Origin of the sequence: Amycolatopsis sp. NPDC051758 (assembly GCF_044453095.1) — a bacterium.
Classification (GTDB): domain Bacteria; phylum Actinomycetota; class Actinomycetes; order Mycobacteriales; family Pseudonocardiaceae; genus Amycolatopsis.
Genome location: NZ_JBITCJ010000003.1, coordinates 673249 through 784640 on the forward strand (window position 1 = coordinate 673249; position 111392 = coordinate 784640).

General features: G+C 71.7%; 107 protein-coding genes (2 of these 107 only partly in view). 48 read left to right on the top strand and 59 right to left on the bottom strand.

Translation table 11 applies throughout. From position 1 onward, the window contains the following. Positions 1 to 2205: the 3' portion of a valine--tRNA ligase gene (gene valS / locus ACIA5G_RS18515; RefSeq protein ID WP_395924537.1), read on the top strand. The gene continues 309 nt to the left of window position 1, outside the view; 2205 of the gene's 2514 nt are visible here — the last part of the coding sequence; its start codon lies beyond the left edge, outside the window; the stop codon is at positions 2203 to 2205. A 16-nt stretch (positions 2206 to 2221) separates the two neighbouring features. On the opposite strand, the gene dapF is transcribed toward valS, so the two are convergent. Both dapF and miaA read right to left on the bottom strand, forming a co-directional pair. Next, positions 2222 to 3052, bottom strand: a complete 831-nt coding sequence (gene dapF, locus ACIA5G_RS18520) for a diaminopimelate epimerase (RefSeq protein WP_395924539.1) — start codon at positions 3050 to 3052, stop codon at positions 2222 to 2224. Positions 3053 to 3062: 10 nt separating this feature from the next. Next, the gene (gene miaA / locus ACIA5G_RS18525; RefSeq protein ID WP_395924541.1) at positions 3063 to 3989 is read right to left on the bottom strand and encodes a tRNA (adenosine(37)-N6)-dimethylallyltransferase MiaA; all 927 of its coding nucleotides are present in this window, start codon (positions 3987 to 3989) and stop codon (positions 3063 to 3065) included. A gap of 218 nt (positions 3990 to 4207) precedes the next feature. Between miaA and ACIA5G_RS18530 the strand changes: the two genes are divergently transcribed. Then, complete coding sequence (locus ACIA5G_RS18530; protein WP_395924543.1) at positions 4208 to 5521, top strand: DUF349 domain-containing protein; 1314 nt, start codon at positions 4208 to 4210, stop codon at positions 5519 to 5521. Positions 5522 to 5668: 147 nt separating this feature from the next. Further along, the gene (locus tag ACIA5G_RS18535) at positions 5669 to 6100 is read left to right on the top strand and encodes a hypothetical protein (protein ID WP_395924545.1); all 432 of its coding nucleotides are present in this window, start codon (positions 5669 to 5671) and stop codon (positions 6098 to 6100) included. Here ACIA5G_RS18535 and ACIA5G_RS18540 read toward each other — a convergent pair. The 3 genes from ACIA5G_RS18540 to ACIA5G_RS18550 all read right to left on the bottom strand — a co-directional run bounded on the left by ACIA5G_RS18540 (position 6097) and on the right by ACIA5G_RS18550 (position 8771). Further along, positions 6097 to 6570 carry a hypothetical protein gene (locus tag ACIA5G_RS18540; protein ID WP_395924547.1) on the bottom strand — a complete coding sequence of 158 codons (474 nt, stop codon included), beginning with the start codon at positions 6568 to 6570 and terminating at the stop codon, positions 6097 to 6099. The two genes, ACIA5G_RS18535 and ACIA5G_RS18540, sit on opposite strands and share 4 nt — an antisense overlap. Beyond that, the gene (gene miaB, locus ACIA5G_RS18545; RefSeq protein ID WP_395924549.1) at positions 6567 to 8060 is read right to left on the bottom strand and encodes a tRNA (N6-isopentenyl adenosine(37)-C2)-methylthiotransferase MiaB; all 1494 of its coding nucleotides are present in this window, start codon (positions 8058 to 8060) and stop codon (positions 6567 to 6569) included. The genes ACIA5G_RS18540 and miaB overlap by 4 nt, the downstream gene beginning before the upstream one ends. A 99-nt stretch (positions 8061 to 8159) precedes the next feature. After that, on the bottom strand, positions 8160 to 8771 hold the full coding sequence (locus ACIA5G_RS18550; RefSeq protein ID WP_395924551.1) for a pentapeptide repeat-containing protein: 612 nt from the start codon (positions 8769 to 8771) through the stop codon (positions 8160 to 8162). Between the two features lie 132 nt (positions 8772 to 8903). On the opposite strand from ACIA5G_RS18550, the gene ACIA5G_RS18555 reads away from it, so the two are divergent. Further along, a complete protein-coding gene (locus tag ACIA5G_RS18555) occupies positions 8904 to 9587 on the top strand; it encodes a DUF4097 family beta strand repeat-containing protein (protein ID WP_395924553.1) in 684 nt (227 codons plus the stop codon). On the opposite strand, the gene ACIA5G_RS18560 is transcribed toward ACIA5G_RS18555, so the two are convergent. Further along, positions 9565 to 12294: a transcriptional regulator gene (locus ACIA5G_RS18560; protein WP_395924555.1), complete on the bottom strand. Its 2730-nt coding sequence runs from the start codon at positions 12292 to 12294 to the stop codon at positions 9565 to 9567. The two genes, ACIA5G_RS18555 and ACIA5G_RS18560, sit on opposite strands and share 23 nt — an antisense overlap. Positions 12295 to 12375: 81 nt before the next feature. Between ACIA5G_RS18560 and ACIA5G_RS18565 the strand changes: the two genes are divergently transcribed. Next, positions 12376 to 13302: a TAXI family TRAP transporter solute-binding subunit gene (locus ACIA5G_RS18565; RefSeq protein ID WP_395924557.1), complete on the top strand. Its 927-nt coding sequence runs from the start codon at positions 12376 to 12378 to the stop codon at positions 13300 to 13302. On the opposite strand, the gene ACIA5G_RS18570 is transcribed toward ACIA5G_RS18565, so the two are convergent. Together ACIA5G_RS18570 and ACIA5G_RS18575 are read right to left on the bottom strand one after the other, a co-directional pair. Then, complete coding sequence (locus tag ACIA5G_RS18570) at positions 13299 to 14696, bottom strand: sensor histidine kinase (RefSeq protein WP_395924559.1); 1398 nt, start codon at positions 14694 to 14696, stop codon at positions 13299 to 13301. The genes ACIA5G_RS18565 and ACIA5G_RS18570 overlap by 4 nt on opposite strands. A 4-nt stretch (positions 14697 to 14700) precedes the next feature. Further along, the gene (locus tag ACIA5G_RS18575; RefSeq protein WP_395924561.1) at positions 14701 to 15375 is read right to left on the bottom strand and encodes a response regulator transcription factor; all 675 of its coding nucleotides are present in this window, start codon (positions 15373 to 15375) and stop codon (positions 14701 to 14703) included. Positions 15376 to 15685: 310 nt separating this feature from the next. Here ACIA5G_RS18575 and ACIA5G_RS18580 point away from each other — a divergent pair, with 310 nt between their 5' ends. From ACIA5G_RS18580 to ACIA5G_RS18600, 5 genes are all read left to right on the top strand, one after another. After that, positions 15686 to 16414: an amino acid ABC transporter ATP-binding protein gene (locus ACIA5G_RS18580; protein ID WP_395924947.1), complete on the top strand. Its 729-nt coding sequence runs from the start codon at positions 15686 to 15688 to the stop codon at positions 16412 to 16414. A gap of 55 nt (positions 16415 to 16469) precedes the next feature. Next, positions 16470 to 17396: a glutamate ABC transporter substrate-binding protein gene (locus tag ACIA5G_RS18585; RefSeq protein ID WP_395924563.1), complete on the top strand. Its 927-nt coding sequence runs from the start codon at positions 16470 to 16472 to the stop codon at positions 17394 to 17396. A gap of 87 nt (positions 17397 to 17483) precedes the next feature. Then, the gene (locus ACIA5G_RS18590) at positions 17484 to 18131 is read left to right on the top strand and encodes an amino acid ABC transporter permease (RefSeq protein WP_395924565.1); all 648 of its coding nucleotides are present in this window, start codon (positions 17484 to 17486) and stop codon (positions 18129 to 18131) included. Further along, complete coding sequence (locus ACIA5G_RS18595) at positions 18128 to 18988, top strand: amino acid ABC transporter permease (RefSeq protein ID WP_395924567.1); 861 nt, start codon at positions 18128 to 18130, stop codon at positions 18986 to 18988. The genes ACIA5G_RS18590 and ACIA5G_RS18595 overlap by 4 nt, the downstream gene beginning before the upstream one ends. A 75-nt stretch (positions 18989 to 19063) precedes the next feature. Then, positions 19064 to 19801 (top strand): SDR family NAD(P)-dependent oxidoreductase, encoded by a 738-nt coding sequence (locus ACIA5G_RS18600; protein WP_395924569.1) that lies wholly within the window; start codon positions 19064 to 19066, stop codon positions 19799 to 19801. Here the strand turns inward: ACIA5G_RS18600 and ACIA5G_RS18605 are convergent. Then, entirely contained in the window at positions 19755 to 20444 is a 690-nt protein-coding gene (locus ACIA5G_RS18605; RefSeq protein ID WP_395924571.1) for a YoaK family protein, read from the bottom strand. The genes ACIA5G_RS18600 and ACIA5G_RS18605 overlap by 47 nt on opposite strands. Then, positions 20437 to 21375 (bottom strand): DUF4037 domain-containing protein, encoded by a 939-nt coding sequence (locus ACIA5G_RS18610; RefSeq protein ID WP_395924573.1) that lies wholly within the window; start codon positions 21373 to 21375, stop codon positions 20437 to 20439. Before ACIA5G_RS18610 ends, ACIA5G_RS18605 begins: the two co-directional genes overlap by 8 nt. Before the next feature lie 170 nt (positions 21376 to 21545). On the opposite strand from ACIA5G_RS18610, the gene ACIA5G_RS18615 reads away from it, so the two are divergent. Continuing rightward, entirely contained in the window at positions 21546 to 22397 is an 852-nt protein-coding gene (locus ACIA5G_RS18615) for a helix-turn-helix domain-containing protein (protein ID WP_395924575.1), read from the top strand. Between the two features lie 3 nt (positions 22398 to 22400). Next, complete coding sequence (locus ACIA5G_RS18620) at positions 22401 to 22583, top strand: DUF397 domain-containing protein (RefSeq protein ID WP_395924577.1); 183 nt, start codon at positions 22401 to 22403, stop codon at positions 22581 to 22583. Here ACIA5G_RS18620 and ACIA5G_RS18625 read toward each other — a convergent pair. The 5 genes from ACIA5G_RS18625 to ACIA5G_RS18645 form a co-directional block, all read right to left on the bottom strand. Continuing rightward, the gene (locus ACIA5G_RS18625) at positions 22567 to 23688 is read right to left on the bottom strand and encodes an amidohydrolase family protein (RefSeq protein WP_395924579.1); all 1122 of its coding nucleotides are present in this window, start codon (positions 23686 to 23688) and stop codon (positions 22567 to 22569) included. The genes ACIA5G_RS18620 and ACIA5G_RS18625 overlap by 17 nt on opposite strands. Before the next feature lie 187 nt (positions 23689 to 23875). Beyond that, on the bottom strand, positions 23876 to 24628 hold the full coding sequence (locus ACIA5G_RS18630; RefSeq protein WP_372668660.1) for a succinate dehydrogenase/fumarate reductase iron-sulfur subunit: 753 nt from the start codon (positions 24626 to 24628) through the stop codon (positions 23876 to 23878). Beyond that, the gene (locus tag ACIA5G_RS18635) at positions 24625 to 26541 is read right to left on the bottom strand and encodes a fumarate reductase/succinate dehydrogenase flavoprotein subunit (protein ID WP_395924581.1); all 1917 of its coding nucleotides are present in this window, start codon (positions 26539 to 26541) and stop codon (positions 24625 to 24627) included. The genes ACIA5G_RS18630 and ACIA5G_RS18635 overlap by 4 nt, the downstream gene beginning before the upstream one ends. 51 nt (positions 26542 to 26592) lie before the next feature. After that, positions 26593 to 27417, bottom strand: a complete 825-nt coding sequence (locus ACIA5G_RS18640; protein ID WP_395924583.1) for a hypothetical protein — start codon at positions 27415 to 27417, stop codon at positions 26593 to 26595. After that, positions 27414 to 27701, bottom strand: a complete 288-nt coding sequence (locus tag ACIA5G_RS18645; RefSeq protein WP_395924585.1) for a hypothetical protein — start codon at positions 27699 to 27701, stop codon at positions 27414 to 27416. The genes ACIA5G_RS18640 and ACIA5G_RS18645 overlap by 4 nt, the downstream gene beginning before the upstream one ends. A gap of 254 nt (positions 27702 to 27955) precedes the next feature. Here ACIA5G_RS18645 and edd point away from each other — a divergent pair, with 254 nt between their 5' ends. From edd to ACIA5G_RS18665, 4 genes are all read left to right on the top strand, one after another. After that, complete coding sequence (edd, locus tag ACIA5G_RS18650; protein ID WP_395924587.1) at positions 27956 to 29842, top strand: phosphogluconate dehydratase; 1887 nt, start codon at positions 27956 to 27958, stop codon at positions 29840 to 29842. Then, positions 29839 to 30459 (top strand): bifunctional 4-hydroxy-2-oxoglutarate aldolase/2-dehydro-3-deoxy-phosphogluconate aldolase, encoded by a 621-nt coding sequence (gene eda / locus ACIA5G_RS18655; RefSeq protein ID WP_395924589.1) that lies wholly within the window; start codon positions 29839 to 29841, stop codon positions 30457 to 30459. Before edd ends, eda begins: the two co-directional genes overlap by 4 nt. Positions 30460 to 30683: 224 nt before the next feature. Further along, positions 30684 to 32660: a PEP/pyruvate-binding domain-containing protein gene (locus ACIA5G_RS18660; RefSeq protein ID WP_395924591.1), complete on the top strand. Its 1977-nt coding sequence runs from the start codon at positions 30684 to 30686 to the stop codon at positions 32658 to 32660. Positions 32661 to 32682: 22 nt separating this feature from the next. Beyond that, on the top strand, positions 32683 to 33945 hold the full coding sequence (locus tag ACIA5G_RS18665) for an MFS transporter (RefSeq protein ID WP_395924593.1): 1263 nt from the start codon (positions 32683 to 32685) through the stop codon (positions 33943 to 33945). Positions 33946 to 33990: 45 nt separating this feature from the next. On the opposite strand, the gene ACIA5G_RS18670 is transcribed toward ACIA5G_RS18665, so the two are convergent. From ACIA5G_RS18670 to ACIA5G_RS18685, 4 genes are all read right to left on the bottom strand, one after another. Beyond that, on the bottom strand, positions 33991 to 34518 hold the full coding sequence (locus ACIA5G_RS18670; protein WP_284741286.1) for a regulatory protein RecX: 528 nt from the start codon (positions 34516 to 34518) through the stop codon (positions 33991 to 33993). An 87-nt stretch (positions 34519 to 34605) separates the two neighbouring features. Next, entirely contained in the window at positions 34606 to 35652 is a 1047-nt protein-coding gene (recA, locus tag ACIA5G_RS18675; RefSeq protein ID WP_360681622.1) for a recombinase RecA, read from the bottom strand. A 236-nt stretch (positions 35653 to 35888) separates the two neighbouring features. Further along, entirely contained in the window at positions 35889 to 36083 is a 195-nt protein-coding gene (locus ACIA5G_RS18680; protein ID WP_395924595.1) for a DUF3046 domain-containing protein, read from the bottom strand. 94 nt (positions 36084 to 36177) lie between these two features. Further along, positions 36178 to 38025 (bottom strand): Hsp70 family protein, encoded by a 1848-nt coding sequence (locus ACIA5G_RS18685; protein WP_395924949.1) that lies wholly within the window; start codon positions 38023 to 38025, stop codon positions 36178 to 36180. 180 nt (positions 38026 to 38205) lie between these two features. Here ACIA5G_RS18685 and ACIA5G_RS18690 point away from each other — a divergent pair, with 180 nt between their 5' ends. From ACIA5G_RS18690 to def, 6 genes are all read left to right on the top strand, one after another. After that, positions 38206 to 39456 (top strand): four-carbon acid sugar kinase family protein, encoded by a 1251-nt coding sequence (locus tag ACIA5G_RS18690; protein ID WP_395924597.1) that lies wholly within the window; start codon positions 38206 to 38208, stop codon positions 39454 to 39456. Continuing rightward, positions 39453 to 40478 carry a 4-hydroxythreonine-4-phosphate dehydrogenase PdxA gene (gene pdxA, locus ACIA5G_RS18695; protein ID WP_395924599.1) on the top strand — a complete coding sequence of 342 codons (1026 nt, stop codon included), beginning with the start codon at positions 39453 to 39455 and terminating at the stop codon, positions 40476 to 40478. Before ACIA5G_RS18690 ends, pdxA begins: the two co-directional genes overlap by 4 nt. Next, a complete protein-coding gene (locus ACIA5G_RS18700; protein ID WP_395924601.1) occupies positions 40475 to 41773 on the top strand; it encodes an MFS transporter in 1299 nt (432 codons plus the stop codon). The genes pdxA and ACIA5G_RS18700 overlap by 4 nt, the downstream gene beginning before the upstream one ends. Then, positions 41745 to 42545 carry a DeoR/GlpR family DNA-binding transcription regulator gene (locus tag ACIA5G_RS18705; RefSeq protein WP_395924603.1) on the top strand — a complete coding sequence of 267 codons (801 nt, stop codon included), beginning with the start codon at positions 41745 to 41747 and terminating at the stop codon, positions 42543 to 42545. Before ACIA5G_RS18700 ends, ACIA5G_RS18705 begins: the two co-directional genes overlap by 29 nt. Next, positions 42523 to 47184, top strand: coding sequence for a DEAD/DEAH box helicase (locus tag ACIA5G_RS18710; RefSeq protein ID WP_395924605.1), 4662 nt, complete (start codon positions 42523 to 42525; stop codon positions 47182 to 47184). The genes ACIA5G_RS18705 and ACIA5G_RS18710 overlap by 23 nt, the downstream gene beginning before the upstream one ends. A gap of 218 nt (positions 47185 to 47402) precedes the next feature. Further along, positions 47403 to 47903, top strand: a complete 501-nt coding sequence (def, locus tag ACIA5G_RS18715; RefSeq protein ID WP_395924607.1) for a peptide deformylase — start codon at positions 47403 to 47405, stop codon at positions 47901 to 47903. A 6-nt stretch (positions 47904 to 47909) separates the two neighbouring features. Here def and ACIA5G_RS18720 read toward each other — a convergent pair whose 3' ends face one another. The 5 genes from ACIA5G_RS18720 to ACIA5G_RS18740 all read right to left on the bottom strand — a co-directional run bounded on the left by ACIA5G_RS18720 (position 47910) and on the right by ACIA5G_RS18740 (position 51902). Beyond that, positions 47910 to 48971 (bottom strand): GNAT family N-acetyltransferase, encoded by a 1062-nt coding sequence (locus tag ACIA5G_RS18720; protein WP_395924951.1) that lies wholly within the window; start codon positions 48969 to 48971, stop codon positions 47910 to 47912. A 74-nt stretch (positions 48972 to 49045) separates the two neighbouring features. Next, on the bottom strand, positions 49046 to 49882 hold the full coding sequence (locus ACIA5G_RS18725; RefSeq protein ID WP_395924609.1) for an alpha/beta fold hydrolase: 837 nt from the start codon (positions 49880 to 49882) through the stop codon (positions 49046 to 49048). Between the two features lie 14 nt (positions 49883 to 49896). Further along, the gene (locus ACIA5G_RS18730) at positions 49897 to 50628 is read right to left on the bottom strand and encodes a VOC family protein (protein ID WP_395924611.1); all 732 of its coding nucleotides are present in this window, start codon (positions 50626 to 50628) and stop codon (positions 49897 to 49899) included. 58 nt (positions 50629 to 50686) lie between these two features. Continuing rightward, a complete protein-coding gene (locus ACIA5G_RS18735) occupies positions 50687 to 51454 on the bottom strand; it encodes a maleylpyruvate isomerase family mycothiol-dependent enzyme (protein ID WP_395924613.1) in 768 nt (255 codons plus the stop codon). Continuing rightward, the gene (locus ACIA5G_RS18740; protein ID WP_395924615.1) at positions 51444 to 51902 is read right to left on the bottom strand and encodes an SAV_6107 family HEPN domain-containing protein; all 459 of its coding nucleotides are present in this window, start codon (positions 51900 to 51902) and stop codon (positions 51444 to 51446) included. The genes ACIA5G_RS18735 and ACIA5G_RS18740 overlap by 11 nt, the downstream gene beginning before the upstream one ends. Positions 51903 to 52840: 938 nt before the next feature. Between ACIA5G_RS18740 and ACIA5G_RS18745 the strand changes: the two genes are divergently transcribed. Beyond that, positions 52841 to 53353, top strand: coding sequence for a YbaK/EbsC family protein (locus ACIA5G_RS18745; RefSeq protein ID WP_395924617.1), 513 nt, complete (start codon positions 52841 to 52843; stop codon positions 53351 to 53353). Continuing rightward, on the top strand, positions 53350 to 53922 hold the full coding sequence (locus ACIA5G_RS18750; protein ID WP_395924619.1) for a GNAT family N-acetyltransferase: 573 nt from the start codon (positions 53350 to 53352) through the stop codon (positions 53920 to 53922). The genes ACIA5G_RS18745 and ACIA5G_RS18750 overlap by 4 nt, the downstream gene beginning before the upstream one ends. Positions 53923 to 53938: 16 nt before the next feature. Here ACIA5G_RS18750 and ACIA5G_RS18755 read toward each other — a convergent pair whose 3' ends face one another. The 3 genes from ACIA5G_RS18755 to metF all read right to left on the bottom strand — a co-directional run bounded on the left by ACIA5G_RS18755 (position 53939) and on the right by metF (position 58012). Next, on the bottom strand, positions 53939 to 54814 hold the full coding sequence (locus tag ACIA5G_RS18755) for a DMT family transporter (protein WP_395924621.1): 876 nt from the start codon (positions 54812 to 54814) through the stop codon (positions 53939 to 53941). Positions 54815 to 55396: 582 nt separating this feature from the next. Further along, positions 55397 to 57085, bottom strand: coding sequence for a DUF885 domain-containing protein (locus ACIA5G_RS18760; protein ID WP_395924623.1), 1689 nt, complete (start codon positions 57083 to 57085; stop codon positions 55397 to 55399). A gap of 42 nt (positions 57086 to 57127) precedes the next feature. Further along, the gene (metF, locus tag ACIA5G_RS18765; RefSeq protein WP_395924625.1) at positions 57128 to 58012 is read right to left on the bottom strand and encodes a methylenetetrahydrofolate reductase [NAD(P)H]; all 885 of its coding nucleotides are present in this window, start codon (positions 58010 to 58012) and stop codon (positions 57128 to 57130) included. A gap of 124 nt (positions 58013 to 58136) precedes the next feature. Here metF and merB point away from each other — a divergent pair, with 124 nt between their 5' ends. The 5 genes from merB (at position 58137) to ACIA5G_RS18790 (ending at position 63149) form a co-directional block, all read left to right on the top strand. Next, positions 58137 to 58826 carry an organomercurial lyase gene (merB, locus tag ACIA5G_RS18770; RefSeq protein WP_395924627.1) on the top strand — a complete coding sequence of 230 codons (690 nt, stop codon included), beginning with the start codon at positions 58137 to 58139 and terminating at the stop codon, positions 58824 to 58826. A gap of 61 nt (positions 58827 to 58887) precedes the next feature. Further along, positions 58888 to 59979, top strand: a complete 1092-nt coding sequence (locus ACIA5G_RS18775; RefSeq protein WP_395924629.1) for a polyprenyl synthetase family protein — start codon at positions 58888 to 58890, stop codon at positions 59977 to 59979. A gap of 1 nt (position 59980) precedes the next feature. Next, entirely contained in the window at positions 59981 to 61450 is a 1470-nt protein-coding gene (gene crtI, locus ACIA5G_RS18780; protein WP_395924631.1) for a phytoene desaturase family protein, read from the top strand. Then, on the top strand, positions 61447 to 62373 hold the full coding sequence (locus ACIA5G_RS18785; protein ID WP_395924633.1) for a phytoene/squalene synthase family protein: 927 nt from the start codon (positions 61447 to 61449) through the stop codon (positions 62371 to 62373). The genes crtI and ACIA5G_RS18785 overlap by 4 nt, the downstream gene beginning before the upstream one ends. Beyond that, entirely contained in the window at positions 62370 to 63149 is a 780-nt protein-coding gene (locus ACIA5G_RS18790) for an LLM class F420-dependent oxidoreductase (RefSeq protein ID WP_395924635.1), read from the top strand. Before ACIA5G_RS18785 ends, ACIA5G_RS18790 begins: the two co-directional genes overlap by 4 nt. A gap of 63 nt (positions 63150 to 63212) precedes the next feature. Here ACIA5G_RS18790 and ACIA5G_RS18795 read toward each other — a convergent pair whose 3' ends face one another. Together ACIA5G_RS18795 and ACIA5G_RS18800 are read right to left on the bottom strand one after the other, a co-directional pair. Further along, entirely contained in the window at positions 63213 to 63740 is a 528-nt protein-coding gene (locus ACIA5G_RS18795; protein ID WP_395924637.1) for a CGNR zinc finger domain-containing protein, read from the bottom strand. 1129 nt (positions 63741 to 64869) lie between these two features. After that, positions 64870 to 65238: an Rv2175c family DNA-binding protein gene (locus ACIA5G_RS18800; RefSeq protein ID WP_395924639.1), complete on the bottom strand. Its 369-nt coding sequence runs from the start codon at positions 65236 to 65238 to the stop codon at positions 64870 to 64872. Positions 65239 to 65341: 103 nt separating this feature from the next. Between ACIA5G_RS18800 and pknB the strand changes: the two genes are divergently transcribed. The 5 genes from pknB to ACIA5G_RS18825 all read left to right on the top strand — a co-directional run bounded on the left by pknB (position 65342) and on the right by ACIA5G_RS18825 (position 71474). Further along, positions 65342 to 67357 (top strand): Stk1 family PASTA domain-containing Ser/Thr kinase, encoded by a 2016-nt coding sequence (gene pknB / locus ACIA5G_RS18805; protein ID WP_395924641.1) that lies wholly within the window; start codon positions 65342 to 65344, stop codon positions 67355 to 67357. Beyond that, positions 67354 to 67563 carry a hypothetical protein gene (locus tag ACIA5G_RS18810; RefSeq protein ID WP_395924643.1) on the top strand — a complete coding sequence of 70 codons (210 nt, stop codon included), beginning with the start codon at positions 67354 to 67356 and terminating at the stop codon, positions 67561 to 67563. Before pknB ends, ACIA5G_RS18810 begins: the two co-directional genes overlap by 4 nt. A 50-nt stretch (positions 67564 to 67613) precedes the next feature. After that, entirely contained in the window at positions 67614 to 69128 is a 1515-nt protein-coding gene (locus ACIA5G_RS18815; protein ID WP_395924645.1) for an SPFH domain-containing protein, read from the top strand. Positions 69129 to 69264: 136 nt separating this feature from the next. Next, positions 69265 to 69966 carry a hypothetical protein gene (locus ACIA5G_RS18820; protein WP_395924647.1) on the top strand — a complete coding sequence of 234 codons (702 nt, stop codon included), beginning with the start codon at positions 69265 to 69267 and terminating at the stop codon, positions 69964 to 69966. A 191-nt stretch (positions 69967 to 70157) separates the two neighbouring features. Beyond that, positions 70158 to 71474 (top strand): wax ester/triacylglycerol synthase family O-acyltransferase, encoded by a 1317-nt coding sequence (locus ACIA5G_RS18825; RefSeq protein WP_395924649.1) that lies wholly within the window; start codon positions 70158 to 70160, stop codon positions 71472 to 71474. Between the two features lie 24 nt (positions 71475 to 71498). Here ACIA5G_RS18825 and ACIA5G_RS18830 read toward each other — a convergent pair whose 3' ends face one another. Continuing rightward, the gene (locus ACIA5G_RS18830; RefSeq protein ID WP_395924651.1) at positions 71499 to 72890 is read right to left on the bottom strand and encodes a class II 3-deoxy-7-phosphoheptulonate synthase; all 1392 of its coding nucleotides are present in this window, start codon (positions 72888 to 72890) and stop codon (positions 71499 to 71501) included. Positions 72891 to 73100: 210 nt separating this feature from the next. On the opposite strand from ACIA5G_RS18830, the gene ACIA5G_RS18835 reads away from it, so the two are divergent. Further along, positions 73101 to 73436, top strand: a complete 336-nt coding sequence (locus ACIA5G_RS18835; RefSeq protein ID WP_395924653.1) for a hypothetical protein — start codon at positions 73101 to 73103, stop codon at positions 73434 to 73436. Here the strand turns inward: ACIA5G_RS18835 and ACIA5G_RS18840 are convergent. The 4 genes from ACIA5G_RS18840 to gltB form a co-directional block, all read right to left on the bottom strand. Continuing rightward, complete coding sequence (locus tag ACIA5G_RS18840) at positions 73411 to 74823, bottom strand: alpha/beta hydrolase (RefSeq protein WP_395924655.1); 1413 nt, start codon at positions 74821 to 74823, stop codon at positions 73411 to 73413. The two genes, ACIA5G_RS18835 and ACIA5G_RS18840, sit on opposite strands and share 26 nt — an antisense overlap. An 81-nt stretch (positions 74824 to 74904) precedes the next feature. After that, positions 74905 to 75792: a trypsin-like serine peptidase gene (locus tag ACIA5G_RS18845; RefSeq protein WP_395924657.1), complete on the bottom strand. Its 888-nt coding sequence runs from the start codon at positions 75790 to 75792 to the stop codon at positions 74905 to 74907. Between the two features lie 159 nt (positions 75793 to 75951). Continuing rightward, complete coding sequence (locus ACIA5G_RS18850; RefSeq protein ID WP_395924659.1) at positions 75952 to 77460, bottom strand: glutamate synthase subunit beta; 1509 nt, start codon at positions 77458 to 77460, stop codon at positions 75952 to 75954. After that, entirely contained in the window at positions 77453 to 82006 is a 4554-nt protein-coding gene (gene gltB, locus ACIA5G_RS18855; protein ID WP_395924661.1) for a glutamate synthase large subunit, read from the bottom strand. Before gltB ends, ACIA5G_RS18850 begins: the two co-directional genes overlap by 8 nt. Before the next feature lie 312 nt (positions 82007 to 82318). Between gltB and ACIA5G_RS18860 the strand changes: the two genes are divergently transcribed. After that, complete coding sequence (locus ACIA5G_RS18860; RefSeq protein WP_395924663.1) at positions 82319 to 83107, top strand: SDR family oxidoreductase; 789 nt, start codon at positions 82319 to 82321, stop codon at positions 83105 to 83107. A 439-nt stretch (positions 83108 to 83546) separates the two neighbouring features. Here ACIA5G_RS18860 and lgt read toward each other — a convergent pair whose 3' ends face one another. The 4 genes from lgt to ACIA5G_RS18880 are packed head-to-tail and all read right to left on the bottom strand — an operon-like array spanning position 83547 to position 88350. Continuing rightward, positions 83547 to 84602: a prolipoprotein diacylglyceryl transferase gene (gene lgt / locus ACIA5G_RS18865; protein WP_395924953.1), complete on the bottom strand. Its 1056-nt coding sequence runs from the start codon at positions 84600 to 84602 to the stop codon at positions 83547 to 83549. Positions 84603 to 84620: 18 nt separating this feature from the next. Beyond that, positions 84621 to 85793 (bottom strand): M20 family metallopeptidase, encoded by a 1173-nt coding sequence (locus ACIA5G_RS18870; protein WP_395924665.1) that lies wholly within the window; start codon positions 85791 to 85793, stop codon positions 84621 to 84623. Next, complete coding sequence (locus tag ACIA5G_RS18875; protein ID WP_395924667.1) at positions 85790 to 86914, bottom strand: amidohydrolase family protein; 1125 nt, start codon at positions 86912 to 86914, stop codon at positions 85790 to 85792. Before ACIA5G_RS18875 ends, ACIA5G_RS18870 begins: the two co-directional genes overlap by 4 nt. Further along, a complete protein-coding gene (locus ACIA5G_RS18880; protein WP_395924669.1) occupies positions 86911 to 88350 on the bottom strand; it encodes an APC family permease in 1440 nt (479 codons plus the stop codon). The genes ACIA5G_RS18875 and ACIA5G_RS18880 overlap by 4 nt, the downstream gene beginning before the upstream one ends. 49 nt (positions 88351 to 88399) lie before the next feature. Between ACIA5G_RS18880 and ACIA5G_RS18885 the strand changes: the two genes are divergently transcribed. Further along, positions 88400 to 89758, top strand: coding sequence for a glutamine synthetase (locus ACIA5G_RS18885; RefSeq protein ID WP_395924671.1), 1359 nt, complete (start codon positions 88400 to 88402; stop codon positions 89756 to 89758). Here the strand turns inward: ACIA5G_RS18885 and ACIA5G_RS18890 are convergent. The 7 genes from ACIA5G_RS18890 to ACIA5G_RS18920 form a co-directional block, all read right to left on the bottom strand. Beyond that, on the bottom strand, positions 89750 to 90400 hold the full coding sequence (locus ACIA5G_RS18890; RefSeq protein ID WP_395924673.1) for a peptidoglycan recognition family protein: 651 nt from the start codon (positions 90398 to 90400) through the stop codon (positions 89750 to 89752). The two genes, ACIA5G_RS18885 and ACIA5G_RS18890, sit on opposite strands and share 9 nt — an antisense overlap. Before the next feature lie 47 nt (positions 90401 to 90447). Further along, complete coding sequence (locus tag ACIA5G_RS18895; protein WP_395924675.1) at positions 90448 to 90825, bottom strand: MerR family transcriptional regulator; 378 nt, start codon at positions 90823 to 90825, stop codon at positions 90448 to 90450. 80 nt (positions 90826 to 90905) lie between these two features. Continuing rightward, positions 90906 to 91697, bottom strand: coding sequence for a tryptophan synthase subunit alpha (gene trpA / locus ACIA5G_RS18900; protein WP_395924677.1), 792 nt, complete (start codon positions 91695 to 91697; stop codon positions 90906 to 90908). Then, positions 91694 to 92926 carry a tryptophan synthase subunit beta gene (trpB, locus tag ACIA5G_RS18905; protein WP_395924955.1) on the bottom strand — a complete coding sequence of 411 codons (1233 nt, stop codon included), beginning with the start codon at positions 92924 to 92926 and terminating at the stop codon, positions 91694 to 91696. Before trpB ends, trpA begins: the two co-directional genes overlap by 4 nt. Then, positions 92905 to 93714 carry an indole-3-glycerol phosphate synthase TrpC gene (trpC, locus tag ACIA5G_RS18910; protein ID WP_395924679.1) on the bottom strand — a complete coding sequence of 270 codons (810 nt, stop codon included), beginning with the start codon at positions 93712 to 93714 and terminating at the stop codon, positions 92905 to 92907. Before trpC ends, trpB begins: the two co-directional genes overlap by 22 nt. Before the next feature lie 124 nt (positions 93715 to 93838). After that, positions 93839 to 94366 (bottom strand): Trp biosynthesis-associated membrane protein, encoded by a 528-nt coding sequence (locus ACIA5G_RS18915; protein WP_395924957.1) that lies wholly within the window; start codon positions 94364 to 94366, stop codon positions 93839 to 93841. A 34-nt stretch (positions 94367 to 94400) separates the two neighbouring features. Next, entirely contained in the window at positions 94401 to 95960 is a 1560-nt protein-coding gene (locus ACIA5G_RS18920; protein ID WP_395924681.1) for an anthranilate synthase component I, read from the bottom strand. Between the two features lie 95 nt (positions 95961 to 96055). Between ACIA5G_RS18920 and ACIA5G_RS18925 the strand changes: the two genes are divergently transcribed. Then, entirely contained in the window at positions 96056 to 96670 is a 615-nt protein-coding gene (locus ACIA5G_RS18925; protein WP_395924683.1) for a TetR/AcrR family transcriptional regulator, read from the top strand. Here ACIA5G_RS18925 and ACIA5G_RS18930 read toward each other — a convergent pair. After that, on the bottom strand, positions 96663 to 97460 hold the full coding sequence (locus ACIA5G_RS18930; protein WP_395924685.1) for a DUF3592 domain-containing protein: 798 nt from the start codon (positions 97458 to 97460) through the stop codon (positions 96663 to 96665). The two genes, ACIA5G_RS18925 and ACIA5G_RS18930, sit on opposite strands and share 8 nt — an antisense overlap. A gap of 198 nt (positions 97461 to 97658) precedes the next feature. On the opposite strand from ACIA5G_RS18930, the gene ACIA5G_RS18935 reads away from it, so the two are divergent. Together ACIA5G_RS18935 and ACIA5G_RS18940 are read left to right on the top strand one after the other, a co-directional pair. Further along, the gene (locus ACIA5G_RS18935; RefSeq protein WP_395924687.1) at positions 97659 to 98492 is read left to right on the top strand and encodes a helix-turn-helix domain-containing protein; all 834 of its coding nucleotides are present in this window, start codon (positions 97659 to 97661) and stop codon (positions 98490 to 98492) included. A gap of 62 nt (positions 98493 to 98554) precedes the next feature. Further along, positions 98555 to 98674 carry a hypothetical protein gene (locus ACIA5G_RS18940; RefSeq protein ID WP_395924959.1) on the top strand — a complete coding sequence of 40 codons (120 nt, stop codon included), beginning with the start codon at positions 98555 to 98557 and terminating at the stop codon, positions 98672 to 98674. Here the strand turns inward: ACIA5G_RS18940 and ACIA5G_RS18945 are convergent. The 6 genes from ACIA5G_RS18945 to hisF are packed head-to-tail and all read right to left on the bottom strand — an operon-like array spanning position 98619 to position 101546. Beyond that, positions 98619 to 98882, bottom strand: coding sequence for a hypothetical protein (locus ACIA5G_RS18945; RefSeq protein ID WP_395924689.1), 264 nt, complete (start codon positions 98880 to 98882; stop codon positions 98619 to 98621). The genes ACIA5G_RS18940 and ACIA5G_RS18945 overlap by 56 nt on opposite strands. 20 nt (positions 98883 to 98902) lie before the next feature. Beyond that, positions 98903 to 99661, bottom strand: a complete 759-nt coding sequence (locus tag ACIA5G_RS18950) for a hypothetical protein (RefSeq protein ID WP_395924691.1) — start codon at positions 99659 to 99661, stop codon at positions 98903 to 98905. A 19-nt stretch (positions 99662 to 99680) separates the two neighbouring features. After that, the gene (locus ACIA5G_RS18955; protein ID WP_395924693.1) at positions 99681 to 100043 is read right to left on the bottom strand and encodes a DUF1304 domain-containing protein; all 363 of its coding nucleotides are present in this window, start codon (positions 100041 to 100043) and stop codon (positions 99681 to 99683) included. Next, a complete protein-coding gene (gene hisI, locus ACIA5G_RS18960) occupies positions 100040 to 100402 on the bottom strand; it encodes a phosphoribosyl-AMP cyclohydrolase (RefSeq protein ID WP_395924695.1) in 363 nt (120 codons plus the stop codon). The genes ACIA5G_RS18955 and hisI overlap by 4 nt, the downstream gene beginning before the upstream one ends. Next, complete coding sequence (locus ACIA5G_RS18965; RefSeq protein WP_395924697.1) at positions 100399 to 100776, bottom strand: hypothetical protein; 378 nt, start codon at positions 100774 to 100776, stop codon at positions 100399 to 100401. Before ACIA5G_RS18965 ends, hisI begins: the two co-directional genes overlap by 4 nt. Further along, entirely contained in the window at positions 100773 to 101546 is a 774-nt protein-coding gene (gene hisF / locus ACIA5G_RS18970) for an imidazole glycerol phosphate synthase subunit HisF (protein ID WP_086674706.1), read from the bottom strand. Before hisF ends, ACIA5G_RS18965 begins: the two co-directional genes overlap by 4 nt. 38 nt (positions 101547 to 101584) lie before the next feature. Here hisF and ACIA5G_RS18975 point away from each other — a divergent pair, with 38 nt between their 5' ends. The 4 genes from ACIA5G_RS18975 (at position 101585) to ACIA5G_RS18990 (ending at position 104931) form a co-directional block, all read left to right on the top strand. After that, positions 101585 to 102181 (top strand): TetR family transcriptional regulator, encoded by a 597-nt coding sequence (locus ACIA5G_RS18975; protein ID WP_395924699.1) that lies wholly within the window; start codon positions 101585 to 101587, stop codon positions 102179 to 102181. Between the two features lie 89 nt (positions 102182 to 102270). Then, entirely contained in the window at positions 102271 to 103404 is a 1134-nt protein-coding gene (locus ACIA5G_RS18980) for a phytase (protein WP_395924961.1), read from the top strand. 67 nt (positions 103405 to 103471) lie between these two features. Next, entirely contained in the window at positions 103472 to 103969 is a 498-nt protein-coding gene (locus ACIA5G_RS18985; protein ID WP_395924701.1) for a SigE family RNA polymerase sigma factor, read from the top strand. Further along, on the top strand, positions 103966 to 104931 hold the full coding sequence (locus ACIA5G_RS18990; RefSeq protein ID WP_395924703.1) for a hypothetical protein: 966 nt from the start codon (positions 103966 to 103968) through the stop codon (positions 104929 to 104931). Before ACIA5G_RS18985 ends, ACIA5G_RS18990 begins: the two co-directional genes overlap by 4 nt. On the opposite strand, the gene ACIA5G_RS18995 is transcribed toward ACIA5G_RS18990, so the two are convergent. After that, the gene (locus tag ACIA5G_RS18995; protein ID WP_395924705.1) at positions 104921 to 105868 is read right to left on the bottom strand and encodes a hypothetical protein; all 948 of its coding nucleotides are present in this window, start codon (positions 105866 to 105868) and stop codon (positions 104921 to 104923) included. The genes ACIA5G_RS18990 and ACIA5G_RS18995 overlap by 11 nt on opposite strands. Before the next feature lie 145 nt (positions 105869 to 106013). On the opposite strand from ACIA5G_RS18995, the gene ACIA5G_RS19000 reads away from it, so the two are divergent. Genes ACIA5G_RS19000 through ACIA5G_RS19010 form a run of 3 tightly spaced genes read left to right on the top strand, consistent with a single transcriptional unit; the run spans position 106014 to position 107858 of the window. Next, a complete protein-coding gene (locus ACIA5G_RS19000) occupies positions 106014 to 106727 on the top strand; it encodes an ABC transporter ATP-binding protein (RefSeq protein ID WP_395924707.1) in 714 nt (237 codons plus the stop codon). Further along, positions 106724 to 107458 (top strand): ABC transporter permease, encoded by a 735-nt coding sequence (locus ACIA5G_RS19005; RefSeq protein WP_395924709.1) that lies wholly within the window; start codon positions 106724 to 106726, stop codon positions 107456 to 107458. Before ACIA5G_RS19000 ends, ACIA5G_RS19005 begins: the two co-directional genes overlap by 4 nt. A gap of 13 nt (positions 107459 to 107471) precedes the next feature. Then, positions 107472 to 107858, top strand: coding sequence for a PPOX class F420-dependent oxidoreductase (locus ACIA5G_RS19010; RefSeq protein ID WP_395924711.1), 387 nt, complete (start codon positions 107472 to 107474; stop codon positions 107856 to 107858). Here the strand turns inward: ACIA5G_RS19010 and ACIA5G_RS19015 are convergent. Genes ACIA5G_RS19015 through ACIA5G_RS19030 form a run of 4 tightly spaced genes read right to left on the bottom strand, consistent with a single transcriptional unit; the run spans position 107842 to position 110069 of the window. After that, positions 107842 to 108318: a GNAT family N-acetyltransferase gene (locus ACIA5G_RS19015; RefSeq protein ID WP_395924713.1), complete on the bottom strand. Its 477-nt coding sequence runs from the start codon at positions 108316 to 108318 to the stop codon at positions 107842 to 107844. The genes ACIA5G_RS19010 and ACIA5G_RS19015 overlap by 17 nt on opposite strands. Next, positions 108288 to 108686 (bottom strand): hypothetical protein, encoded by a 399-nt coding sequence (locus ACIA5G_RS19020; protein ID WP_395924715.1) that lies wholly within the window; start codon positions 108684 to 108686, stop codon positions 108288 to 108290. Before ACIA5G_RS19020 ends, ACIA5G_RS19015 begins: the two co-directional genes overlap by 31 nt. Before the next feature lie 54 nt (positions 108687 to 108740). After that, positions 108741 to 109082, bottom strand: a complete 342-nt coding sequence (locus tag ACIA5G_RS19025; RefSeq protein WP_395924717.1) for a DUF1330 domain-containing protein — start codon at positions 109080 to 109082, stop codon at positions 108741 to 108743. A 57-nt stretch (positions 109083 to 109139) separates the two neighbouring features. Further along, positions 109140 to 110069 (bottom strand): AraC family transcriptional regulator, encoded by a 930-nt coding sequence (locus ACIA5G_RS19030; RefSeq protein ID WP_395924719.1) that lies wholly within the window; start codon positions 110067 to 110069, stop codon positions 109140 to 109142. Positions 110070 to 110150: 81 nt separating this feature from the next. Here ACIA5G_RS19030 and ACIA5G_RS19035 point away from each other — a divergent pair, with 81 nt between their 5' ends. Next, positions 110151 to 110549 (top strand): pyridoxamine 5'-phosphate oxidase family protein, encoded by a 399-nt coding sequence (locus tag ACIA5G_RS19035; protein ID WP_395924721.1) that lies wholly within the window; start codon positions 110151 to 110153, stop codon positions 110547 to 110549. Here the strand turns inward: ACIA5G_RS19035 and priA are convergent. Together priA and hisH are read right to left on the bottom strand one after the other, a co-directional pair. Further along, a complete protein-coding gene (gene priA / locus ACIA5G_RS19040) occupies positions 110546 to 111283 on the bottom strand; it encodes a bifunctional 1-(5-phosphoribosyl)-5-((5-phosphoribosylamino)methylideneamino)imidazole-4-carboxamide isomerase/phosphoribosylanthranilate isomerase PriA (protein WP_395924723.1) in 738 nt (245 codons plus the stop codon). The two genes, ACIA5G_RS19035 and priA, sit on opposite strands and share 4 nt — an antisense overlap. Before the next feature lie 36 nt (positions 111284 to 111319). After that, positions 111320 to 111392: the final stretch of an imidazole glycerol phosphate synthase subunit HisH gene (gene hisH / locus ACIA5G_RS19045; RefSeq protein WP_395924963.1), read on the bottom strand. Its footprint extends 548 nt past the window's final position; the window shows 73 of its 621 coding nt (coding positions 549-621); its start codon lies beyond the right edge, outside the window; it ends in the stop codon at positions 111320 to 111322.

A 111392-nucleotide genomic window follows, 5' to 3' on the forward strand; every position in this document is an offset into this window, starting at 1 on the left:
TTCGGCGTCCGCTGCGAGCCGTCGCTGCCCTACGACCCGGACTTCCGCGCCCCGGAGAAACCGGGCAAGGACGTAGTCTCGATCTCGCGGCGCAACTTCGTCGAGCTGTGCGAAACCCTGACCGAGACCGACGAAAAGGTCTTCGAAGCGCTGTGGCGGCAGCTCGGGCTGTCGGTCGACTGGACGATGACCTACCAGACGATCGGGCACGACTCGCGGCTGATCTCGCAGCGCGCGTTCCTGCGCAACCTCGCCCGCGGTGAGGCCTACCAGGCCGAAGCACCGACGCTCTGGGACGTCACGTTCCGGACGGCGGTGGCGCAGGCCGAGCTGGAGGACCGCGAGCGCCCGGGCGCGTTCCACGACCTCGCGTTCACGGCGGAAGACGGCTCGGACGTCGTGATCGCGACGACCCGGCCGGAACTGCTGCCCGCGTGCGTAGCACTCGTCGCGCACCCGGACGACGAGCGGTTCAAGCCGCTCTTCGGGAAGTCGGTGCGGACGCCGGTGTTCGGCGTCGAGGTGCCGGTGGTGGCGCACCACCTCGCCGACCCCGAGAAGGGCCGCGGCATCGCGATGGTGTGCACCTTCGGCGACACCACGGACGTCACGTGGTGGCGCGAGCTGCGCCTGGCCACGCGGGTGGTGCTGGGCCGGGACGGACGATTCCTGCCCGACGCGCCGCACGACGTGCCGGCGGAGGCGTACGCGCCACTCATCGGCAAGACCGTCCACACGGGACGCGAGATCATGGTGCGCCTGCTGCGCGAAAGCGGTGCCCTGCAGGGGGAACCGCGGCCGATCACGCACTCGGTGAAGTTCTACGAGAAGGGTGACAAGCCGCTGGAGATCGTCGCCAGCCGGCAGTGGTACCTGCGCAACGGCGGCACCGACGAGGCGTTCCGGGCTCGCATGCTGGCTCGCGGCGAAGAGCTGAACTGGGTGCCGAAGCACATGAAGGTGCGGTACTCGTCGTGGGTGGAGAACCTGGCCGGCGACTGGCTGGTCAGCCGGCAACGGTTCTTCGGCGTGCCGATCCCGTTGTGGTACCGGCTCGATTCGCACGGCGAGCCGGACTACGACGCGCGTCTGCTGCCGGACGACTTGCCCGTGGACCCGAGCAGTGACGTCCCGCCGGGCTTCACCGAGGACCAGCGTGGTGTCCCGGGCGGGTTCGCCGCCGAGGCGGACGTGATGGACACCTGGGCGACGTCGTCGCTCACACCGCAGATCGTCGGCCGCTGGAGCGTCGACGACGACCTGTTCGAGCGGATCTTCCCGATGGACCTGCGCCCGCAGGCGCACGAGATCATCCGCACCTGGCTGTTCTCGACGGCGGTGCGCGCGGAGCTGGAACACGGTGCGCTGCCGTGGCGGGAGGCGTCGATCGCGGGCTGGGTGCTCGACCCGGACCGCAAGAAGATGTCGAAGTCCAAGGGCAACGTGACAACGCCGGTGGACATGCTGGAGCGCTTCGGCTCGGACGCGGTGCGCTACTGGGCGGCGAGCGCGCGCCCCGGCGTCGACACGGCGGTCGACGAAGGCCAGATGAAGGTCGGCCGCCGGCTGGCGACGAAGCTGCTCAACGCGAGCCGGTTCGTTCTGGGCTTGGGTGTGCCGTCCCCGTCTGCCGTCCCGACCGAGCCGTTGGACCGGGCGCTGCTGGCTTCGCTGGCTGTCGTCATCGAGCAGGCGACGGCGGCGTTGGAGGCGCTGGACTACGCGCGGGCGCTGCAGGTGACCGAGACGTTCTTCTGGACGTTCTGCGACGACTACGTCGAGCTGGTGAAGGGCCGCGCATACGGCGACAGCGGCCCTTCGGGAGCTTCGTCGGCCCAAGCGGCGCTGGTGACGGCGTTGTCGGCGGTGCTGCGGCTGTTCGCGCCGTTCCTGCCGTTCGCGACCGAGGAGGTCTGGTCGTGGTGGCAGGAGGGCTCGGTGCACCGGGCGCCGTGGCCCACGGCGTCCGCGTCCGACGGTGATCCGGAACTGCTGGCGCTGGCCGGCGCGGTGATCGCGGCGGTGCGCCGGGCCAAGACCGAGGCGAAGGTGTCGATGCGCTCGTCCGTCGAGACGCTCACGGTGACCGGCCCGGCCGACGTCCTGGCGCGGTTCGCGGACATCGAGCCGGACATCCGGACGGCGGGCACGATCGCGGACGTCAAGACGAGCGAAGGCGACTTCGCGATCGAGGCTCAGGTCTGACGCCGGTGGGCCGCCGTCAGGAACCGGCGGCGGCCCACCAGGCTTCGTCGATCTCGCCGCGCGCCACGATCTCCGCCGGGCCCGACAGCGTCGACGCGCCGCGCGAGACCGTCACCTCGACCCGGCCGCCCGGGACGTCCACAGTGGACGCTCCGGTGTCGGTGCCGGCCAGGTGGAACGCCGCCGCCACCGCGGCGACCGTGCCGGTGCCGCACGCCCGCGTCTCCCCCACCCCGCGCTCGTGCACGCGCATCCGCAGCGCGCCCTCGCCGAGCCGGTTGACGAACTCGAGGTTGACCCCGTGCGGGAAGACGTCGTGGTCGAAGTCGGGCTGGTCGCGCAGGTCGAGGTCCGCGACGTCGTCATCGTCGAGCAGCGACACCAGGTGCGGGTTGCCGACGTCGACCGCCACGCCGGAGAACGGCCGGCCCGCCACCACGGTGACCGAGGTGCCGGTGATCGTCGCCGGTCCCATCTGGACGGTCACCGAACGGTCCGGGTGCACCACCACCGGGCGGTCGCCGGCGCGGGTGCCGATGACGAACTCGCCCTCGGCCGCCAGCCCCGACTCGACGAGGTAACGAGCGAAGACGCGGGTGCCGTTGCCGCACATCTCCGCGATCGAGCCGTCGGCGTTGCGGTAGTCCATGAACCACTCGCCTTCGGACGGCACTTCGAGCGCGGCGGCCCGGACGACGCGCAGCACGCCGTCGGCCCCGAGCCCGCGGTGGCGGTCGCACAGCGCGGCGACCTTCGCCTCGGTCAGCTCGAGGCGGCCCGCCGGATCGGGGAGCAGCACGAAGTCGTTCTGCGTGCCGTGCCCCTTGAGGAACTCGATTCCGCCCATAAGGGAAAGATTACCTGCCCAGGGTATGCAGGACGCGTGCGGCCAGCCCGGCCTCGCCGCCGTCGAACCAGTCGATCCGCCCGTCGCGCCGGAACCAGGAACGTTGCTTCCGGACGAAGCGCCGGGTGGCCTGCGCCGTCGCCGCGGCGGCCGCCTCGAAGTCGCCTTCGCCGTCCAGCTCGGCGAGCACCTGCTGGTACCCGAGCGCCCGCGACGCCGTCTTCCCCTCGCGCAGGCCCTCCTTGACGAGCGTGCGGACCTCGTCGACCAGCCCGGCGGCGAACATCCGCCGGACGCGCTCGTTCACGCGCTCGTCGAGCTCCTCGGGCGCCCGGTCGACACCGATCACGACCGTGCCGTACCGGGCCGGGCCGGGCTTGGGCAGGTTCGCCGAGAACGGCTCGCCGGTGATCTCGATGACCTCGAGGGCACGCACGATCCGCCGGGTGTTGGTCGGCAGGATCGCGGCCGCGGCGGCCGGATCGCGTTCACCCAACCGGGTGTAGAGCGCGGGCGTGCCGAGTTCGGCCGCCTCCGCGTCGAGCCGGGCGCGCACCGCCGGGTCGGTGCCCGGGAAGCGCAGGTCGTCGAGCACCGCCTGGACGTAGAGGCCGGACCCGCCCGCCAGGACCGGCACCCGGCCGGCGGCCAGGAGCCGTTCGATCTCGGCTCGCGCGTCGCGCTGGTAGGCCGCGACGGACGCCGTTTCGGTCACGTCCAGCACGTCGAGCAGGTGGTGGGGGACGCCGCGGCGCTCGGCCTCGGTGGCCTTGGCGGTGCCGATGTCCATCCCCCGGTAGAGCTGCAACGCGTCGGCGTTGACAACCTCTCCGCCGAGTTCGAGGGCGAGGTCGACGGCCAGCGCGGTCTTGCCGGTGGCCGTCGGCCCGACCACCGCCACGGGACGGATTCCGGGCGGCGCGGCGGGGCTGGTCACGGCGGCTGACGATACCGGCGGGCCGCCACGGAGCGTCCACCGGAAGTAGGATCACGAGCTTCGAGTGGCTCATCCAGTACCACGGTGCGCGCTGAGCTGCTTGAATGCCGCGTGGGGCCGTAGCATCCGAGCACGGCCCGTGACGACCGCATTACCCGGCCCCGCTTCCGCGGCGGGGCGCCCGCGCAAGCGGGCGTACAGGCGATAAGGAGCCTGCGATGGCCCAGGAGAACACTTCCACCGGTACCCCGGCCCCGCACCCGGTGCCGCACGCGCTGCACGCCGGGCACGCCGCCCCGCCCGTGCCGCCCGCCGAGCCCACCCCGTCCACCTGGGGCCGCATCGACGACGAGGGCACCGTCTACGTCATCACCGCCGAGGGTGAGCGCGCCGTCGGCGTCTGGCAGGCCGGCAGCCCCGACGAGGGCCTGGTGCACTACGCCCGCCGCTTCGACGACGTGCGGACCGAGGTCGAGCTGCTGGAGACGCGGCTGGCCTCCGGCGCGGGCGACCCGAAGCACGCGCTGTCGAGCGCCACCCAGCTCCGGGACGGCCTGGCCGAGTCTTCGCTGGTCGGCGACCTGGCCGCGCTCGCCGCGCGGCTGGAGTACGTCATCGGGCACGCCGAGAAGGCGCTGGCCAGCGCGAAGCAGGAGCGCGAAGAGGCCCGCGCGGCGGCCGTCGCCCGCAAGCAGGTGCTGGCCGAGGAGGCCGAGAAGATCGCCGCCGACTCCACCCAGTGGAAGGCGGCGGGCGACCGGCTGCGCGCGATCCTGGACGAGTGGAAGACGGTCAAGGGCGTCGACCGGAAGACCGACGACGAACTGTGGAAGCGGTTCTCCAAGGCCCGCGAGGGCTTCAACCGGCGTCGTGGCTCCCACTTCGCCGAGCTGGACAAGCAGCGCGCCTCGGCCAAGACGCGCAAGGAAGAGCTCATCGCCGAGGCCGAGGCCATCAGCGAGTCCGAGGACTGGGGCGAGACCGCCGGTCGTTACAAGGACCTGATGACCGAGTGGAAGGCCGCCGGCCGCGCGCCGAAGGACAGCGACGAAGCGCTGTGGCAGCGGTTCCGCGCGGCGCAGGACAAGTTCTTCGCCCGCCGGTCCGCGGTGTTCTCCGAGCGTGACGCGGAGTTCACGCAGAACGCGTCCCGCAAGGAAGAGCTGCTGGTCGAAGCCGAGAAGATCGACGCGGCGGCGAACCTCGAAGCGGCGAAGAACGCCCTGCGCAAGATCCAGGAGCAGTGGGACGAGATCGGCAAGGTCCCGCGCGAGCGGATCCGCGAGCTCGACGGCCGGCTGAAGGCGGTCCAGGACGCGGTGAAGTCCGCCGAGGACTCCCGCTGGCGCCGCACGGACCCGGAGGCGCAGGCTCGGGCCGCGCAGTTCCGCGAGCGCGTCGAGCAGTTCGAGTCCCAGGCGGCGAAGGCGCGTGCGGCGGGAGACGAGCGCCGGGCGAAGAAGGCGGACGAGCAGGCTGCGCAGTGGCGCGAGTGGCTGCAGGCGGCGGAGGCCGCGGTCGCCGACCGCTGAGTTCTCGCTCCCGAAGGCCCCTTCGCTTCGGCGAGGGGGCCTTCGTCGGCAAGCGGACGGTTAACGCGTCACCCGAAGCGGTGTGACGGGCCGCACGGCCGGGGGTCTTCCGGCGCTTTCCGATCGCGCCGGTGCTCCACTTCGATCATGAGCAAGCCATCGAACCTCGTGTCCGCGCTGGTCATCGCCTGCACCGTCGCGCTCGCCGCGCCCACCGTCGCGCTGGCCGCCACCGGCCCCGCGCCCGCCGCCGTCCAGGGCAAGAAGAAGCACAAGGCCAAGCTCGAGGCGAAGGCCGAGAAGAACCGCGTCAAGGTCGGCGAAGAGACGAAGATCAAGGGCTCGTTCGCCGACCTCGGCGGGCAGGAAAGCCTCTCCGGCGGCGAGCCGGTGATCGTCCAGCAGCTCAAGGCCGGCGTCTGGGTCGACCTGACCACCGGTACCTGCAAGCCCAACGGCGTCTTCAAGTTCAGCGTGAGCTTCAAGATCCGCGCGAACGTCACGCTGCGGGTCTTCCACCCGGAGACCGAGCTCTACGTCGGCGTCGTGTCGAGCCTGATCGGCATCGTGGTGCTCTAGTTCCGCGAGAACGCGGTCCGCATCCACGACACTGCGAGGCAGATCATCGCGATCCAGGCGATGATCAGGCCGTAGCCGGGTCCGCCGCCCGCGGCTCCGCTGGCGTGCGACGACTGCTGCGACCAGATGGCCAGCAGCCCGTCCACCGAAGCGAACCAGCCGCCGGCGGCGCACACCCAGGCCAGCCACCACCGCCGGGTCACCAGGGCCAGCGCCGAAGCGAGGATGCCGACGGCGGTCGACGTCGCCGCGAACAGCTGCGGGATGCCGCCGCCCTCGCCGGCCAGCACCTGCCAGCCGGCGTGCTCGCCGACCCACGGCAGGAGCAGGCAGATCAGCAGCACGAACATGAGCACGGCGATGGTGAACCCGCGCCGGCCCAGCTCCACCGTGCGTGACGCGTGGTCGCCCACCTCGTCGATCTCGGCGGCCAGCTCGGCCAGCTCACCGTTGCCCTTGGACTCCGTCACAGCGCACACCCGCTCACCGGCTCCGGCTGGGCGGCCGGGGCACCGAAGCCCGGCAGTCCCAGCGTGACGCCGCTCGTCTTCGGCCGCAGCCCGGCCTCCGCGTTGTCACCGGCCCTAGTCCGCCGGTGGGACAGCAGGTCACCGTCGGCCACCAGGTGGTGCGGCGCGCCGTAGGTCACGACCGTCTCGACGACGTCGCCGGGGCGGACCGTCCGGTCCACCGCACCGCCGGTCGGCGCGAAGTGCACCAGGCGGCCGTCGCGGGCGCGGCCGCTCATCCGGTGCGTCTCGGCGTCCTTGCGGCCTTCACCCTCGGCGACGAGCAGCTCGACCCGCCGTCCGACGATCTTCTTGTTCTCTTCCCAGGAGATCGTGTTCTGCAGCTCGGCGAGCCGTTCGTAGCGCTCCTGCACGACCGCCTTCGGCAGCTGGTCCGGCATCGTCGCGGCCGGCGTGCCGGGGCGGATCGAGTACTGGAAGGTGAAGGCGCTGGAGAACCGGGACTCGGCGACGACGTCGAGGGTCGCCTGGAAGTCCTCTTCGGTCTCCCCGGGGAAGCCGACGATGATGTCGGTGGTGATGGCCGCGTCCGGCATCGCCGCGCGGACCTCGTCGAGGATCTTCAGGAAGCGCGCCGAGCGGTACGACCGCTTCATCTCGCGCAGCACGCGGTCGGACCCGGACTGCAGCGGCATGTGCAGCTGGTGGCAGACGTTCGGGGTCGCGGCCATCGCGTCGATGACGTCGGAGGTGAACGCCGCCGGGTGCGGCGAGGTGAAGCGCACCCGCTCCAGGCCGTCGATGGCGCCGGTCGCGCGCAGCAGCTTCCCGAAGGCCAGCCGGTCACCGAACTCGACGCCGTAGGAGTTCACGTTCTGGCCGAGCAGCGTGACTTCCAGCACGCCCTCGGCGACGAGCGCCTCGACCTCGGCGAGGATCTCGCCGGGCCGCCGGTCGCGCTCCTTGCCGCGCAGCGCGGGCACGATGCAGAAGGTGCAGGTGTTGTTGCAGCCGACCGAAACGGACACCCAGCTCGCGTAGGACGATTCACGGCGCGCAGGCAGCGTCGAGGGGAACGTCTCGAGCGACTCGAGAATCTCGACCTCGGCCTCGGCGTTGTGCCGCGCCCGCTCGAGCAGCGTCGGCAGCGACCCGATGTTGTGCGTCCCGAAGACGACGTCCACCCACGGCGCCCGCTTGACGATGTCCCCGCGGTCCTTCTGCGCCAGGCACCCCCCGACGGCGATCTGCAGCCCGGGATTCGCGACCTTGTCCGGCCGCAGGTGCCCGAGGGTGCCGTAGAGCTTGTTGTCCGCGTTCTCCCGCACGGCGCAGGTGTTGAACACGATCAGGTCAGGCTTGGCACCGGCGTCCACCGGCACGTACCCGGCCTCTTCGAGCTGCCCGGCGAGGCGCTCGGAGTCGTGCACGTTCATCTGGCAACCGAAGGTGCGGATCTGGTACGCCCTGGGTGCCTGTGTCTCGGTCATCGCCCTTCAGGGTAGACCCGCGCCCACCAGCGGCTCCGCGTCCCTCCCGGTCCAGACGTCGAGTCATCTGGTCCGGCGGGCTCGGCAGCGACGGATCGTTCACGGCGCTTCCTTCCCGGCGAACGGCCGGACCAGCGCCCCGGCCTGGCGTAGTGCGTCGATCGCGTCGGCCGGACCGCCGGCGCCGGTGACGACGCTGCCTGCCAGCACCGTCCCGGTCGCGCCGGCGGCGTCCCATCCGCTGACCTGGTCGGCGTCGAACCCGACCCGGTCCAGGCGGGCGTCGCGGAGTTTCGCGCCCCGGAGATCGGTGCGGAAGAAGTAGGTCTTGGTCAGGTCGGCGCGGTCGAGCACCGCCCCGGTCAGCACCGCTCCGGACAGGTTGGCGCGGACGAGCCGGGCACCGGTCAGATCCGCGCCCGTGAGATCCGCGGCGGTGAAGTCGACCTTGTACAGGTCGGCGCCGGTCAGCTTCGCGTGCCGCAGGTTCGCGCCGATGAGTTCGGCATGGCTGAGATCCGTGCCGGTCAGGTCGCAGCCGGACAGGTCGGCTTCGTGGAGCACCGCGCCGTCCATCCGGCGTCCGGCCAGGCGCAGCCCGGTGAGCGAACGGCCGGTCAGGTCCAGCTGCCGGCCGCCTTTGGTGTCGTTCCACTGCCGGTGGTCGGCCAGCAGCGCGTCGAACTCGGCCTGGCTCAACGTCCGTGCCATCAGCAGGTCGCCACCTCGTCCGCCGTGTCAGCCGTCGTGTCAGGTTGGTGTCCGTCGGGTGTCAGCGCGCCCGGCGAATGTGGTTCTCGCAGCCCCCACCGAGGGGGCCGCCGGAACCCACAGGAGAACACGATGCAGAACTTCGCCACCCCCGCCCCGATCACCACCGTCCTCGACCTGCAGGCCGGGCGGGTCCGGCTCGTCGCCGGCGACCGTGCGGACACCACCGTCGAGGTGCGGCCCGCCGATCCCGCCAAGCGCCGCGACGTCACGGCCGCCGAGCAGACCACCGTCACCTATGCCGACGGTGTCCTGCGGATTCACGCTCCGGAAGCGAAGAACCAGTACTTCGGCCCCTCCGGGTCGCTGGAGGTCACCGTCGAGCTGCCCGCCGGCTCGCGGGTCGAAGCCAAGGCCGCCAGCTGCGAACTCCGCGGTGTCGGGCGCCTCGGTGAGGTCGCCTTCGACGGCGCGTACCGCCGGATCAAGCTCGACCACGCCGCGAGCGTCCAGCTCACCGCGACCGATGGTGACGTCGAGGTCGGCCGGCTGGCGGGCTCCGCCGACATCAGCACCGCGCGGGGCGACATCCGCATCGCCGAAGCCGGGCCCGGCACCGTCACCCTGACCACCCAGGCCGGCAGCATCGAGGTGGGCGCCGCCGTCGGGGTCTCGGCCTCGCTGGACGCCGGCACCTCCTACGGCCGCATCAGCAACAGCCTCGCCAGCACCGGTGCCGCCGAGCTGCGCATCCAGGCCACCACCTCGCAGGGTGACATCGTCGCGCGCAGCCTCACGGCTCCGGCGGCGGGATGACCCGCAGGTCCCACACCGTGCGGAACGCGCTGATCGTCAGCCAGGCGAGCCGCGCGTTGACCGGGAAGAGCTGGCGCACCGACGCCAGCGCGTCGAACGACCCGTCTCCGGTGGCATCGCCGCGGTCGAGGTCCGCGCGGTCGAACGCCGGGCCGAAGACCTCGAGGACCGTGCCCAGGTAGTAGAGGTACCCGAGTGTCTCGACCTGGAGCCGCCGGAGGGGTTCGTCGTCGCCGGTGACCGGTGGGGTGGCCGCCGCTTCGACCAGGGCGGCCGGGTCGGCGGCCGCGTGTGCGTCGACGTGGCGGACCAGGTCGCCCACCTTGGCGTCGTCGTAACCGCCGCGGGCGACGATCGTGCGGAGGCCGGCCCGCTTGTCCGCCAGGTCGTCGGCCACCACCCGGCGGGCGACGTCGGCGAGCGGGCCGCCGCCGGAGATCACCTGGCGGGCGACGCGGATCAGTTCGCGCGGCAGGCCGCCGGACAGGCAGTGGCACAGGCAGACGAACGGGTCGGGCAGGCCGAGGACGCGCCGGGAGAGCACCTGCCGCGCGTCACCGAGCTTCAGGTACTCCACGCGGAAGATGACGTCGAAGGCGCTGTCGAAGGCGTCGCGCACCGGCAGCCCGCGCCGCTCGAAGGCGGCCAGCGCGTCCTCCGAAACCGAGACCAGGAAGAGAAAACCCGGGACGTCGAGGTTGAACAGCGCCTTGACCTCGTTGACGAAGTCCTGGGCCGCCTCCGGGGCGACGATCTTGTCCAGCTCGTCGAGGATGATCACCACCGACGGCGTCGCGATGCCGTCGAGCGGGGTGACGCCCCGGATCGTGGCGCGGAGGAACTCGCCGAAGCCGTGCACGATCTGCGGGTAGCTCCGCGGCTGCCGGGTCACTTCGTGCGTCCTGGTCACGCCGAGGTCGGCGCCCGCCGGCACGCCGACCTTCCCGGACCAGCCCGAGGTGTGCTTCTGCTGGAATTCGATGTCGCCGATCGCCCACTCGGCGCGGGCGCGCAGGGCTCGCAGGTCCCCGGGCGGCACCGGGGGCGCCGGCACGATCCGCGTGGGCACCACCGCCGGCCGCCGGCGTGAGGCGACGGCGAGCAGGCCGGCGGCGCCGAGCAGGCAGACGAGCGGCCACCAGATCGCGGTGAACCAGGCCGCGGGGTCGAACCGCGCGCCACGCGCCGCGAGCGACCCCGCCGCCCCGGCGGCCACCGCCGACACGATCACCGCGGCGTACGGCCAGGGGCGCCGCCAACGGGCCCGGCGCTCGGCCCACCGGCCGGGCCGCGCGTCCGCCGTGGCACGCCGCTCGTCGCAGAACTCGATCACCGCCGCGCAGGTGCGGGCGTAGAGGTGCAGGACGAATTCGCGGGCGTCGTACCGGACCGGGACGCTTTCGAGCACCGCGATGTGCGCGCGGCCGGGCGTGCTGAGCCGGCCCGCCTGGTAGGCCTCCAGCAGGGTGGACTTGCCCGCGCCGCGCGGGCCGGCCATCCCGACGGCGCCGCCGCCGATCCCCGCCATCAACGCCTTCAGCCGGTCCCCCGACGCCAGCGACGTCACCACCCGGTCGCCGGCGCGCATCTGCCCGAGCGCCCGGGGGTCGAGGACGCCGAGCGTCGTGCTGAAGGTGGGGTGCACCAGCTCGTTGAGGTGCTTCGTGACCTGCTGGCCGACCGTCTCCAGCGCGACGGCTTCCCACTCGTCCTCGGCGGCGGCGACGTTCTCTCGCAACACCTTCACCTGCTGTGTCCACTTGGGACTGCCGCGCCGGTCGGGGTCGAGGGACAGCGCCGCCGGCAGCAGCCCGGGGGTGAGGATGGCCGGTCCGGTGAGGAGCAGGACGAGCAGTGCGAGCACGTCCGCGACGGCGAACACCGCCCACTCCGGCAGCGGCAGGGGAACAGTCATGACGGCGAACGCCACTCCCGCCGCCAGGAAGGCGCCGAACAGCGAGCGCTGCCCGGCGGCCCGCGGCAGCTGCTCGTCCTGGGCGGAGTTCGAGTCCGGCAGGTAGAACATCAGCGCCAGGAAGAAGGCGACGCACCCCGCGACCACCCACAGCACGACGGCCAGGAACGTCCCCATCGCCTCCCGCGACGACGGCCACAGGCGCCACAGCAGCAACGCGTACGTCGTGGCCAACCCGCTCACGAACGGCCACCTGCCGCCGCCGACCGCCGGTTGGCCGCCGAACCGGACACCGATTCCGGCGACCAGCCGGCGGGCCGAAACGATCGTCAGGACAAAACCGGCGAGGAGGGCGAAAACGACCCCGGCCCAAGCGCCACCGGTCACCGGCAGCCGGCCGAGCTGCCAGAACAGCAGCGGGAAGAGCATGCCGAGCCAGAGGACGAACCCGAGCACGGCGTGCCCGGCGCGATCGTCCGGGTCCGGCAACCGGGTCACCCGCTCACGCGGCGACTCGAACCCGGCGAGCTTCTCCCGCGCGCCCCGCAGCACGGTGATCTGCGGGTTGGTCTCCTGGAGCACGAAGTCGCCGTTCGCGACCACGTGGGCGACGACGGCTTCGCGCAGATCCGGGCGCTCCGGTTCGGGCACCAGCTGCAGCCGGTCGGCGACGGGGTCGTCGAGCACCTGGCCCGCCAGCCGCGGGAGCCGTTCGCGCAGCTCGTCGAGCAGCGCGTCCTCCTCGTCGGGCTCGGCGCGGACGTCGGTCGGCGATGCGGGCGGCGCGGTCACGGACGGAGATCCTATCGACGACGGAGGGCGGCTCACCCGGCTTCGCCCCACACCGGCCGGAAGATCTGGCACGATCAGGCGATGGCCAGGACCCGGCGGATGCGCGGACTCGCGATGGTCGCCGCCCTGGTGCTGGTGCTCTCCGCCTGCACCGCCGGTTTCGACGGGCTCCGGTTGCGGATCGCCGCGGGTAATCCCGGTGGTGTCTACGACAAGCTCGCGCAGACGCTGGCCACCGCCTGGCAGGCGGGCCTGGACATCGACCGGCCGCAGGTGCTCCAGACCCAGGGCTCGCCCGACAACGTCGACAAGGTGCTCGGCGGGAAGGCCGAGGTCGCCTTCGTCGCCGCCGACGTCGCCTCCGACCGGTACAAGTCCGATCCGCGGATGGCCGCCCTCGCCCGGATCCACGACGACTACCTGCACATCGTCGTCCGCACCGACTCCGACATCCGGACGGTCGACCAGCTGAAGGGCCGGCGGATCGCGATCGGCTCGCCGGCTTCGGGGGTCGAGTACATCGCCGAGCGGCTGCTGCAGGTCACCGACCTCGCCGGGTCGGTCACCACCTCCACGCGCGGCCTCGACGAGTCCGTCCGGGCCCTGCTGAACGGCGACGTGGACGCCTTCTTCTGGTCCGGCGGCCTGCCGACGCCGTTCCTGGCCAACTACAACAACACGCGGTCGCTGCGCCTGCTCGACATCGCCGACGTGATGCCGAAGATGCAGGAGCTCAACCAGGTGTACGGCACCGCGTCCATCCCGGCCAGCACCTACAACCAGGCGGGCCCGGTGACCACGCTGCTGGTGCCGAACGTCCTGGTGGTCCCGAAGTCGATGCCCGACGACGTCGCCGAGGCGCTGGTCCGCGGCCTGTTCGACGCCCGGCCGCAGCTCGCCGCCGCCAACCCGGCGGCGCTGTCGATCGACGTGCACCCCGGCATCGAGACCCAGCCGATCCCGCTGCACCCCGGCGCACTCCGTTATTACCGCGCACAGAAGACCTAGGCGGCCGGGAACGTCATCGTGATCCGCAGGCCGCCGCCTTCGGGCAGGTCGAGCGTCAGCTCGCCGTCGGAATGCGCGGTCAGCTCGCTGACGATCGCCAGGCCCAGCCCCGAGCCGGGCACGTTCTGGTGGGCCGGGCTGCGCCAGAACCGGTCCAGCGCGCGGTCGAGCTCGTCGGGCCGCAGCCCCGGTCCGTGATCGCGGACGGACAGGCGCACCTGGTCGCCGTCGCGCTCGACGGCGATCCGGATCTCGGTGCCGGCCGCGGTGAACTTCAGCGCGTTGTCGAGCAGCGCGTCCAGGATCGTTTCGGCGCCGCGCGGCGGCAGGCGCACCCGGGCGCTGTCACCCGCGGTGTCGACGACCAGCCGCACGTCGCGGGCCTCGCCGACCACCGACCAGTCGGCCACCCGCTCGGCGACGGCCTCGTCCAGCACCACCGGGTCGAGCTCACCGCCGGACGCCTCGGCGCGCGCCATCGAAAGCAGGCCGTCGAGGATCTGGTGCAGCCGCCCGGCGTCGACCCGCGCGGCTTCGAGGTCGGCGGCCGCCGGCTCGTCGTCGACGTGGCCTTCGAGGTTGCCGAGCCGGATCTTCAACGCGGTCAGCGGGTTGCGCAGCTGGTGCGAGGCGTCGGCGACGAACGCGCGCTGCGCGGCCAGCGCGCCGGACACGCTTTCGGCCATCCGGTCGAAGGAGCGGCCGAGCTGCCGCAGCTCCGGCGGCCCGCCGCTCTCCCCCACCGGCTCGGCCTCCCGCCCGCTGACCACGGACGCCACCAGCGCGCCGGTCGCGTCGTCGAGCCGGTGCACCGGCCGCAGGATCCAGCGGACCACCGGGATCGCCACGGCCAGCGCGAGCACGAAGGCGAGGATCCCGCCCGCGGCGAGCAGCAGCCACCACCACAGCACGTCGGCGCGCTCGGCGCCGGTGTCGGACACGCTCAGCACCGCACCGCGCACCTCACCGTCGGCCAGCACCGGTTCGGCGAGCACCAGCGGCGTGTCGTCCCACGGCATCAGCACGGCGGCGGGCTCCGACCGGCGGCCGGCCAGCGCCTCGTGGACCGGGTCGCTGATCCGCTCGGCCTCGAGGTCGATCCGTGCGGCGCCCGGGCCGAGCGAGCTGGCCACCGGCTTGTTGTCCTGGTCGACGACGAGCACCTGGACGCCGTAGACCTCGGTGTAGCGGCGCAGGTCGGGCTCGAGCAGCCACGGCTTGTTGTCCAGCAGCGGCCGCTGCGCCAGCGACGCGAACCGCGCGGTGTCGGTCAGCCGGTCGAGGAACAGGTCCTGCTGGGCGCCGGCGGCGATCGTGGCGGCCAGCGGGATGCCGAGCCCGAACACCAGCAACGCGACCAGCGTCAGCACGATGCCCTGCAGCCGGACGCGCACGCCGTCAGCTCCGGGCTGCCTGGCCGCCGAGCCGGTAACCGACCCCGCGGACCGTCTCGATCAGCGCCGGGCGCCCCAGCTTCGTCCGCAGTGTCGCGACGTGGACGTCGAGCGAGCGGCTCTCCGCGGGCCCGCGGTGACCCCACACCTCGGTGAGCACGTGCTCACGCGAGCACACCGCGCCGCGTGCGCCCGCGACCAGCGCGAGCACCTGGAACTCCTTGCGGGACAACGCGATCGTCTGCCCGTCGACCAGGACCTCGTGCCGGGACAGGTCGACGCTGACGTCCCCGACCCGGATCACCACCGGCTCGGCCGTGGTGTGCTCGCCGCGGCGGCGGCGCACCGCTTCGACCCGGGCGAGCAGCTCCTCGACGTCGTAGGGCTTGACGAGGTAGTCGTCGGCGCCGGCACGCAGGCCCTGGATCCGGTCGTCGACCTCGCCGCGCGCCGACACGACGATGATCGCGACGTCACTGACCGCGCGGATCTGGCGGCACAGCGTCACGCCGTCGATGTCCGGCAGGCCGAGGTCGAGCAGGATGACGTCGACCTCGTGCACCCGGTCGAGCACCCCGGCGCCGGTGGCCAGCCGCGCGATCGCCAGGCCGCGGCGGGTCAGCGCCGGGATCAGCGCCCCCGCGACCCGGTCGTCGTCCTCCACCAGCAGCACCCGCACCCCGTCCACCCTCCCTGGTGACCTGCTTCACCCTCCGCGACGGTAGCGACGAACTCTAGGACGTCGCCACGGCGGCCGCACCGGACACCCGGACGGTTACCGTCCGTGACTTCGGCTCGACTAGGGTCACGATGGCATCAATACTCACCAAAAGGACATCGATACCCACTTGAAACCCTAAGTATTGCTCAAGCAGCCTTGCCAACCGGGAGAGCAACGGTAGGTTTCCGCCATCGCGTGGTGACCCACAACCCACTCGCCGGTACGAACCGACTCTGGAGGCCAGATGACCGCGGAGGTGGCGGCGCCGATGATCAAGGCGTCCGCCGTGAACAAGTACTTCGGCGACCTGCACGTGCTCAGGGAGATCACGCTCGAGGTGCCCCGCGGCCAGGTCGTGGTGGTGCTGGGCCCGTCGGGGTCGGGCAAGTCGACCCTCTGCCGGGCCATCAACCGGCTCGAGCCGATCAACTCGGGCGAGATCGCGGTCGACGGCGTGCCGCTGCCCGCCGAGGGCAAGGCCCTCGCGGCGTTGCGCGCCGACGTCGGCATGGTGTTCCAGTCGTTCAACCTGTTCGCGCACAAGACGATCGTCGAGAACGTCATGCTCGCGCCGGTGAAGGTCCGCAAGACCGGACAGGGCGACGCGCGCAAGACCGCGATGGAGCTGCTGGAGCGCGTCGGCATCGCCAACCAGGCCGACAAGTACCCCGCGCAGCTCTCGGGCGGCCAGCAGCAGCGTGTCGCCATCGCGCGGGCGCTCGCCATGCGGCCCAAGGTCATGCTGTTCGACGAGCCGACCTCGGCGCTGGACCCGGAGATGGTCCAGGAGGTGCTCGACGTCATGACCGGCCTGGCCAAGGACGGCATGACGATGCTCGTCGTCACGCACGAGATGGGCTTCGCCCGCCGGGCAGCCGATCGGGTGATCTTCATGGCCGACGGCGAGATCGTCGAGGACACGACGCCCGAAGAGTTCTTCACCGCGCCCAAGAGCGAGCGCGCGAAGGACTTCCTCGGCAAGATCTTGACCCACTGAGAACGTTCCGCGACGCCCTTCGCGTCCCGGGTGACGACACACAGGAGAGATTCACATGAGGATCCGCACCCTCGCGGTGGGACTGCTCGTAGGTGGTCTGACGCTGACCACCATGACCGCCTGCGGCAAGGAAGGCACCCCGGCCTCCCCGGGCGCGGGTGACCAGAGCGGCACGAACGCCGCCGCGCTGCCGACCTACCCGGTCGCGACCGGCGTCGACCTGGCCGGCTCCCCGGTGTTCGCGAAGATGAAGTCGGCCGGCGCGCTGACCGTCGGCGCGAAGGACGACCAGCCCGGCCTGGGCCAGAAGGACCCGACGACCGGCAAGTTCGGCGGCTTCGACATCGAGATCGCGAAGCTCGTCTCGGCCGGCCTCGGCTTCGACCCGGAGAAGATCACCTTCCGCACGGTCGACTCCGGCGCCCGTGAGCAGACGATCGCGAACGGCGACGTGAACTACTACGTCGGCACCTACTCGATCACCGACAAGCGCAAGGCGCTGGTCTCCTTCGCCGGGCCGTACTTCGTCGCCGGCCAGGACCTCCTGGTGCGCAAGGACGACACCTCGATCACCGGCAAGGACGCCCTCAAGGGCAAGAAGGTCTGCTCGGTCACGGGCTCGACCCCGATCCAGAAGGTCCGCTCGGAGAACCTGACCGAGCCGGGCAACATCGTCGAGTTCCAGAAGTACTCGCAGTGCGTCGAGAAGCTGCTGTCGAAGGACGTCGACGCGGTCACCACCGACGACGCGATCCTCAAGGGCTACGCGGCCCAGGACCCGGACAACCTGAAGGTCGTCGGCCAGACGTTCTCCACGGAGAAGTACGGCATCGGCCTGAACAAGGACGACAAGGTCCTGCGCGACAAGGTCAACGAGATCCTGCAGAAGGCGCTGGACGACGGCACCTGGGACAAGATCTACGCCGCGACGCTCGGCAAGTCCGGTTCGCCGTCGAAGAAGCCGACGCTCGAGAAGTACTGACGTGACACGAGGCCGGTGGGTCGGGGTTCTCCCCGGTCCACCGGCCTTCCCACATCCACCACCTGACACGGCCGCGGGGAAGGCTCCATGGACGTCCTGCTCAACAACCTGGACCTGTTCGGTCCGTTCTTTCTCCGCACGATCGAACTGTTCGTGCTCTCCGCCGTCGGCAGCCTGATCTGGGGCACGGTCCTGGCCATGCTGCGGGTGAGCCCGGTGCCGGTCTTCCGCGCCGTCGGCACGGCGTACGTGACGATCGCCCGGAACACGCCGCTCACGCTGGTGTTCGCGTTCTTCGTGTTCGCGTACCCGCTGCTCGACATCGTCAAGGTCGACTACTTCCCCGCCGCCGTGATCGCCCTGACCGTGTACACCTCGGCGTTCATCTGCGAGGTCGTGCGCTCGGGCATCAACACCGTGCCGGTCGGCCAGGCCGAAGCGGGACGGGCGCTGGGGCTGACGTTCGCCCAGATCCTCGGCCAGGTCGTGCTGCCGCAGGCGCTGCGGTCGGTCGTCCCGCCGCTGATCAGCACCCTGATCGCGCTGCTGAAGAACACCACGATCGCCGCCGGTTTCTCCGTCGCGGAGGCCGGCGCGATCCGCTCGTACCTGTCCGAACGCGGTGACAACCAGCTGATCGGCCTGCTGTGGGTGGCCCTCGGCTTCATCATCCTGGTCACCGTGCTGTCGTTCGTCCAACGCAGCCTGGAGAAGCGCTGGAGCGTGGCCCGATGAGCAACGTCCTGTTCGACGTCCCCGGACCCAAGGCCCGGCTGCGGTACCGGACCTACGCGGTCATCGGGACCGTCGTCGTCCTCGCCTTCCTCGCCTACATCGGGTGGCGCTTCTACGACAGCGGCCAGTTCACCGCCCGCAAGTGGGAGTGGCTGCAGTACTCGCAGGTCCAGGAGGACCTGGCCAACGCGGTGCTCCAGACGCTCGAGGCGTTCGCGGCTGCGGCGGTGCTCGCGCTGATCTTCGGCGCGATCTTCGCGGCCGGGCGGCTGTCCGACCACGCGTGGATCCGCGGGATCGCCGGGTTCGTCGTGGAGTTCTTCCGCGCCATCCCCGCCCTGATCCTGATGTTCCTGTTCTACTTCGGCCTGCCGACGGTCGGCGTGCCGATGACGCCGTTCCTCGGTGTGGTCTTCGGCCTGACGCTGTACAACGGCTCGGTGCTCGCCGAGATCTTCCGCGCGGGCATCCAGTCGCTGCCGAAGGGCCAGAGCGAAGCCGCGTACGCCCTGGGCATGCGCAAGACGCAGGTGATGTTCCTGGTGCTGCTGCCCCAGGCGATCCGCGCGATGCTGCCGACGATCATCAGCCAGCTGGTCGTGCTGCTGAAGGACACCGCGCTCGGCTTCATCATCACGTTCCAGGAGCTGCTGTACTACGCGCGCTACATCGGCTCGCAGGGCACGTTCGGCCGCCCGATCGTGCCGTCGACGATCGTGGCGACCGGCATCTACGTCGTGATGTGCCTGCTGCTGACGGCGCTGGCGACGTACCTGGAGCGGCGCAACCGGCGCAACAAGAAGGTCGTGGGCACACCCCCGGCCGCGGGCGAGGCAGCTCTCGTCTCCGCCGCCTGAGTCACCCGTTCGAGGCCCCCGGGATCCGTCCCGGGGGCCTTGTCCTGTTCCGGGGTCTCCCCTAGCGTCGGGCCCATGGGTGTCGCACTGGTGACCGGGAGTTCACGAGGGCTGGGCCGGACCATCGCCCGGCGGTTGGCCCGCGACGGGTTCGCCGTGGCGGTGAACGCGCTGCACGACGATCCCGACCTCAAGACCGCGGCCGAAGAGGTCCTCGCCGAGGGCGGCCGGGGCGCCGCCTTCGCCGCCGACGTCACCGACCGGCGCCAGGTCGGCGACCTGGTCGACGCGGTGACGGCGCTGCTGGGCCCGATCACCGTCCTGGTCGTCAACGCGACGGGCCCGCAGCCGGACGTCTTCCTGTCCGATGTGGACTGGCCGGACCACCTGGGGCACCTGGACTTCTTCGTGCGTTCGCCGGTGCTGCTCGGCCACGCGGTGCTCCCGGGCATGCGCGCCCGCGGGTACGGCCGCATCGTCCACATCGACTCGGAGGTCGCGGACCGCCCGCCACCCGGCCGCTCGGCGTACGCGACGGCCAAGGCGGCCCAGGTCGGCCTGGCCCGCGCGTGGGCCCGCGAGCTGGCCCCGGAAGGCATCACGGTCAACACGGTGGCGCCGGGCTTCGTCCCGGTGGAGCGCCACGCGGACGTCCCGGAGGCGGAACGCGCGGCCTATCTGGCCGGGGTGCCGGTGGGCCGGCTGGGCACGCCCGAGGACGTGGCCGCGGCGGTGAGCTTCTTCGCGTCGAAGGACGCGGGTTTCGTCACGGGCCAGCGGCTGCTGGTGGACGGCGGTCGCGCCCTCGGTTGACCTGCAGCACCACCAGCACACCGAGGATCAGCACCAGGGCCAGCGTCAACGCCGTCCACATCGCGACGTGCAGCTGCAGCAGCCCGCCGGCTAGCGCGCCCACCAGCATCGCGCCCACCGCCGCCACCTTCCGGACCGGATGCGCCCCCTGACCACCGGCCGCCTTGGAATCCGCCGCGAAGCCCGTCAGCGTCATCGTCAGCACCGTCGTCGTCAGGTCGGGCGCGCCGATGCGGCGGACCGCCGCGTTCTGCAGGCCCATCGCCAGGCCCAGCACCACGATCAGCAGCTCGCTGCCCAGCCGGGTGCCACTGCCCAGCGTCGCGGACAGCACCACCGCCACCGCGACCAACGCCGCCTGGACCGCCGTCGCCTGGCGGAGGGTGTCGTATTCGTCTTCACTGCGGGCCAGCCGGCCGCCGGCGAGGGCGCCCGCCAGGAACGCCAGCACCGCCGTCAGCGACGCGAGCACCGACAACGTCGTCTCCCCCGCCGCCGCGAACCCGAGGAACACGACGTTGCCGGTCATGTTCGCCACGAACACCCGGCCCAGTCCGAGGAAGCTGACCGCGTCGACCACGCCGGTCACCACCGTCAGCGTCAGCAGCAGCGCGGCCAGGTCCCGCGGCTTCGTCTCAGCCATGCGCGCAGTCAACCACCCGGCGGGTCAGCTCGCGGTCTCCGAGCGCGTCGGTGCTGTCGACGAACTGGTCGATCGCCCCGACGGGTGACGGCCGGCCGATGAGCAGCGGCGCCACGAACCGCTCGGCGTGGATCACCTGGAACGGCCGGTCGTAATACCTGCTGGTTCGCGGGTCGACCGGATCGGTGAGGCCGAGCTCGTTGTGCAGCCCGGCGACCGTTTCGTACGCGGCCACGAGGTGCCGCTCGCGGTCGTGCCAGTTCGTCGCCGCGAGGGCGCCGGTCAAGGACGGCGTCAGACCGGGGGCCGCGGGCAGCCGGGCGAACGCGCTGCCGAGCCACTTGGCGTACGGCGGGTACCGGCGCGCCATCAGCAGGCACAGCCGCATCAGGTCCCGGACGAGCCGCGCCGCGACGACCGCCGACCCCAGCTCGTCGCCCGCTTCGCCGCACCGGCCGACAAACGCCTCCTCCTGGCCGATGCGCTGCCACTGGCACGCCAGGACGTACCGCCAGACGTCGCCGGGATACCAGGCGACGCGCTGCCGGAGCGTCTCGAGCCCGAGGTCGTCGTGGAAGACCGCGCCGCCGGTGAACTCGGCGAAGACCTGCGTCGGCGTGGCGAGCCAGTCGCGCACGGCCGGCCGCCGCGGATCGAACCCGAGCGTGCCGTGCACCCAGTCGTCGAGCCTTGCGACGATCACCTTCGTCGGGTGCCCGAGGAACGTGCCCGGCACCTCCGGCGCGCGGACCTCGGGCAGGAAGAGGAAAACCCGCGCGGTCCAGTCGTGGTCGGTCGAGCGTTCGGTGTCGAAGCCGAGGACCTCGGAGCCCGGCCCGAGCAACGCGGCGCTGTGCGGCTCGCCGACCCGCGGGGCGACCACTTCGGTGTAGAAGCGGCGGCTCAGTTCGATTCCGGAAACGAACGTCATGGCCGCCATTCTGGCTTACTAACACGCGAAGCGCGCTTCATTATGCGAAGCTGCTTCGCAGCGCTTCGCGAGCGGAATCCGTTGTCACACAGGCAGAACAGTGACCTCCTTGCGGTGAATCCCTGCGCGGCATGGGGCGTTTTGTCGGGGGTCCCCTCTAGCGTGCGGGCATGACCGAAAAGAGCACCGTGCGGACGCGGGAAATGGCTGTGGAGCTGAAGTCCCAACGTGAACTGAAGCAGATGACCCTGCGCGAGGTGGCCCGGCGCGCGGACTGGTCGGCGTCGAAGGTGTCGGCCTGGGAGAACGGCCGCCGCATCTCGCCGATCGACGCCGCGATCTACCTCGCCCACTGCGGCACGAAGGCCGCCGAACGCGCGCGGCTCCTGGAACTCACCAAACCCCCGGGTGACCTGTACTGGGTACGGCCCTACTTCGACAAGCTCGTCGACCCGATGAAGTCCCTCATCATCCAGGAAAACCTCGCCGGCGCGATGGTGTACTACAGCCCGGCCGCCATCCCCGGCATGCTGCAGACGGAGGACTACGTCCGCACCTGCTTCGAACTCACGGGGCGGTACACCACCGACCGGCTGGGCGTGCTGACCCGGGCTCGCGTGGACCGGCAGCAGCTGCTGCAACGCCGGGAGCCACCGAAGTGCACCTTCTTCTTGCACGAGCGCGCTTTGCGGTCGGCCGTCGGCAGCCCGCAGCTCATGCAGGAACAGCTTCAGAACCTCGTGCTCACCACGAACCTGCCGCACTGCGTCATCCGGGTGGTTCCCGAGTCGGATCCCACGTTCCGCGTGCTCAGCACGACGTTCACGGTCATGGAGTTTCCCGAGCATCCACCGGTGGTCTACGAAGAGACCTACACCGCCGGGTTGTTCGTGGACGACCGCATCGCGGTGGAGGCGTTCTACCTCCTCGTCACACGCCTGGAACAGGCGGCCCTTTCCGAGGGACAATCGCGGGAGTGGCTCGTCCGGTCCGCGGACGAGTACGAACGCATGAGGGAGTGATCCATGGCGCCCCGCGATCGGACCTGGTTCAAGAGCAGCCACAGCGAAGGGCAGGAACACCAGACCTGCGTGGAGGTGGCGCTCACCCCGGACACCACGGCGGTCCGCGACTCCAAGGCGCCCGGTGCCGGGCACCTCACCGTCCCCCACCCCGCGTGGAGCGCGTTGCTCAGTTCCCTGCGCTGACGCCGACCCGCTTCCCGTCGTGCCAGACCGCCCGGACCCGGCCGGGCAGGTCGGTCACGTCGAGATCCGGGCCGTCGAGCAGCACCAGGTCCGCGCGCAGGCCCGGCTCGATGCGGCCGCGGTCGTCGTCGAGGCGCAGCAACCGTGCGGCTTCGCTGGTGGCCGCCTTCAAGGCGGCCGCGTCCCCGAGCACGGCGGCCAGCAACCGCAGCTCGGTCGTCAAGTCGACATGGGGACGCGGAGCCAGGTCCGAGCCGGCGGCGATCCGGACACCCGCCTCGGCGGCGAGCCGCACCGAACGCCGGTGCGCCTCGGCGAACTCGCTGGTGGTGATCGGCGACAGCGTCGGCACGTACCAGGCGTCGCCGAGCGCGGCCACGGCGTTGTCGTCGAGGAAGGTGCCGTGCTCGATGCTGCGCGCCCCGGCGCGGGCCGCCGAGACGACCGCGGCGGACGTGTGTGCGTGCGCCAGGACGTCGCGGCCGCAGCGGCGGGCCTCGTCGACCAGCGCGGCGAGCTCGTCGTCGGTCGGGCGCACGTCCGCACCCTCGCGCACCGCCCGCATCGCGCCGCTCGCGCCGACCTTGATCCAGTCGGCCCCCGCGCGCACCATCCGGCGGACCGCCGCACGGGCGGCGTCCGGCCCGTCGAACAGCGGGTCCGGCAGCGACGGGTCACCGAAGTGGTCAACAGCGCCCGCGGGCGGCTCCCAGCTGTCGCCGAGCCCGCCGGTCGGGCCCAGCTGACGCAGGCTGACCAGCAGGTCGGGCCCGGTGATCCAGCCCGACCGCAGCGCGTGCTTGAGGCCGGCGTCGGCGCCCCAGGCGTCGCGGACGGTGGTGATCCCGCGCGCCAGCAATCCGCGCAGCACCGGCACTGCTTCGAGCACCCGCGCACTGCGTGGCAACGGTTCGGGCCGCGGGAACGCGACGTGCACGTGGCAGTCGATGAGCCCGGGGATCAGCAGGCCGCCCGAGCAGTCGACCCGGTCACCGTCCAGGCGCGGGCCGACCTCGGTGATCCGGTCACCGTTCAGGCGGACATCCGCGCGTTCCGCGTCGCCGGTCTCGGGGTCGAAGACGAGGGCGCCGGCCAGCACCGTCACGCCAGTTCTCCGCCGCGCACGAACCCGGCGACTTTGTTGACCAACCCGGTGATCCGGCTGACGAGAGGCAGGTCGTCGGCCGCGGACGGCGGCAGCAGCTCGATCTCCATGCCCTCACTCTGGCACGGGCGAAAAAGACGCTCGCGAACCGGCTTGAGCGCGGTTCGCGAGCGTCAGGTGGAAAGTCCTACTTGTCGCGGCGGAAGAGCTTGTTGCCCAGCCACACGATGGGGTCGTACTTGCGATCGGCGACGCGCTCCTTCATCGGGATGAGCGCGTTGTCGGTGATGTGGATGCCTTCCGGGCAGACCTCGCTGCAGCACTTGGTGATGTTGCAGTAGCCGAGGCCGTGCTCCTCCTGGGCCGCGTCACGGCGATCCGCGACGTCGAGCGGGTGCATCTCCAGTTCGGCGATGCGCATCAGGTACCGCGGCCCGGCGAAGGACTCCTTGTTCTCCTCGTGGTCGCGCACCACGTGGCAGGTGTTCTGGCACAGGAAGCACTCGATGCACTTGCGGAACTCCTGCGAACGCTCGACGTCCACCTGCTGCATCCGGTACTCACCGGGCTTCAGGTCCGCCGGCGGCGTGAACGACGGGATCTCCCGCGCCTTCGTGTAGTTGAAGGACACGTCCGTGACGAGGTCGCGGATCACGGGGAACGTCCGCATCGGCGTCACCGTGATCACCTCTTCCTCGGTGAAGGTCGACATCCGCGTCATGCACAGCAGGCGCGGCTTGCCGTTGATCTCCGCCGAGCACGAGCCGCACTTGCCCGCCTTGCAGTTCCAGCGCACGGCGAGGTCCGACGCCTGGGTGGCCTGCAGCCGGTGGATGATGTCGAGGACGACCTCGCCCTCGTTCACCTCCACCGTGAAGTCCTGCAGCTCGCCGCCCGTGTCGTCGCCGCGCCAGACCCGGAAACTCGCCTTGTAGCTCATGCCTTGCTCCCGGGGTGCGCCTCGAGCTCGTCGTCGGTGTAGTACTTCCCGAGCTCGCCGAACTCGAACAGCTCCAGCAGGTCCTGCCGCAGCGGCAGCTGCTCCTTCACCACCACGCCGATGTCCGGGACGACCGGGTTGTCGCCCGGCGACGACGAGCACACCAGCAGCTTGTGCCGCCACTCGGCGTCCATGCCCGGGAAGTCGTCCCGCGTGTGCCCGCCCCGGCTCTCCGTCCGCGTCAGCGCGGCCTTCGCGACACATTCGCTGACCATCAGCATGTTCCGCAGGTCGATCGCGAGGTGCCAGCCGGGGTTGAACTGCCGGTGTCCCTCCACGGTGACGCGCAGGATCCGCTGCCGCAGCTCGCCCAGCTTCTCCAGCGCCTGCTCGATCTCCCCGGCCTTGCGGATGATACCGACCAGGTCGTTCATCGACTGCTGCAGCTCGGTGTGCAGGGTGTACGGGTTCTCGGCCGACGCGCCCTCGGGCGGGTCGAACGGCGCGAGCGCCATCTTCGCCGCCGCGTCCACATCGGACTGCGCGGCCGCGGGCCGCTCGGCCAGGCCGTCCACGTACTCGGCGGCGCCGAGCCCGGCACGGCGGCCGAACACCAGCAGGTCCGACAGCGAGTTGCCGCCGAGCCGGTTGGAGCCGTGCATACCGCCCGAGCACTCGCCGGCTGCGAACAGGCCGGGCACGCTCGCCGCCGCCGTGTCCGGGTCGACCTCGATGCCGCCCATGACGTAGTGGCAGGTCGGGCCGACCTCCATCGGCTCCGCGGTGATGTCGACGTCCGCCAGCTCCTTGAACTGGTGGTACATCGACGGCAGCCGCTTCTTGATCTCCTCGGTCGGCAGCCGGCTCGCGATGTCGAGGAACACGCCGCCGTGCGGGGAGCCGCGCCCCTCCTTGACCTCGGAGTTGATCGCGCGGGCCACTTCGTCGCGGGGCAGCAGGTCCGGCGTGCGCCGGTTGTTGTCCGCGTCGGCGTACCAGCGGTCGGCTTCCTCTTCGCTTTCGGCGTACTGGCCCTTGAAGACCTCGGGCACGTACTCGAACATGAACCGCTTGCCTTCGGAGTTCTTCAGCACCCCGCCGTCACCACGCACACCCTCGGTGACGAGGATGCCCTTGACGCTCGGCGGCCAGACCATGCCGGTCGGGTGGAACTGGACGAACTCCATGTTGATCAGCTTCGCGCCCGCCCGCAGGGCCAGCGCGTGGCCGTCGCCGGTGTACTCCCACGAGTTCGACGTCACCTTGAACGACTTGCCGATGCCGCCCGTGGCGAGCACTACGGCGGGCGCGTCGAAGAGGATGAACCGGCCGCTCTCGCGCCAGTAGCCGAACGCGCCGGCGATGGCGCCGTCGGTGGTGAGCAGCTCGGTGACCGTGCACTCGGCGAAGACCTTGATCTTCGCCTCGTAGTCGCCGGTCTCGGCGAAGTCTTCCTGCTGCAGTGAAACGATCTTCTGCTGCATCGTGCGGATGAGCTCGAGCCCGGTACGGTCACCGACGTGCGCCAGCCGCGGGTAGGTGTGCCCGCCGAAGTTGCGCTGGCTGATCCGGCCGTCGGCGGTGCGGTCGAACAGCGCGCCGTAGGTCTCCAGCTCCCAAACGCGGTCGGGCGCCTCCTTGGCGTGCAGCTCGGCCATCCGCCAGTTGTTGAGGAACTTCCCGCCGCGCATGGTGTCGCGGAAGTGGACCTGCCAGTTGTCGTTCGAGTTCGCGTTGCCCATCGACGCCGCGCACCCGCCCTCGGCCATCACCGTGTGCGCCTTGCCGAACAGGGACTTGCACACGACGGCCACGCGGAAACCGCGCTCGCGGGCTTCGATCACGGCGCGCAGACCAGCGCCACCGGCACCGATCACCACCACGTCGTAGCTGTGGCGTTCGACCTCGGTCATAAAAGAATTCCACCTCGGAACTGGGGACGTCGTTGTCGGGAGAGAGCTGCGTCAGTTCACGAATCTCAGGTCCGTGATGGCCCCGCTGGCCACGAGCATGACGTAGAAGTCGGTCAGCACCAGCGTGCCGAGCGTCGTCCAGGCCAGCGCCATGTGGCGGGTGTTGAGCTTCGTGACCTGCGTCCAGATCCAGTACCGCACCGGATGCTTCGAGAAGTGCTTCAGCCTGCCCCCGGTCACGTGCCGGCACGAGTGGCAGGAAAGCGTGTACGCCCACAGCAGGACCACGTTGACGAGCAGGACGATGTTGCCCAGCCCGAACCCGAAGCCGCCGGTCTTCCCGTGGAACGCGGTGATCGCGTCGTAGGTGTTGACCAGCGAGACGACCAGCGCCACGTAGAAGAAGTAGCGGTGGACGTTCTGGATGATCAGCGGCAGCCGCGTCTCACCGGTGTACTTCGCCTTCGGTTCCGCGACCGCGCAGGCGGGCGGGGAGAACCACACGGCCCGGTAGTAGGCCTTGCGGTAGTAGTAGCAGGTCAGGCGGAACCCGAGCAGGAACGGCAGCACGACGAAGCCGAGCGGGATGAACCCCGGCAGGTCGCCGAACCAGTGGCCGAAGTGGCTCGAGCCCTCGACGCAGGACGTGGACAGGCAGGGTGAGTAGAACGGCGTCAGGTAGTGGTAGTCGGGCACCCAGTACGCGGTGCGCACGAACGACCGGACCGTCGCGTAGATGATGAACGCGGACAGCCCGAGCACGGTCAGCAGCGGCTGGAGCCACCACCGGTCCGTGCGGAGGGTGCGCTCGGCGATCCGGGCCCGCCTGGGGGACCGGACGCCGGTGCCGACGCCGTTGTCAGCGGGTGCGCTCACCGCTGGTCGCGCTTGTAGCCGCCGACGCCTTCGTCATCGGCGCCGTGCCAGAGCGCCGGGTCGTAGGGGGTGTCGGGAACTTGGACCCGCTCCGCGGCCTTCGCCTGCGCCGGCACGGCGGGCGGCGTGCTGTCGAGGTCCGCGGTGTCGATGTCGAGGCGCTCCACGTCGTTGGCGAGCCGGCGGACCGCCGAGGCGTCGCCGTAACGCGAGCGCAGTGCGCCGACGCACTGCCTGAGCTGGCCGATGGTTCGCCGCAGCTCGGCGATCTCGGAGGTGGACATCATTCCTCCCGGTGGTGGTGGGGCTGGCAGGGAGCCGGCCGGGCGATCGCTCGCCCCTACGGCTTTGCCACGCGTCGTGCAGTGTGACAACTAGCACACTAACGGTACCGGGGGTGATCGGGGTCACGCGGGTGGATCTTCTGAATCGATTTTGATTCGGCGTTTTCCCGAGGTACTGTGGCCAGTGTCACGACCCAGAGGCGCCAGCGCTGCCGTCCCGCGGACCACCACACACCAGTGATCCGGAGCCGGACATGAGCCCCACTCCCGCCACGCTGCACCCCGTCGTCGCCGAAGTCACCGCCCGCATCGCCGCGCGCAGTGCCGCGACCCGCACCAGCTACCTCGACCGCACGGCCGCCGCGCACGCGGAAGGCCCGGTCCGCCGCGGTCTCGCGTGCAGCAACCTCGCCCACGGTTTCGCCGCCATGGAAAGCGCCGACAAGGAGGCGCTGCGGGCCGCGCGCGCCCCCGGCGTCGCGATCGTTTCCTCCTACAACGACATGCTCTCGGCGCACCAGCCGATGCAGGAGTACCCGGCCTGGCTGAAGAAGTCGGTGCGCTCCGCCGGGGGTGTCGCCCAGTTCGCCGGCGGTGTCCCCGCGATGTGCGACGGCATCACCCAGGGCCGTGCGGGCATGGAGCTGTCGCTGTTCAGCCGCGAGGTCATCGCGATGTCGACGGCGATCGCGTTGTCCCACGACATGTTCGACGCCTCGCTGCTGCTGGGCGTCTGCGACAAGATCGTGCCGGGCCTGCTGATCGGCGCGCTGTCCTTCGGGCACCTGCCGGCGATCCTGATTCCGGCCGGGCCGATGAACTCCGGGCTGCCGAACAAGGAGAAGGCGCGCGTCCGCCAGCTGTACGCCGAGGGCCTCGCAACGCGCGAAGACCTTCTCGACGCCGAAGCGGCGTCGTACCACTCGGCCGGCACCTGCACCTTTTACGGCACCGCCAACTCCAACCAGATGGTCGTCGAGGTGATGGGCCTGCACCTGCCCGGCGCCAGCTTCGTCCAGCCCGGTTCGGCGTTGCGTCAGGCACTGACCGAAGAGGCCGGACGGCGGGTCGTCGCGATCTCGCGCGGCGAGGAATACACGCCGGTCTCGCGGATCCTCGACGAGAAGGCGTTCGTGAACGGCGTCATCGCGCTGCTCGCCACGGGCGGGTCGACCAACCACACGATGCACCTGGTCGCCGTCGCCGCGGCCGCCGGCATCCAGCTGACCTGGGACGACTTCTCCGACCTCTCGGCCGTGGTGCCGCTGCTGGCGCGCGTCTACCCGAACGGCAGCGCCGACATCAACCACTTCCACGCCGCCGGCGGCATCCAGTTCCTGGTCGGCACGCTGCTCGACGCCGGGCTGCTGCACGAGGACGTGCACACGGTCGCCGGGTTCGGGCTGCACCGCTACCGCGCCGAGCCGATCCTGTCCGACGGCGAGCTGGTCTGGCGCGACGTGCCGACCCGCAGCCTCGACGAGGAGGTGCTGCGCCCGGCGTGGCGGCCCTTCGCCGCGGACGGCGGGCTGCGGATGGTCGAGGGCAACCTCGGCCGCGCGGTGGTCAAGGTGTCCGCGGTGGCGCCCGAGCACCGGGTCGTCCAGGCGCCGGCCCGGGTGTTCACGACGCAGGAGGCGTTCACCGCCGCGTTCGAGGCGGGCGAGCTGGACCGTGACGTCGTCGTGGTGATCCGGCAGCAGGGCCCGCGGGCCAACGGCATGCCGGAGCTGCACGGCCTGACGCCGGCGCTGGGCGTCTTGATGGACCGCGGACACGCCGTCGCACTGCTCACCGACGGCCGGATGTCGGGCGCTTCGGGCAAGATCCCGGCCGCCATCCAGGTGACACCGGAAGCCGCGGCGGGCGGCCCGATCGCCCGCGTCGCGGACGGCGACGTCATCCGGCTCGACGCGTCCACCGGCAGCCTCGACGTGCTGGTCGGTGACGAAGAACTCGCCCTCCGTGAACTTGTGGACTCACCGCCGTCCGAAGCATCCTGGACCGGCACCGGCCGAGAGCTGTTCGCCGCGTTGCGCCGTGCCGTCGGCCCCGCCGACCAGGGCGCTTCCGTGTTCGGCGGTTTGACTCCGGAGCACTTCGGAACGCCCGCTTTCGCAACCCAGGAGGTCGGTCAGTGACCACCGGTCAGGACCTGCTCGAGCTGTCCCCCGTGATGCCCGTCGTGGTGATCGACGACGCCGACGACGCGGTGCCCACGGCGCGGGCCCTGCTCGCCGGCGGGATCGGGGTCATCGAGCTGACCTTGCGCACCCCGGCGGCCCTGTCCGCGATCGAGCGTGTCGCGGCGGAGGTGCCGGACATCGTCATCGGCGCCGGCACCGTCACCTCCCCGGGCCAGGCCAAGCAGGCGGCCGACGCCGGGGCGAAGTTCCTCGTCACGCCGGGCTGCACGGACGCGGTCCTCGACGCGTGCATCGAGTCGGGGCTGCCGTTCCTGCCGGGCGCGAGCACGGTGTCCGAGGCGATGCGGCTGGCCGAACGCGGGCTGTCGGCGCTGAAGTTCTTCCCGGCGGAGGCGGCCGGCGGTGTCGGGTACCTGAAGTCGATCGCGGGCCCGTTGCCGTCGCTCAAGTTCTGCCCGACCGGCGGGATCACGGTGGCTTCGGCGCCTTCCTACCTGGCACTGCCGAACGTCGGCTGCATCGGCGGTTCCTGGCTGACGCCGAAGTCCGCGATCACCGCTCGCGATTTTGCGGCCATCGAGGCGCTGGCCGCGGAAGCCGCGAAGCTGTAGCGGAAATCACCCGCGGAATTCCCGCGCCCGAACGGCGGAACGGGCGTCCGGATTCCGGGAGCACCGTTCCCACGCGCTGGAACGGTGCTCCGAGAGGGTGTGGCGGCCGTCATGAAAACCCGCCATTCGCCGCCACTGTTCCACTGAATGGGGCAACAGGCCTCACGGTCGGTGATTCACCACCTGTTATCGTCCCTCCTCGCTATTTCCAGCGAGGAGAATCCGTGTCCCTGACCAGTGTGGTCGCCCCCAGTCCTGCCCCCGAGACCGTCGCCGCACTCGTCGGTGACCGCCTTTCCCTGTCCGCGCTCCACCAGCTGGGCGGCACCCTCGGGGGTTATTCCTTCGTCAAGGTCGTCGTGGACCGCGAGCGGTCGGTCATCCACTTCCTGAACGACGCGCGCCATTCCTTTCACGCGATCTATATCGGCGAAGAGATCCTCGGCGTCCCCGAAGAACGCGTGCGCGCGGAGATCGATTCGTACAACGACGCCTTCTACCACGCGCCGGACCGCCGGTTCCTGCTCGGCATTCTCGCCCGGCACGACCAGATGCTTTCCCTGGAGACCGTCGAGGTCGACACGATGCCGGCCGAGCTGATCCGCGAGTTCCACGCCTTCGTCGCGCAGTACGTCGACCCGGCGCTGCCACTGGTGTTCAAGCCGGCCAACCAGCGGCAGGAGCGGCTCGTCCGGGAGATCCCGGCGGCCGAGCTGCCCCGCGTGTTCGCACACGAGCTGTTCTCGACGGCGCCGTTCGTCGCGCTGAACCCCGGCACGGCCACCGGCCGGCTGCGCGTGTTCCGCACCGAGGCCGAGTACCGGGCCGCCACGCTGGACTGGTCGGACATCATCGTGATGGATCGTGTGCCCGACGACATCCCGCGGCTGGCCGGCATCGTCAACGCCCGGCACACCACACCGTTGTCACACACCAACGTGCTGGCGACCGGCTGGCAGATCCCGAACGCCGTCCAGCTCGGCGCGCTGGCCGAGATCGATCGCCGCGACCTCGACGGCAAGTGGGTCGAGTACACGGTCGACGCCCAGGAACTCACGCTGCGGGAGGTCGACGAGCCGGCCGGGACGACACCGCCGTCCTGGTACGCCCAGCGCGTCACGCTCGAGCAGCCCGAAGCCGACCACAGCCCGATCGTGAACCTCGCGCGGCTGCGCGCGTCCGACCGGTACCGCTACGGCACCAAGGCGGCGAACCTCGGCGAGCTGCACCACGTCCTGGCCCACGGTTCGCAGCGGCTGCTCGGCTTCTACCAGGTGCCGCGGCCGCCGCGGGAGAACCTGCTGCCGCACCTGGCCCAGCTGCTGGGCGTCTCCGCCGCGTCCTCCGTGACCGACCTCGCCGAGGCGGCCCGCCGGCTGCTCGACGAGCGCGTCCGCGTGCCGCGTGGCATCGCCCTGCCGTTCTCGCTGCAGCGGCGGTTCCTCGAGTCGTCGCCGCGGATCCAGCAGGCCATCGGCAAGCTGAAGATGGCGCTGGAGCTGGACGCGCGGGAGATCGAGCCACTGTGCGTCGAGCTGCAGAGCCTGATCCGGTCGGCGCGGATGCCGGGCGCGCTGGCCGGCGAGATCGACTCCGCGCTGGTGTCCCAGCTGGCCGGCGTGCGGACGTTCGTCGTGCGGAGCTCGTCGAACGCCGAAGACCTGGCCGGGTTTTCGGCCGCCGGCATCTACGAGTCGCTCAACCACGTCACCACCGCCGAACGGATCTTCGCCAGTGTCAAGGAGGTCTGGGCTTCGCTGGTATCGGTGCGCAGTGTCCGCCTGCGGCGGCAGGCCGGGATCTCCCTCGACGAGTGCTACATGGGCGTGGTGATCCAGGAGCAGGTCGCGGCCGACTTCGGCGGTGTGCTGGTGACGACGAACCCGATGAACCGCGCGGACTTCCGCACGGTGTACGTCAACGTGTCGCCGAAGGTCACCGACGTCGTCGACGGCTCGGCCCTGCCGATGCAGTACCTGTACTCGACGGTCGAGGGCGGCGGCCGCACGGTGTCCCTCGGCGACGCGGCCGCGGACCTCGACGAGCGGGCCCACGAGCAGCTGCAGCGGCTCGCCGTCGCCGGCCGCCTGCTGCAGGGGCACTTTTCGCCCGACTACACCTTCGGCTCGCCGGTGGACATCGAATGGCTCGCCGACCGCGACCACGTCCACATCGTGCAGCTGCGCCCCTACTCGGCCTGACCTTCTTCCGGGAGACACCACCATGCTGGGCTTTCGCCTGCCCGAAAAACCGGCCGTGCAGCGCACCGTCCGGCTGACCTACGGGTTCCAGTTCTTCTTCGGCCTGCTGCTGTGGGTGCCGATCTTCTACCAGTACCAGAAGCTCGCCGGGCTCTCCGACGGGGAGATCTTCGGCATCCAGAGCATCTACTACGTCGTGTTCTGCCTGCTGGAGATCCCGACCGGGTTGATCGCCGACCGGTTCGACTACCGCGCGTCCCTCGCGGCCGGCGCCGGTGTGCTGGTGACGGCGAACCTGGTGCCGGTGCTTTCCGGCTCGTACACCGGGTTCCTGGTGCACTTCATCCTGATCGCGCTGGCCCGTTCACTCGTCTCCGGCGCGCAAAGCGCGTACCTGTACGAGTACCTGCACGCTCGCGGCGCAGGCGAGCACTACCTCCGGGTCGAAGGGGTCGGCCGCGCGTACAGCTTGATCGGCAAGATCGTGTACTGGCCGGTGATCGGCCTGCTGATGACGTGGAACCTCCCTTCCCCGTACTGGCTGACGGCGATCAACGCCGGGGTGGCCCTGGCGTTCGCGCTGAAGCTCCCGGCGATCCCCGGCGGCCGCCGAGTCAAGGACAAGACGGCCTCGCTGCTCGCGGGAGTCGGCGGCGCGCTGTCGGCACTGCGGTCGTCGCGGTGGCTGTTGCTGCTGATGGTGCAGGGTGTCGCGATGTTTACGCTGGTGCGGATCTGCCAGGTGAACCTGTTCCAGCCGATCCTCGAGTCGAAGTCGCTCTCGGTGAACTGGTACGGCGCGGTGCTGGCCGCGATGACGGTCTTCGAGGCACTGGGCGCCGCCCGCCCCCACCGGCTGCGCCGCGCGATCGGCCCGGTGGGTTCGGTGTTCACGCTGACGATCGTGATGGCGGTGTGCCTCGGGGTGATCGTGGTGACCGGCTCCTTCGCGACAGTGGTGCTGCTGTGCGTCTTCGCGGTGGCGACGGGTATTTCGTTCCCGGTCCAGAAGCAGCTGCTGAACGACTCCATCCCGGACTCCCGGTACCGCGCGACCCTGCTGTCGATGGAGTCCATTGTGGACCGGGCGGTGTGCGCGCTGGTCGCGGTGGCGCTGGGCGCGTACCTCTCGGCCGGGCAGCTCGACGAGTTCCTGGTGCTGTCGGCCGTGGTCACCTGCGTGGTGATGGGGTTGCTCGCGGTGCTGCTGCTCGCGGTCCGCAAGTACCGCTCGGACCGCCGGGCGCCGGCCGCGCGAGAGCCGGTGTCGACCGGCTCCGCGTGACGTCCGGCCGGTGCTAGCACCGTCGATCGCCCCGGCGGGCCGCGGTCAGTCGATGTAGGCGTCGTCGAGGAGGGTGGACTCCGCGCCGTACTCGCGGAGTTCCTCCTTGATCACCGTGTACGCCAGCCCCTGCGGATACCCCTTGCGTGCCAGGAAGCCGAGGAGCCGGCGCAGCGCCGTCTGCTCGTCGACGTTGCCCAGGGAGCCGAGGCGCTTGCGGACCAGCTCCCTGGCCATCTGCTCCTCGGACTCGCGGTCGACCTCTCCCGCCGCCTGTGCCGCGACCTCGTCGTCGACGCCCTTGCGTCGCAACTCGGCCAGCAGCGCGGTGCGGGACAGCCCCTGGGTCTCGTGCCGGGACTTCACCCACAGCTCCGCGAACTCCGCGTCGTTGACCAGCCCCGCCCGGTCGAGCTTGCCGAGCAGGGTCTCGCTGGTCTCCTCGTCGAACCCCTTGCGGTGCAACGCCTGCCGGAGCTCCTCCTGAGTACGCGCACGCACGGCCAGGAGGTCGTAGCAGATCTCCTTGGCCTTCTTGTACCGCTCCTCGGGAGGCAGCTCGGCCGGCGGAATCTTCGGCGCCCTCGCCACCTGAACTACTCCTCGTCGTTCATGCGCATCTCACCGTGAACCGCCGCCGCGGTGAGGTGCCGTCCTTCTCTAGAAGTCGACCGGCGCCGGCACGGCTTCGACGGCTTCGGCGTCCACCGTCGCACCGATGCCGAGCTTCTCCTTGATGCGCTTCTCGATCTCGTTGGCGATGTCCGGGTTGTCGCGCAGGAACTTCCGCGCGTTCTCCTTGCCCTGACCGAGCTGGTCGCCTTCGTAGGTGTACCAGGCGCCGGACTTGCGCAGGATCGCCTGGTCGACACCCATGTCGATGAGCGAACCCTCGCGGGAGATGCCGTGGCCGTACAGGATGTCGAACTCGGCCTGCTTGAAGGGCGGGGCCATCTTGTTCTTCACGACCTTGACGCGGGTGCGGTTGCCGACCGGCTCGCCGCCGTCCTTGAGCGTCTCGATGCGGCGCACGTCGAGCCGGATCGAAGCGTAGAACTTCAGCGCCTTACCACCGGTCGTCGTCTCCGGGGAGCCGAACATGACGCCGATCTTCTCGCGCAGCTGGTTGATGAAGATCGCGGTGGTGCCGGAGTTGTTCATCGCACCGGTGATCTTGCGCAGCGCCTGGCTCATCAGGCGGGCCTGGAGGCCGACGTGCGAGTCGCCCATCTCGCCCTCGATCTCGGCGCGCGGCACGAGCGCGGCCACGGAGTCGATGACCAGGATGTCGAGCGCGCCGGAGCGGATCAGCATGTCCGCGATCTCCAGCGCCTGCTCACCGGTGTCCGGCTGGGAGACGAGCAGCGCGTCGGTGTCCACGCCGAGCTTCTTGGCGTAGTCGGGGTCCAGCGCGTGCTCCGCGTCGATGAACGCCGCGATGCCGCCGTTGCGCTGCGCGTTCGCCACCGCGTGCAGGGCGACCGTGGTCTTACCGGAGGACTCCGGGCCGTAGACCTCGATGACCCGGCCGCGGGGCAGGCCGCCGATGCCGAGCGCGACGTCGAGGGCGATCGCCCCGGTGGGGATCACGGCGATGGGCGCGCGGCCTTCTTCGCCGAGGCGCATGACCGAGCCCTTGCCGTACTGCTTGTCGATCTGCGCGAGCGCGAGCTCGAGCGCCTTGTCCTTGTCGGGTGCTGCAGGCATGGAAGTCCACCTCGCTGGTCGGAGCCCCGGCGGGGGCTCTGTGTTCTGTTCTTCAGCTGTCCGGTCCGACGCTAGCGGCGGGGACCGACAATTCCAGGCGCGGCGCCCAATCTGTGGATCGCTGGACCCGATGTGGACAACACCTTAGACGAACACCTGTTCGAGGTCGGCAGCGACACACCCTTGCGCTAGGATTTTCGCCCGCCCGGGTCACGACCCGGCCGGATCGGCCCAGGTCAGCGCCGTTCGGGCGGGATGTCGAAGGCGGCGCAGACCTCCCGCCAGACCTCTTTGGCCGAAATTCCCGCGGTCAGCGCCTGGTCGACGGTGCGCCCGCCGAGCGCGCTGAGCACGTGGTCCCTGGCCAGCACCTGGGCCCGGCCGGGGCCGAACTCGTCGGCCATCAGCCGCCGGAAAACCGTGATCCGCATCGGACCCATGCTAACCGGGCGGGCGCGAACGGTCCGTTCGCGCCCCTGGGCCGGCCGGACGATGCCGCGGAGACCAGGCCACCGAGCCCCGGCGTCACTCCCCCGGCTGGACGCTCGCCTCGAAGTAGTCGGCCAGCGTGCCCGGCGTGGTCGCTTCCGCCTGGTCACTCGAGTTCAGCTGGTAGATGAACCCCACCAGCGGCCGGTCCGACACCGTGAACACGAGCACCGCCGACGTCTTCCCCGCGGCCGACGAGTAGCGGCCCTTGAGCCCGTTGCCGCCCCATTCGGCCTCGGTGCGGTCGCCGCCCGCCGAGGTGAGCAGGCCGTCGGTGTACTGCTTGAGCGTGTCGGCGTTGTCACCCTGGACGTAGGTCACCTGGGTGCCCGCCCGGCCCGGCGCGGAGCAGGTCGAGGCCGCCCCGAGACTCTCCGCCGGCGCGGCCGGGCCGTTGCCCATGCCCTGCTTGCAGTCGCCGGTGTCGGCGATCTTCCCGGCGAGCTGGCGCAGGCAGCCGGTGAGGCCCTTGTCGTCGGCCTGGCCCGGCGTCTTGCACTGGTCGGCGGTGTAGGTCGCCGTCGAGGACGACGACGTCAGGAAGAAGGTCAACCCGGCCGCCAGCACCACGACGACCGCGACCGCGATGCCGATGAGCAGCTTCTTCTTGCCGCCGGACTTCGGCTCGGCCTTCTCCGGCGCCGGCGAGTACGCCGGGAAGTTGGACGGCGCCGGCGTCTGCACCTGCTGCGGGCCGCTGGGCGGGAAGTTCGCCGGCGCGTACCCCTGGTACTGCGGCGGCGCGTACTGCGGGCGCTGCGGCGGCGCGCCGGCGGCCACCGCCCCTTCGACGTTCTGGGTGCGCATCCCCAGGCCGTCGCGGGCGACGTGCTGGGCGCCGAGCGCGACCGCGGTCTCCGGCTGGTCGAGGCTGCCCGGCACCACACCGAGCTTCTCCGCGATCATCGCGCCGACCAGCGGCAGCCGGCTCGACCCGCCGACGAGGTAGATGCCCGCGAGCCGGTCCGGGGTCAGGCCGGACGACCGCAGCGTCCGCGACAGCAGCTCCACACTGCGCAGCATCGCCGGACGGACCAGGCCCTCCAGCTCACCGCGCGTGACCAGGACGTCCTTGAACGGCTCCGGCATCGGCACCTCGGTCTGCGGGTGCCGCGACAGCGCCTCCTTGGCCGCCTTGACGTCCTCCTGCAGCGCACGCCGGGTGCGCCGGTCGGTGGTCGACTCGGGACGCAGCAGCCGCTGCCAGCGCTGCGGGTCGGAGTGCGAGACCTCGCGCCCGACGTGCACCATCAGCGCCTGGTCGACGTCGAGGCCGCCGAGGTCGGGCAGGCCGTCCTCGGCGAGCACGGTGAAGCCGTTCTGCGTGGCGCCGACGACGGCGACGTCGAAGGTGCCCGCGCCGAGGTCGTAGACCGCGAGCGCCTGGCCGGGGGCGAGCGCCTTGCCGGGGAACGACGCGAAGTGCGCCGCCGCGGCAACGGGTTCGGGCACCAGCAGGATGTTCTGGCCCATCCCGGCGAGCCGGGCGGCGGACATCAGCACGTTGCGCCGGGTCTGGCCCCACTGCGCGGGGTGGGTCAGCCGGACCTCGTCGGGCTGGTCGCCGCCGAGCTGGCGGGACGTCTCTTCGAGCACCCGGCGCAGGATCGCGGCCAGCGCGTCGGTCACCGGGACGACGTCGGTGCCGAGCAGCAGGGTCTGCTCGTCGATGCGGCGCTTGGGGTTCGGCTCGAAGCGCGTCGGGTCGAGGCGGGCGCGGCGCTCGGCGTCGCGGCCGACCATGATCGTGCCGTCTTCGGCGGCGAACACCGCCGACGGCATGTTGGCCGAGCCGTCCACCTCGACGACCCGGGGCGGCATACCGTGCGCCGAAAGCACGGCGACGGTGTTGGACGTCCCGAGGTCCACCGACAGGATCCGCACAGCACTTCCCTTCACGAAAACACGCCTTCACGGCGCTCGCGGTGATGCTGCCATGTGCGCGGTCACCGTGCGTGCGGACCCGCGAAAGTCACTGCTCCTTGACTCGGCGGCCGATCACGAGGCACCATAGTTGCGCAGTTCGGTCAGTCGAGTTGCCCATATCGCGCAAAGGAGCGTCGGATGCCGAAGCTGCTCGTCCTCGGGGACGACCTGACCGGCAGCAACGCGACCGGAGCGCTGTACGCCCGCTTCGGGCTGCGCGCGGTGTCCGTCAACGCGCCCCTCGAGCCGGACGCGCCCTGCTTCCGCGCGGAGAGCGGGATCGACGCCCTCGTGGTGAACTTGGGTACCCGCCACGCCTCGCCACCACACGCCGCGCGAGCGGTGCGGACCGCGATCGAGCTGACCGGGCCCGTCGCGCTGACGGTGAAGCGCGTGGACACGACCCTGCGCGGCAACGTCGGCGTCGAGACCGAAGCCGTCCTGGCCACGGCGCCGGGCGCCCGCGCCCTGGTCGTGCCCGCGTTCCCGGACGCCGGCCGCGTCACCCTCGGCGGCCTGCACCTGGTCGACGGTGTGCCGCTGGCCGAAAGCCCCGCGTCACGCGATCCGCTCGCCCCGGTGAGGACGTCGCGGATCCGGGCCCTCCTGCAACCGACGCAGCGGGAGATCGCCGAGCTGCCGCTGGACGTCGTCGAAGAGGGCGTGGACGCAGTCGAGGCGGCGTTGCGCGGTTCCGCGGAGATCGTCGTCTGCGACGCCACGACGAACCGGCACCTCACCACCGTCGCGCGGGCCGCGGCCCGGCTGGCGGCCGGAGGGACCCGGTGGATCTCGGTGGATTCGGGCCCGTTCGGCGTCCGGCTGGCGGCGGCGCTGGGCCTCGCGCCCGGCCACGGCACCGTTCCGCCGGTGCTCGCCGTGGTCGGCAGCATCACCGGGCAGACCCACGACCAGCTGCTGGAAACCGAGCTGGTGCTGGACGCGCGGTACGTCGACGTCGATCCGGAGAAGCCCGATCCGCCGTCGATCGCCGCCGCCGCTGGGGAACTGCTCGACGCCGGGCACCGTGTGGTCGGCATCCGGACCCGGGCGCCCACCCCGGGCACGCCGATCGATCCCGGCATCGCCGCGCGGATCCCGCCGGCGCTCGGCGAAGCGGCCCGGCTGGTGCTCGAAACGCACCACATCGGCGGGCTCTACGCCACCGGCGGCGACATCGCCGTCGAAGTCACGAAAGCCCTTGGCGCAGAAGGCTTCGAGATCGACGCCGAGGTGCTGCCGCTGGCGGTCGCCGGGCGGCTGTCCGGCGGCCCGCACACCGGGCTGCCCTTCGCGACGAAAGGCGGGCTGATCGGCGGGCGCGACGCCGCGGTCGCCTGCCTGGAACACCTGAACCACGTGCTGGCCACCGGAAGGAAGAACCCGTGAGCGACCTCCCCATCCTCGCCGTCACCCTCGGCGACCCCGTGGGCATCGGCCCGGAGATCACCCTCAAGACCCTCGCCGAGCCCGAGTCCCTGCAGCTGGCGCGCGGGGTCGCGGTGGGCGACGCGATCGTGCTGGAACGCCTGGTCCGGCACCTGGGCCTGCACTTGGAGATCAACCCGATCGCCACGCTCGCCGACGCGCGCTTCACCACCGGCGTGATCGACATCCTCAACCTCGGTGTGGTCCGGGAGGACCTGCCGTGGGGCGAGGTGAACGCGACCGCGGGCGCCGCCGCCGTGGGCGCGATCGAGGTGGCCACCCGGCTCGCGCTGGCCGGCGAGGTCGACGCGGTCGTCACCGCGCCGATCAACAAGGAGGCGATCTGGGCGGCCGGCTCGCAGCACCTCGGGCACACCGAGATGCTCGGCGAGCTGACCGGGTCGACCCGGTTCAACACGATGTTCTGGGTGTCGGGACTGAAGATCTTCTTCGCCACCCGGCACCTCTCGCTGCGCCAGGCGATCGACCAGATCACCCGGGAAAACATCGAGCACGCGATCCGCGAGGCGTACACCGCGCTCGAAGTGTTCGGCACGGAAAAACCGAGACTCGCCGTGGCCGCGCTGAACCCGCACGGCGGCGAGAACGGCAAGTTCGGCGACGAGGAGATCATCGCGATCGCGCCCGCGGTGGCCGCCGCGCGGGTCGCCGGGCTCGACGTGGTCGGCCCGATCCCCGCGGATTCGGTGTTCCACCAAGGGATCCAGGGCCGGTTCGACGGTGTGCTCTCGCTCTACCACGACCAGGGGCACATCGCGTCGAAGACCTACGACTTCGACGGCACCGTCTCGGTGACGGTCGGCCTGCCGATCCTGCGCACGTCGGTCGACCACGGCACGGCGTTCGACATCGCCGGCACCGGCCGGGCGTCGCACGGCACGATGGTCGCGGCGTTCAAGGCGGCGGCGACTCTGGCGCCGTACGCGCGGAAACTGCCCGCCATCTACCCACCGGGCCGATGACGGTCGCGGTGCCGGCGGGGGTGCCCCGCAAACGGTGGGCGTACGTCATCCCGGTCGCGGTGGTCATGTACATGCTGGCCTACCTCGACCGCACGAACGTCGCGGTGATCCTGCCCTACATCGGCGACGACTTCCCGTTGTCCGCCAGCGCGAAGGGGCTGGCGAGCGGCATCTTCTTCATCGGCTACCTGATCCTGCAGATCCCGGCGGCCGTGCTGGCGGTGAAGTGGAGCGCCCGCAAGACGGTGCTGCTGCTGATGATCGCGTGGGCGGTCGCGGCCGTCCTGTGCGGCCTCGTGCAGAACGAGACTCAGCTGTACCTTGCCCGGCTGCTGCTCGGGCTGTTCGAGGGCGGCGTCTGGCCGGCCGTGCTGATCCTGCTGGCGTCCTGGTTCCCGCAGGCCGAACGGGCCCGGGCGAACGCGCTGTGGATGACCTGCCTGCCGATCTCGGCGATCATCATGTCGCCGCTGTCCGGGCTGATGCTCGACCACATGTCGTGGCGCTGGGTGTTCGTGATCCAGGGCCTGCCGCCGCTGCTGTGGGCGGTCGTCTGGTGGTTCGCGGTGGCGGACCGGCCGGCGCAGGCCCGCTGGATCTCCGCGGAAGAACGCGAGTACCTCGAAAGCACCTTGAAGGCCGAAGAAGACGCGAAGCCGGCGTTCGCGAAGCAGGGCTACCGGCAGGCATTGGCGAACCGCCAGGTACTGCTGCTGATCGGCGTCTACTTCTTCTGGATCACCGGGTTCTACGGCTTCTCCCTGTGGCTGCCTTCGGTGGTGAAGACGATGACCGGCGGGTCGGCCACCGCCGTCGGGTTCCTGTCGGCCGTGCCGTACGTCCTGGCGCTGGCCGGGATGGTCGCGTGCGCACACTGGTCGGACCGCACCGGCAACCGGCGGCTCGCGGTCACCGTGCCGCTGCTCGTCGCGATCGGCGGGCTGCTGCTGGGCAACCTCGTGCACTGGCCGCCGGTGGTGCAACTGATCCTGCTCTGCGTGGTGGCGACCGGCGTCTACATGCCGTACGGGCCGTTCTGGGCCATCCCCGGCCGGCTCCTCGGCATCGAGGTCGTCGCCGTGGCGATGGGCCTGATCAACGCGCTGGGCAACCTCGGCGGCTTTGCCGGGCCCTACCTGGTCGGCTGGCTCACCGACGTCACCGGCAGCGCGACCACCGGGTTCGTCGTGCTGGCCGCGTTCCTCGCCGTGGCCGCCGGCCTGGCGTTCTTCGGGCTGAAACCGTCCCTCGTGGAAGACTCGGCGCATGTCCCAGCCTCGACCAGGCACCCGTGACCGGCGCGCGATGCTGCTCGAAGCCGTCCGCGACGGCTCGGGCGGCATCGCGGAACTGGCCGAGGAGTTCGGCGTCTCGGAGTCGACGATCCGCCGCGACCTCGCCTCCCTCGCCGGGGCCGGGCACGTCGTGCGCACTTATGGCGGCGCGCTCGACACCGAACGCAGTCCGCTCGAGAAGGACCGCGAGCACGCGGCGGCGAAGGACGCCATCGCCCGGCAAGCCGCCGCGCTGGTGCGCGACGGCGAGGTCGTGCTGCTCGACGCCGGCACGACCACCGGCAGGCTCGCCCGCCACCTCGCCCACCGCGAGGGGCTGACCGTCGTCACGAACGGCGTCAACGCCATCCGTGAGCTCGCCGGCTTCGCCGGGATCGACCTGATCGTCCTCGGCGGGCGGCTGCGGCACCCCAACGAAGCGATCCTGGGCGAGAGCGTGCTCGCCCAGCTGCGGCACATCTCCCCCGATCGGGTGTTCCTGGGCGCGGACGGCCTGGTGGCCGAGCGGGGCCTGTGCTGCCCGTCACTGGAGCAGTCGGTGGTCAAGCACACGATGCTGCACGCGGGCGGCGAGGCGTACGTGCTGGCCGACCACTCCAAGCTGGGCCAGGCCCCCTTCTCGTACTGGGCGCCGCTCGACCGCGAATACCGGCTGATCACCGACGAACCGAAGATCGACGTCACCTATCCGCAGTTCGCCCAGAGCGTGATCCTGGCGGGCACGCCGGAAACTGTCGGTGGTGCCGCGCATGATGGACGACGTGGCCACTGACGTGCTCGACCTCTTCTCCCCCGCGACCCGGGACTGGTTCGCGGGGGCCTTCGCCGCGCCCACCGCGGCGCAGGAGGGAGCCTGGCGGGCGGCGCACGCGGGCGAGCACGCCCTGGTCGTCGCGCCGACCGGCTCCGGCAAGACGCTTTCTGCCTTCCTCTGGGCACTGGACCGGCTCTCGGTGGAGCCGCCGCCGGCGGAGGCCACCAAACGCTGCCGGATCCTCTACGTCTCCCCGCTGAAGGCGCTCGCCGTCGACGTCCAGCGGAACCTGCGGGCCCCGCTCGCCGGGATCTCGCAGGCCACCCGGCGGCTCGGGCTGCCGGTGCCCGAGATCGAGGTCGGCATGCGCACCGGCGACACCACCGCGGCCGAGCGGCGCAGCTTCGGCAAAACGCCGCCGGACGTGCTGGTGACCACGCCGGAGTCGCTGTTCCTGATCCTCACGTCGTCGGCCCGGGAGTCGCTGCGCGGTGTCGAAACCGTGATCGTCGACGAGGTGCACGCGGTTGCCGGCGGCAAGCGTGGCGCGCACCTCGCGCTGTCGCTGGAACGGCTCGACTCCTTGCTCCCCAAGCCCGCGCAGCGGATCGGGCTGTCGGCGACGGTCCGCCCGGTCGACGAGGTGAGCGCGTTCCTGGCCGGCGGCCGTCCGGTGCGGGTGGTCCAGCCGAAGCTGGCGAAGACCATCGAAGTGCGGGTCGAGGTCCCGGTCGACGACATGAGCAACCTCGACGCCCCGCGCGGCCCGGCGCCGAGCCCGTTCGACGAGCTGGAGTCGATGACCGAGGCGTTCCCACCCGGCGACATCGCGCCCGGCGGCCTGGGCACGCTCGAGGAGATCGCCGGCAACCCGGTGCAGCGGCCGTCGATCTGGCCGGCGGTGGAAGAACGGGTGCTGAGCCTGATCCGGAGCCACCGCTCGACCATCGTGTTCGCCAACTCCCGGCGGCTCACCGAACGGATGACAGTGCGGCTCAACGAGCTCGCCGCCGAGCAGACCGAGCTCACACCGGCCGACACCTTCCCGGCCGAAGCCGTCGGGCAGTCCGGGGTGAGCACCGGCGCGCCGCCGGTGATCGCGCGGGCGCACCACGGGTCGATGTCGCGGGAGCAGCGCACGCACGTCGAGGAGGACCTGAAGTCCGGGCGGCTGCCGTGTGTGGTGGCGACGTCGTCGCTGGAGCTGGGCATCGACATGGGCGCGGTCGACCTGGTGGTGCAGATCGAGGCGCCGCCGACGGTGGCGTCCGGCCTGCAGCGGGTCGGCCGGGCCGGGCACCAGGTCGGCGCGGTGTCGTCCGGGGTGATGTTCCCCAAGTTCCGCGGTGACCTCGTCTCCTGTGCGGTGGTCGCGGAACGGATGGCGACCGGCGCGATCGAGGCGGTCCGCTACCCGCGCAACCCCCTGGACGTCCTGGCGCAGCACGTCGTGGCCATGGTGGCACTGGAACCGTGGACGATGCCGGACCTGGCGTCGCTGGTGCGCCGGGCGGCGCCGTTCGCCTCGCTGCCGGACGACGCGCTGCACGCGGTGCTCGACATGCTCGCGGGCCGCTACCCGAGCGAGGAGTTCGGCGAGCTGCGGGCGCGGATCACCTGGGACCGGATCAGCGGCGAGCTGCGCGGGCGGCCCGGCTCGCAGCGGCTGGCCGTCACCTCGGGCGGCACCATCCCCGACCGCGGTCTGTTCACGGTGATGACCCCGGGCGGGGACGACAAACCCGGCTCCCGCGTCGGTGAGTTCGACGAGGAGATGGTGTACGAGTCGCGGGTCGGCGACACCATCCTGCTGGGCACGTCGTCGTGGCGGATCACCGACATCACGCACGACCGTGTCATCGTGGTGCCCGCGCCGGGCGAACCGGCGCGGATGCCGTTCTGGAAGGGTGACGCGCCGGGCCGGCCGCTGGAACTCGGCCGGGCGCTGGGGAAGTTCGTCCGCGAACTATCCACATCGGACGACGAGAAGGCGCGGGCGCGAGCCACCGCGGCGGGCCTGGACGAGCGGGCGTGCGACAACCTGCTCGCCTACCTGACCGAGCAGAAGGCCGCGACCCGGCACGTGCCGAACGACCGGACGATCCTGCTGGAGCGCTACCGCGACGAGCTGGGTGACTGGCGGATCATCGTGCACTCGCCGTTCGGCGCGCAGGTGAACGCGCCGTGGGCGCTGGCGATCGCGGCGCGGCTGCGGGAGAATCGCGGTGTCGACGCGCAGATCGCGCACTCCGACGACGGCATCGTGCTGCGGCTGCCGGACGCGCTCGACGCCGAGGGCGGCGACGTGACCATCAGCGCCGACGACATCCTGCTCGATCCCGAGGAGGTCGAGCAGCTGATCGTCGCCGAGGTCGGCGGCTCGGCCGTGTTCGCTGCGCGGTTCCGCGAGTGCGCGGCGCGGTCGCTGCTGCTGCCGCGCCGGGATCCGCGGCGCCGCACTCCGCTGTGGCAGCAACGGCAACGCGCGTCGCAGCTGCTGTCGGTGGCGGCGAAGTACGAACGCTTCCCGGTGGTTCTGGAGGCGATGCGGGAGGTCCTGCAGGACGTCTACGACGTGGGTGGCCTGCGTGAGCTGATGTCCGACGTCCGGGCCCGCAAGGTCCGGCTGGTCGAGGTCGAGACACCGGCCGCGTCGCCGTTCGCGCGCAGCCTGCTCTTCGGTTACGTCGGGATGTTTCTGTACGAGACGGACGCGCCGCTGGCCGAGCGCCGGGCCGCCGCTTTGTCGCTGGATTCGGCGCTGCTGGCCGAACTCCTGGGCACCGAAGCGATCCGGGAGCTGCTGGATCCCGAAGCGGTCACCGAGGTGGAGCGGTCGCTGCAGCGGCTGGAACCCGATCGGCACGCACGCTCGGCCGAGGACGCGGCCGACCTGCTGCGCTTCCTCGGCGACCTGACCATCGAAGAGGCCGGTGAGCGCGGGATCCAGCCGGAGTGGCTGACCGAGCTGGAATCGGCGCGGCGGGCGATCCGGGTGCGGATCGGGGGCACGGAACGGTTCCTGGCGATCGAGGACGCCGGCCGGGTGCGCGACGCGCTGGGCACCGCGTTGCCGGTGGGTGTGCCCGAGGCGTTCACCGAACCGGTGGCGGACCCGCTCGGGGACCTGCTGTCGCGCTACGCCCGCAGCCGGGGGCCGTTCGCCGCGGCGAGCGCGGCCGCCCGGTTCGGCCTCGGCACGGCGGTCGTCACCGGGGTCCTCGACCGGATGACCGGGGAAGGCCGGCTGGTCCGGGGTGAGCTGAGCCCGGTGGGGCATCCGGAAACCCACGGCGTCGGTGTCGAATATTGCGATTCCGCGGTGCTGCGGCGGCTGCGGCGGGCGTCGCTGGCGAAGCTGCGGGCCGAGGTGGAGCCGGTCGAACCGGCGGCGCTGGGCCGGTTCCTGCCGTCGTGGCACGGGTTCGGCGGCCGCGTCCGGGCGGCGCCGACGGCGGACGACGTGCTGTCGGTGGTCGAGCAGCTCGCCGGGGCGCCGTTGCCGGCGAGCGCGGTGGAGTCGCTGATCCTGCCCGGGCGGCTGCCGGGCTACTCCCCCGCGCTGCTGGACGAGCTGACGACCGCGGGCGAGGTCACCTGGGCGGGCTGCGGCGCGCTGTCCGGCGGGGACGGCTGGATCGCCCTCGCCCCCACGGACGTCGCCGACCTCCTGTTGCCCGAGGTGGTCGAGGACATCCCGACCGGCCCGCTGCACGACGCGATCGTGTCCACTTTGGAGGGTGGGGCGCTGTTCTTCCGCCAGCTGGTGGACCGCGCGACCGTGCTGGTGGAGAAGGCGCCGAGTGACGCCGAAGTCGTGGCCGCGCTGTGGGACCTGGTGTGGGCCGGGCTGGTCACCGGCGACACGCTGGGGCCGTTGCGGGCCCAGGTCGCCGGGCACGGGGCGCACAAACCCCGGCGGCAGGCGCCCCGCGGCCGGTATGCGCGGCTGCGGGCGGGGCGGCCGCAGATGCCGTCGCGGTCCGGGCCGCCGACCGTCGCCGGCCGGTGGGCGCTGACCCCCGCCCGCGAGACCGACGCGACCCGGCGGGCCCACGCGCGGACCGAGGCCTTCCTGGAGCGGCACGGCGTCCTGACCCGCGGCGCGCTTGACACCGAACGCGTCACCGGCGGGTTCTCCGGGATCTACAAGGTGCTCCGCGGCATGGAGGACACCGGCCAGGTGATCCGCGGTTACGTCGTCGAAGGGCTGGGCGCCGCCCAGTTCGCGGCGAAGGGCGCGGTCGACCGCTTGCGTGCGCTTTCCGGCCCCGGCCGTCCGGCACCCGGCCGGGCGGTGGTGCTGGCGGCGGCGGACCCGGCCCAGCCTTACGGCGCGGCACTCCCCTGGCCCGCGGCAACAGGCGACACGAAACACCGGCCGGCCCGCAAGGCCGGCGCGCTGGCCGTGCTGGTGGACGGCGTGCCGGCGCTGTACGTCGAACGAGGAGGACGCTCACTGCTGAGCTTCACGGAGGAACGCCAACCCCTGGTGGACGCGGCCCAGGCCCTGTCGGCAGCGGTCCGCGAGGGCTGGCTGGGCCAGCTGTCGGTCCAACGCGCGGACGGCGAGCAAGCGTTGACTTCGGAACTGGCGGAAGTGCTGCGAGAGGCCGGATTCCGGGCGACACCCTCAGGTCTGCGGCTGCGGGCCTGAAGCGCAGCCGGTCTCGCGCGGCCGGGCAGCCCCGGCAACCGAACCCCGCCGCGACATGGCGGCTACCCCATCGCGAACCAGCCGGCGCCGGCCGCTCGGCGAGGCTCGGCCCGTGCGCCGGAAACCCGGGGCCGCCGGCCGGGTTCCCGATCGCCCGGCGGGGCTGTTCCGCGCTGGCCTAAGCTGCCAGTCCGACACGCACGAAGGATGTTCTGCTCATGGCCATGCGCGAACTGCGCTATTTCGGGGACCCGATCCTCAAGTCCGTCTGCGAACCGGTCACCGTGTTCGACGAGAAGCTCGAGGCGCTCGTGCGGGACCTGCTCGACTCCGTCAAGCCGGACGGGCGGGCCGGGCTGGCCGCGCCGCAGATCGGGGTCGGGCTGCGCGTTTTCAGCTACGACGTCGCCGGGCTCACCGGGTACGTCGTCAACCCCGAGGTCGTCGAGCTGTCCGAAGAGACCCACGAGATCAACGAGGGCTGCCTGTCCGTGCCGGAGCTGTGGTTCCCCACCAAGCGGGCGAAGCACGCGAAGGTGCGGGGCGTCGACGTCCACAACAAGCCCATCGAGGTCGAGGGCGAAGACGTGCTGGCGCAGTGCCTGCAGCACGAGACCGACCACCTCGACGGTGTCCTCTACCTCGACCGGCTTTCGGCCGAGCGCAAGAAGTCCGCGATGCGCGAAGCGCGGGACAAAGACTGGTTCTGGAAGCGCTGAGCCGGCTCAGGCGGGCAGGAACAGCCGCAGCTTGGCGCCGTCCTCGACGCCGCGTTCCGTGCGGAGTCCCGCCCGGGCCGCGGTGCGGGGCAGGACGTCGTCACCCGGGAGGCAGTCCGCCGTCAGCTCGGTGATGCCCTGGGCCTCGGCGAGCACCGCGAGCCGGGTGAGCAACGCCGTGCCGATGCCCTGCTGCTGCCAGTCGTCCTCCACCAGCAGCGAGATCTCGGCGCCCCCGCCGGCCGCCGGGATGAGCTGCGCCAGGCCGATCACCTCGCGGCCGAACACGGCGAGCACGCTCGTGCCGCGGGGCGGCACCAGCAGCCGGTGCAGCCAGCGGCGCGGCACCGTCCGCACGCCCGTGTGGTAGCGCCGGAAGAGCGTCGCCATCGAGCAGCGGCGGTGCAGTCCGGACACCGCGTCGGCGTCACCGGGGACGCCCTTGCGCAGGACGATCGCCGCGCCGTCCGGGCGGTCGAGCACCACCGGGCCGGCGATGTTCCGGGCGGCCGCGGTCAGCAGCGTGACCAGCGCTTCGGCGCGGGTCAGCTCCAGCTGCACGAACGGCGCCCACTGGCGGCGCGCCACCAGCGCCTTGCCGGCCTCGATCGAGAACACCGCCCGGTGCCCGCTCTCCGTTCGGGCCGGGTTGGCCTCGACGGCCGGGACGAGCGTGACCACGTCGGCGGCCAGCACGTCCTTCAGCACTTCGGCGAGCCGGGCCGGGTCGTCGATCGCGCGGCGGGCCGCCACCAGCGTCGACGACGACGGGTCGACCAGCTCGTGGACGTCGGCGTCGATGATCGCGGTGCATTCGCAGCCCTCCTCGCGGATGGCGTCGACCAGGAGCCGCCGGGGCAGGCCGGTCGCGGGGCGCAGCACGATCTCGTCGAGCACGCCGCCGGGCACCGGCAGCACGGCCAGGCCGAGGATGTTGCACTCGAGGTCGGCGAGCCGGATGGCGATCCGGGCCAGCGTGCCCGGGTGGTCGTGCATCCGGATCCGCACCCGCCAGGCGGACGGGGTGGCGGGCTCCTCGACGGCAGCCGTCCGGCCGGCCTGCGGCAACGCTCTGGATGTCTCCATGGCTCCACGGTCCCGCGCGGTTGTTGCCGGGCCAGGACGCCGGTGTTTCGCGCAGGTCAGCGTTCGACGCGATCGGGCAACCCGGGCGAAACACTCGTCAGCCAGGACCGCAGCTCGGTGGCCAGGGCCACCGGGGCGTCCAGCTGGATGAGGTGGCCCGCGCCGGCCACCGGGGTGAACGTCGCGCCGCGGATGCCCGCGGCCAGCCGCTCCCCGGTCGCGATCGGGATCCACGTGTCCTCAACGCCCCAGAGCACGCGCACCGGGAGGTCCAGCCGGGCCAGCCCGGCCTCGTTCTCGGCCAGGTAGCGCTCGTCGTACGCGGCGATCTGGCGGTAGAACGCCGGCTGGCCTTCTTCGCCGAGCCACGGGGCGGTGAGCTCGGCGAGGTCGGCCTCCCGCAGCTCACGGAAGCTCGCGTTGCCGATGTAGGCGCGGACCAGCGCCTCGTGGATGTAGGGCGGTACCCGGGCGAGCACGTCCGGGTGCTCCTTGACGAGCCGGAAGAACGGCGAGCCCGACGGCGGGATAGCCACGACGTCGGCCATCAGCAGCGACGCGTACGGCACACCGTGGACGAGGTGGGCGCGCAGCGACACGGCACCGCCGTAGTCGTGGGCGACGACGTGCGGCCGGTCGAGACCCCAGTGGGTGAGCAGCGCCTGGAACGCCTCGGCCTGGACGCCGAAGCCGACCGGGTGCGCCGCGTCCTTCGAGGACCGGCCGTAACCGGGCATGTCCCAGAGGTAGACCGTGAAGTCTTCGCTCAGCGCTTCGGCGAAGGGCCGCCACAGCCACGACGACCACGGTGTGCCGTGGCAGAACACCACCGCGGGCCCGGATCCGGCGCGGTCCCAGGCGATCCGGCGCCCCTGCCACTCGAAGGTCTCCATGATCCCAAGCTAGGTCAGCGCGGGGTCAGCACGCAGAACTCGTTGTCCTCCGGATCGGTCAGCACGCGCCACGGCAGCGACGGTCCGCCCAGGTCCGCGGGCGCCGCCCCGATCGCGACGACTTCCGCCACCGCCGCCGCGTGGTCGGCTCCCGCCGGGGGCGCCACGTCCAGGTGGACCCGGTTCTTCACACTCTTCACGTCGTTGTTGCGAAGGAACTCCAGCCACGGCCCGCGGCCCGAAAGCGCGCGCAGGCCGACCAGGGTGTCACCCTCCCGCGACTGGATCGACCAGCCCGTGATCCGCGCCCAGAAGCCCGCCAGCAGCTCCGGGTCGTGGGCATCGACCAGGACGGACGCCACCGCGCCCGACTCCGCGTACTTCTCGCGGGGCTCCAGGACGCAGAACTCGTTGCCTTCGGGATCCGCCAGCACCACCCACGGCACGTCACCCTGCCCGATGTCGACCCGGCTCCCGCCCAGCTCGAGGGCGCGCTCGACCAGCTCGGCCTGGTGCGCGGCGGTGGTGCTCGCCAGGTCGAGGTGGAGCCGGTTCTTCACCTCCTTGGCTTCCGGGACCGGGACGAACACGAGGTCCAGGTCCCAGCCGTCGGTCTCCGGGGCGCGCACGTCGACCTCGTCCGGCTCCTCGGCCGCCACGCTCCAGCCGAGCAGCGCGGCCCAGAAGTCCGCCAGGACCCTCGGCCGCGCCGCGTCGATCACCAGGTTCACCAGGCGCGTGTTCATGCGCTGCAGGCTAACCGCGACCCCCGACAGTTCCGGTTCGGCTTCCCCACCGGCCGGATCATCGGGTCGCGAGCCGCAGCAGCGCCCAGAGCTGCGCGGCCTGGTCGTGGACTCCCCGCACGGTCACCGAGGTCAGGGACGCGCGGCCCCAGAGCCAGAGGTAGATCTGCGCGGGTCTTGCCGTGACGACGTCGTCCGCGGTCTCGGCCTCCTCGGCCGAGCAGCGCCAGGCCTCCGTCACCTCGGGGCCGGCCCGCGCGATCCAGCTGTGCGCGCCGGCCCGCACGCCGACCGAGCCCGCTTTGGTGCCGGTCAGCCCGAGCATCGGCAGCTTCTGGCCGAACCACAGGGTCAGCGCCTCGTCGATGCCGTCGAGCGCGAGGTCTTCGGCGACACCGCGCTCCGGAGTGCCCGCCGCCTGTTCGACGTCCACGCGGTGGATCACCGTTTCGTGCAGCATCCGGCGTCGCCAGAACCCGAAGGTCGGGTCGGCCGGCCACCACGTGTCGGCGTGCTCTTCCGGGTCGTGCGCGGCCAGCTCGTCGAGCAGTTCGGCCAGGCCCGTCTCCAGGTATTCCGCCAGGCTCTGGCCGGGTCCGGGGTCGCGCTGCCACTCTTCCGGGGTGCGGCCCTCGACCAGCCGGCGCCGGACCATCCGGTAGAGGCTCCCGACGTGCCGGGCCACCTCGGCGAGCGACCAGCCCGGGCACGCCGGCACCGGCGCCTCGACCGGCGCCGCGTGCACCGCTTCGGCCAGCACCCGGCCTTCGATCCCCAACGCCGTGAGCAGCCGCCCGTGGTCGACCAGGCCCTGCTCACGCGACATGGGCTCCCCCGGTGATCGGCAGGCCGTGCACCAGACGGCGGGCGAGTTCCAGGAACGGCGTGGCGGCGCGCACCAGCTGCGCGGACGACTCGTCGGTGACCTTGCCGGTGATCCCGGCCTGCGCGGCGGCGCGCGCGGCCGAGTTGCTCGCGAAGAAGGCAGACCACTCCCGCAGCTCAGGGGCGACGGAGTCGAGCAGCACCCAGGTGCTGGCCGGCCGCGCCCGCCCCCGGTGCGGCCGCCCACGAGCGGCAAGCACGGCGGCGGCGCCACGCAGGGCCGCGAGGTAGGCACCGATGAACCGCTCCGCGGCGTCGGTCTCCCGTTCGGCCTCGGCGAGCCCGCGCCGCGCCTGCGCGAGCAGGCCGGCTGCGGCAGGCAGGGCCGGCGGGCGCAGGGACATGGGGAGCTGAGGGTCGGCTTCCGCCGGGGTGGCCGGGTGAGTCATGGGCAGGTGAGGCTGCGAGGAGGCTGCTGCCGACGGCACCGTGGCGGCACGCGGCGACGGAGGCGGTTGGGCTTGCGCGGCGTCTGCCGCCGCAGCCGACGAATCCGGCCGGACCTGCCCAGAAGTCGCGGTGGCCGCCTCAGCCGCGCGCGGCGACAGAGGCAGCGGGGCCCGCGCGGGGTCCGCCACCGCAACCGACGAATCCGGCCGAGCCTGCCCCGAAGTCCCGGTGACTGCCTCAGCCGCGCGCGGCGACAGAGGCAGCGGGGCCCGCGCGGGGTCCGCCACCGCAACCGACGAACGCGGCCGGACCTGCCCGGAAGTCCCGGTGACTGCCTCAGCCGCGCGCGGCGAAAGGGGTAGCTGCGACCGCGCGGAGTCGGCTTCGGGGGTTGCCCCGGCCGTCACCGGCACGGCAGCCGGACGCGACGGCAAAGGCAACTGCGGCTGCTCCGAGTCCGCCGGAGCCTGCGGGCGCGATGCCAGGGGCAGCTGCGGCTGCGCAGGGTCCGTCGTCGGAGCCGGCGGGCGGCGGCGGGGTTCGCAGGAGGTTGCCGCCACGACGGCCGGGCGCAGCGGCATCGACAGCTGCGCCTGGCGGCTGCCCGCGGCCGACGGGTGGCGCCGGGCCGGGGCCGTGTCGGTGGCCGGGTGCGGCGAAAGGGGCAGCTGCGGCTGCCCGGGATCCGTGGGGGACACGACCTTGACGGACATGACGACCCTCCTCCTGCGCGGGGTGAGCCCGGTCGGGGACCCGCCGCCGAGACGCTTCCCCCGTCCCGGCGCCGGGCACCTGACCGGTGCGCGCTCACCAGATGTCGAACGCCTGTTCGAACGATTTCCAGAGTAACCCCGGACCCGGCGTCCGCTCAACCCCACGGGTGGAATCCCCGGACGTGGTGCGGGACACCAGGTCGGTGGCGTGATCTCATAGGCTCATGAGTTCGCTGGAGCACCCCGCCGTCGCCAAGGTGGCGGCCGCGCTCGCCGAAGCCGGCCAGCACGCCGCCGCCGAGGGCATCCGTGTCCTGCCCGCCGAGGTCCGGACCGCCGCGCAGGCGGCCGAAGCGCTCGGCGTGCCGGTCGGGGCCATCGCCAACAGCCTCATCTTCCGCCTGGGGTCCGACAAAAACGCGCTCCTCGCGCTGACCTCGGGCGCGCACCGCGCGGATCCGGCCACGCTCGCCCGGCTGGCCGGGGCCGAAATCGGGAAGGCCGACGCCGATTTTGTGCGTGCACACACCGGGCAGCCGATCGGCGGCGTCGCGCCGGTCGGGCACCCCGCGCCGCTGCCGACGCTGGTCGACACCGCCCTGCGCGCCCACGACGTCGTGTGGGCCGCGGCCGGGCACCCGAAGACCGTGTTCCCCACCACCTTCGCCGGGCTGGTGGCCTTGACCGGGGGCACCCCGGGCGCGCTCGCCGGCGCGGAGGAAGATGGGCAGCCGTGACCGCGATGCCCGCCGGCTGCTCCCGTTACGTCCAGCTCTCCGCGGACGAGTTCCGCGCGCGCCTGCCCGAGGCGCTCGCCATCTACGTCCGGGCGATGCGGTACCCGGCGGGCACCGCCGAACAGCGCGCGCCGATGTGGCTCACCCACGCGCTGCGTGAGGGCTGGCGCTGCATGGCCGCGCTCGACGCCGACGACGCCCTGCTCGGGGTCGCCTACGGTTACCGCGGGCGCGCCGGGCAGTGGTGGCACGAGCAGGTGCGGCACGGGCTCAGCCGGCGGTCCGGGCCCGAAGCGGCCGAGCGCTGGCTGGCGGACTACTTCGAGCTGACCGAGATCCACGTCCGGCCGGAGAACCAGGGCCACCAGATCGGCGAGGACCTGCTGCGCGGCCTGATGGACGGCGTGCCGAGCGCGAACGTGCTGCTGTCGACGCCCGAGGGCACCAGCCGCGCGTGGAAGCTCTACCGCCGCACCGGGTTCGTCGACGTCCTGCGCGACTACCACTTCGCCGGCGACCCGCGGCCGTTCGCGATCCTCGGGCGGGCGCTGCCCCTCGAGCCGCGCTGAGGGGCAGCACCCGGGTTCACCGCGGTTCGGGCCGCCAATAGCCGACGGCCAGCGCCCCGACCAGCACGGCCGCGCCGCACCACGCCGTGACGCCCAGCCGTTCCCCGAACAGCACCGCGGAGAGCACCGCCGCTGTCAACGGCTCGAGGACGGCCGACAGCGCACCCAGCACCGGGTGCGCGTCCGCCAGGCCGCGCAGGTACGCGGCGTAGGCGAGCGCGGTCGGGACGGCGCCGAGGTAACACGCCACCGCGAGGACGTCCGCGTGCAGCGGCAGCACCATGCCGGACCAGCTCGCGAGCGGGGTGAGCAGCACACCACCGATGAGGCAGCCGAACGCCGTCGTGGGCAACGGCTCCAGGCCTTCGACCGGCTTCGCGGTGAGCATGGTGAGCGCCGCGAAGCCGGCCGCCGCGAGCAGCGCGAAGGCGAGGCCCCCGACGAGGTGGGCGGGTTGGTCCGGCGACCAGCGGAGCAGGACGAGCCCGGCGAGGGTGCCGGCCACGGAGACCAGCGTCCAGCCGCGGGGTTTCCGCATCCCGGCGAGGGTGACCACGACGGGTGCGGCGCCGATGGTGGTCATCGTCGCGATGCTGACCGAGCTGAGCTCGACGGCGGCGAAGTAGCTCGCCTGGAACAACGCGAACAGGCCACCGACGGCGAGCAGCCTTTTGGCCGCTTCGCGGGTGCGCGGCAGGGCGCCGCCCTTCAGGACGACGAACAGGGTCCCGACCCCGCCGCCGACGAGCAGCCGGTAGGCGGCGACGGCGAGCGGGTGGAGGCCGGCGAGTTCACCGAGCAGTGAGCCGGCGAGGCCGCCGGTACCCCAGAGGACACCGGCGAGAACGAGCGCGGCCGACGAACGGGCGCGCACGGGTAGGGCGAGAGACATCGGAAGAACGCTCCTGCGTCGAAGGAATCGGAGTCGACGACGCGGGGCGGCGTGCGCCCTTCTTCAGGGCGCAGCTGGATGGCCGCGGGCACTCAGGCCACGCGGCGGAAGACCGCCCCGCTCAGGCGCGGGGCGGTGGGGTGACGAAGAGAATTCGGTCCACGCGGCGAACTTAGCGGCAGGACGCGGGTGGGTGCGAAGGGTTTTCCACAGGGGGACCGGGTTGGGGACAACCGAGCCCGGGAACGGCTTCCGGGAGGGGTTTGTCGGCGGGGGCCGATAAACTGGACAGGGGACGCCCCCCAAGGGAAGGGCGGGGGCCGGCTGGTCGGCGCGGGCCCCCGGTGGGCCTGCTCCGGTGCCCCGGGAAGCCCGGTTCTCGGCGGTAGCCGGGTGATGCACCCAATGTGGCGTTCGGTGCGTCAGATGCGCCCAACGCCACACTGGGTGCATTACACCTCGAGTTGCGGCCCGCGCGTGAAGCTTGCTCAGCAGCAAACGGCAGCAGAAGTCCGGCGGTCAAACCGCGACTTCGCCGGGAAAGGCGGGGCCCGGCCGCTCGGCGCCGGGCCCCACACCTCGTCAATCCAGGTGGGCCAGCTGCTCCCGCAGCGTGTCCAACCCCATGCCGCCCATCTTCAGCGCCTCCGTGTGGAACCGCTTGATGTCGAACGCCGCTCCCGCCCGCTTCTGGACCTCCGCACGCGCCGCCAGCCAGAGGCGCTCGCCGATCTTGTACGCCGGGGCCTGGCCCGGCCAGCCGAGATACCGGTCGATCTCGTCGCGGACGTGGGCCTGGTCCGTGATCGTCCTGGTGAGCATGAACTCCAGGCCCAGCTCCGGCGTCCACCGTTCGCCCTCGTGGAAGCCGGTTCCCGCCGGGATCGAGAGCTCCAGGTGCATGCCCAGGTCGACGACCACGCGGGCGGCGCGGAACAGCTGCTCCGACAGCATGCCCAGCAGGTCGCCGTCGTCCGCCAGGTAACCCAGCTCCTCCATCAGGCGCTCCGAGTACAGCGCCCAGCCCTCCGCGTGACCCGAGGTGAACGCCATCAGGCGCTGGTACTTGTTCAGCGCGTCCGACTGGTCGACCGCCGTCGCGATCTGGAGGTGGTGGCCCGGCGCTCCCTCGTGGTAGACGGTGCTCGTTTCGCGCCAGGTGACGAACTCGTCGCGGCCGGCGGGGAGGGACCACCACATCCGGCCCGGGCGGCTGAAGTCTTCGCTCGGCCCGGTGTAGTACGCGCCGACGCCGCCGCCGGGCGGCGCGATCTTGCACTCCAGTGCCATCACCCGGTCGGAGATCTCGAAGTGCTTGCCGCGCAACGACTTCAGCGCGTCGTCGGACAGGCGCTGCATCCAGGCCTCGAACTCGGCGCGGCCGCGGATGCGGTAACGCGGGTCGGCGTCGAGCACTGCCGCGGCTTCGGCCGGGGTCGCGCCCGCCTTCACCCGGTTCGCGACGGTGCGCATCTCGGCTTCGATGCGGGCGAACTCCGCCCAGCCCCACTCGTACGCTTCTTGCAGATCCAAGGCAGCGCCGACGAAGTACCGCGACCACAGGCGGTAGACGTCCTCGCCGACGGCGTCCTTGACCGGCGCCCGCGGCGCGAGCTCCGCCCGGAGGAACCCGGCGAACTCCGCGAACGCCTCTTCGGCGGCCCGCGCGCCGTGCGCGAGGTCCGCCTTCAAGGCTTCACCTTGCGAAGACGCGCCGCCGACGAGCTCGGCGAAGAAGCCCGTCTCGTCCTTCAGGCCCGCCCACGTTTCGCACTGCTCCGCCACCTTCGCGACCTGACGCAGCGCCGCGACGCGCCCCGCGTCGGCCCCCGCCAGCAAGCCGGTGCGGATCCCCGCCAGCGCCTTCGGCACCTCGCCGATCCGGGCCGCGACGACCGACCAGTCCTGCTCGGTGTCCAGCGGCATCAGGTCGAACGCCATCCGCAGCTCCTGCACCGGGCTGGAAATGACGTTCAGGCTCGAGACGTCGAGGCCGGCTTCGTGGATCTCCAGCTCCAGGCCGACGCGCTCGGTGAAGACGGCTTTCGCGGCCCGCTCCGCGGCATCCCGCGGCTCGATCGCGGTCACGGCGGCGTGGGCCCGCGAGGCCAGCCCGGCGCGCTCGGCGAACCCGTCCGCCGAGTAGTCGGTCAGGCGGTGGTCGTGCCCGTTGATGCCGTGGGACGTCGCCGCGACCGGGTCCGCGGCCGCGTAGTCCTCGACGTAGCGGTCGCAGATCCCGTGCACGTCTTCGGATGCAGTAGAAGCCATGCGCCGCACGCTACCGGTCCACCAGGGGGCCGCGGTACGGACTTAAGCACGGGCCGGAACCAGGCCGAGGCGGGCGATCACCTCGCGAGTCGCCTTCGAGCGGTTGAACGTGTAGAAGTGCAGGTTCGGCACGCCTTCGGCGACCAGCTTCTCGCACAGCTCCGTCGTGACGTCGATGCCCGCCGCGCGGAACGCCTTGGGGTCGTCGGCCAGCGGTTCGAGCCGGTCCAGGAGCTTGCGGGGCGCCGGTGCGCCGGACAGCTTGATCGTCGTCTGCAGCGTCCGCATGGTCGTCAGCGGCATCACGCCGGGCAGCACCGGCACGTCGCAGCCGGTCGCGGCCACCCGGTCGCGCAGCCGCAGGAAGTCCTCGGCGTCGTGGAACAGCTGCGCGATCGCGAAGTCGGCGCCCGCGCGCAGCTTGCGGACCAGGTACTTCGTGTCCGACTCCAGGTCGGCCGAGCGCGGGTGGCCGTAGGTGTACGCCGAGACGCCGATGCAGAAGTCGCCCAGCTCCCGGACCAGCTGGACCAGCTCTTCGGCGTAGGTCAGCCCCTCCGGGTGCGGGATCCAGTCGCCGTAGACGTCACCCGGCGGGTCGCCGCGCAGCGCGAGGATGTTGCGGACGCCGACCGAGGCGTACCAGCCGATCACGTTGCGCAGCTCGGCGACGGAGTGGTTGACCGCGGTCAGGTGCGCCATCGGCACCAGCGTCGTCTCGGTCGCCACGCGGGCGATGCTGCGGATCGTGCCGTCGCGGCTGGAGCCGCCGGCGCCGTAGGTGATCGACATGTAGGTCGGGTCGTACGGCTCGAGTTCCCGGACGGCCTTCCACAGGACGGCCTCGTCCGCCGCGTCCCGGGGTGGGAAGAACTCGATGGAGAACTTCGGCCCGTCTCCTCGCAACCGCTCGATCACCGACGTCATACCCGAATGTTAAGGGCCGACGCCCGGCATCCGGGAGCCCCCGTCCGCGTCGCGAGACAGTGGATCGAGTCACCTTCGAGCGGTTTCCACGATTAGACTGGCCTCTCACCCCGGGGAGTGGCCGATGAGGTACGACGACGCGAGCTGGGACGAGGACGTGCGCCTCGCCGTGTACCACGCCTTCGCCGACCGCGGCCGCGCGCCGACCGCGCCGGAGCTGGCCGACGCGGCGGGCGGGTCGCTGGCCGTCGCGAAGCAGGCGCTGCACCGCCTGGCCGACGCCCACCACCTGGTGCTCGACGAGTGCGAGCACGTCGTGCTGGCGCACCCGTTCGCCGCGAAGTCGCTCGGCTTCTCCGTGATGGGCTCCCACACGCTGTGGTGGGGTGGCTGCGCGTGGGACTCGTTCGCGATACCCCACCTGGTCGAGGACGAGCCGGAGGTGCTCGTCGCGACGCGCTGCCCCGGCTGCGGCCAGCCGCACGCGCTGGTCGTCGACCGCGCCGCGCCGCCGGAAGGCGCGCAGGTGGCGCACTTCCTGGTGCCCGCCGCGCGGATGTGGGACGACGTGCTGCACAGCTGCGGGCACCAGCGGCTGTTCTGCTGCGAGTCCTGTGTGGACGCGTGGCTGGCGCAGACCGGGCAGGACAAAGGGTACGTGATGGACCTCGTCACGCTGTGGCGGCTCGCGCGCGGCTGGTACGAGGGCCGGCTCGAGCGCGGCTACCGGCGGCGGGAGCCGGACGGCGCTGTCGACTACTTCGCCGAGGCGGGCCTGACCGGGCCGTTCTGGGCCGCCGCGGCCAGAGTCTGATTCACCACATCCGGGTGCCCCGGCGGCCCACCGGTCCGCGGGTTCGGCGAGTATTACGGGCATGAACGCGCCCGTTTCCGACGCCGATCTGCCCGCCCACGTCGAGCGCGCGCTGGCCGGGTTCCTCGGCCGGGCGAGTGCGGAAATCGTCGGGACCGAGCCGACCGTCGCCGCCGGGATCGACGCGCTGAGCGGGTTCGTGCTGACCGGCGGCAAGCGGCTGCGCCCGACGTTCGCCTGGTGGGGCTGGCGCGGCGCGGGCGGCGACCCGGCGGGCCCGGACGCCGAGGGCGTGCTGCAGGCGGTGTCCAGCCTGGAGCTGATCCAGGCGTGCGCGCTGATCCACGACGACCTCATCGACTCCTCCGACTCCCGCCGCGGCTTCCCGACCGTGCACATCGCGGGTGCGAAGCTGCACGCCGACCAGGGCTGGCTCGGCTCCCCCGCGACGTTCGGCCTGGCCACCGCGGTGCTGGTCGGCGACCTCGCGCTGGCCTGGGCCGACGACATGTTCGCCGACGCGGCCCTGCCGGCCGCCACGCTCGCCGCGGCCCGCCCGGCCTGGCGCGCGATGCGCACCGAGGTGCTCGCCGGGCAGTACCTCGATGTCCGCACGCAGGCCACCGGCGACGCCTCCCCCGAGGCCGCGCTGAAGATCGACCGGCTCAAGACCGCCGCTTACACCGTGCAGCGGCCGCTGCACCTCGGCGCCGCGCTGGCCGGCGCCTCCCCCGACCTGATCACCACGCTGCTGGAGTTCGGCGGCGAGGTCGGTGTCGCGTTCCAGCTGCGCGACGACCTGCTGGGTGTCTTCGGCGACCCGTCGGTCACCGGCAAGCCGGCCGGGGACGACCTGCGCGAGGGCAAGCGCACGCTGCTGGTCGCGCTCGGCCTGCAGCTCGCCGCGGAGAAGGGCGAGGAGGCCGCGGCCACCGTGATCGCGGACGCGATCGGCGACGCGGACCTCTCCGACGAGGACGTGGAGACCGTCCGGATGGCGTTGCAGCAGGTCGGCGCGGTGGACGCGGTCGAGCGGCGGATCGACGAGCTGACGACGGCGGCGATGGCCGCGCTGGAGCGCGCGCACCTGGCGGAGCCCGCGCCCGAGGCGCTGACCGGGCTGGTCGTCAAGGCCACCCAGCGGACGTACTGACGTGCGGCGAATCAGCGGGGCCGCCGACCACGTCGTGGTGATCGGGGCCGGGCTGGCCGGGCTTTCGGCGACCCTGCACCTGCTCGGCGCGGGCCGGCGGGTCACGCTGCTGGAGCAGGCCGACGTGCCGGGCGGCCGGGCCGGGCAGCGGAACTTCGACGGCAACGCCGTGGACACCGGCGCGAGTGTGCTCACCATGCCGGAGCTGCTGGACGAGGCGTTCGCCGCGGTCGGCGAGTCCCTGAGCAAGAACCTGCGCCTGACCAGGCTGGACCCGGCGTACCGGGCGCGCTTCGCCGACGGCAGTTCGCTGGCGCTGCACACCGACGGCGACACGATGGAAGCCGAGATCCGCGAGTTCGCCGGCGCCCGGGAGGCGGCGGGCTACCGGGCGCTGCGGCGCTGGCTGAGCGAGCTGTACACCGTGCAGAAGGACCGGTTCCTGGCGACGAACTTCGACTCGCCGTTCGACCTGGCCCGGCCCGAGCTGGCGAAGCTCGCCGCGCTCGGCGGGTTCGGCAAGCTCGGCCCGCGCATCGGCCGGTACCTGCTCGACGAGCGCGTCCGGCGGCTCTTCTCCTTCCAAGCGCTCTACGCCGGCCTCGACCCGGCGCGCGCGATCGGCGCGTACGGCGTCATCTCGTACATGGACACCGTCGGCGGCGTCTACTACCCCGAAGGCGGGATGGGCGAGATCGGCCGGGCGATGACCGGCGCCGCCGCGCGGGCGGGCGCGGAGGTGCGGTTCGGCACCGAAGCCGCCTGGCTCGAGCGGGTCTCCTCGCGGGTGCGTGCGGTCCGGACGCGCTCGGGCGAGCGGATCGCCTGCGACGCCGTTGTCCTCGCCACCGAGCTGAGCTCGGCGTACCGGCTGATCGGGGCGCGGCCGCGACGGCCGGTGCCGCTGCGTTACTCGCCATCCGCCGTCGTCCTGCACGGGCGGACGACGAAGGCGTGGGACCTCGGGCACCACACGATCTTCTTCGGTGCCGCCTGGGAGCGGACCTTCGCCGAGATCATCCGCGAAGGAAAGCTCATGAGCGACCCGTCGCTGCTGGTCACGCGGCCGACGGCGACCGACCCGGGGCTGGCCGGGCGCGGCGGCGAGATCGTCTCGGTGCTCGCGCCGGCGCCGAACCTGCGTCGTGGGCCGATCGACTGGGAGCGGGTCCGCGAGCCGTATCGCGACGAGCTGCTTCGCACGCTCGAGGCGCGCGGGCTGACCGGGTTCGGCGACGAGTTCACCGTCGACCAGACGATCACGCCGGCGGACTGGGCGGCCCGCGGCCTCACGGCCGGGACGCCGTTCTCGCTGGCGCACACGTTTGCGCAGACCGGCCCGTTCCGGCCGGCGAACCTGGTGCGCGCCGCGGACAACGTCGTGCTGGCCGGCTGCGGCACCACCCCCGGCGTCGGGATCCCGCCGGTGCTCATCTCCGGGCGGCTCGCGGCGGAACGGATCACCGGGTGAACGAGCTCGACGCCGCCGGCATCACCGGTGACGGCCTGCGTGCGGCGTACCTCGCCTGCCGGCGGCTCAACGCCCACCACGGCCGCACGTTCTTCCTGGCCACCCGGCTGCTGCCGGCGCGCGCCCGGCCGGCCGCGCACGCGCTGTACGGCTTCGCGCGGATGGCCGACGAACTGGTCGACAACCCGGCCCCCGGGAGTGACCCGGCGGTCGAGCTGGACCGGGTCGCTTCCCTGGTGGACGTCGTCTTCGACGGCGGGGAGCCCGGCGACCCGGTGCTCGTGGCACTGTCGGACACGGTGCACCGGTACGGCATCGAGCGCGAACTGTTCGACGCGTTCCTGACGTCGATGCGGATGGATCTCAAGCCGGTCGAGTACGAAACGTTCGCCGAGCTCGGCGAGTACATGTACGGCTCGGCCGCGGTGATCGGGCTGCAGATGCTGCCGGTGTTCGGCACGGTGGGCCCGCAGGCCGACGCGGTGCCGGGGGCGATCGCGCTGGGCGAGGCGTTCCAGCTGACGAACTTCCTGCGCGACGTCGGCGAGGACCTCGACCGCGGCCGCCTGTACCTGCCGCTGGCGGAGCTGGCCGCGTTCGGCGTCTCGCGTTCGCTGGTGGAGCGGCGGCGTCCGGATCCGCGGATCCGGGCGGCGCTGGCGTACTTCGTCGCGCGGACGCGGGCGGTGTACCGGCGGGCCGAAGCCGGGATCCCGTTGCTGCGCCCGGAATCGCGGCCGTGCGTGCGGACGGCGTTGACGCTGTACGAAGGAATCCTCGACGAGATCGTCGCGCTGGACTACGACATCCTGACGCGGCGCGCGGTGGTGCCGAAGCGGCGCAGGCTGGTGGTCGCGCTACCACCCTTGGCCACGGTTTGGGCGCGCGAGACGGTCCGGGGCGGTCGTAGGCTTCGGTCATGACCAATCGACCGATCCGGATCGGGCTGCAGCTCCAGCCGCAGCACGCTGACTACGACACCATCCGGCGCACGGCGTCGGCCGCCGAGGACCTCGGGGCCGACATCGTCTTCAACTGGGACCATTTCTACCCGCTGTACGGCGACGCCGACGGTAAGCACTTCGAGTGCTGGACGATGCTCGGCGCGTGGGCGGAGTCGACGTCCCGGGTGGAGATCGGCGCGCTCGTGACGTGCAACAGCTACCGCAACCCCGAGCTGCTGGCCGACATGGCCCGCACCGTCGACCACATCTCCGGCGGGCGGCTCATCCTCGGCATCGGCTCCGGCTGGTTCGAGAAGGACTACGACGAGTACGGCTACGAGTTCGGCACCGCGGGCGGCCGCCTCGACGACCTCGCGGAGTCCCTCCCGCGCATCGAGTCGCGCCTCGGCAAGCTGAACCCGGCCCCGACCCGCAAGATCCCGGTCCTCATCGGTGGCGGCGGCGAGAAGAAGACCCTCAAGCTGGTCGCCAAGCACGCCGACATCTGGCACGGCTTCGGCGACCCGGAGGTCGTCGAGCGCAAGGTCAAGATCCTCGACCAGCACTGCGCGGACGTCGGCCGCGACCCGAACGAGATCGAGCGCTCATGCGGCGTCCAGGGCGAGCCGGACGAGCTGGGCCCGAAGCTGCTCGACCTGGGCGTCACGACGTTCACGGTGGGTGTGGGCGGTCCGGACTACGACCTGAGCGCGCTCGAGTCGTGGATCGCTTGGCGCGAGAAGAACAACGGCTGAGTTTCGCCGGTGTCGAGGCCGTCCCGGGTTCCGGGGCGGCCTCGATCCGTTTTCAGCCGCAGCTCACGACGGCGTACGCGCCCGGTGTGCGGCGACACGTTCGCGCGTCGCGCACCGGGACGAACAAAACCGCCGCGGACTACCGCCCCCCGTATGCGCGAACGGCTTCCCGCACGACACCGACGCGCACAACCCGCCCGGCACGTCCTGCCGCTCCGCCAGCAGCGACGCCAGCCCCAGCGCCGACGACGTCACCAGCCACGCACCCCAAGGCCCGTCGTCCGCGGCGTCCACGTGCAAGTGCCAGCCGTAACCCTCTTCGTGGTCGGTCAAGCGTGGGGGACGCGCATACTCCGCGAAGAGCCGGTTAAGCGCCGAAGCCGCCGAAGCCACGTCAGGCGCCGCAAACACCGAACGCAGCTCGACCGCCGCCGACCTCAGCTCGGCAACCTCCGCAGAAGACAACCGAACCTCCGGTTCCCCGTGCAGACGCAGCACACGCGCGACCGCAGCCGGGTCAGGGTCCGGAACCAGCAGCACCTCCAACAGGTCGACAGCGCGCTGCACGGAATCCCGGTGCGGAAAGGCCATACCCCACTGTAACGTCTCCATCATGGCAAGCCGTTACGTCGGATACCTCGCGGGCGCCACGCTCGCCCGGACCGGCGACGAGCTGTCCGGGCCCGCCCTCCTCCTGCTCGGCCTGACCGCCGGCCCGCACGCCGGGTCGGCGCTGCTCGCGGGCCTGACCGCGGCCGCCGCGGCGGGTGGGCCGGTCTTCGGCGCCTTCCTGGACCGCAGTCCGGTCCCGGGGCGGCTGCTCGCGCTCGCCCTCGGCGGGTACGCCGGTGGGATCGCCCTGGTCGCGGCCACCTTCGGGCACCTGCCGCTCGGTGCGGTGGTCGCGCTCGCGGTGGTCACCGGTCTGCTCAACCCGGCCGTCGCGGGCGGCTGGACCGCTCAGCTGCCCGCGGTCGCCGGACGAAGGCTCGAGAAGGCGAGCCGGTTCGACGCGCTGACGTTCACCGCCGCCGCCCTTGCCGGTCCCGGCCTGGCCGGGCTGCTCGGTGGGCCCGTCGGGCTCGTGGTGGCGGTGGCCCTGGTCGCCGCCGCGGTGCCGGCTGCATGGGTCCTACCGGGAAAACGACCCCGGACGAAAACCCGCCTCAAGGACGGCTTCGAAGTTCTGGTGCGCAACACGCCGCTGAGGCGGGCGACATGCGCGTCGACGCTCTCGTGTGCCGGCATCGGCATGGTCACCGTCTGCTACCCCCTGCTGGGCGCGGCCCACCTCCGCGGGCCGGCCGACGGGGCGCTGCTGCTGACCGTCCTGGCGGTGGCGTCCCTGCTGGTCAACGCGGTGTTCGCGCGATACCCGCTGCCGTGGGCCCCGGACCGCACGGTCTGGCTGAGCACGCTCGTCCTCGCGGCGAGCTTCGGCCTGGCCGCGCTCGCCCGAGACGTCACGGGGCTGGTCGCGGCCGCCGCCATCGCCGGGGTCGCCGAAGGACCGCAGCTCACGGCGTTGTTCGCGATCCGGCACCGCGAGGCGCCCGAGCACGTCCGCGCGCAGGTTTTCACGACGGCGGCCAGTGTGAAGATCACCGGGCTGGCGGCCGGAGCAGCCTTGGCCGGGCCGCTGGCGGCGTGGTCGCTGCCGGCTTGCCTCAGCGTTGCTGCGGTGGTCCAGATCGCCGCCGCGATGACCTATCTCCGCAGGTCAGAAGGCCATCGCCTGGGCGCGCCGCTTCACCTCGGTGCCGTGGCTGGTGCGCAGGGCGTTGACCGGGGTCTTGCCCGGCAGCGACTCGTCGGTGGTGAACAGCCAGCGGAGCATCTCGGTCCGGGAGAACCCGGAGTCCGCGAGCACCGTGATCGTCCCCGCGAGGCCCTTGACCACGCCGTCCCGCACGAAGAAGTCGCCGGGCACGCACAGTTCACCGCCGCGCTTCAGGGCGATCAGCTGCCCGTCGCGCAGCATCTGCCGGACCTTGTTGGTCGACGTCCCGAGGGCGGTCGCGACCTCCGGCAACGGGAGGACCACGATGGCGGCGTCGAGGATGTCTTCGGCGACAGGAATCCCACTCACAGGTGACACTGTGCCACATTCCGCCCCCGCACCCGCTAGTACACAAGGGTGACCCGCGAGGTCTCCTGCACGCGGCGTGCCGGGTTCCGTACGATCCCTACTCGTGACACGCACCCATCCCAGCCTGGTCGGCACGCTGCTCGAGCGGCGCTACCGCGTGGACAGCCTCCTCGCCCACGGCGGGATGTCGGCGGTCTACCGGGGGACGGACACCCGGCTGGACCGCCAGGTCGCGATCAAGATCATGGATCCGCGCTTCGCCGACGACCGGTCGTTCGTGGACCGGTTCGTGCGCGAGGCGCAGTCCGCCGCCCAGCTGCACCACCCGCACGTCGTGGCGGTGCACGACCAGGGGGAAGAGGGCGGCGTCGCCTTCCTGGTGATGGAGCTCGTCGACGGCGGCACCCTGCGGGACCTGCTGGACGAGAAGGGCCCGCTCGACGTCGCGCTCGCGCTGAGCATCGCCGAACCCGTGCTGTCGGCGCTGGCCGCCGCGCACCGGGCCGGGCTGGTGCACCGCGACGTCAAGCCCGAGAACGTGCTGATCGGCCGGGCCGGGCCGCACACCGGTGGTGTGGTCAAGGTCGCCGACTTCGGCCTCGTGCGGGCCGTGGCCAGCGCCGGGACGACCAGTTCGAGCGTCATCCTCGGCACCGTCGCCTACCTCTCCCCCGAGCAGGTCACCACCGGCGCGGCCGACTCGCGCGGGGACGTCTACTCGGCCGGGATCCTGCTCTACGAAATGCTCACCGGCCGCGCGCCCTACACCGGCGACACCGCGATCTCGGTGGCGTACCGGCACGTCAACGACGACGTCCCGCGCCCGAGCGAGCTGCGCCCGGACCTGCCGCCGGACCTGGACGAGCTGATCACGCGCGCGACCCGGCGCGACCCCGCGCAGCGGCCCGCCGACGCCGGGGAGTTCCTCACCGAGCTGACCGCGGTGCGCGCGCACCTGGGCCTGCTGCCGGTGACCGTGCCGATCCCGGTGTCGCACGGCCAGGGCGACGTCGCCGACACCGAGCGCACGCTGCCGCGGATCCCGCAGGTGCCCGACACCCAGCAGACCATGCCGGTGAACCGCCCGAACGCGACGCGGGCGCTGAACCACCCGGCCACCCCGGCCCCCGGGATCACGCAGCAGATCCCGCCGGTGCCACCGCCGCGGCCGCCGCGGCGCCGGAGCGAGCCCGAACCCGAGAAGCCGATGGACAACCGGAAGCGGATCGCCATCATCGCCGGTGCCGTGCTCCTGTTCGGCGGGCTGATCACCGCGTTCATCTTCATGGTCACCGACACCGGCGGCGACAAGACCGCGACCGTGCCGAAGCTGGTCGGGCTGAACCAGGCCGCGGCGGGTGACGCGCTGCGGGCGGTGAAGCTGACGCCGCAGTTCAGCCAGGAGTTCGACAACTCGGTGCCGTCGAACACCGTGGTGCGGGTCGAGCCCGTGGAGGGCACGCCGCTGGCGCCGAACTCGGCGGTGTCGGTCGTGCTGTCGAAGGGCCGCCCGGCGGTGCCGGACATCCGGCCGGGCACCGCGCTGCCCGACGCCGAGCAGGCGATCAAGACCGCACAGCTGACCCCGGTCCGCGGCACCGACGACTTCGACGCCGACGTCCCGCAGGGCGCGGTGATCCGCACCGAGCCGTCCGCGGGCAGCCAGCTGAACATCGGCGGCCAGGTCACGATCATCGTGTCGAAGGGCCCGATCCCGCTGCCGCCGGTCCCGGACGTCACCGGCCGGAGCAAGGACGAGGCGTTCCAGCTGCTGCAGCAGGCCGGGTTCGAGCCGTTCCAGGCGGGCGAGGAGTTCAAGCAGGACGTCCCGGGCGGCGCCGTCACCCGGACCGACCCGCCGGCCAACTCCCAAGCCAAGGAGAAGCGGATCGGCGTCTTCGTCAACAACGCCGTGCAGGTGCCGGACGTCCGGTTCCGCTCGTTCGACGACGCCCAGAAGATCCTCGAGCAGGCCGGGCTGAAGGCCGACCGTGACGGCAAGGGCGGCGGCCGCGGTGGTGGCGGCGGCGGGTTCGACTTCGTCTTCCAGCAGGACCCGCAGCCGGGCACGTTCGTGCAGAAGGGCAGCAAGGTCAAGCTGAAGGGCTTCGGTGGATGATCGGCAGCCGAGGCCGTGTCACCGGGAAGATCGGCCCCGGCCTGATCGGTGAGGTCCTGCTGAACGTCCGGGGTGGCACGGAGGCGTTCTACGCCTACCCGATCGACCCCGAGGCGACCTTCACCTCCGGCACGCAGGTGCTCGTCGTGGACTTCGAACCCCCTCGCACGGTTTATGTCGAACGGTGGCAACCCCTGGCGCGTTAGCGGCGTCGTAGGGCTACCAACAACATAAGAGCGAGGGGGTTGGGAGGCCAATGAACATCCTGCTGATCGTCGGCATCGCCGTCGTGGCCGTGATCGTGATCTTCGGACTGCTCCGGATCCTGTACAAGGTGGCGGAGCCGAACGAGGCGCTGATCGTGTCCGGCTGGGGGATCCGGGTCGAGCGCAGCGAGACCGCGGACAGCCTGGGCTTCAAGATCATCACGGGCCGCGGTGTGAACGTCATCCCCGGGTTCCAGACCGCCCGGCGGCTGTCCCTGGACACCCGGGGCGTCAATCTGCAGGTCTCGTGCGTGACCCGGCAGGGGCTGCCGGTCACCGTCCGGGCCGTGGTGATCTACAAGGTCGGTGACGACTTCTCGTCGATCGCCAACGCCGCCCGCCGGTTCCTGGACCAGCAGAAGGGCATGAACGACACGATCCACGAGCTCTTCTCCGGGCACCTGCGCTCGATCGTCGGCGGGCTGACCATCGAGGAGATGATCCACAACCGGGACGCGCTCACCGGCGAGGTGCGCCAGTCCTCGGCGACGGAGATGATCAAGCTCGGCCTGATCGTGGACTCCCTGCAGATCCAGGAGATCGACGACGAATCGGGCTACATCCTCAACCTCGGCAAGCCGCACGCCGCCGCGATCGCCGCGTCGGCCCGGATCGCCGAGGCGCAGCGCGACCAGGAGGCCGCCGAGGTCGAGCAGATGTCCGCGGCGAAGAAGGCGGCCGCGGTCCGCGAAAGCCAGATCCAGCAGGCCGGCTACCAGGCCGAGGTCGACCAGGCGCGGGCGAAGATGTCCCAGTCGGGTCCGCTGGCCGAGGCGACCGCGCGCCAGGAGGTCGTCGTCCAGGAGACGCGGGCGGCCGAGCTGGAAGCGGCGCTGGCCGAGCAGCGGCTGCAGTCGCAGGTCCGCAAGCCGGCCGACGCGAAGGCGTACGACACGCGGACGACGGCGGACGCGGCCCGTGACGCTTCGATCGCCAAGGCCCAGGCCGAGGCGAAGGAGACCGAGCTGCGGGCGGCGGCGGACGCGACCCGCGTCAAGACCGCGGCCGAAGCCGAGGCGCAGGCCACGAAGGCCCGGGCGGAGGCGGCGGCCGGGGCGACCCGGGCGACCGGTGAAGCGGAGGCGGCCGCGGCCAAGGCACGCGGTCTCGCCGACGCGGAGGCGGCCAAGGCGAAGGGTCTCGCCGAAGCCGAGTCGGCCCGGGCGAAGGGTCTCGCCGAGGCGGACGCCATCAAGGCGCGTGCGGCCGCGCTGGCGGAGAACCAGGAAGCCGTCGTCGCGCAGCAGCTGGCCGAGCGCTGGCCGGAGATCGTCGAGGCGGGCGCGAGCGCGTTCGGCAACATCGATCACATGGTCGTGCTCAACGGCGCCGACGGCATGTCCGACATGTTCGCCAAGGCGCTGTCGCTCGGCGGGACCGGCCTCGGCCTGGCCCGGCAGCTGATGGAGTCGATGGGCAAGCCGACCGACAAGGAGCTCGACGAGAGCGCCCGGAAGAACGGCGAGCTCAAGCTGCGCGAGGGTGACCTCAAGCTGAGCGACTGACCGTGCACGGTGCGTACGACCTCTGTGTCCCGGATCACGGGAGACCGGGGCCGTACGCCCGTTCGGGGGCGGAAATTCGGGCGATGTTGTCCTACCGTGGGCGCATGGTGCCGGACCGTGCGTCGCGGGCCGTCCGATGAGCTTCTTCACCGGCGGTCCCCGTGAGCGTCCCCTGTTCCCCGTGCCGGAGCAGGAGCTCTACGCGTTCAACGGCCGGCACTGGACCGACGCCCCGCGCGAGCACATCGTCCCGGCGCTGCTGCCGTGGGCGCGGCCGCTGGGCCGGTCCGACCGCACGATCGTGGCGCTGCGGGCCGTCGAGGTGTGGCCCGAGGCGCTGACCCTGCGGGTCACGGTGTACTCCCGGGACGGCCTGGTCGACGACCCGGCCGAAGGGTTGATCGACCACCGCCGGGTACCCGACTACAACGGGCTGCTCATCGGCGTGCTCTACGCCGACGGCAGCCGGGCCAGCTCGGAGACGATTTCGGTGCCGTCGGCGTCCGAACCGGAAGGCCCGGTGCTGCGGGCGCAGGCGGTCGGCGGCAGCCGGTTCGCCGTCGAGCACGAAGTGTTCCTGTGGCCCCTGCCCCCGGCCGGCCCGTTGAAGCTCGTCGTGCAGTGGAAGGACCGGGAGATCCCGGAGACCCGGACGACCCTCGACGGCGGCGCGATCCGGGCCGCGGCGAAGGACGCCGCGGAGATCTGGCCGGGGCTGGGCCGGCGGCAGGTGAACGGCCTGCCGGTGCGCCGCGTCGGCAAGCAGGTCGCGCTCACCCCCGAATGGGGGCCCGCAACGGCGCGGGCGGAGCAGCCGGAACCCGCCCCCGGGGAGTAGTGAGCCGGCTCGTCTGTGACCCCGCGCACCGCGGCCCGGGGTATCTCGAATGGATGAATGGGGTCGCTAGTTAGCGTCGTGGAAACACTTCGACCACCCGCTCGTCATGTCGGGCTGGTGCAGTGGGTTCTCCTCCCCCCGACGCACGTGGCCGTGCACACCCCCGCGAACCCGGATGGGAAAGGTCGCTCATGGCAGGCTCCGCACTCAGCGCACTCGATGTCGCTTTCCTTTGCCTGGAAAGCGAAAACACTCCGATGCACATGGGTGCGGTGGTCACCTTCACCCCCCGAGGGCCGGTGGATCCCGCTGCGCTGACCACGATCCTCGCCGACCGGGCCGCCCGGCTGCCGAAGCTGCGCCAGCGGGCGCGCGCGGAGCTGTTCCCGCCGGGCTCGGCCAGCTGGGCCGAGGACCCGGAATTCGTTGCCGCGGACCACATTCACCACATCGCGCTGAGTTCCCTGTACGAACCGGACCCGCTGGCGGCGTTCGCGTCGCGGTGGATCGCCGAGCCGCTCGACACCGGCCGTCCGCTGTGGGACGTCACGCTGGCCACCGGGCTGCCGAACGGCAGGTTCGCGTTGCTGCTGAAGCTGCACCACGCGCTCACCGACGGCGCCGGGGCGTACGCGGTCGCGGCCGGGCTGCTCGACGGCGTCGAGCTGCCGGAGCGGACCGCCGCGCCGGCCCGGCCGATCCCCGCGCCGCGCTCCACTTTGGACACGGTCAAGGACGCGCTGGGCACGGTGTGGGGGCAGGCGAACGAGACGGCCGGGATCGCGTCGTCGCTCGTGCGTGCCGCGCGGCCGCCGCTGTCCCCGGTGTCGGCCCCGCCCTCTGCCGAACGGCGGCTCGGCTTCGTGCGGCTGCCGCTGGTCGAGCTGCGCCAGGTGCGCCAGGCGCACGGCGGCACGACCAACGACGTCGTGCTGGCGGTGCTTTCCGGCGCACTGCGCGAATGGCTGGTGAACCGCGGCCACCGCGCCGACGGCCGCACGCTGCGCGCGCTGATCCCGGTGAGCGTGCGCGGCCGCGCGGGTGACCAGCTCGGCGGCAACAAGCTGTCGGGGTACCTGTGCGACCTGCCGGTCGGCGAGGACGACCCGGTCGAGCGGCTGCGCGTGGTCCGTCGCGCGATGACCCGCAACAAGGCGGCCGGCCCGAGCCGCGGCGCGGGTGCGCTGCCGCTGCTCGCCGACCGCGTCCCGCCGCTGCTGCACCGCCTGGGCACACGCACGGCGGGACAGGCCGCGCCGATGCTGTTCGACCTGGTGATCACGACGGTCCCGGTGCCCCCGGCGAGGCTGTCCCTGGACGGCGCCCGGATGGCGGAGGTCTACCCGTTCGTGCCGCTGGCCCCGCGTCACGCGGTCGGCATCGCGGTCGCCACCTACCGCGACGCCGTCCACATCGGACTCCAGGCCAACGGCGCGGCGGTGCCGGACGTCGGTTCCCTGCGGGACGCGGTGCTCAAGTCCACGGCCCGCCTCCTCGACGCCTCCTGAGGTTCCCGAGCCGGGACCCGGGCGTCAGCCGCGGAGCATCTCCGCGACCAGGAACGCCAGCTCCAGGGACTGCTGGGTGTTCAGCCGCGGGTCGCACGCCGTCTCGTAGCGGCCCGACAGGTCGATGTCCGAGATCTCCTGGGCGCCGCCCAGGCACTCCGTGACGTCTTCGCCGGTCAGCTCCACGTGGATGCCGCCCGGGTAGGTGCCCAGCTTGTGGTGCACCTCGAAGAAGCCCTGGACCTCGTCGACGATGCGGTCGAAGTGGCGGGTCTTGTACCCGGTGGACGACTCGTGGGTGTTGCCGTGCATCGGGTCGCACTGCCAGATGACCTTGTGCCCGGACGCTTCGACCTTCTCCACGATCGCCGGCAGCACCTCGCGGACCTTGCCGTTGCCCATCCGCGAGATGAGTGTCAGCCGGCCCGGCTCGGAGCGCGGGTCGAGCCGCTCGACGTACTCGACGGCCTGCGCGGGGGTGGTGGTCGGGCCGATCTTCAGCCCGATCGGGTTGGCCAGTAGCTCGGCGAACGCGATGTGCGCGCCGTCCAGCTGGCGGGTGCGCTCGCCGATCCAGAGGAAGTGCGACGACAGGTTGTACAGCTTCGGGTTCGCCGAGTCGGCGTGGTCGAGGCGCAGCATCGAGCGCTCGTAGTCGAGCAGGAGCGCCTCGTGGCTGGCGAAGATCTCGGTCGACTGCAGCGACGTGTCGGTGACGCCGCAGGCCGACATGAACCGCAGGCCGCGGTCGATCTCGTTGGCCAGCGCCTCGAAGCGCTGCGCCGCCGGCGACGCCGACACGAAGTCCTTGTTCCAGTCGTGCACCTGGTGCAGGTCGGCCATGCCGGCGCCGGTGAGGGCGCGGACCAGGTTCATCGCGGCGCCCGCGTTCGCGTAGGCGCGGATCATCCGGCCGGGGTCGGGCACCCGCAGCTCGGGCTTGGCGACCAGCGAGTTGATGATGTCGCCGCGGTAGACCGGCAGGCCCAGCGCGTCGGTCGCGGCCGAGCGCGGCTTCGCGTACTGGCCGGCGATGCGGCCGACCTTGACCACCGGCACGCTCGCGCCGTAGGTCAGCACGACCGCCATCTGCAGCAGCGTGCGCAGGTTGGCCCGGATGTGCGGCTCGGTGTTGGACTCGAACGTCTCCGCGCAGTCGCCGCCTTGCAGGAGGAAGGCCTCGCCGCGGGCGACCATCGCCAGCCGGTCCTTGAGCCGGTCGATCTCGGCCGGGACAGTGATCGGCGGCACGCTCTCCAGCACCCCGCGCACCCGCTTGGTGAGCTCGGGATCGGGCCACTCCGGCTGCTGCGTGGCCGGGAGGGCCAGGGCCTTGTCGAGCCGCGCCCGCAGTTCGGGCGGGAGCGGGGGCAGTTCGGGCAGTGTGTCGACGGGGACGTCCACAGTCCAGTTCACGCAGACCAGGATAAGGTTCGCGCCGTGCTTCGCTCCGCCCGGTGGGCCACCGAGCTCCTCGCCCCCTGGGTGTGGGTCCTCGCGCTCCCCCTCGCCGTCGCCTGGGCCGCCACCGGCCACCGCCTGTTCCCGCGCTGAGCTGGGGACTGCTGATCGCCGTCACCCCTCATCGTCAGCGGGGCTAAGCAGGGCAAATGGGACGGCCATCACGTGACGAACCGGGCCGGGCGCCGGGTCCCGCCGGCGGTCGCCGGGGTGTCGCTCGGCCTCGGCTTCGTCGTGCTGCCGGCCGGGGGCGCGCCCGCAGAGCTGGTCACGCTGGCCGCATCGATGCCGGCGAGCCTGGTGGTCGCGATCACCCTCGGTGCGAAGTTCAAGATTTCGCTGCACGCGGCGGCGGCCTCGGCCGCGGTGGTGGTGGTGGTGGTGCTGCTGCTGCTGCTGCTGACGCTCACGTACGGCCCGTGGGCGCTGCTGCCGGCCCTCCTGGTCGCCTGGGTGACGTGGTCGGCGGTGGCGGTTACCGGGTGCTGCTCACCGCGCTGATCTGAGCCGGGCACGAGCCGTCCGCGGCCGGGAACGTCCCGTCCCGCAGGTAGCGCAAGACGACCTCGTTGCCGCAGGCGTTGTCCCGCGTGAACACCCCGTGCCCGCCCGCGTCGACGGTCACCATCCGCGCCCGGTTTCCGAATGCCGCTCGCGTCTCGCGTGCTCCTGACAACGGTGTCGCCGGGTCACGCCGGTTCTGCACCAGCAGGACGTTCGCCGGGCCCGGGCCGCCCACCCGCACCGGCAGTTCGGCGCGTTCGACGGGCCAGAACGCGCACGGGTTCACGTTCGCCGCGGCCGGGCCGAACATCGGGTGGAGCACCCGTTCGCGGTCGACCGCGCGCTGGTAGTAACCGACGCTCTCGGGCCAGTTGTTGTCGTTGCACAGGACTTGCAGCTGCAGCGCGGCGTGGTTGTCACCGTCGAGCGGACCCGCGGCGGAGCGGGAGGTGCCCGCCCATTCCGCGGCGATCGCCGGGAACGACGCATCGTCGTAAAGCCCGTTCCAGGTGTTCGACCGGAACTCCGGCCCGCGAACGGCCGCCAGTTCGAAGAACTTCGCCGTCACCGCGGCCGGGGTCCGCCCCAGGTGGTAGACGTCGTCACGCGCGGCCGCCCACGCGGCGAAGTCGGGGAAACGGTCGTCGAACCCCTCGGCGAAACGCCGGTTCGCGACGACGTCGAGGCCACGTGGCCCGAGCACGCTGTCGAGCACGATCCGGTCACCGCGGCCGGGGAACATCGACGCGTACGCGGCGCCGAGGTAACTGCCGTACGAGACGCCGTAGTAGGAGATCTTTTTCTCCCCCAACGCTTCGCGGATGCGGTCGAGGTCGCGCGCGGTGTTCGCCGTGGTCATGTGCGGCAGCAGGTCCGCGGTTGCGGCCTGCCCGCACTGCTTCGCCACGACACGCGCTTTGGCCGCGGTGGCGACAACGTCCCGCGGGCCGTCCGCGTACGGGCCGAGGACGGCGCCGCGCTGCTCCGGCGTCATGTCGCAGGTGACCGGCGTGCTGTAGACGGTGCCACGCGGGTCGAAGCCGATGACGTCGTAGGCGTCCGGGAGGCCGGAGTCACCCATCCGCTGCACGAGTTGCGCGGGCATGGCGAGGCCGGGGCTGCCCGGGCCGCCGGGGTTCATCAGCAGCACACCGCGGCGCTTGCCCGGCGTGGCGGCGTGTCGCGAGAGGGTCAGCTCGATCGTGCGGTCCGGATGCGCGTAGTCGAGCGGCACGCGCAGGGTCGCGCATTCGAGCCCGGCCGTCGGCGACGGCGTCAGGCCGTAGTCCGGGCAGGGGGTCGTCCACTCGAGCCTCGGTGACGCGTCCGCCGGCGGTGCGGCGAGCAGGGGCAGGAAAGCCAGCAGTGCCAACGTTTTTCGCATGCTCCGAGCCTGGCCCGCCGGGAGCGCGCAGACGTCAGCCCAGGGGCCGGACGCGGAGGTCCTCCCCTGGGCTGACGGTGCTCACGCGGCTTGCGCGCGGTTGTACAGGTTCTGCGCGTCGGCGCCGAAGTACGGCCCGAACATGTAGCCCGGCAGGAAGGTGTAGCCGAAGCTGTTCACCGAGGCCTGCACACCGGCGCCGGTGCTCTCGTTGAACGACAGGAACCACGGCCCGCCGCTGGAGCCGCCGGTCATGTTGCAGTTCATGCCGTGGTCCTTGGTCAGCAGGAAGTCCGTGAAGGTGCTGCCGCTGCAGTAGATCAGCTTCGTGCCGTCGTAGGGCGCCGCGGCCGGGTAGCCGAAGGTGTACATGCTCTGGTTCTTCGGCTGGTTGAAGGCGATGCCCTGCGCGCCGACGACGTCGGTGAGCCGCTGGCCGTTCAGCGGGTTGACGACGGCCATGCCGACGTCGTAGTTCATGTCCTCACTGGCTTCCCACTGCGGCGTGGTCAGCGTGGTCTTGGCCGCCCACTGGCCGTAGGGCGCGTTGCCGTTGTTGTAGCCGGGGACGAACGTCCACTGCGTGTGCCAGGTGCCCTGGTACTTGACGCAGTGCCCGGCAGTGACCACAACACTGCCGTTCGCGCTGGTGACGGCGTCACCCGAGCACGAGGCGTTCTGGCCGTTGAAGACGAAGAACACGCGCCCGGCGGTGTGGGTGACCTGGCCGCCGCCGGTCCAGGCGCCACCGCCGTTCGGGATGCTCCGGATGATCGCGGCCTGCCCGCGCGCGACGTCCTTCGGCGTGAAGGCCGGGCTCTTGACGAGGTTGTCCATCGGGATGGCCGCCCGCATCGCGTCGGGCGTCCAGAAGGGTTTCGGCGCGGCCTGGGCGGGCGCGCCGACCAGGGCGAACGCTAGGGAGAGGACCGCGGTGACCACCGCTGTCCGGAGAGCCGTGTGCTTCAAGACGCCCACCTTCCGCCGAGGTGAATTACCGCGAACCCGGCACGGTTACTCGAAAGTAGTTGTCCGTGTACACACTGCACAGCCGCCGTTCGGCGTAATGGGTCGAAACGGTCGAAAGCCCCCTCACCAGCGGTGAGGGGGCCTTCGGAACCCTTCGGATCAGACGACGGCGAGCGGCAGCGCCGTCGGGTGCACCGGCGCCGGCAGGTCCGACGCGCCCGTCAGGTACGTGTCGACCGCGTTGGCCACCGACCGGCCTTCCGCGATCGCCCAGACCACCAGTGACGCGCCGCGGTGGGCGTCGCCGCAGACGAACACGCCCGGGGTTTCCGTCTGCCAGTCCGCGCCGCACGACAGCGTGCCGCGGCGGGTGAGGGACAGGCCGAGGCCGTCCAGGAGCGGCATCTCCTCGACCCCCTCGAAGCCGATCGCCAGCAGCACCAGGTCGGCCGGCAGCGTCTCGACCTCGTCGCTGACCGGGATGACCTCGCGGCGGCCGGTCGACGGGTCCTTCTGGACGCGGACCTGCTGCAGCTCGACCGCGCTCACCCGGCCCTCGGCGTTGCCGACGAACCGCTTGACCGCCACCGCGAACTTCCGCTCGCCCGCTTCCTCGTGCGCCGGGTAGGTGCGCAGGATGTAGGGCCAGGTCGGCCACGGCGAGCGGTCGTCGTCCCTTGTGGACGGTGGGATCGGGTACTGGTCCAGCTGCGTCACCGAAAGCGCGCCCTGGCGGGTGGCCGTGCCGTAGGAGTCGGCGCCGGTGTCGCCGCCGCCGATGATCACCACGTGCTTGCCGCGCGCGTCGACCGGGGACGGGCCGTCACCCTCGACGAACCGGTTGGCCGGCACCAGGTGCTCCATCGCCAGGTGGACGCCGGCCAGCTCGCGGCCCGGGGTCACCCTGTCGTCGCGGCCGCGCAGCGCGCCGACCGCGAGCACCACCGCGTCGTACTGCGCGCGCAGGTCGTCCACCGTCAGGTCGACGCCGACCTCGCAGCCGGTGACGAACTTGGTGCCCTCCTTGCGCAGCTGCGCGAGGCGCCGGTCGAGGACCTTCTTCTCCATCTTGAACTCGGGGATGCCGTAGCGCAGCAGCCCGCCGAGCCGGTCGTCGCGCTCGAAGACCGTGACTTCGTGGCCGGCGCGGGTCAGCTGCTGGGCGGCGGCGAGCCCGGCCGGGCCGGAGCCGACCACCGCGACCCGCTGCCCGGACGACACCTCCGCCACCTGTGGCTGGACGTAACCCGCTTCCCAGGACTGGTCGGCGATCGTCTGCTCGACGCGCTTGATCGACACCGGGCCGCCCGACAGCGGCGAGATCGACAGGACGCAGCCCGCCTCGCACGGCGCCGGGCACAGCTTCCCGGTGAACTCGGGGAAGTTGTTGGTCGCGTGCAGCCGGTCGCTCGCCGCGGCCCAGTCGCCGCGGCGGACCAGGTCGTTCCACTCCGGGATCAGGTTGCCGAGCGGGCAGCCGGAGCCACCGGAGTGGCAGAACGGGATGCCGCAGTCCATGCAGCGGGACGCCTGCTTGCGCACCTTTTCGTTGCGCTCGCCCGGGTCGACGTCCGCGTAGACCTCGCCCCACGACTCCAGACGGTCCTCTTTGGACTTCTTCTTGGGCTCTTCGCGTTCGTACTTCAGGAAACCGGTCGGGTCAGCCACGAGCGGCCTCCATGATCGCCTCGTCGACGTCGCGGCCGGCGGCGCGTGCCGCCTTCGCCGCGTCCAGGACCCGCTGGTAGTCGCGCGGCATCACCTTCGTGAACGCCGCCGAGCGGCGCGGCCAGTCGCCGAGCAGCGAGGCCGCCACCGCGGAGCGGGTGAGATCGTAGTGCTGTTGCACTGTTTTCTTCAGCCAGGCCAAGTCGTCCGTGCCCGGCTTGAGCAGGTCCACCATGTCCTGGTTGACCTTCTTGCGGTCGACGTCGAGCACGAACGCCACGCCGCCGGACATGCCGGCCGCCAGGTTCCGCCCGGTCGGGCCGAGCACCACCGCGCGACCGCCGGTCATGTACTCGAAGGCGTGGTCGCCGACCCCTTCGGCGACGACCGTGGCGCCGGAGTTGCGGACGCAGAAGCGTTCGCCGACCTGGCCGCGCAGGAAGATCTCGCCGCCGGTCGCGCCGTACGCGATCGTGTTGCCGGCGATCGTCTGCGCCTCGGCGGCGAAGACGGCTTCCGGGTCGGGGCGGACGACGATCCGGCCGCCGGAGAGGCCCTTGCCGACGTAGTCGTTCGCGTCGCCGACCATGTCGAGGGTGATGCCGCGCGGCAGGAACGCGCCGAGCGACTGGCCCGCCGACCCGGTGAGCGTGACGTTGATGGTGCCCTCGGGCAGGCCTTCCCCGCCGTAGCGGCGGGTGATCTCCGAGCCGAGCAGCGTGCCGACGGTCCGGTTGACGTTGCGCACCGGCAGCTCGATGTTCACGTGGTGCGCGTCTTCCAGGGCCGCCTCGGCGAGCTGGATGAGCGTGCGGTCGAGCGCGTGCTCGAGGCCGTGGTCCTGGCCGCGGGTGCGCCGCTTCGCGCCACCGTACGGTGTCTCGGTCGGCATCTCGAAGATCGGCGCCAGGTCCAAACCGGACGCCTTCCAGTGGTCGACGGCCTCGTCGGTGTTCAGCAGCTCGGCGTGCCCGATCGCTTCGTCGAGCGTCCGGAAGCCCAGTGCGGCAAGGGTTTCCCGGACCTCTTCGGCGACGAACTTGAAGAAGTTCACCACGTGCTCGACCTGGCCGGTGTAGCGCTTGCGCAGTTCGGGGCTCTGCGTGGCGACGCCGACCGGGCAGGTGTCGAGGTGGCAGACGCGCATCATGATGCAGCCCGCGACAACGAGGGGGGCCGTCGCGAAGCCGTACTCTTCGGCGCCGAGCAGCGCCGCGATGACGACGTCGCGCCCGGTCTTCATGGCGCCGTCCACCTGCACGGTGATCCGGTCGCGCAACCCGTTGAGCAGCAACGTCTGCTGGGTCTCGGCGAGGCCGATCTCCCACGGGGTGCCGGCGTGCTTGAGCGAGTTCATCGGGGACGCGCCGGTGCCGCCGTCGTGGCCCGAGATGAGCACGACGTCCGCGTGCGCTTTGGACACTCCCGCCGCGACGGTGCCGACGCCCAAGGAGGACACCAGCTTCACGTGGATGCGGGCGTGCTCGTTGGCGTTCTTGAGGTCGTGGATCAGCTGGGCGAGGTCCTCGATGGAGTAGATGTCGTGGTGCGGCGGCGGGGAGATCAGGCCGACGCCCGGCGTGGAGTGCCGGGTCCGCGCGATCCACGGGTACACCTTGTTCGGCGGCAGCTGGCCGCCCTCGCCGGGCTTCGCGCCCTGCGCCATCTTGATCTGGATGTCGTCGGCGTTGACGAGGTATTCGCTCGTGACACCGAACCGTCCACTGGCGACCTGCTTGATCGCGCTGCGGCGTTCGGGGTCGTAGAGCCGCTCCGGGTCCTCGCCGCCCTCGCCCGTGTTGGACCGGCCGCCGAGCCGGTTCATCGCGATGGCCAGGGTTTCGTGCGCCTCGGCCGAAATCGAGCCGTAGGACATCGCACCGGTGTTGAAGCGCTTGAAGATCGCCTCGGCCGGCTCGACCTCGTCGAGCGGGACCGGCTCGCGGACGCCGTTGCGGAAGGCGAACAGCCCCCGCAGCGTGCCGCCTTCGCGGTAGAGGCGGTGCACCTCTTCGGTGTACTTGCGGTACACCTCTTCACGGCCGGTCTTGGACGCGTGCTGCAGCAGGAACACCGTCTCCGGCGTGAACAGGTGCAGTTCGCCCTCGCGGCGGTAGGCGTACTCGCCGCCGGTGTCGAGTCCACGGTGGACCCGGTCGGTCGGGTTGTCCGGGTAGGCGCGGCGGTGGCGCGTCGCGACTTCTTCGGCGAGCACGGCCAGGCCGACCCCGCCGAGCTTCGACGACGTCCCGGTGAAGTACTCGTCGAGCAGGTCCTGGGCCAGGCCGAGGGATTCGAAGACCTGGGCGGCGGTGTACGCGCCGACCGTCGAGATGCCCATCTTGGACATGATCTTCAGGACACCCTTGACCAGCGCCTGCACGTAGTTGCGGATGGCCTTGCGGGCCTCGATGCCGGTGACCGCGCCCTGGCCGATCATGTCTTCGATGGTCTCGAAGGCCAGGTACGGGTTGACCGCGGCGGCGCCGTACCCGAGCAGCAGCGCGATGTGGTGCACCTCGCGGGCGTCCCCGGATTCGACGACGAGCGCGACGCGAAGCCGTTCCTTCGTGCGGACCAGGTGGTGGTGCACCGCGGAGACCAGCAGCAGCGACGGGATCGGCGCCATCCGGTGGTCGGAGTCGCGGTCGGACAGCACGAGCGTGCGCGCGCCGGCCGCGATCGCCTCGGACGCCTCACGCCGGACGCGCTCGATCGCCGACGCCAGCGCCTCGGCGCCGCCGTCCACTTCGTACAGTCCGGAAAGGACGCTGCAGGCGAAGCCGGGGAGGTCGCCGTCGTCGTTGATGTGGATGAGCTTGGCGAGCTCGTCGTTGTCGATGACCGGGTACGGCAGTTTGAGGTGGCGGCAGGACGCCGGGCCGGGGGCCAGGAGGTTGCGCTCCGGGCCCATGATCCGCGCCATGCAGGTGACGAGCTCCTCGCGGATCGCGTCCAGCGGCGGGTTGGTCACCTGCGCGAAGTTCTGTTTGAAGTAGTCGTAGAGGAGCCGAGATCGCTTGGACAGCACCGCGGGCGGGGTGTCGGTGCCCATCGAGCCGATCGGCTCGGCGCCCTTCTCGGCCATCGGCGCGAGCAGGATCTTGAGCTCTTCTTCGGTGTAGCCGAAGGAAAGCTGGCGCCGCAGCACCGAATCGTGGCTCTGCACGACGTGGTCGCGGTCGGGCAGCTCGGCGATCTTCAGCAGCCCCGCGTGCAGCCAGCCCTCGTACGGGAGGTTCTTGGCCAGCGCGGACTTGACCTCTTCGTCGTCGACGATCCGGCCGGCTTCGGTGTCGACCAGGAACATCTTGCCGGGCTTGAGCCGGCCCTTGGCGACGACGTCCTTCGGGGCGACGTCGAGCACGCCGGCCTCGCTGGCGAGCACCACCCGGTCGTCGGCCGTGCGCCACCAGCGCGCCGGGCGGAGGCCGTTGCGGTCGAGGACCGCGCCGACCAGGCTGCCGTCGGTGAACGTGACGCAGGCGGGACCGTCCCACGGCTCCATGAGACTGGCGTGGAACTGGTAGAAAGCGCGCCGCTCGGGCTTCATGGTGGCGTGGTTCTCCCACGCCTCCGGGATCATCATCAGCACGGCGTGCGGGAGCGAGCGGCCGCCGAGGTGCAGCAGTTCCAGGACCTCGTCGAAGGACGCGGAGTCCGACGCGTCCGGCGAGCAGATGGGGAACAGCCGGGACAGGTCGCCGTCGAGGACCTCGGATTCGAGGAGCGCCTCGCGGGCCCGCATGCGGTTGCGGTTGCCGCGGATGGTGTTGATTTCGCCGTTGTGGGCCACGAACCGGAACGGGTGCGCCAGCGGCCACGACGGGAAGGTGTTGGTGGAGAAGCGGGAGTGCACCAGCGCGATGGCGCTTTCCAGCCGCTCGTCACGCAGGTCGGCGAAGAACGCGGGCAGCTGCTCCGGCGTCACCATTCCCTTGTAGACGATGGTCCGCGAGGACAGCGACGGGAAGTACGTGCCACAGCCCGAGTTCGCGCTTTCGTGCTCGACGCGCTTGCGCAGGCAGAAGGCGAGGCGGTCGAGTTCGAGGCCGGCCTTGCCGTCACCGGTGACGAACAGCATCGCGAAGTGCGGCATGACCGAGCGGGCGGTCGGGCCGATGTCGGCGCGGTCGGCGTCGACCGGCACCTCCCGCCAGCCGAGGACCTCGAGGCCCTCTTCGACGGCGATGCGTTCGGCCAGTTCGACGGCCTTGCGGCGCTGCTCGGCGTCTTCGGGCAGGAACGCGATGCCCGCGGCGTAGGTGTGGTGGCCGCGCTCATCGGGTGCGGGGAGCGCAAAACCGGCCTCGGCGCGCAACAGCGCGTCGGGCAGCTGCAGGAGGATGCCCGCGCCGTCACCGCTGGTCGGCTCGGCGCCGGCGGCTCCTCGGTGGTCCAGGTTGGTCAGCGCGGCCAGGCCGTCGGTGACGATGCCGTGGGAGCGGCGCCCGCGGATGTCGGCCACCATGGCCACACCGCAGGAGTCCTGTTCGGTCTCCGGGTCGTAGAGACCCTGCTTGCCGGGAATGGCGGAGAAGATCATGAAGGGACCTCCTTCGTCGTCTTGTCGTGCGGGGCCGGGCGACCGGCCGGGGAGCGCACGGGACGACGATGGCCCGCTTGTTAGCGCGACTTTAACACCTGGGAAACACGCCAGCATCCGTTCAGAGCGCCCCGAACGACGTCGGACGGTAACGATCTGGCTGCGCGGAACGACATAGTTCCTGATGGGTTCCCGGTAGTTCGCTGTGCTAAGTATACGGCCCGGAAACGTCCGTCAAGTCTAACGTGACGGGTCCGACGTGGCGCGTCGGGATTGTGTCCCCGCTCACTAGAACGTGTTACATTTCGCCGCATGATCCTCGATCGGTTCAAGCTCACCGACCAGGTCGCGGTGGTCACCGGCGCCGGCCGCGGGATCGGGGCGGCCACCGCCGTGGCCCTCGCCGAGGCGGGTGCCGACGTGGTCATCGCCTCCCGCACCGAATCCCAGCTCGACGAGGTGGCTTCGCGGGTTTCCGACGCGGGCCGCCGCGCTGTTCCTGTTCCCGTGGACCTCTCCTCACCGGAGGCCGCGGCGGCGCTGGCGTCGACGGCGGTGGCGGAGTTCGGCCGGCTCGACCTGGTGGTCAACAACGTCGGCGGCACCTACCCGCGGCCCCTGCTGGAGTCTTCGGTCGACTTCATGGAGGAGGCGTTCCGCTTCAACGTGGCGACGGCCCACGCGCTGACCGTGGCGGCGGCCCCGTCGCTGGTCAAGACGGGCGGCTCGATCGTCAACATTTCGTCAGTGATGGGCCGGCTGTCCGGCCGCGGCTTCGCGGCGTACGGAACGGCGAAGGCGGCCCTGGCCCACTACACGCGCCTGGCGGCGGCGGACCTCGCGCCGCGGGTGCGGGTGAACGCGATCTCGGTGGGCTCGGTCCTGACGTCCGCCCTGGAGATCGTGGCCGGCAACCCGGAGCTGCGCTCGAAGATGGAGTCGGCAACACCGCTGGGCCGGATCGGCGAGGCCGAGGACATCGCGGCGACGGTGGTGTTCCTGGCGTCCCGGGCCGGCGGGTACATCACCGGCAAGATCCTCGAGGTCGACGGCGGACTGCAGGCACCCAACCTGGAACTGGGCCTGCCCGACCTTTCGTGAGCCGGGATTGTCGGTGCGCCCCGGTAGCGTGGAAAACGGGGGCTGCTCAGCGCGGATCGCGAGTTTGTTGGCGGGTCGCCAGCGCCCCAATGTGGCGTTGGGTGCGTCTCACGCACCCAATGTGGCGTTCGGTGCGTCTCACGCACCCAATGTGGCGTTGGGGCGCATCGGCCCGGCAGACCGGCGCGGCCCGGCTCGGCCGATCTCGGCCGCCGCTCGTTGGCACACGTGACATCGGCGGGCCTGCGGAGTTCGCCTGTTGGCCGACGGCCAGCGCCCCAAGGCGACCTTCGGTGCGTCTCACGCACCCAAGGCGGCCTTCGGTGCGTCTGACGCACCCAATGTGGCCTTCGGGCGCTCGTGACCGGGCGCAACCCGAGCCCGGACGCACTGAAGGCCACCATCGGAACCTGATGGTGGCCTTCAGAAACTCGAGCTGTCAGCTCTCGTCGGTCTTCTTCGGCTCCTCGGCCGAGGCGGGCGGCGCGTCCTCAGCGGACTTCTCGGCGGGAGCCTCCGCGGCCACCTTCACCGAGTCCGAGTCCGAGTCCGAGTCCGAAGCCGAGTCCGAGTCCAAAGCCGAGTCCGAGTCCGAGACCGGCTCCTCATCCGGACCAGGCGCATCCTTGCTGCGCAGCAGCTCCGGCGCCTCCCGCGGCCCCCGCTTCCCGGCGAGCACGAAGTACACCACCGCCGCGGCGAACAGCAGGATCGACGTCCACACGTTCACCCGCAGGCCGAGGATGTGGTTGGCCGTGTCGGTGCGCATCATCTCGATCCAGCCGCGGCCCACCGTGTAGCCCGCGACGTACAGCGCGAACACGCGGCCGTGGCCCAGCTTGAAGCGCCGGTCCGCCCACACGACCAGCAGCGCGACCAGCAGGTTCCAGATCAGCTCGTACAGGAACGTCGGGTGGACCGGGCTCTCCGGCAGCGGGATGTGCCCCGTCGCGACGCCGTTGAGGAGGTTGTCCGGGTCCTCCGGGTTGAAGCGCTGGTAGACCTCCAGGCCCCACGGCAGGTCCGTGTGCGCGCCGTAGAGCTCCTGGTTGAAGTAGTTGCCGATGCGGCCGATGGCCTGGGCGACGACGATGCCGGGGGCGATCGCGTCGGCCATCGCCGGCAGCGGGACGCCCTTGCGGCGGCACGCGATGAGCGCGCCCACCGCGCCGAGGGCGATGGCGCCCCAGATGCCGAGACCACCGTCCCAGATCGCGAACGCGTTCCAGGGGTTCTTGCCCTCGGTGAAGTACAGCTCGGGGTCGGTGATCACGTGGTACAACCGGCCGCCGACCAGGCCGAACGGCACGGCGAACACGGCCATGTCGACCACCGTGCCCTTGGTGCCGCCACGGGCGGCCCAGCGCCGCTCCCCCCACCAGATCGCCACGATGATGCCGGCGATGATGCACAGGGCGTACGCGCGCAGCGGGATCGGCCCCAGGTGCCAGACCCCGCGGTCTGGGCTCGGGATCGTCGCGAGGAAGGCGGTCATCACGCGGCCACCGTAGCGCTAAGGCGCCGGAGCATCCAAGGCGGCCAGGTAGCCCGCCACCAGCGCGTGCGCGACCTGCGCGACGGCCTCGTCCCGCGGGAGGAACTGCTCGTCGTGCAGGCTCGGCACCCCGGCCGTGTCGCCGAGGCCGACGAACAGCATCAGCCCGCGGGTTCCGCCGCCGCAGTAGTGGGCGAAGTCGTCGGCGCCGAACGACCGGAACTGGTCGTCGACGACGAAGCCCGCGTGCCGCAGCCACTGCTGGGCGCTCGCCGCCAGCGCCGGGTCGTTGTTCAGCACCGGCTCGCACGGGTTGATCTTCAGCTCGGCGGTGCAGCCGTGCGCCTTCGCCGTGCCGTGGACGATCTCCTCGAGGTTCTCGAGCGCGCTCTCCCGGTCCTTCTCGCGCATCACCCGCAGCGAGCCGAACGCGGTCGCGCTGTTGGGGACGACGTTGGCCGCGGCGCCGGCCCGGATCCGGCCGATCGAGCAGACCGCGCCGAACACCGGGTCGATCCGGCGCGACGCCAGCTGCTGCAGGCTCACCACCACCTGCGACAGCGCCAGGATCGGGTCGCGCAGCAGGTGCGGGTAGCCGGCGTGGCCGCCCTGGCCGTGCAGCGTCACTTCGAACTCGTCGGTGGACGCGTTCACCGGCCCGGGTGACGCCGACACCACGCCGTGCGCGATCCGCGGCTGGACGTGCGCGCCGATCACGGTGTCCACCCCGAACTCGGCCAGCACGCCGGACTCGACGACGTCGAGCGCGCCGGGCGGCGACGTCTCCTCCCGCGGCTGCAGCAGCGCCAGGATCGGCCGCGGGACACCCACGCGCACCGCCGCGCGGCCGGCCGCGACCAGCGCGGCGAGGTGGACGTCGTGGCCGCACGCGTGCATCACGTCGGACTCCGACGCCCACGGCACGTTGGTGCCTTCCAGCACCGGGAGCGCGTCGAGCTCGGCCCGCAGCGCCACCGCCGGGCCGTCCGCGGCGCCGGGGAGCCGGATCGCGCGGCCGGTCTTGGCGACGCGGGTCCCGTCACCCGCGCCGAGCGCGGCGGTCACCAGGCGGGCGGTGTCCTCTTCGTCGCCGGAGCCGCGCGGATCGGCGTGCACCGCGTGCCGGAGCTCGACGGCGGCGGGCAGCTCGTCGGCGATCGCCCGCGTCCACCGGTCCCAAAGGTCGTTCACACCTGCTCCAAGCGATAGATCCTCTTCGCGTTCTCGTGCCCCACCAAAGCACACAGCCGGACGGCGTCCATTTCGGACATTGCGTCGGCGGCCAGCGCCGCACGCAGGAAGTCGGAGAGTCCCTGCCGGAACAGGGCCGTGCCCAGGTGGTACAGCTCGGCCAGGCCGAACGCGTCGGTCGAGAAGAGCACCTTCCCGAACGGCGCGATCTCCAGGAGCTCGGCCAGCACGGCCGGCGCCCGGAACCCCGCGTTGTGCGTGATGAGCCCGGCGTCGACGAACACGTGCTCGAAGACCTGCGCCAGATACGCGGCGTTGCGGTGGAACGGGTAGTTGTGCAGCAGGAGGATCGGCACCCCGCGGTCGCGGGTCGCCCGCAGCAGCCCCGTGAGCAGGAGCGGGTCGCAGCGGTGCAGGTCGACGTCGGAGTCGCCGTAACCGACGTGGAACTGCACGGGCAGGCCCAGGTCGAGGCCGGTGAACACCAGGAAGCGGTGCAGCACCTCGTCGGCGAGGCGGGTGCCGCCCGCGACGAGCCAGCGTCCCGCCGCGGCTTCGACCTCCGACGGCGACGGCCGCTCCCCCGCCAGCTCGAGGCCGACGCGGTAGGCCGCGATCGACTTGAGCCCGACGGCGGTCGCGGCGCGTTTCCCCAGCTCATCGGCGAAGGCCGCGGCAAAACCGGCGGCGGTCGTCCCCCGGATGACGTCTTCGGCGACCTGCTCCAGCCGGACGACGTCGTGCGCGCGGGTGCCGGCCAGCTCGGCGAACTCCGGCGTGGTGGTCAGCGAATCGGGCCGGAATCCGCCGTCCAGCAGGAAGTCCGTGGTGCCGGTGGCGCGCAGGAACCGCCGGGCCACCTCGGCCGCGCCCAGCTCGGCGCGGCGGCCGAGGTAGGCGTCGGCCGGGGCGTGTTTCGGCAGGTCGAGCACGGGCGCGCAGCGTTCGCGCACGGCCAGCCCGATCAGCGAGTCGAACAGGCTGGTGCCGAGCGGCGACGTCGTGTCGGCCTCGGTCAGCATCACCTCGAAGTCCGCGCGGGCCACGTCCTTCGTCACGACGCCGTGGCAGTGGTGGTCCACCAGCGGCAGGTCCGCGACGAAGGGGAGCAGGTCGGTCATGCGCCTCCGTCCAGGTCGGTCAACCTCGTCCCCACCCTACGAGCGAAGCGGGGAGCCGACAGCACCAAGATCACCGCGAGCACGAGCACCGCGCCGGCCACCACCGGGAACCACCGCGCCGGACCTTCGGCCGGATACGGCACAACGTTGACGTAGACGGTGTAACCGAGGACGGCGAGCGCGCCGATCGGGAACACGAGGTGCCACACCGGCACGCGCATCCGGCGCTTCACGAACAGCAGCAGGATCGCGCCGGCCGTGGTGAGCAGGTAGATCACCAGCAGGATGAGCGTCCCGATCGAGCCGGACCAGGCGAAGGTGTCCGACGCCGTCGCGCCGAAGAACAGCGCGCAGACCACGATGATCAGCGCCGCCGCCGCGGTCACCGCGCTGACCGCCACCACCGGTGTGCCCTGCTTGGACGTGCGGCCGATGCCGCGGCCGCCGACGGCGTCGCGGCCGAGGGCGAACAGCAGCCGTGAGCCGCCGACGACACAGGCGAGGCAGCACCCGAACGCGCTGATCGCGGCGCCGACGCTGATGACGTCACCCACCCAGGCGCCCGCGTAGCGGCTCCCGAGGTCGCCGAGCAGGGACGGCGAGGCGTGGAACGCCGTCGCGTCCGAGCCGAACGCCATCATCTCGACGGCGGTGACCACGACGAAGTAGACACCGCCGAAGACGGCCGTGCCGAGGATCGCGCGCGGGATGTTGCGCTTCGGGTCGTGGGTTTCTTCGCCGAGCGTCGCGGCGGCTTCGAAGCCGGCGAAGGACAGAAAGCCGAAAACGGCACCGAGGAACACTCCGGACAATCCGGCATCAGGCGTGAAGGTGAAGACGTCCAGGGTGAACCGCGCGTCGCCGGGTGCGCTCCCGGCGATCAGCCGGACCAGGATCACCACGGTGACCAGCAGGATCACCGCGATCGTGGCGCCTTCGACGGCGAGCAGGGTGCTCGTGCCACGCCGTGCGGGAGCCACGGACAGCAGCCAGGCGCCGACCAGCGCGACGGCGGTCAGCACGAACGGGCCCCAGGACGGCGGGTTCGGCCAGATCCCCACCTGGGTCAGGAAAGCGGTGCCGAGTGTGCCCGCGGCCGAGCTCGTCACGACCGCGTAGAACGTGTACGTCCCGAGAAGGCCGATGCCGGAGACGACGCCGGCGCGCGGGCCGAGCGTCGCGCCGACGAAGGCGTACACCGAGCCGGCGTGCTGATAGTGCTGACAGAGCTTGACGAAGCCGTACGCGACCAGCAGCACGCCGACCGCCGAGAGCAGGAAGGCGAGCGGGACGGCGCGGCCCGCGGCGGACGCGGTCTGCTGGGGGTTGATATTGGCGGCCATGCTGGGGGCCATCAACGCCACGGACAGGCCGACGGCCTGCCAGACGGTGAGGGAGCGGCGCAGCGCTGGACGGGTTTCGACGGTGTCTGACACGATCTCCACCTCTTTCTCAAGGTACTCAGTGAACATCGACGGGAGCACGATGAGCCAGCTCGATCGGGCAGAACTCGCACAGCAGGGCGCGATCCGGGCCGACGGCCTGCGTGCGGCGGGCGTCGAGCTGGTCGCGCTGACCTTCGTGGACAACAGCGGCATCACGCGGGTGAAGGCCGTGCCGGTGGACCGGCTGTGGTCGGCGGCGGCGTGGGGTGTCGGCGCGTCGAACTCCTTCGACTTCTTCCTGGCCACCGACGACATCGTCGGCGGCAAGTACTCGCGCGGCCCGGTCGGCGACCTGCGGCTGCACCCGGACCTCGACGCGCTCGTGCCCTTGGCCGCGCAGCCGGGCTGGGCCTGGGCGCCGGTCTGGAAGTACGACCAGGAAGGCGAGCGGCACCCGCAGGACGCGCGGGCGCTGGCCGCGGCGGCGACGGCGCGGCTCGCGGCGCTGGGCTACGACGCGCGGACGGCTTTCGAGATCGAGTGGGTGATCACCGCGGCGGACGCGCCGGACGACCCGCGCTCGGCGACCGCCGGTCCGGCTTACGGGTACGCGCGGCTTTCCGCGCAGGCGGCGTATTTGCGCGCGCTGGTGTCCACTTTGTCCGCTCAGGGCGTGACGGTGGAACAGATCCACCCGGAGTACGCGGCGGGCCAGTTCGAGGTGTCGGTGGCGGCGGCCGACCCGGTGCGCGCGGCCGACATCGCGGTGCTGACCCGCGAAACGATCCGGACGGTCAGCGAGCGGCACGGGCTGCGCGCGTCGTTCACACCGAAGTTCTCACCCGACGGCGTCGGCAACGGCGGCCACGTGCACCTGAGCCTCTGGGACGGCGACCGCAACCTGTGCGCCGGCGGCGACCGGTGGTTCGGCCTGACGCCGACGGCGGAGGCGTTCGGCGCCGGCATCCTGTCCCGGCTGCCGGCGCTGCTGGCGATCGGCGCGCCGTCGGTGGTCAGCTACCTGCGGCTGGAGCCGCAGCACTGGGCCGGGGTGTTCAGCGCGTGGGGCCTGGAGAACCGCGAGGCGCCGCTGCGGCTGGTGCAGGGCGCGGCCGGGCAGCGTGACCGGGCGGCGAACTTCGAGGTCAAGTGCTTCGACCTGACGGCGAACCCGTACCTGCTGGTGGCGGCGCTGCTGTTCGCCGGGCTGGCGGGCATCGAGGCGTCGTCGAGTTTGCCGGAGCCGGTGGACGTCGACCCGGCGACACTCCCCTCGGCGACCCGGCTGCCGACATCGCTGGCGGACGCGGTGACGGCGTTCGAGGCCGACCCGGCGTTGACCTCGGCGTTCGGCCCGGAGCTGGCGACCACGCTGATGGACGTGCGACGCGGGGAGATCAACCGGCTGGGCTCGCTGGACCCGGCGGAGCTGTGTTCGGTGATGCGGTACCTACATTGACGCGGCCACTTCGTCGCGCAGCTGCGGGAGTTTTGCGTAGAGGCGGTCGCCGGGGCATTCGGTGTTGTAGAAGTCGCGGTGGCCCTTGATCTCCTCGACGGGAATGCCGTACTGGCGGCAGATGTAGGCGCAGAACACCACGAGCGACGCCCACTGCGTCTCGGGCGGCTCGACGCTCGTGTAAAGGCCTTCGTTCTCGATGCCGATGGCGTTGGTGTTCTGGCCGGGGCAGTGCGCGCCCTGGATCATGGTGGTCCGCCCGCGCAGCGCGTCGAGACTGCCGTGGCGGCCTTCCATCCGGTAACCGCCGCGGCTGACGGTGAAGTGCTGGCCGGTGTCGGACCAGCCGTTGTTGTCCATGTGGTCGTGCTGGTCGTCGCGGGCCACCTGGAAGGCGTGCGCCAGGGAGTAGTCGGTGCTGTTGGCACTGGCGATGTGGTGGATCAGGATGCGGTCGGCCGGGTGGTCGAGGGTGGTGAGCACGTCGGCGGGCGGCCGGGCGCCCCACTCGGCACAGCTGTAGATCCGCGGGGCGGTCCGGGCTCGTGCCGCGTCGGGGAGCAGGAGGCCGGTCGCGCCGGCGGCGACCAGGCCGGCGGCGCCGCGGAGGAAGGTGCGCCGCGGGAGGTGTCCGATGTCCATGGACCGGACTCTCGCGTGGCGGCGTACAGCTTTTGTACAAACGGCGGTCAGCCCGCCGAGGCCAGCTCTCCCGCGCCGCTGTACAGCTGGATCTTGAAGCGGATGTGCTCCTGGTGCTCCCGCAACCGCTCGATCTGCGCCTCGACCCGCTGCTCGTGCTCGCGCAGCACCTCGACACGCTCTTCGCGCGTCGCCTCGCCGGAGCGCAGGAGTTCGACGAACCGCAGCATCTCCGCGACCGGGAGGCCCGTGTAGCGGAGGCAACGGAGGAGCTGCAGGAACTCCACGTCCTGGTCGGTGAACGCCCGGCGGCCGCCGGGGGTGCGGCCGACCTCGTGGAGCAGGCCGATGCGCTCGTAGTAGCGGAGGGTGTCGATGGTGAAGCCGGTCTTTTCGGTCACCTGGGCCGGGGTGTAGGACGTCACGGGATCCAGAGTGACACCTGGAGTGCACTCCGGGTCAAGAACCGGACGTCACGAAGCCCGAGCGCCTTCGCGGCAAAATGTCAGGCGGGAGTGACGGCCCGGCGTACGCCTTCGGCCAGCTCGGCCGACAGCGCGCGGACGCCCGAAGCGCCCTCGGCCGCCGCCGTGACCAGGGCCGAGCCCACGATCACCGCGTCCGCGAACGACGCCACTTCGGCCGCCTGGTCACCGGACCGCACACCCAGGCCCACGCCGATCGGCAGGGACGTGTGCGCCCGCGTGCGGCGGACCAGCGTCTCCGCGCCCGCTCCGACCTGGTCGCGGGCGCCCGTCACGCCCATCACCGCGGTTGCGTAGATGAAGCCCGAGGCCGCGTCGACCGTGCGGGCGATGCGCTCCTCCGACGACGACGGCGCCACCAGGAAGATCCGGTCCAGGCCGTGCTCGTCGGACGCCGTCATCCACGAACCGGCTTCGTCCGGGATCAGGTCCGGCGTGATCAGGCCGAGCCCGCCCGCCGAAGCGAGGTCGCGGGCGAAGCGGTCCACGCCGTAGCGGTGCACCGGGTTCCAGTACGTCATCACGACCGCGCGGCCGCCGCGGGACGACACCGACTCGACCACCTCGAACAGGTGCTTCAGCCGGAAGCCGTTGTCCAGCGCGGTCACCGAGGCGGCCTGGATCGTCGGGCCGTCCATCACCGGGTCCGAATACGGGACGCCGACCTCGATCAGGTCCGCGCCGCCGTCGACGCACGCCGCGATCAGGTCCTTCGACCCGTCCACGGTCGGGAATCCGGCCGGAAGGTAGCCGATCAGGGCTCCGCGGCCTTCCGCGCGCGTTGCCGCGAAGAGGTCGTCCAGCCTGCTCATTCGTTCACCAGCCCGAACCACTTCGCCGCCGTGTCCATGTCCTTGTCGCCACGACCCGACAGGTTCACCACGATCAGGCCGTCCGGCCCCAGCTCGCGGCCCAGGTCCAGCGCGCCGGCCAGCGCGTGCGCCGACTCGATCGCCGGGATGATGCCTTCGGTGCGCGAGAGCAGCTTGAACGCGTCCATCGCCTCGGCGTCGGTGATCGGCCGGTACTCGGCGCGGCCGGTGTCCTTCAGCCACGCGTGCTCCGGGCCGACGCCCGGGTAGTCCAGCCCGGCCGAAATCGAGTGCGACTCGACCGTCTGGCCGTCCTCGTCCTGCAGCAGGTACGTCATCGCGCCGTGCAGGTTGCCCGGGGACCCCTTGGTCAGCGTCGCCCCGTGGCGGTTGCCCTCGATGCCCTCGCCACCCGGCTCCAGCCCGACCAGCCGCACGGACGGGTCGTCGTAGAACCCGGAGAAGATGCCGATCGCGTTCGACCCGCCGCCGACGCACGCCGCGACGACGTCGGGCAGGCGGCCGGCCTGCTCGAGGATCTGCGCCCGCGCCTCTTCGCCGATGACGTGGTGGAAGTTGCGGACCATCGTCGGGAACGGCGCCGGGCCGGCGGCCGTGCCGAACAGGTAGTGCGTGGTGTCGGCGTTGGCGACCCAGTCGCGCAGCGCCTCGTTGATCGCGTCCTTCAGCGTCCGTGAACCGGTTTTGACCGGGATCACCTCGGCGCCGAGGAGCTTCATCCGGGCGACGTTCAGCGACTGCCGCTCGGTGTCGACCTCGCCCATGTAGACGATGCAGTCGAGGTCGAGCAGCGCGCACGCGGTGGCCGTCGCGACGCCGTGCTGGCCCGCACCGGTTTCGGCGATGACCCGCTTCTTGCCCATCCGCTTGGTGAGCAGCGCCTGGCCCAGCACGTTGTTGATCTTGTGCGAGCCGGTGTGGTTGAGGTCCTCGCGCTTGAGGAACACCCGCGCGCCGCCGGCGTGCTCACCGAAGCGCTTGGCTTCGGTGAGCAGCGACGGACGGCCCGCGTACTCACGCAGCAGGCGGTTGAACTCGTTCAAGAACTCCGGGTCGTTGCGCGCCTTGTCGTACTCGGTGGCGACCTCGTCGACGACGCCGATCAGCGCCTCCGGCATGAACCGCCCGCCGTACGGGCCGTAGTAGCCGCGCTCGTCCGGATCGTGCTCGGGGTTCGGCTTGTCCGTCACCGGGAAGGCCTCGGGCAGGCGGGGTGCGAGCCGGCCGTGACCAGCTTGACCAGGGCGCCCTTCGGGTCACCCGACGCGACGAGCCCTTCGCCGACCAGCACCGCGTCGGCGCCGTGACCGGCGTACGACATCAGGTCGCCCGGCCCGCGGACCCCCGACTCGGCGACCTTGTAGACGTCCATCGGCAGGCCGGGGGCCAGCCGCGAGAAGACGTCGCGGTCCACCTCGAGGGTGTGCAGGTTGCGCGCGTTGACGCCGATGACCTTGGCGCCCGCTTCGAGGGCCTTGTCGGCCTCCTCGGCGTTGTGGATCTCCACCAGCGCGGTCATGCCGAGCGATTCGACGCGGTCGAGCAGCGCGGCGAGCGCGTTCTTCTCCAGCGCGGCGACGATCAGCAGCACCATGTCGGCGCCGTGCAGGCGGGCCTCGTGCACCTGGTACGGGCTGACGATGAAGTCCTTGCGCAGCACCGGGATGTCCACGGCGGCGCGGACGGCGTCGAGGTCGGCCAGCGAACCGCCGAAGCGGCGCTGTTCGGTGAGCACGCTGATCACCCGCGCGCCGCCGTCCTGGTAGTCCTTCGCCAGCGAAGCGGGGTCGGGGATCTCGGCCAGGTCGCCCTTGGACGGGCTCCGGCGCTTCACCTCGGCGATCACGCCGATGCCGGACTCGCGCAGCGCGGACATGACGTCGCGGGGCTGCGGGGCTGCGGCCGCGCGGATCTTCAGTTCGTCGAACGGCAGCGCGGATTCCCGCACGGCGAGGTCTTCCCGCACGCCGGCGACGATGTCTTCGAGCACGCTCACCGGGCGCCCCCGCCCGGGCTCGTGGTCACCGATTCACTCGCAAGGTCGCTCACAAAAACCTTCCCCTTCCCGCCGAAACGATGCTAACCCCCGCATCTGGAGTGCTCGGTTCCGGGTGCGTGCGTTACTCCGAATGCCTGGCCCGGACGTCCGTGGGGTCTTCGCCCTCGGAGAGGGCCTCCCACAGCTCGGCGTCCGGATCACGCACCTTCTTCCGCGTCGCCGGCGCCGCGTACCTGGCGCCGAGCCGCGCGGCCTTGCCCGCGCCCTTGACGGCTGCCAACCCGCCCGCGGCGACGAGAATTCCCCCGAGCACGGCCAGGCCGCGCCCGAGCAGCATCTGGGTCACCGGCAGCCCGTCGGCGTACCCGCCGAACCGGACCCCGGCCACACCGGACCAGACGGCCGCGACACCGGCCAGCGCCAGCACGACGCCCAGCACGCGCCGTGCCCAGCCGCCGGTGGCGATCACCCCGGCGACGCCGGCCAGCGCGAGCAGGGCAAGCGGCACGAGCGCCGTCGCCCGCTGCTCGCCCGTCTCGCGGTAGAGCACGGTTCCCCGGACGCCGCCGTCGCGGAACTCGGCGAACCACGTCAGCCGTGACGCGCCCCACAGGGCCAGCGCGGCCAGCAGGAGCGCGACCACGATCATCCACAGTGGACGCCGGGACGGGGTTTGCGCGGCCTCAGACACGGGCGGTGTCCGCCGCCGGGTCGAGCGTGCCCGCCGCCACCATCGTCTGGGCGGCGGCGACCGCCGAGAGCACGGTCCTGGCCTTGTTCAGCGATTCGGTGTCCTCGTAGTCCGGCACCGAGTCGGCGACCACCCCGCCCCCGGCCTGGACGTGCGCGATGCCGTCCTTCACCAGCGCGGTGCGGATGGCGATCGCGGTGTCGGCGTCACCGGCGAAGTCGAGGTAGCCGACAACCCCGCCGTACAGCGCGCGGCGGACCGGCTCCAGCTCTTCGATCAGCTCCATCGCGCGGACCTTCGGCGCGCCGGACAGCGTCCCGGCCGGGAAGCACGCGGTGACCGCGTCGAACGCCGTCTTGTCGTCGGCCAGCTCGCCGGTGACGGTCGACACGATGTGCATGACGTGGCTGTAGCGCTCGACCTGGAAGAAGTCGACCACGCGCACGGTGCCCGGCTTGCAGACCTTGCCCAGGTCGTTGCGGCCGAGGTCGACGAGCATCAGGTGCTCGGCGCGCTCCTTCTCGTCGGCCAGCAGGTCCTTGGCCAGCTGCGCGTCCTCTTCGGGGTCGGCCCCGCGCCAGCGGGTGCCCGCGATCGGGTGCGCGGTCGCCTTGCCGTCCCGCACCGTGACCAGCGATTCGGGGCTGGACCCGACGATGTCGAAGCCGTCGAGCCGCAGCAGGTACATGTACGGGCTCGGGTTGGACGTCCGGAGCACGCGGTAGATGTCGAGCGCGTCGGCGGCGGTCGGGATCTCGAACCGTTGCGACGGCACGATCTGGAACGCTTCGCCGGCCTTGATCGCCTCGACGGCCTTCTCGACCGCGGCGTGGAAGTCTTCCTTGGACCGCTTCCGGGTGAACTCCGGCGCGGGCCGCTCGAACGCCGCGACGGTCGCGGGCGCGGGCACTTGCAACTGCTCGGTCATCGCGCTCAGGCGGGCGACGGCGTCGTCGTAGGCCGCGTCCACGCGCTCGGGCGAGTCGTCCCAGTTGACGGCGTTCGCGATGAGCGTGACCGTGCCCTCGTGGTGGTCGAAGGCCGCCAGGTCGGTGGCCAGCAGCATGGTCAGCTCGGGGATGTCGAGGTCGCGCTCGGCCAGCTCCGGCAGCTTTTCCAGCCAGCGCACGGCGTCGTAGCCGATGTAGCCGACCATGCCGCCGGTCAGCGGCGGCAGCCCGGGCAGCGCCTCGGTGTGCAGGGCCTCGATGGTCTCGCGCAGCACGTTCAGCGGGTTGCCTTCGGACGGCAGGCCGACCGGCGGGGTGCCGGTCCAGACCGCCTTCCCGTCGCGGACGGTGAGCGCGGCCGGGCTGCGGACGCCGATGAACGACCAGCGGGTCCAGGAGGCGCCGTTTTCCGCGGACTCGAACAGGAACGTGCCCGGCCGGTCGGCGGCGAGCTTGCGGTACACCCCGATCGGCGTCTCGCCGTCGGCGAGGACCCGGCGCACGACCGGGATCACGCGGCGGCTCTCGGCGAGGGCGCGGAAGTCCTCGCGGGACGGGCTGACCGAGCCGGGGCCGGACGAACCGGCGGAAGCGCTGACCATGGGACTCATTGTGCCGCTGCCCCGGACAGCCGGCCGCGCCGGGTGTCGAATTCATGACTTGTTGAATTTGCGGGCAACCGTGTCATGATGAAGCCGTGAGCACCACGGACAGCACCGAGACTACCGGCCGGCGCCGGGGCCGGCGGCCCGCCGGCCAGGACACGCGCACCGCGCTGGTCGAAGCCGCGCGGGCCGTGTTCGCCGAAAACGGGTACGACGGTGCGACCGTGCGCGCGATCGCCACCCGCGCCGGCGTCGACGCGGCGATGGTCAACCACTGGTTCGGCGGCAAGGAGGGCCTGTTCGCCCAAGCCGTGCTCAAGCTGCCGTTCGACCCCCTGGAGCTGCTGGAGATCCTCCGCAACGGGCCGGACGACGAGCTCGGCGAGCGGATCGTCCGCACCTTCATCACCCGCTGGGACGGCGCGGGCGGCGGGGTGTTCGTCGCGCTCATCCGCAGCGTCGCCGGCCACGAGCAGGCCGGGCACGTGCTGCGCGACTTCTTCCAGAAGTTCTTCACGGCGCTGATCTCGTCGATGGGCGCCGACCACGTCCCGCTGCGCATGACGCTCTGCGCTTCCCAGATGGTGGGCCTGGGCATGATCCGGTACGTGGCGAAGTTCGAGCCGTTCGCCTCCGAAGAGGTCGAGGTCCTGGTGCGGGCGGTGGCGCCGAACCTGCAGCGCTACCTCACCGGCGACATCAGCTGACCCGGCGGCGCGTGGTCACCCCGCGCACCGGCACCGCGTAGAGCCCCTGGTCCCGCTGGATCAGCACCACCATGTGCCGGCCCCGGCCCCCGACCCAGGCCCGCCGGTTTTCCCAGCCGGCCAGGCCGCGGAGGCTGTGCGTCGACAGCGAGCGGCGGAGCTGGACGCTCGAGCCGTCGCGATAGGCGGCGTAGACCGGCGGCTGGTGCTCCGAGCGGCCGCCGCCCAGCTCGGGCAGGACGGTCACCCCGGCGCTGCGCCACCCCGTCGCGGCGACGGCCCGCAGCCGCCGCAGCCAGCCGGCCGCGACGACCACCGAGATGGGCAGCCCGACGAGCCCCGCCAGGGTCGGGATCATGCTCAGGTCGCTCGCCCCGCTCGGGTTCGCCTCCTCCTGGGTGCGGACGCGCGCCGGGTCGGCCGGGTCGTAGAACACGGTCACCCGGTCCCCGACGTGGTAGGTGCAGTCGGCGGCGCAGTCGATCCGCTCGAGCCGCACCTGGTCAGGCGTGGCGAAGCGCACCTGGAAGTACGGCGCCTTCTTGACGGGGTCGTTGTAGAAGACGACCTCTCCCGCGACACGGACGCCGCTCGTGAGGAGGTCTTCGGCCGCCGCACCGGCCAGGGTCACGCCGGTGACGCCGGCCGCGAACACCGCGGCCCAGGCCAGGGCGAGCCCCGCCGCGCGGAAAACGGTCCGGCGCAGCTTCGCGGTCTGCACCGCGAAGTCGCCGGCGGTGCGGTCCGCCGGCGGCAGCCACGGGGAGAAGTCCTGCTCGTCGACGGCCATGGGGTGAGATTACGGCCTCTGACCTGCCCGAACGACGCGACGAGAAGCACAGCCGGGCGAGGCAACCCGGCGGCCTCGCCGAGCGTGCAAGTGAGCAGGCGGACGGTTCACCCGGATGCGCGCGGGAATTGTGTGAGTCGCTATTCGCTGACACCGTTCGCACATTCGGGGAATCGACGGGATTCGTATCCTTTCCCCATGAAGCCAACGTCTTCAGGGCCCGCGGCGAGAACTCTCGCCGCTTCGCTGCGCGAAGAACGCGAAGCACGCAACGTCGGCCTTCGCAGGCTCGCGGACAAGCTGGGGATATTGCCGCAGACGCTGTCGTTGTGGGAGAAGGGGCAACGGTTGCCGAGTGTCGAGGACGTGTCGGCGATCCTCGCGCTGTTGCAGGTGACCGGGGAGAAGCGTGACCGGATCCGGACCCTGGCGCGGCACGCCCGCGAGCCCAACTGGCTCGCGTCGAGCAACGCCGACCTTCCCTTTGCCCTCACCACGATCCTGGACCTGGAAAGCACCGCCACGGCGATCACGGCATGGGCGCCATTGGTGATTCCCGGACTCCTCCAGACACCGGACTACATCCGGTCGATCATGGACAGCTCCCCGGTCACGGTCGACCAGGCCGACAAGCGGCTCCGGGTTCGGCTCGGCCGGCAGCGAATCCTCACTCGCCACGAGCCGGTTCGCTACACGGCGCTGATCGGCGAGCGGGCGCTCCACGAAAACTTCGGCGGTCCCGGCGTGATGCCCGACCAGATCGACCATTTGGCGGAAATGTCGGAGCGCGCAAACATCCGGGTGCGCATCGTGCCCGCCGCGATCGGTTATCACCCCGGTCTGATCGGCCCGTTCGAAATCTACGACTTCGACCAGTCGCCACCGATCACGGCGGTGGAACACGTGCACTCGACCGCTTTTCTCGACGAGTCCGAGCAGATCGCGGGCCACCGGGCCGTTGCTAAGCTGCTCAGCGGACTAGCCCTGAGCGAAGAGGCCACCCGCACTCTGCTGCGGGAAGCCGCACCATAACGGAGGCCGTGGTGAGCGCAATCTGGCGCAAGTCGTCGTACAGCGGGCACGAAGGCAGCTGTGTGGAGGTCGCGCTCGGACCGGTCGTCGGCGTGCGGGACACAAAAGCCCGTTCCGCCGGTCAGCTCAGCGTTTCCGTCCGCGCCTGGCGGTGCGCGCTGGCGCGGCTTCGCGCCGGCTGAGCAGCGCATCACGCCGCAGGCGGCGGTTGAAGACCTTCGCGTACAGGAGGACGGCGAGCATCCCGCCCACCACCACGACGAACGCGGCCCACAGCACGTCGTTGGTCAGCAGCACGACGAACGCCACGATGATCACGGCCACCGCGATCCCGCTCTTGATCATGAAGTTCCGCAGCCGGCGGTTCACTTCGGCGCTCCCCAGTTCCATGTGCGAACGATACGCCCGGCCTAGGCCGGGACGCGAGGCTCGTAACCCACCACCGGAACGGCGTAGGGCCACGGGTCGGACTCGTCCGGCGGGAAGAGCACGACCATGAACCGCCCCGCGCCGCCGACCCAGACCTCCTGGGACGCCGCGGTCGCCCGGCGGCTGATCCCGTGCGTCGACGACCTCCGGTACAGGAGGATCCGGCTGTGGTCGCGGAAGCGGATGCTGACCTTGCTGGTGTCGGTGCGGTGCCGCGGCGTGGAGACCAGCGCTTCCGCGGGCCGCCAGCCGCCGGCCTCGACCGCGGCGTGCCGCTTCCGCCATTCGATTGCACCGTCCACGAAGCACAGGATGCCCACGGCGGCCGCGACCAGCACGAATCCCAGCGCAACAGCACCGCCGCCGGCCGGGACCTTCTCGACGGACGGCAGCACGCCGGCCGCCGTGATCACCGCTTCGATGCCGACACCCAGCAGCACGGCGAAGAGCCACGCGTGGGTGCCGTAGTCCCACAGCCGTTCGGTCTCGACGTCGAGGTCGAAGCGGGCCGTCGGGCGGCGGCCGTCGGCGGGTGGGAGCCAGCCGTCCGGCTGCTCCTGCTCCGGCGCTTCTTCCTTGCCCATCCAGGACAAGGTGAACGCGTACAGCAGTGTCAGGAGCACACCCGCGCCCCCGGCCACCGCGGCGGTCAGGAACCGGCCGAGGACGAGCAGCACCACGAGCACCGCGACCACGAACGCACACCACAGCCCCAGCGCGACCCGCGCACCTCGCCCCATCCAGGGAGGGTACGCCCGGTCAGCGCGCCAGCAGAAGCGCGATCAGCGCCAGTGTTCCGGGCAGCACCTGCACGAAGAGGATGCGCTTGTTCGCCGTCGCGGCGCCGTAGAGGCCCGCGACGATCACGCAGACGATGCCGTACAGCTTGAGCTGGAAGCCGGTCGGATCACTCGCGATCAGGCCCCACACGAGGGCGAGCGCCAGGAAACCGTTGTACAGCCCCTGGTTCGCGGCCAGCGGCGCGCTCTCCTTCGCGAACTCCTCGGTGGTGCCGAAGGCCGCGCGGGCCCGGGGCGTCGTCCAGAGGAACATCTCCAGCACGACGATGTAGACGTGGATCAGGGCGACCAGCCCGACCAGGACGTCCGCGACGATCCTCACGCGTTCTCTTTCTCATCGGCCAGGAGCAAGCGCTCTTCGGTGTCGAAACAGGTGTGCGTGCCGGTGTGACAGGCCGGGCCGGTCTGGTCGACGCGCAACAGGACCGTATCGCCGTCGCAGTCGATCCGCACTTCGCGGACGTGCTGGTAGTGCCCGGACGTCTCGCCCTTGACCCACAGCTTCTGCCGGCTGCGGGACCAGTACGTGCCGCGACGGGTGGCCAGGGTGGCGGCCAGCGCGTCGTCGTTCATCCAGGCCATCATCAGCACGTCGGAGGTGGCGTGCTCGACGACGACCGCGGCGATCAGGCCGTCGGCGTTGCGCTTGAGGCGCGCCGAGACGGCCGTGTCCAGGCTCATGCTTCGGCTCCCAGGATGTGCCGCTTCAGCGGCATCGAGTTCAGCAGGACGAATGCGTAGCCGTACCCGGCGAAGGACAGGCCGGAGAACAGCTTGTTGAACCACAGTGCCGCGCCGAGCAGCAGGAAGGCGTGCAGCAGCGCGAACACCACGGTGATCACCAGGCCGCCGATGCGGGCGCTGCCCATCTTGAGCACCAGACCTGTCGTCACGACGCCGCCGAGGATCAGCGCGAGCGCGGGCATCCGGTAGATCGCCAGGTCCGCCCCGGCGCTCAGCACCGGGATCAGGTCGAGCAGCGCCCACGCCACCGGCAGGCCGATCAGCAGCCCGGCGACGACCTTGACCTCGACGGGTGCCGGCCAGGACCTCATCGGACCTCGACCCCGCCTTCGCGCAGCGCGTCCTTGACGTCGCCGATCTTCAGCTGTCCGAAGTGGAACACGCTGGCCGCGAGCACGGCGTCGGCGCCGGTGCGGACCGCGGGCAGGAAGTGCTCGACCGCGCCCGCTCCTCCGCTCGCGATCACCGGGACGCGCACGGCCTTGCGCACCAGCTCGATGAGCTCGAGGTCGAAGCCGTTCTTGGTGCCGTCGGCGTCCATGGAGTTCAGCAGGATCTCGCCGACACCGAGCTCCTCGCCGCGCGCGGCCCACTCGACGGCGTCGATGCCGGTGCCGCGGCGGCCGCCGTGCGTGGTGACCTCGAAGCCGGACGCGGTGGGCTCGCCGCCCTCGGGTACGCGGCGCGCGTCGACCGACAGCACGATGCACTGGGCGCCGAACCGGCGGGAGGCCTCGTGGAGGAACTCCGGCCGGGCGATCGCGGCGGTGTTGATGCTCACCTTGTCCGCGCCGGTGCGCAGCAGCCGGTTGACGTCGTCGTTGCTGCGGACGCCACCGCCGACGGTGAGCGGGATGAACACCTGCTCGGCGGTGCGGCGGACCACGTCGTAGGTGGTTTCGCGGTCCCCGGAGGACGCCGTGACGTCGAGGAACGTCAGCTCGTCGGCCCCTTCGGCGTCGTAACGCCGGGCCAGCTCGACCGGGTCGCCGGCGTCGCGCAGGCCGGCGAAGTTGACGCCCTTCACGACCCGGCCCGCGTCGACGTCGAGACAGGGGATCACCCGCACCGCGACAGACATGCCCACCAGCGTAGTCAAGCGCCTTCTAAGCTCAGGCAATGGCACAGGCAGGACGGCGGCCGGGGCAGACCGAGACGCGCGAGAAGATCCTCGACGCGGCGCGGCACCGGTTCGCGGACCTGGGGTACGACGGCGCGACGGTCCGCGGGATCGCCGCCGACGCGGGCGTGAACGCGGCGCTGCTGCACCACTTCTTCGGCAGCAAGCAGCAGCTGTTCGCGGCGGCGATGAACCTGCCGGTGAACCCGGCCGAGCTGGTCCCGGCCATCCTCGCCGGGCCGCGCGCGGGCCTGGGGGAACGGCTGGTGCGCGCGTTCCTGGCGGTCTGGGCCACCCCCGAGGGACGCACGCCGTTCATCGCGATGCTGCGCGCGGCGGCGACGAACGAGCAGGTCGCGGTGATGATGCGCCAGTTCATCGAACGCGCGGTGCTGGCCGAGGTGGCCCGCGCGCTGGACGTGCCGAAGGCCCGCGTCGCCGGGATCGCCGCGCAGATGATGGGCGTCGCGCTGCTGCGGTACGTGATCAAGCTGCCCCCGCTGGCCGACGCGGACGACGACGAGATCGTCGCGCTGCTCGCACCGGTCGCGCAGTACTACCTCGAAGGCCGCAAAACCGTCGGTGGCCCGCCGTAGGCTGGAAACCGGGGGCTGCTCAGCACGCCGCGTTCACGTCCCGGCCATCCGATTCGTCTAGTTTTCCGCGCGTGCGCAGACTCCTCCCGGTGGCCGTGGCCGCCGTCACCCTGCTGACCGCCGTCCCCGCTTCCGCCACCCCGCGCGACCCGTCGCCGGTGGTGCAGACCGAGGCGTTCGCCGAGCCCGCCGACGCCGACGACCCCGCGATCTGGGTCCACCCGCACGACCCCGCGCGCAGCATCGTGCTCGGGACGCTGAAGGAGGGCGGCCTGGCGGCGTTCGACCTGGACGCCCGCACCCTGCAGCGGGTCCCGGCCGGTCCGGGCGGGCGGTTCAACAACGTCGACGTCGTCGGCGACCTGGCCGTGGTGAGCGACCGCGGCCGCGACCGGATCCGGGTGTACCGGATCGACCCGGACGCCCCGCAGGTGCTGCGCGACGTCACCGACCCGGCCGCACCGCCGGTGTTCTCGGCGTCGGAGTCCGAAGTGGACGAGCAGCGCACGGCGTACGGCCTGGCCGCCGGCCGCGACCCGCGCACCGGCCTCCGGTGGGTCGCGGTGACCCGCCGGCACGAGACGCGGGTGGCGCTGCTGCGGCTGGTGGACCAGCCGGGCGGCACGGTCGGCACCGCGCCGCTCGCGACGGTGGACCTGCCGTCGACGTTCCGGCTGCCGAACGGTGCGTCGTGGTCGCCGTGCGAGGAACCCGGCGAGGGGCCGCAGCTGGAAGGGTCCGTGCTGGACGGGCGGGTGCTCTACACCGCCCAGGAGGACGTCGGGATCTGGCGGATCCCGCTGTCCCCGGCCGGGTTCGGCCGGCCGGAGCTGATCGACCGGGTGCGCTCGTACGGCGTCCCGGCGCGGTGGGACGCGGCTTCGGAGGAGTGCGTGCCGTCCGGCGCGGACCCGGGTTTCGGCGGCAAGTGGCTTTCCGCGGACGCCGAAGGGCTGGCCGTCGCGCACGGGACGCTGTTCGCCTCCAGCCAGGGTGACTCGCGGTTCGTCGTGTACGGCAAGCGGACGCGTGACCTGCGGATCGTCGCCGGCCGCGGCACGGACTCGGTGGAGCATTCGGACGGCTCGGCGATCAGCACGGCGTACCTCGGCCGCCGCTTCCCGCACGGCCTCCTGGTGGTCCACGACGGCGAGCGCCGACCGGCGGTGGGTGACCTGGAGACGACCGGCTTCGCCTTCCTCCGGCTCGAGGACGTTCTCTAAATACTTCTCACACCCGTGCATCAACCCGGCCCCCTCACGCGTCCATGGGGGTGACGAAGGGACGTGCGTGGGATTCGAAGAGTTCGTGGCGGAGCGGCTGGACGGGCTGCTCCGCTACGCGACCGTCCTGACGAACGACCCGCACCTGGCGCAGGACATCGTCCAGGACGTGCTGCTGCGCGCCCAGCAGCGGTGGGACGGCATCGACTCGCCGCCGACCTACGTGCGGCGGATGGTCACCAACGAATACCTGTCGTGGCGGCGGCGGGCGGTGCGGCGGGTGGTGCCGAGCAGCCACGACGTCCTCGACGCGCTCGGGCCGCCGGAGGCCGATCCGGCCGCCGCCTACGACGAGCGGGACGCGATGCTCGGCCTGCTCGCCACCTTGCCGCGCAAGCAGCGCGCCGCGGTCGTGCTGCGGTACTACGAGAACTACTCCGACGCCGAGATCGCGGCGGTCCTGCGCTGCGGCGCCTCCACCGTGCGCAGCCAGATCTCCCGCGCGCTGACGACCCTGCGCCAGGCCCCGCACCCGACGGCCCTCACCACCGGAGACCACGCATGACCCGCAGCGACCACGAGACCGAGACGCTGATCCGGGAAAGCCTCGACCGCCTCGCCGCCCGCGCCCCGGACGGCCACGCGGTCCGCGATGCGCTCGCCCGGCGCAAACGCCGTGCGCCGGTGCGGCTCGCGCTGGTGGCCGCCGCCGTGGTCGCGGTGGTGGCGGGGGTCGTCGTCGGGACGCAGGCGTTCACCACGGCCGACCTGGACCCGGCCGCGGGCCGGCCGGTGCTCGGCTACAGCCCGGGCTGGCTGCCCGGCGGCTTCACCGAGCAGTACCGCGAAGGCGGCCCGGGCACCGCGCCGCAGGTCCGGCGGTGGTTCGCCGGGCCGGCCGAGGTCACGCTGTCGGCGTACTCCACCGCCGACCCCGTGTGGTCGCAGACCGCGTTGCGGATCGCGTCGCTCAAGGACCAGGTCCTGGTGCACGGCCGCGTCGCCATGGTCACCGGCGACACCGGCAGCGCCGCGCTGCTCACCTGGCTCGCCGACGACGACCACGTGCTGACCGCCCAGGTCGCGGGTGTCCCGGACGCCCGCGCGGTCGCCCAGCGTGTTGCGGACTCGGTCACCCCCGCCCCGGTCGGCGTCCGCGGTGAGCTGCGGTTCGGCCCGCTGCCGGCGGGGCTGGCCGAGCGGTCGGCCGCGGTGCGGGGCACCGGCCCGGGGGACGGCACGACCGAGCTGACGGCGGCGGCCCCGGACCAGCCCGCGGTCCGGGCCGTCGTCAGCGCGGGCTCCCCCGGGGTGAACGGCGCCGCGCCCGTCACCGTGCGCGGCGGCCAGGGGTTGTTCGTGGCGCCCAAGAACGGCGAGGAGGCGATGGTCGCCGTCCGGCTGCCGTCGGGGCGCTGGCTGACGGTGTCGGGGAAGCAGCCGGAAGCCGTGCTGACCGCCGTCGCGAACGGCGTCCGGCTCGACCCCTCCCCCGACTACCGCTGGCTCGGCCGGGTTACCAGCTGACCATCGGGAACCAGATGATCCCGAGCCGGCCGAGCACGCGGACGTCCCAGTACAGCAACGTGAACGTGCCGCCGACGAGCAGCGCGACCCCGGTCACCGTCGCGATCCGGGCCGGCTTAGCGGCCAGCCAGCGCTGCACGCGCCCGCCCGTGGCGTGCGTCAGGATCAGGAACAGCACACCCATGATCACGATGTTGCCGAGCGACTGCAGGGCGAACGCGGCGGCGCCGTAGAACACGTTGTGCTGCTCGGCGGCGCTGCGGAACATGATCCGGAACAGCGGGTACGGCCGGCCGATGAGGAACCCGCCGATCAGCGCGCCCATCAGGACCAGCGGCGCCGCCGGGTGGCGGGCGACAAAACCCGCGAACGGGTTGCGGAGGATGCCCAGCGCGATCAGGCCCAGCACCAGGAACACCAGGCCGACCACGCCGAACGCGATCATGGACTGGACGCTGCGCGCGCTCAGCCCGCTCGCCGGCGCGGTGGAGAACTGCGGCATCCGCGTGCCGACCAGCGCGACGATCACGCCGTAGACCACGGAGACGGTGAGCATCCCGACGGCGATCCAGCCGAGCGGCTTGAGTGTGGTCGAGAAGCGCCGTTTCTCCCCGGCTTCGCCGCCCACCAGCGGGGCGACCGCGCCGAACGCGGCGATGTTGCAGGCGGTGAGCGAGCCCGCGAGCCCCGAGACGAACGCGAACAGCGTCCCGGCGACGACTCCGCTGATCGGCGTCGCCTTCGCGTCGTAACCGAGGAGGCCGTTCGCGACGCTGTCGCCGATCACGGAGTCGACGAACGGCGCCGACCACAGCGCGGTCAGCGCGAACCCGGCGAGGACCGCGACGAGCGCGATCACGGCGCGACGGGCGGGATACGGCCCACCGCCGAAGAAACTCGCTTGCGGATGAACCGGGACTTCGTAGGAGACGGCCATCGACGATTCCCTCCAGTGTGCGGGCAAACCCAGCCCTTCGATCGTCGCAAGAAGCACTCTTGAAGCGCTTCTGCCGTTGTGCCCCATCCGGTTGCGCCGGGTGCGTGCTTGACGCGGACTTCACCTCGGGCGCAGAATTAAACACATGACTAATTCTGCGCTGGCCGTCACCGGCCTGCGGGTCCGGCGCGGCGGCCGGCCGGTGGTGCGGGACGTGAGCTTCGAGGTGCCGCGCGGCGCCGTCACCGGGCTGCTCGGCCCGAGCGGCTGCGGCAAGACGACGCTGATGCGGGCGATCGTCGGGGTGCAGATCGTCGAAGGCGGCACGGTCACCGTGCTGGGCCTGCCCGCCGGCAGCCCGCCGTTGCGGCGCCGGATCGGCTACGCGACGCAGAACCCGGCGATCTACGCCGACCTGACCATCCGGGAGGCGCTGCGGTACTTCGCCGCCGTGCTGCGCGCGCCGGCGTCCGATGTGGACCGGGTGATCGCCGAGGTCGGGCTGGCCGACCACGCCGGGAAGCTGGTCGGCTCGCTGTCCGGCGGGCAGCACAGCCGCGCGAACCTGGCCGTCGCACTGCTCGGCGAGCCGGAGCTGCTGGTGCTCGACGAGCCGACCGTCGGGCTCGACCCGCTGCTGCGCGACGAGCTCTGGGCGCTGTTCCGCCGGCTCGCCGACGGCGGCGCCACCCTGCTGGTGTCCAGCCACGTCATGGACGAAGCGGCGCGCTGCGACCGCCTCCTGCTGATGCGCGAAGGCACGCTGCTCGCCGACGACGCGCCGCTGGCCCTGCGGGAGCGCACCGGCGCCGCCGATCTCGAACAGGCCTTCCTGCACCTCGTGCGAGCGGCGTCGTGAACCCCGCGCTGACGCTCGCCACCACCCGGCGCATCCTGACGCAGCTGCGGCACGACCCGCGCACCGTCGTGATGCTGATCCTGGTGCCGACACTGCTGATGATCCTGCTGCGGTACGTCTTCAACTCCACGCTGGTGTTCAGCCGTGTCGCGCCCGCACTGCTCGGCGTGTTCCCGTTCCTGATCATGTTCCTGATCGCGTCGATCACGACGTTGCGGGAGCGCACCACGGCCACCCTCGAACGCCTGATGACGCTCCCGATCGGCCGGCTCGACCTGCTCTTCGGTTACGCGCTGGCGTTCGGCGCGATCGCCGTCGTCCAGGTGGCGCTCGCCGCGGGCGTCTCGCTGTGGTGGCTGGGCCTCGACCTGGCGGGGTCGGTGGTGATGCTGCTGCTGATCGCCGTCCTGGACGCGCTGCTGGGGATGGCGCTCGGGCTGTTCGTCAGCGCGTTCGCGCGCACCGAGTTCCAGGCCATCCAGTTCATGCCGGTGTTCGTGCTGCCGCAGATCCTGTTGTGCGGGCTGTTCGTGCCGCGCGAGGAGATGGGCTGGCTGCTGCGGTGGCTGTCCGAGGTGATGCCGCTGTCCTACGCGGTCGAGGCGCTGACGCGCGTCACGACGTCTTCGACGGTCGACGCGGTGGTGCTGCGGAACCTGCTGGTCGTCGCCTGCTGCGCGCTGCTGGCGCTGGTGCTCGGCGCGGCGACGCTGCGGCGGCGGACGCCGTGACTACCGTGGACGCATGGCATCCGAAACGGACCGGCTCGCGGCCGAGCGTTACGTCGTCCTGACCACGTTCCGTCGCGACGGACGCGCTGTGCCGACCCCGATCTGGGTGGCCGGCGACGGCGGTGAGCTCGTGCTGTGGTCGGAGCGGAAGGCCGGGAAGGTCAAGCGCATCCGCAACAGCGGCCGGGTCGAGGTCCAGGCCTGCGACGTCCGCGGGAAGAAGACCCACGGCGCGGTGGTGAGCGGGCAGGCGCGGCTGCTGGACCTGTCCGAGTCCGAGCGCGTCCGGCGGGCGATCACCCGCAAGTACGGCATCGTCGGGCGCGTCACGATGTTCTTCTCGAAGCTGCGCGGCCCGGCCGACCGCACGGTCGGGATCGCGGTCAAGCTGGACGGCTGAAGCTCCGGAAGCCGCGCCGGAGGTAGTTCGGCAGCGCGTTCGGGTGGTCGAGCGTCGAGGTGTGCAGCCAGACGCGCCGGGTGCCCGGAAGCGTCCACGCGTCCGCGACGACCAGCGTGAGCGCGTAACCGCCGAGGCCCTTCCCGACGAACTCGGGCAGCAGGCCGAAGGTGGTGATTTCGACGTCGTTCCCTTGCTGTGGCTCGAAATCGGCGGCGCCGGCGACCTCACCGCGGTATTCGATGAGCCGGTACCGGCGGCCCGGTTCGGCGAGCCAGCGCGCCCATTCGTCCGCGGTCCGGGTGGCACTCGGCCACTGGTAAGGCGTGCCGATCCGGACGTGCAGCGCCCGGATGTCCGCCGGCGGCTCGACGGCCCGCAGCGCAACCCCGTCGACGAGCGGCGCCGGGTTGAGCTGGCCGACGGCGGTCATTTCGAGCTGCGTGACGATCTCCTCCACCGCGGCAACCTACGGGTTCCGGGTGCCCGTGTCAGCCGCTTTTCGGTTCCTTCAGAAGTCGTCGTGAATCCGCGGCTCGTGGGGTTGCCGGGGAAGTGGCGCCCGCCCAGCCAGCTGATCAGCTGCCGGGCGATCGGCCCGATCTCGGCCTCGACGGTCACCTCGTGCTCGCGGTGGCGCGGGTCGCGGTACTCCACCTCGTACGCACCGTCGTCGAGCAGGCCGACCGAGGCGTACCAGGTCATCGACTCGTCGGCGGGCTCGACGACCAGATGGGTGTTGTCCGCGTGGTCGAGCGTCTCGATGAGCATGAACAAGCCGTCCTCGGACGGGTCGGCGGACCGGCGGACCGGCGGCCGTTCTCGCATTCCGCGGTGTAGTACTCGGCTGCCACCGCACCTCCCCCAGGTCGTCTCCCGCTGTCATACCGCAGCCCGCATCGCGGCCGCCATCGCCGCCGAGTCGTGGTCCGGGCCGCAGCCTTCGACGATCACCAGGTCACCGGGGATGTGATCGGCCCGCAGCCGCAGGATTTCCCGGTACGCGGGCGAGTCGTACCACTTGTGCGCGGCCGCGACGTCCGGGAACTCGATGACCACCAGCGCGCCCGGCCATTCCCCTTCCATCACCTCCACCGGCGCGCCGTGCACGACGAACCTGCCGCCGTACGGGTCGAGCGTCGCCTGGATGCGCTCCAGGTACTGGAAGACCTCCTCCGGCAGCACGGCGGGCGGGCGGAGGTGGGCGAGTCCGTACGCGGTCATCGTGGTTCCTTTCGTTGTCCTGAAAGGAATCCTGCCGCGCGGGCCACTCAGCGTCGATTACGTCGGAGGTAACGCCGACGCCGCGCGCCGGAACTCGCTCGGGTTGGCGCCCCGGACGCGCTTGAACGCCGCGCTGAAGGCGAACGGGTCGGCGTACCCGACCGTGCGGGCGGTGTCCGTGACCGTCGACGACCCGGCCAGCAGGTCGGCCGCGAGCGTCATGCGCCAGCGGGTGAGGTAGGTCAGCGGCGGTTCGCCGACCAACTCGGCGAACCGCTTCGCCAGCGTCGAGCGGGACACCCCGGTGCGGCCGGCCAGCGCGGCGACCGTCCACGGGGCCGCCGGTTCGGCGTGCAGCAGGCGCAGCGCGTGCCCGACCACCGGATCCCGCTGCGCGGCCCACCAGCCCGGCGGCTCACCCCCGGGCCGGTCGAACCACGCGCGCAGCGTGCAGACCAGCATCCAGTCCAGCAGCCGGTCGAGCACCACCTGCTGGCCCGGCGTGTCGACGGCGAGCTCGGCGGCGAGGTGGTCCACCACCGCGTCACCCGTGCCGCCGCCGTCCACACGCAGCACAACCGGCAACGCTTCGAGCAGCTGGCGGCTGAGCTCGCCGCGTGCGGGATAGGCGCCGGTGATCAGCGTGGTCGGGCCGCGGCCGTCGTCGTGCCAGCCGAGCCGGTGCCGGGTGCCGCCCTCCTCGGGCGCCGCGCAGTGCTCACCGCACGCGACCGGCTCGGCGCGGGTGCCGGGCTCGTCGACGAAGGTGAACGTCGACGGCCCGCGCACGACGATCGTCTCGTAGGCGCGAATCGGTTCGGGCGGACCGTGCTCCGGCACGACCCAGCCCGCCCCGGTGAGGACGGTGCACAGGGTCAGCGGCGCGCCGTCCACAAAATGCAGCGCCCACGGCGGGGACAGCGTCGAGCTGCCGAACAACGAGCCGTGGGCCCGCACGCCGCGGATCAGGTCACTGAACGCGTCCACCCACCGAGGTTAGACGAACACACAGGCAATCCGGCTTTTCACCCATGGAATCGTCCGAGCCCGCCCGGTTGAATCGGCGGCATGCTGACCAACGACGACCTCGAGTTCCTCCGCCGCCCGCTGCACGGCTTCCTGACCGTCGCCGACGGCCAACCCCGGCCGGTGTGGTTCGAAGCCACCGGCGACGGCACGCTCCAGCTGTTCACGGAACCGGACTCGGCCAAGGTGCGGCGGGTGCGGCGTGACCCGCGGGCCTCACTCGTCGTCGCCGCGCCGGTGGGCGAGCGCGAGCGCTGGGTGGCGGCCGCCGGGCGCGTCACGCTCGAATCAGGCGGCGCCCACGAACTCGCGGCCCGCCTGGCCGCTCGCTACTGGGACCTCGAAGACCCGACGCGCGCGGCCGACCTCGCTGAAATCCTGGCCACCGACCAGCTCCGGCTGGTCATCCACCCGGAGAAGGTGAGCCGCTACGCGTACTAGACCTTCGCGACCGCGGCCAGCGCCTCGGGCAGCGTGAACGCCCCGGCGTAGAGCGCCTTGCCGACGATCGAGCCCTCTACGCCGTCGGAAGCCAGGCCGGCCAGCGCGACCAGGTCGGCCACGCTGGACACCCCGCCGGAGGCGATCACCGGCGCGTCGGTGCGGGCGACGACGTCCCGCAGCAGCTCGAGGTTCGGGCCGCGCAGGGTGCCGTCCTTGCTCACGTCGGTGACGACGTAGCGGGACGCGCCGTCGCGGTCCAGGCGCTCCAGGACCTCCCAGAGGTCACCGCCGTCGGAGGTCCAGCCGCGGGCCGAGAGCCGGTGGCCGGCCTCGGTGATCCGCACGTCGAGACCGATCGCGACCCGGTCGCCGTACTCGCCGATCACGCGCGCGGTCCACTCCGGGTCCTCGAGCGCGGCGGTGCCGAGGTTGACGCGGCGGGCGCCGGTGGCCAGCGCGGCCGTCAGCGACGCGTCGTCGCGGATGCCGCCGGAGAGCTCGACCTGCACGTCCAGCTTGCCGACGACCTCGGCGAGCAGCTCGCGGTTGCTGCCCTTGCCGAACGCGGCGTCGAGGTCGACCAGGTGGATCCACTCGGCGCCGTCGCGCTGCCAGGCGAACGCCGCGTCGAGCGGGCTGCCGTAGGAGGTCTCGGTGCCGGCCTCGCCCTGGACGAGTCGCACGGCCTGGCCATCGGCCACATCAACGGCGGGAAGCAGCGTGAAAGTCACGCCGGTAACTCTAGGGCGGAGACCCGCGTCACCCGGTCAGAGGGTCGCGAGCCAGTTGCGCAGCAGGTGCGCGCCGGCGTCGCCGGACTTCTCCGGGTGGAACTGCGTC

Excerpts from the sequence above, each read along its gene's own strand:
- dapF (WP_395924539.1), bottom strand. The coding sequence starts at position 3,052 with ATGGGCGGAATCGAGTTCCTCAAGGGGCACGGCACGCAGAACGACTTC.
- ACIA5G_RS18530 (WP_395924543.1), top strand. The coding sequence starts at position 4,208 with ATGGCCCAGGAGAACACTTCCACCGGTACCCCGGCCCCGCACCCGGTG.
- ACIA5G_RS18535 (WP_395924545.1), top strand. The coding sequence starts at position 5,669 with ATGAGCAAGCCATCGAACCTCGTGTCCGCGCTGGTCATCGCCTGCACC.
- miaB (WP_395924549.1), bottom strand. The coding sequence starts at position 8,060 with ATGACCGAGACACAGGCACCCAGGGCGTACCAGATCCGCACCTTCGGT.
- ACIA5G_RS18550 (WP_395924551.1), bottom strand. The coding sequence starts at position 8,771 with ATGGCACGGACGTTGAGCCAGGCCGAGTTCGACGCGCTGCTGGCCGAC.
- ACIA5G_RS18555 (WP_395924553.1), top strand. The coding sequence starts at position 8,904 with ATGCAGAACTTCGCCACCCCCGCCCCGATCACCACCGTCCTCGACCTG.
- ACIA5G_RS18565 (WP_395924557.1), top strand. The coding sequence starts at position 12,376 with ATGGCCAGGACCCGGCGGATGCGCGGACTCGCGATGGTCGCCGCCCTG.
- ACIA5G_RS18580 (WP_395924947.1), top strand. The coding sequence starts at position 15,686 with ATGATCAAGGCGTCCGCCGTGAACAAGTACTTCGGCGACCTGCACGTG.
- ACIA5G_RS18585 (WP_395924563.1), top strand. The coding sequence starts at position 16,470 with ATGAGGATCCGCACCCTCGCGGTGGGACTGCTCGTAGGTGGTCTGACG.
- ACIA5G_RS18590 (WP_395924565.1), top strand. The coding sequence starts at position 17,484 with ATGGACGTCCTGCTCAACAACCTGGACCTGTTCGGTCCGTTCTTTCTC.
- ACIA5G_RS18595 (WP_395924567.1), top strand. The coding sequence starts at position 18,128 with ATGAGCAACGTCCTGTTCGACGTCCCCGGACCCAAGGCCCGGCTGCGG.
- ACIA5G_RS18600 (WP_395924569.1), top strand. The coding sequence starts at position 19,064 with ATGGGTGTCGCACTGGTGACCGGGAGTTCACGAGGGCTGGGCCGGACC.
- ACIA5G_RS18605 (WP_395924571.1), bottom strand. The coding sequence starts at position 20,444 with ATGGCTGAGACGAAGCCGCGGGACCTGGCCGCGCTGCTGCTGACGCTG.
- ACIA5G_RS18610 (WP_395924573.1), bottom strand. The coding sequence starts at position 21,375 with ATGACGTTCGTTTCCGGAATCGAACTGAGCCGCCGCTTCTACACCGAA.
- ACIA5G_RS18615 (WP_395924575.1), top strand. The coding sequence starts at position 21,546 with ATGACCGAAAAGAGCACCGTGCGGACGCGGGAAATGGCTGTGGAGCTG.
- ACIA5G_RS18620 (WP_395924577.1), top strand. The coding sequence starts at position 22,401 with ATGGCGCCCCGCGATCGGACCTGGTTCAAGAGCAGCCACAGCGAAGGG.
- ACIA5G_RS18630 (WP_372668660.1), bottom strand. The coding sequence starts at position 24,628 with ATGAGCTACAAGGCGAGTTTCCGGGTCTGGCGCGGCGACGACACGGGC.
- ACIA5G_RS18635 (WP_395924581.1), bottom strand. The coding sequence starts at position 26,541 with ATGACCGAGGTCGAACGCCACAGCTACGACGTGGTGGTGATCGGTGCC.
- ACIA5G_RS18645 (WP_395924585.1), bottom strand. The coding sequence starts at position 27,701 with ATGTCCACCTCCGAGATCGCCGAGCTGCGGCGAACCATCGGCCAGCTC.
- edd (WP_395924587.1), top strand. The coding sequence starts at position 27,956 with ATGAGCCCCACTCCCGCCACGCTGCACCCCGTCGTCGCCGAAGTCACC.
- ACIA5G_RS18665 (WP_395924593.1), top strand. The coding sequence starts at position 32,683 with ATGCTGGGCTTTCGCCTGCCCGAAAAACCGGCCGTGCAGCGCACCGTC.
- recA (WP_360681622.1), bottom strand. The coding sequence starts at position 35,652 with ATGCCTGCAGCACCCGACAAGGACAAGGCGCTCGAGCTCGCGCTCGCG.
- ACIA5G_RS18680 (WP_395924595.1), bottom strand. The coding sequence starts at position 36,083 with ATGCGGATCACGGTTTTCCGGCGGCTGATGGCCGACGAGTTCGGCCCC.
- ACIA5G_RS18690 (WP_395924597.1), top strand. The coding sequence starts at position 38,206 with ATGCCGAAGCTGCTCGTCCTCGGGGACGACCTGACCGGCAGCAACGCG.
- ACIA5G_RS18700 (WP_395924601.1), top strand. The coding sequence starts at position 40,475 with ATGACGGTCGCGGTGCCGGCGGGGGTGCCCCGCAAACGGTGGGCGTAC.
- ACIA5G_RS18705 (WP_395924603.1), top strand. The coding sequence starts at position 41,745 with ATGTCCCAGCCTCGACCAGGCACCCGTGACCGGCGCGCGATGCTGCTC.
- ACIA5G_RS18710 (WP_395924605.1), top strand. The coding sequence starts at position 42,523 with ATGATGGACGACGTGGCCACTGACGTGCTCGACCTCTTCTCCCCCGCG.
- def (WP_395924607.1), top strand. The coding sequence starts at position 47,403 with ATGGCCATGCGCGAACTGCGCTATTTCGGGGACCCGATCCTCAAGTCC.
- ACIA5G_RS18725 (WP_395924609.1), bottom strand. The coding sequence starts at position 49,882 with ATGGAGACCTTCGAGTGGCAGGGGCGCCGGATCGCCTGGGACCGCGCC.
- ACIA5G_RS18730 (WP_395924611.1), bottom strand. The coding sequence starts at position 50,628 with ATGAACACGCGCCTGGTGAACCTGGTGATCGACGCGGCGCGGCCGAGG.
- ACIA5G_RS18735 (WP_395924613.1), bottom strand. The coding sequence starts at position 51,454 with ATGTCGCGTGAGCAGGGCCTGGTCGACCACGGGCGGCTGCTCACGGCG.
- ACIA5G_RS18740 (WP_395924615.1), bottom strand. The coding sequence starts at position 51,902 with ATGACTCACCCGGCCACCCCGGCGGAAGCCGACCCTCAGCTCCCCATG.
- ACIA5G_RS18745 (WP_395924617.1), top strand. The coding sequence starts at position 52,841 with ATGAGTTCGCTGGAGCACCCCGCCGTCGCCAAGGTGGCGGCCGCGCTC.
- ACIA5G_RS18755 (WP_395924621.1), bottom strand. The coding sequence starts at position 54,814 with ATGTCTCTCGCCCTACCCGTGCGCGCCCGTTCGTCGGCCGCGCTCGTT.
- ACIA5G_RS18760 (WP_395924623.1), bottom strand. The coding sequence starts at position 57,085 with ATGGCTTCTACTGCATCCGAAGACGTGCACGGGATCTGCGACCGCTAC.
- metF (WP_395924625.1), bottom strand. The coding sequence starts at position 58,012 with ATGACGTCGGTGATCGAGCGGTTGCGAGGAGACGGGCCGAAGTTCTCC.
- merB (WP_395924627.1), top strand. The coding sequence starts at position 58,137 with ATGAGGTACGACGACGCGAGCTGGGACGAGGACGTGCGCCTCGCCGTG.
- ACIA5G_RS18775 (WP_395924629.1), top strand. The coding sequence starts at position 58,888 with ATGAACGCGCCCGTTTCCGACGCCGATCTGCCCGCCCACGTCGAGCGC.
- ACIA5G_RS18790 (WP_395924635.1), top strand. The coding sequence starts at position 62,370 with ATGACCAATCGACCGATCCGGATCGGGCTGCAGCTCCAGCCGCAGCAC.
- ACIA5G_RS18795 (WP_395924637.1), bottom strand. The coding sequence starts at position 63,740 with ATGGCCTTTCCGCACCGGGATTCCGTGCAGCGCGCTGTCGACCTGTTG.
- ACIA5G_RS18810 (WP_395924643.1), top strand. The coding sequence starts at position 67,354 with ATGATCGGCAGCCGAGGCCGTGTCACCGGGAAGATCGGCCCCGGCCTG.
- ACIA5G_RS18815 (WP_395924645.1), top strand. The coding sequence starts at position 67,614 with ATGAACATCCTGCTGATCGTCGGCATCGCCGTCGTGGCCGTGATCGTG.
- ACIA5G_RS18820 (WP_395924647.1), top strand. The coding sequence starts at position 69,265 with ATGAGCTTCTTCACCGGCGGTCCCCGTGAGCGTCCCCTGTTCCCCGTG.
- ACIA5G_RS18825 (WP_395924649.1), top strand. The coding sequence starts at position 70,158 with ATGGCAGGCTCCGCACTCAGCGCACTCGATGTCGCTTTCCTTTGCCTG.
- ACIA5G_RS18840 (WP_395924655.1), bottom strand. The coding sequence starts at position 74,823 with ATGCGAAAAACGTTGGCACTGCTGGCTTTCCTGCCCCTGCTCGCCGCA.
- gltB (WP_395924661.1), bottom strand. The coding sequence starts at position 82,006 with ATGATCTTCTCCGCCATTCCCGGCAAGCAGGGTCTCTACGACCCGGAG.
- ACIA5G_RS18860 (WP_395924663.1), top strand. The coding sequence starts at position 82,319 with ATGATCCTCGATCGGTTCAAGCTCACCGACCAGGTCGCGGTGGTCACC.
- lgt (WP_395924953.1), bottom strand. The coding sequence starts at position 84,602 with ATGACCGCCTTCCTCGCGACGATCCCGAGCCCAGACCGCGGGGTCTGG.
- ACIA5G_RS18875 (WP_395924667.1), bottom strand. The coding sequence starts at position 86,914 with ATGACCGACCTGCTCCCCTTCGTCGCGGACCTGCCGCTGGTGGACCAC.
- ACIA5G_RS18885 (WP_395924671.1), top strand. The coding sequence starts at position 88,400 with ATGAGCCAGCTCGATCGGGCAGAACTCGCACAGCAGGGCGCGATCCGG.
- ACIA5G_RS18890 (WP_395924673.1), bottom strand. The coding sequence starts at position 90,400 with ATGGACATCGGACACCTCCCGCGGCGCACCTTCCTCCGCGGCGCCGCC.
- trpA (WP_395924677.1), bottom strand. The coding sequence starts at position 91,697 with ATGAGCAGGCTGGACGACCTCTTCGCGGCAACGCGCGCGGAAGGCCGC.
- ACIA5G_RS18915 (WP_395924957.1), bottom strand. The coding sequence starts at position 94,366 with ATGATCGTGGTCGCGCTCCTGCTGGCCGCGCTGGCCCTGTGGGGCGCG.
- ACIA5G_RS18920 (WP_395924681.1), bottom strand. The coding sequence starts at position 95,960 with ATGGTCAGCGCTTCCGCCGGTTCGTCCGGCCCCGGCTCGGTCAGCCCG.
- ACIA5G_RS18930 (WP_395924685.1), bottom strand. The coding sequence starts at position 97,460 with ATGGCCGTCGACGAGCAGGACTTCTCCCCGTGGCTGCCGCCGGCGGAC.
- ACIA5G_RS18935 (WP_395924687.1), top strand. The coding sequence starts at position 97,659 with ATGAAGCCAACGTCTTCAGGGCCCGCGGCGAGAACTCTCGCCGCTTCG.
- ACIA5G_RS18945 (WP_395924689.1), bottom strand. The coding sequence starts at position 98,882 with ATGGAACTGGGGAGCGCCGAAGTGAACCGCCGGCTGCGGAACTTCATG.
- ACIA5G_RS18950 (WP_395924691.1), bottom strand. The coding sequence starts at position 99,661 with ATGGGGCGAGGTGCGCGGGTCGCGCTGGGGCTGTGGTGTGCGTTCGTG.
- hisI (WP_395924695.1), bottom strand. The coding sequence starts at position 100,402 with ATGAGCCTGGACACGGCCGTCTCGGCGCGCCTCAAGCGCAACGCCGAC.
- ACIA5G_RS18965 (WP_395924697.1), bottom strand. The coding sequence starts at position 100,776 with ATGAGGTCCTGGCCGGCACCCGTCGAGGTCAAGGTCGTCGCCGGGCTG.
- hisF (WP_086674706.1), bottom strand. The coding sequence starts at position 101,546 with ATGTCTGTCGCGGTGCGGGTGATCCCCTGTCTCGACGTCGACGCGGGC.
- ACIA5G_RS18975 (WP_395924699.1), top strand. The coding sequence starts at position 101,585 with ATGGCACAGGCAGGACGGCGGCCGGGGCAGACCGAGACGCGCGAGAAG.
- ACIA5G_RS18990 (WP_395924703.1), top strand. The coding sequence starts at position 103,966 with ATGACCCGCAGCGACCACGAGACCGAGACGCTGATCCGGGAAAGCCTC.
- ACIA5G_RS18995 (WP_395924705.1), bottom strand. The coding sequence starts at position 105,868 with ATGGCCGTCTCCTACGAAGTCCCGGTTCATCCGCAAGCGAGTTTCTTC.
- ACIA5G_RS19000 (WP_395924707.1), top strand. The coding sequence starts at position 106,014 with ATGACTAATTCTGCGCTGGCCGTCACCGGCCTGCGGGTCCGGCGCGGC.
- ACIA5G_RS19010 (WP_395924711.1), top strand. The coding sequence starts at position 107,472 with ATGGCATCCGAAACGGACCGGCTCGCGGCCGAGCGTTACGTCGTCCTG.
- ACIA5G_RS19020 (WP_395924715.1), bottom strand. The coding sequence starts at position 108,686 with ATGCGAGAACGGCCGCCGGTCCGCCGGTCCGCCGACCCGTCCGAGGAC.
- ACIA5G_RS19025 (WP_395924717.1), bottom strand. The coding sequence starts at position 109,082 with ATGACCGCGTACGGACTCGCCCACCTCCGCCCGCCCGCCGTGCTGCCG.
- ACIA5G_RS19035 (WP_395924721.1), top strand. The coding sequence starts at position 110,151 with ATGCTGACCAACGACGACCTCGAGTTCCTCCGCCGCCCGCTGCACGGC.